Origin of the sequence: Bradyrhizobium sp. NBAIM03 (genome assembly GCF_020194055.1) — a bacterium.
Lineage (GTDB): Bacteria > Pseudomonadota > Alphaproteobacteria > Rhizobiales > Xanthobacteraceae > Bradyrhizobium > Bradyrhizobium yuanmingense.
Window position 1 is genome coordinate 114,244 of the sequence record NZ_JADYVS010000011.1, and the last position, 113,551, is coordinate 227,794.

Below are 113,551 nucleotides of genomic sequence, written 5' to 3' on the forward strand. Positions count from 1 at the left end.
ATCTCGCGAACTGGATGATTCCGGGCAAGATGGTCCCGGGCATGGGCGGCGCAATGGACCTCGTCACCGGCGCCAAGCGCGTGATCGTCGCCATGCAGCACGCGGCCAAGGGCAAGTCGAAGATCGTGGTGAAATGCTCGCTGCCGCTGACCTCGGCACGCCCTGTCAACCTTGTCGTGACCGACATGGCCGTGATCGGTTTTCCCGATGGCAAGGCGACGCTGCTGGAAACAGCACCCGGCATGAGCATCGGCGAGGTCATGGCCTTGACGGAGGCCGAACTCGCCATTCCCGACAATGTTCCGGAAATGAAGCTCTGAACAGGTCAACCCATGCGAATATTCAGCGACTTCAACGAGATCAAATCCGCAATCGGCACCGAGATAGGCGCCAGCGACTGGATCGAGATCACGCAGGACCGCATCAACCAGTTCGCCGAGGCGACCTGCGACGAGCAGTGGATCCATGTCGACCAGGAGCGCGCCAAGCAGGAGATGCCGGGCGGCAAGACCATCGCCCATGGCCTGCTCTCGCTTGCCCTTGCCCCGCTGTTCATCCGCTCGGTCATCGGCCTGAAGGGGCTGCGCAACACGCTGAATTACGGTGCTGACCGCATCCGATATCTCGCGCCGGTACCGGCGGGCTCGAAGTTACGCGGCCGGGTCACGATCGCGGAAGCAGAGGACGTGCCGCCGGACGGGCTGCGCGTCAACTACCACCTCGTGATCGAGATCGAGGGCGGCAAAAGGCCGGCCTGTGTCGCCGAATTGATCGCTCTGCACTATCGCTGAATCAAAGAGTCGAAAAACAACCCCATGCACAGTAGACATGGGGCTGATCTGATTGATGTTTCCTGTTCGCCCGGAACCGGTTGCTCCGTCGGGCAAAACACTGGCAATATTGTCACCATCGATCGTGGGTCGCCGGACTGCTCAGCGCGTCAATCGACGATGTGGTGGCCGCCGTCGACGTCGAGGCCCCGCCGGGGATCAGCTTGGCGCCGTGGATGGTGACGCGGCACGTCCTCCGAACCAGGCGCCGAAATAGCCTGCATAAAGTGCCGGCGATTCGAGGTTCATCGAATGCCCTACGCCTGGCACGATGACCAGCCGGCAATCCGGCATCGCTTCGGCCATAGCACGGAGATCGGCCGGCGCGATCCAACCGTCCCGCTCGCCCCACAACACGAGGTGCGGATGCCGGATCTCGGACATACGGCGCTCCAGCTCACGGCTCTCCTTCTCCCGCGTCAGGTTCACCGGCGTGCCGATCCAGATCCCCTCCGATACGCCGAAGGTCTGCCCAATGATCCGATCGAACAGCGTCTGGATCTCTCCCAGCCCCTCGCGAAAGCGAGGGACCATGTTCGGCCCCATGCTCTCCGGGACGAACAGCGAAGAAGCGGCTGTAGCCATCACGGACCGCGTCAGCTCCTTGCTCGACATCATGGCCCTGAATAATCCGATCTGATCGGCATCGAAGGCCATGCCGAGCGGCGTTACCGGATCGAGCGCGAACACACGGCCGAAGCGCTGCGGCTGCTCGAGCAGCATTCTGGCGGCGATGATGCCGCCGGTGGAATGTGTCGCGAGATGGCAATAGCCGATCCCGAGCGTATCGAGCGCCGCCAGCATGTCCTCGGCGTGCTGCCGCATGGAGTAGTTGGAATAGTCGGCCGACGGCTTCGGCCGGTCGCTGTCGCCACAGCCGCGCCAATCGATTGCAACCACACGGAGCCCGATCGGAAACAATGGCGCGGCGAGCTCGATCCAGTCCTTGCTGGCGAGATTTCCGTGGATGAAGACGACGGTGACGTCGCCTCCTCCCCACTCCCGCCAGCCGAGTCGGAGTTCGCCCGCCTGCACCCTTGGCATCGCCGGGCCCTACTTGTTGAGGCCAGCCGTCGGAGCCGCTCCAGGCGGTGTCGGCGCCACTGGCAAGGCAGAGACGACGGCGCCCTTGATCATGCGATCGGTTCCGAGCGGCGATGATGTGTCCACCTCCCCGTTGGTCACGAAATCCACGACATCGGCAGCGTATTCCACTGGATTGTCGGTGTGGATGAAGTGTCCGGTCTCCGGATAGATCTTGAGCATCGGCCGGTTGCCGGCATTGGTCATACGCGTCATGAACGGCGTGATGACGTCGCGGCCGAGGTCCGTCAGGCCGTTGAACGCAGGCGTCGGAATGAACGGCTCCTTGTCGCCGAACGCCAGGAAGATCGGCGCTTTGATCTGGGTGACCCGCTCATAGAGGTTCTTCGGGTCATCCTGCTGGAGCTCAGCACCGATCGTGTAGATGTCGAAGATGAAGACGTTGCACCACTGATCGAGCTCCTTCGGGTTGCCCTTGGTAAGCCCGGCGCGTTGCTCGGTATGGAAACGGGCATATTCGCTGTCGTTGAAGAAGTATCCGCTCTTCGCAGCCGATACCACGCCGGTGTCCGGATCACGTTTCTTGAAGTAGAAGAAGTCGCGGACGTTCTGCTCGCTCCGCGCCTTTTCCGCAGCGAGAATACCGGTCTGGTCCCAGACCTGCTTCCACTTGTCGAAGTCTCGGCCGAGACCGTCGGCGAACAGAGGCGCCTTCTTGTCCTTGGCAATGGTGATCTCGCGCGGATATTCCTCGAGGCCGGACGGCGCCTCCAAGGCGAGGCCCTGCACCGCATCAGGCCAGGTCAGGGCGTAGCCCACGACGAACTGGCCGCCGAGCGAGTGGCCGAGATAGTACGCCTTCTTGACTCCGAGCTGGTTGACCACGAGGTCGTAGATCACCTCGCGCATGTCCTGCATGGTGCGAGCAGGATTCTTGTCGAGATTGCCGGGCCCCGACATGCCGTAATGCGGTAGGTCCGGCACGATCACGCGCAGGCCGCTGCGCAGCGCATACTGCATGATGTTGCCGTAATGGCCGCCGAACGCGCCCTTGCCGTGGATGATGACGAGCACCTTCGGATCCTTGTCGGTGCCGGCATACTCGTCCATGTAGCCGATTTCCCAGGAATTGCCGCTCTTGTCCTTGGCACTGCCGAATTTGACCGGATAGGGATAGGTCACGTAGGCCTTCCAGAACGACTTCTTGGGATCAATCGTCTGGGCGACGCCGGGCACGCGGTAATTCTTGTCGACGAATTTCTGGGCGCGATCGAGGGCCGCCACGTCATCCATGAAGGCGACGAACTTCGGATCGTTCTTGCGCTGGTTGATGATCGGGAACACGCCGTAGTGCGCGACGGGGCTCTCCTGTGCGATAAGATCAGCGCCGGGCACGCGATCGACAGCCTTCTGCGCCAGCTTGAAGTTGAGCCAGAGGTCGTTGGTGATGTGCATCACCAGCGTGCGAGCCTGAATGCGACCGAGATAGGGATTGACGTTATGGGTCTCGCCGACCCGATTGCGCCAGACGAGATCGACGGCGTCGTAGAGCTTGGCGCGATTGGTGACGTTGAGGCCGGCCTTCTCGTTCGGTGGATCCCAATAGAAAATCTCGGGCTGTACCGCCGCCCAGTTCTGGGTCGTACGGAAGGAAAAGTCATAACCCGTCATGCCGAGGATCGACCAGCCGAAGGCCACGCCCGGCACCGGATGCTTTTCCTTCGGGAGCTTGTAATAATCGCCCTCGGTCGCCTGCCAGACCGGATCGCCCTGGATCGCGGCTGTCATCATCTGGAAAGTCCAGTTGCCGACCGGGTCGTCGCCATCCGATTGCGTGGTGCCGCCGATCGGCATCAGGGCGCTGACATATTCCGGATGCATCACGCCCCAGACGTAGGTCTGCGTGCCACCCATGGAGACGCCGGTCACCAGCGCGACGCGCGCGACCTTCAGCTCGTCGCGCAGCAGGCGGTAGTTCGCCTGCACCATGTCGTAGTAGCTGTATTGCGGAAACTTGATGCCTAGGCCGTCGGATGGCTTGCTCGCGCCCCAAGTGCCGAGCGGATCGACCATGATGACATAGTAACGATCCGTATCGATCGGCCGGCCCGGACCAATGATGGGTACGCCACCCGACAACGCCGCACCCTTGACCCACTGTTCGTACATGTCGGTGGAATCGCCGGAATAATAGGAGTTGATCACGATGGCATTGGTGATCTCGCCCGCCGCGTTGCGCCTTGCGTTGCCGACGGCGATGTAAGCCGTGCGCAGCTTGCCGGCCCCGAGCGATTCCAGCGTGACGCCGCCCTCGCCGCCGTTCTCCCATTTGGAAGGGTCGGTCAGGTCGTACTTGCCGCCCAGGCGGAAGTTGGCGATCTCGTAGGTCTTCTTCAGCCCGTCATGCTGCACCTGCGACGAACGGCGCGTGAAAGGCTGTGCGGTTGCGATCGCCGTTCCGAGCAGCAGCACGATCAGGCTCAACAGGCAACGATTCAACGCATCTCGTTCGGCCATGATGCGATCCTCCCTGGAAGATTTTCCTGAAACGCTAGGCAGGGCGGCCGGGGAAGGTTTGATCTAGCTCAATGGAATCCGCTCGGAGGAATCGAGGATCGCGGGCATCAAAAGACCGGCGGTACCCTCGCGATGCCCTTCCTCAGCCACGGCTCATATCGGATCCGCTATGAGCTCGACGGGCCGGCGGGCGCACCGGCCTATGTTCTCGTGAACGGGCTGACGCAATATTCCGAGCTGTGGAGCGCCTATCGCGAGGCCTTGTCGGCGCGAGGCTTTCGCGTTGCGACCTTCGATCTTCTCGGCCAGGGCGCCTCCGACAAGCCGAGGCTCTTCATCAGCCAGGACGATCAAGTCGCTGCACTGCGCCTCCTCATCGACGAACTCGGGGACGGTCCGATCTTTCTGAGCGGGATCAGCTTTGGCGGCCTGATCGCGCTGCGATATGCGATCGAGCATGGCAAGCGGCTGGCCGGGCTGGTGCCGATGAGCTGCTTTGCGGAGCTGTCGCCGCAACTCTTGCTGCTTGGCAATGCGCTGCGGACCGGCCTGATCCTCGGTGGCACGAGTTACCTCCAGGATCTCCTGTTGCCCATGAACCTCTCGGACCAATGGCTGAAGCCACTGCTGGACAAGCTCGAGAGCGTGAAGCGGCAAGGTTGGCTGGTCAACGACGTCTACGCGCTGCAAAACCTGATGGAATCTTTCTTCGACTTCCAGCCGCTCACGCCGCGCCTGTCCGCGATCGCCGTTCCGACCATGATTCTCAACGGCGAGTTCGATTTCCTGACGCCGCGGGCTCTCCACGAAACATTGCGTGTCGAGATTCAGAACAGCTCATTGGTGATCATCCCCAGGGCCTATCACGCCTTCACGCTGGAGAAAGGGGCACTGACCGCCGATCTGCTGGCGCGCTTTGCCGAAGACGTGCTGGCCGGCCGCTGGCAGGGCAATCAAGCGGTCTGGGTGGCGCCGGACCAGCCCGGCGGCGAGCTCACGCCGTTTCCTGCCGGCTACGATCATCTGCGTGCCATCCCGGTCAAGCGAGCACTGCCATGAGCGGCTTCCTCGGTCCCGTCGCGCCGGACGGTCGCATTCCACCGAACCAGCAGACGAAGGTCGCAGCATTCCTGATTTCGGCGCACGGCGCCCTGGCTCGGCAATTCGCTTTCATGCTGCCCGCGAGGCTCGACGCGGCATGGCAGACCGAATTGAATGCTCAATTTTATCGCGAGACCGAGATCGTCTCGCTGCTGCTGCGCGCCACGTCCTGGGTGCTGGATCCTTCCCTGGGTTACATGCTCGCCTCCTGGGAGTCCGCCTGGCTGCCTGCACCGGTCGAAGGGATCGCAGACCCTCGCCTTGCCCAAATGATTCACCTCGCAGCGCTTGCCCACGCCGTGCATGCCGGCATACGGCCGGCTGCGATCCTACCGATCGAGGCCAATGCGCAGGATCCTTTTGTTATGGCGCTACGCCGGATCGAATTTGAGAGTGGCCGGCTGTTGCAGGCCCAGATTCTGTTTCTGAAGAGCACAGACCTTGCGCCGCATCGCGACGCGGTCAGTGCGGCGCTCGCGCAGCGTCACGCCGACGTCCGCAAGCTCTGGCGCGAATTACTCGAGTGCATCGGCATCGGCGTACCGCCGGCATGACAACGCGCGATTGCGCGCTCAATCGATGATGTGATAGCCGCCGTCGATATAGAGCACGCCACCGGTGATCAGCTTAGCGCCGTCGAGCGCCAGGAACGCGGTGGCGTTGCCGACATCGTCGATGCTGACGAGGCTGCGCGAGGGCGCCTTGGATTGCGCCTTGTCCATTAGCTCATCGAACTCCGGAATGCCCGAGGCCGCGCGGGTGGCGAGCGGCCCTGGCGAGATCGCGTGCACGCGGATGCCCTTCGGACCGAGCTCGGCAGCGGCATAGCGGACCGCGGCTTCGAGCGCCGCCTTGGCGACGCCCATGATGTTGTAGTTCTCCACCACCATCTGGCTGCCGTAATAGGTCATGGTGAACATCGTGCCGCCGTTCTTCATCAGGGGTTCGGCTAGATGTGCCATCCGCAGGAACGACCAGCAGGAGACGTCCATGGTCTTCAGAAAGCCGTCGCGGCCGACATCGACGACGCGGCCGTGCAATGCTTCCTTCGGCGAAAAGGCGATGGAATGAAGCAGGAAATCGAGCTGCCCCCACTCCGACTTGATCCGCTCGAATACCGCTTCAGTCTGGCCTTCGACCATGACGTCGAGCGGCAGGAAGATCGGCGCTTCCAGGGCCTGCGCCAACGGCTCGACGTGCTTCTTGGCGCGGTCGTTCAGATAGGTGACGGCGAGATCGGCTCCGAGCGCGCGAAACGCCCTGGCGCAGCCCCAGGCGATCGATTGGTCATTGGCGATGCCGACGACGAGGCCCTTCTTCCCCTTTAGTGCGACCTTGCTGTCCGGAAATACTGGAATCATGACACCCTCTCTTTTCTGGGGTTGGGCGATTGGCCGTTCATCAACAGCGTCAGCGTGTGCTGCGCAATCATGAGCTCCTCGTCCGTCGGGACGACGTAGACCGGAACGAGACTCGTCTTTGCCGATATCAGCCGCGAATGGCGCGTGTTCTCGGCCGGGTCGAGTGCCACGCCAAGCCAGCCGAGCTGCTCCGCCACACGCGCGCGGATGCCGCTCGAGTTCTCGCCGATGCCGGCGGTGAAGACGAAGGCATCGATCCCCTGCAACGCCGCCGCCAGCATTCCGGCGTTGAGGCCGATGCGATAGACGAAATAGTCCACCGCCAGCTTCGCTTGCGGATCCGTGCTCGCCTCCAGCTCGCGCATGTCGTTGCTGAGCCCGGAAAGCCCCTTCAATCCGCAATCGCGATAGAGAAAATCCTGCACCTTCGACGGCGTCATCCCCTTCTCGGACAATAGGTACAGCACGACGCCCGGATCGAGCTGGCCCGGGCGCGTGCCCATCGGCAGCCCATCGAGCGCGGTGAATCCCATCGTGCTCTCGACGCTCAGCCCATTCTTCATCGCGCACATCGACGCGCCACTGCCGAGATGGGCGACAATCACCCGGCGCTTTGCGACCTCTGGCGCAATCTGGGGCAAGGTCCTGGAGATGTACTCATAGGAGAGCCCGTGAAAGCCGTAACGTCGCACACCTTCGGCGTGAAGCTGGTAGGGGATGGCGTAATGATCGGCCAGCGGACCGTGCGTGCGGTGAAACGCGGTGTCGAAGCACGCGACCTGGGGTATCGTCGGGAAATTGGCCAGGATCGAGCGGATCGGCGCGAGATTGTGCGGCTGATGCAGCGGCGCTAACGTGACGAAGCGTTCCAGCCGTGCCACCACGCCATGATCGACGAGAATTGGCCGCTCATGATCCGGCCCGCCATGGACGACGCGATGCCCGACCGCCAATGGATGGATGCGCGCCTCGTTCCGCAGCCATTCCCCCGCGACTTGCATCGCCGCCGGCACGTCCGGAATGGCCTCGATCGGATAGGCCCGGTCCGCCATGGGATCATTGCCTGCCCTGCTCGCCCGCAAGCGCGGACGGCTGCCGATGCCGTCCACCTGCCCCTTGATCAGGCGGCGCAGAACGCCCTCACCCTCGACCGCAAAGACCTGGAACTTGACGCTCGAGGAGCCGGCGTTGACGACGAGTATGCTGTCCATGGCGGTCACGCCGCGACTGTCGGCGCCTTCTGGCGCCGCGCGTGAGCATAAAGTGCAGCAACCGCGCAGGACGCCATCCGCGCTCTTGGGCTGTCCGCACGCGAGGTCAGGACGACGGGGACGCGCGCGCCGAGCACAATGCCGGCGCCGTCGGCCTTGGCGAAATAGGCGAGGTTCTTGGCCAGCATGTTGCCCGCTTCGAGATCGGGCACGACCAGGATCTGAGCGCGGCCGGCCACCTCGGACTTGATGCCCTTGATCCGTGCGGATTCGAGGTCGATCGCGTTGTCGAACGCCAGCGGCCCGTCGAGCACGCCGCCCGTGATCTGGCCGCGATCCGCCATTTTGCAGAGCGCCGCGGCCTCGATCGTGGATGGAATCTTCGATGTGACGGTTTCGACCGCGGAAAGGATGGCCACCCGCGGCGACTTGCCGAAGCCCGCCTGATTGTAGAGATCGATCGCGTTCTGAATGATGTCCCGCTTGGCGTCCAGATCGGGGAAGATGTTGATTGCGGCGTCAGTGACGAAGATCGTCTCGGCGTAGGCCGGCACATCCATGACAAAAACGTGGCTGATGCGCCGATCGGTGCGCAATCCCCCGACTTTGGCCGTGACGGCTCGCATCAGCTCGTCGGTGTGAAGGCTGCCCTTCATGAGCAGTTCGCCGCGCGCGGCATGGATCAATTCGACACCCCTCGCCGCGGCTTCGTCGCTGTACGCGGCATCCACGATCTCATAACCCGAGATGTCCAGGCCGAACGTGCTAGCCGTATCCCGGATCTTCCGCTCCGGTCCGACCAGGAGCGGCCGGATGATGCCGGCAGACGCGCTGTCGACGGCGCCGCGCAAGGATGTCTCATCGCAGGGATGCACCACGACGGTCGGCGTCGGCGGGATTGCCCTGGCCGCCGCGATCAGGCGATCATACTTGCTGGGAGACTGCGTGGCCGTCGCATCTGCTGACATGATGTCGCTCCCGATCCTTGCAACTCGCGTTACGACGCCTTCGCCTTGGGATCGAAAGGGGCAACGTTCGACGCCCTTTCGGCACCTTCCGCGGTGTCGAGGCCAAACAGGCCGGCGATCTGCCGCAGCCGGTTGGCGCGCTCGCCGGTGACATCCGCACTGGCCGACAGCACCTGCTCGATCGCCTCGAATGCTGCGCGGCGAACGTTCATGTCGTCAGGCAGCAATTTCGGGATTGCAGCGAGCGCCCCTTCCCGGTCGAGCAGCAGCATGAAGAACTGCTCGCGTACCAGCATCTTGAATTCGGCAAGAGACATGCGTGCGCCGCCATGATCCCGGCGGACCCGGCGCAGAGCCTCGATGCTGCGTTCGTCCACCATCCCCCGTGCCGAGCCGACATAGAGCAAAGCGCGCAACGCCGCTTCACGGAGGCCGCCCTCACCGATCCGCGACTTCAGCTCGGCAATGCGCTTCTCGAGCATGGTGCGATGCTCGGCGGACATCTCACGCCGACGCGACGGCGTGGACGTCGGATCGATCCCGACCGCCGCCTGGAGCGCCGGGGATCCATAGACGCTGAGGAACATCGCTTCGCTGAGCGCCTCCTGTGAATCGCGCCAGCTGTCGAGGGCGTGAACGACCTGCTTCGAGATCTGCTCCTGGAACGCCAGGAACGGATTGTCCGCAGCGACCGGCTTGCGCTTCTCGGCGGCCTTCTCGGCCAATGATTTCACCGTCGCCATGAAAGGATTCTGGCTGCTGAACAGCTCGTATTGCAGCCGCAGCGGATGCATGTTGTGAGCCCATTCGGCCATCTGTGGCGTCACCATGCGCTTGAGCCATGGCTGGACGAATTTTCGATAGGCCGCCAGGTTGATTTCCGAGATTCGTTTGGCGGTGGCAAAGCGTCGCTCGTCCTCAGGCGAATTGCCGCCCATGGCGCGGATGTCGTCGAGCGTCCGCGCTTCGCAGCGCATCACCCACTGGCCGACGACCAGATCCGAACTTGCGGTTTCCTCATCCTTCGCCTCGAACGTCGCTTCATAGAGTCCGGGCGGCAGAACGTCGATGAGGTCGATGTTGCTGGAAAATTCCGCGTGCTCCTTCTTGGCGACGCCGCCGGAGACGAAGATGCCGAGATGGCCGATGTTCTGGTGCACGGTGTAGACGATGGTCTGGCCATAGGCCCTGATCTCATCGACATCGGCATAGCAATCGAGGATCCAATGCAGCGCCTGCTGCGGCGGCGTGATGTTGTCGCCCTCCGAGCAGAACACCACGATCGGGGATCTGATGTTGCGAAGGTCGACCTTCCGGCCATCGGACATTTCGATGTTGCCGGCCGCGAGGTTGTTGCCGACGAACAGCTCATCGACGATGAATTGGATCTCCTCGGCGTTCAGGTTGACGTGGCCGCCCCACCAACGCTCGAATTCGAGGTAACGATCCGCCTCGGTGTCGACCTTGGAATAGACGTTGTATTGCTTGGTCCAGAGCGTATTCGACGGGTTCTGGTTCTCGAAGTTCTGCACCAGCCAAGCACCATCGAACTTGCCGGCGCCGAGATCGGAGGTCAGGGCCGTCAACCAGCTTCCGCCCAACAGCCCGCCCGAGTAGCGCATCGGATATTTTCCGTGCACGCCGGCCCAATAGGCCAGCGGCGCGCCGGCGATGATCAGCGGGCCGAATAGCTCGGGACGTAGCGAGGCCAGGATCATGACGGCCCATCCGGCCTGACAATTGCCGATCACGCAGGGCTTGCCGTCGGCATCCGGGTGAAGGCTCATGACCCTTTCGATGAAGATGGCTTCGGCACGCGCGATGCGCTCGATGGTCTGACCGGGCATCGGGTCCGGCAGGAATCCGATGAAGTAGCAGGGATGGCCTGCTTTCATCGCCACCCCGATCTCGCTGTCGGCCTTGAAGCCGCCGATGCCGGGGCCGTGGCCCGCACGCGGATCGACCACGACGAACGGCCGCCGGTTCATGTCGATCTCGACATTGGCGGGCGGAACGATGCGCACCAGCGCGTAATTGACGGGTTCGGCGAGCTGGCGCCCGTCCATGATCAACTCCGCCGCATATTGCAGAACATGCGGGGCGGTTTGCGCGAGGTGTTCCCTGTACTGGTCCCCGCGCCGGCGCATGATATCCAGGAACAGGATACTGCGCTGTCCCGCATCGACGAGGTATTCGACTGCCGAGGCGACCAGCCCCGACATGGGACCGCCCGGAATTTGCATCTTGTGCATGGACATGTTCTCGACCTCTTCGTCGCCTCGGCCAATTGACGGCTTGGAGCGAGGACGAACGTTGATCTAGGTCAAGATGATCTGCACGCTTCGGAGGCGTCTATCCTGCATTATAGGGCATGAGACCCGGCCGGGCGGTTTTGAAAGAGCGACATCGGCATGTCACAAGCTGCAACTTACAGCGTGCAAACCGTCCTGAAGGACGGCACTCCGACCGAAATCCGCGCGCTTCGCGCCAGCGACGAGGCGGACATGCTCGCTGCCATTGCGCGCACTAGACCGCAATCGCTGCAAAGCCGGTTCTTCGTTTTGAAACGGCATTTCTCGGAGAAGGAGCGTGCCTTCTTCATGGACGTGGATTTCAGCAATCACGTTGCGCTGGCCGCTCTCGCCGAGGAACAGGGTCGATACGCCATTATCGGCGGCGGCCGGTACGTCGTCGTCGAGCCCGGCCGGGCCGAGATGGCCTTCGTCGTGGTGGATGCCTGGCAGGGTCGCGGCATAGGCTCGCTGTTGCTGAGGCATCTGACGGACATCGCGCGCGAGCAAGGCGTACGAGAGCTCATCGCGGAAGTTCTGTCCGACAACGGGGCCATGCGAAGCATGTTTGCGAAGGCGGGCTTCAAGCTCGCGCGGAGTGACGATCCGAGAACGGTGCACCTGTCGCTCACGCTTTGATCCGCGCGCCCGGCTTGAGCCTCACCTCAAAGCGATCGTGATCCGACTGATATTGGCCGCCAGCTCGAGTCCCGCCTTCGGGCCTTGCAGCACCATCGTGACGCCCTTTTCGTTGCGGAGGTGCACACCGTTGGCACCGCCGACCAGCGCAAAGCCGCCGCCGACGGAGCTGTAGTTGCCGGCAAAATCTCTGACCTCCCTAATGCCGGATGCCCAGCCGTCGAGGCGACCGACACTTGCACCGACCGTGATGCCCAAGCTCACGCCGCTGACGCTGAAGGGATAGGTCTTGCCCCGGTACGTCAACACGCCGCTGCCGGCGCCACCGCCGGCCAGGAGGCCCGCCTTGACGATCTTCACTCTGACCTGACCGGTGGCCTGCGCGAAGGACGGCGCCGCCGGCAGGGTCAGCCCGAGCGCGAGCAGGAGCAGCGCGACCAGGCGAAATGCGCGCATGCGCGGCTCAGGGTTTTGCGGCATCGACTTTCTTCCAGGTTTCATCGGGATTGAACAACGTGGTGCGCTGGGCGATGAACTCGGTGCGCTTGCCGAGATCCTTCTGGTAGACGACGCCGTCATGATTGACCAGGAAGGTCATGACGCCCGAATTGCCGTATTCCGCGGGCCAGGCGATCAGGGCGAAGCCGCCGATCATCTTGCCCTTGACGACGTAGTTGAGCGCACCGCCGCGCGCATCCCGCCCCTGCGCTTTGAGAATCCGGAAGTAATAGCCGTGATAGGGCGTCGGCCCGACATCACCGCCGCGATAGCCCTCCTTCGTTGCTTCGGCCGCGAGCGCGCCGAGCGGGCTCGGGTCGCTGTCGTCGCGCCAGAACAGGCCGTCCTTCTTGCCGGGCGAGGAGGAGATGCGCTGCGCGTAGACGCCGACGCCCTCGCCGCGGTCCTTTTCCGCATATTCGTTTTGCGCGTCGACGAAGGCGAGCGCGGTCTGGATCGCGTCGAGCTCGTTGCGGCCGATGCGACGGCGCAGCACCTCAATGCGTCCCTCGTCGGTGTCGAACGCCCAACCCGTCCTGGTGTTGACCAGCGGAATTGGAAACGGAAAATCGTCCGGCCCGAGCATCAAGGTGGCGGTCTTGTTGCCCTCCGCCTTGATGCCGTGCTTGGCGTCGTACATCGCAGTGAAACGCGCCCGAATGTCGTTGTCCGCAATCTCGTCGCCGGACGACACGATGTCCTCCGCATTCCTGCCGAGCACTTTCAAGATGTCTTTCGGGCCGCTCTTGACCGCGGCGGCGAGCGCAGACGCGGCCTCTTCCGGTGTCTTGTAGGATTCCTGTGCGAGAGAGGCCGATCCGAGCAGCGCGAGCGCGAGGACGCCGGGTATCAGCGCACGGCTAAACGATTTCATGCCGGTCATGGCATCACCTCCGCAGGAATTTTCGCGCCGCCGGCGAGCCAGTCGCGATAGGTGCGGAACGCCAGCCCGAGTTTTTCGTAATGGACGCGCAGATAGCCGTCGCTGCCGCGGGTCACGGCAGCGGGCATCGCCTGCTCGACCTCCTGCGCCATCACGCCGACATAAGCCTTGTCGCTGCCGATATAGCTGAAGCGATAATAGCCAAGGCCGTTCGAAAGGTGCCCGAGCAGGACGATGTCATGCTTGAGCGCGATATCCGAGCGCCGGCCGCCGCCGCCACCGCCACGGAAGCCGCCTCCACCGCCGCCACGCATCGCCATTCCGCCACCGCCGCCGCGGCCGGCAAAGCTTGGTCCGCCGCCGCCACCGCGCGGCATGCTCGCCATGCTGGCGCGGCCGCGTGCGGATGCCGCGGCAGCCGAGCGGCCGGAGGAGACGTTCATGGCACCGCCGCGATTGCCGCCGCCGCGATTGGCCGAACCGCCGCCGGCGCGGTTCGCAGCCTTGGCGCGATCGCCGCCGCCCTTGGTCGCGCCCTTGGCACGATCACCGGCACCGGCACGATCTCCGCCGCCGGGCCGGTCGCGCGTCCCTGCGCTGGGGCGATCGCCCGCGCCCGGACGGTCGCCGCGATTGCCGGCGCGATCACCTGCGCGATCTCCAGCGCGATCTCCTGGACCGCCGCGATCACCCGCACGATCTCCCGCCCGGTCCCCGGCACCCTGGTCGGGGCGCAGCACCTGGTTGCCGTCGCGGCCGCGGAAATCCATCCGGTCCGACACGCCGGCCTTCAGATTGTTGTTGCCGAAGCGCTGCTGAACATTGCTGTTGTTGTAGCGCACACCGCCGCGATGCGCCGGATTGTGCTGCCAGCCATTGCCGATATTCGTGGTGCGATGGTTGACATAGACGTTGCGGTTGCCCCAGTTGCAGCCGCCGCCCCAGTAATTGCCCCAGCGTCCGATCGCCCAGGCGGTGCCGAACGCGATGCCAGCCGCGACCACGCCGGCGCCGATATAAGACGGGTAGCCCCAATAATAGGGCGGATACTCCGCATAGGGCCAGCTGCCGTAGACCGTCGCCGGGTCGTAATACGGCACGTACATCGCCGCGGGATCGGCCTGCTGGATCACGACGACCTGCTTGCCTTCCTGAGACTGGACGCTGACCTTCTGCTGCTTGGTGGTGACGAGCTTCTTGTTGTCATAGGCCTTGGTGCGCAGACGCTGGATCGCGTCCATCACGTCGGGCTGCTGGGCGAGGAAGGCATCGCCCAGCTTCTTGGTCCAGTCGAGCTGCTCGCTCATCATCGCGAGGACATCGGCGGTGCTCGCCAATGCCTTGACGCTGTCGTCCCAGCCCTGCTTCTCCACTTCCGTCTTCAACGCATCGCCCTTCAGGCTCTTGCGCTCCTTCAGCCAACGGTCGGCCTGCACCACCTCCAGCGGATAGGTCGAGGCGGCCAGTACATTGGCGAGCAACTCGTCCGGATAAAGCGCGATCGGCGCGACGAGGGCCTCGAGCTGCTCGGGCTTCAGGAGCTCGGCCGCCGGTGCGGGCGGGCTGGCAGGCTGCGCCTGCGGCGCCGGGGCTGCAGGCGTCGTTGGGGTCTGCGCCATTGCGGCGACCGAAGTCGCCATCAACAGCGCCAGCGCCATCAGGGTCTTGCCGCAACGAAACATCACATCCTCCCTCGGACTTCAGTGCGGGAGGATCAAGCCGGGGCGCAAGCATTTGTTGATCGAGATCAACGAAACGGGTCATCGCGGCTGCTGCAGCGCAAGATCGAATAATCATTCGATCAGCTCGGCATCCAGCAGAAGCCGGTTCGGCACCGTCAGGCCGAGGGCCCTGGCCGTCTTCATGTTGATGACGAGCTCGAACCTGGTGGCAAATTGCACCGGAAGAGTGCTGATATCGGCACCGCGCAGGAGACGGTCGACATAGCCGGCGCCATCACGAAATTGCTGGGTCAGATCTGCACCATACGACATCAGCCCGCCATTCGACGCGTAGAAACGGACTGCGAAGATGGCGGGCACGCGCCGCTGCGCCAGCAATGCAATGGCCATCGCGCTGTGGGATCCGAAGAAGCCGCCATCCGGCAGCACGACGAGGCCGCCGCCTGTGCGCGCCGCCGTCTCGATCGCTCCCGCCATCTCCGGACCGCTGCGAACGCTCGCACCGGCGATCTTGAGGCCGAGACGGCTTTCCATCTGGTGCGCCGCTTGAACATAGAACGGTCCGTAGGGTGACGATTCCGGATTGAACAGCAGGGCCGCATGGTTCATTCCCGGCACCATGTCCTTCAATAGGCCGAGCCACTTCCCGCTCATCGAATGCTCATAGAGCGAAAAGCCGGTCAGATTTCCGGCCGGACGCGCCAGATTGGCGACGAGGCCCGTTCCTACCGGATCGGAAAGCCCCACGAAGACGATCGGAATTCGTTGCGTTGCATCGCGCAGCGCCCGTGTCGATCCCGTACTGGTCGAGAACAGAACGTCGGGCGCCGCGGCGACGAGCTCGAGCGCCTCCAACTTCTGGCGCGCCGGATCGGGGCCCGGCCAGCGCACCTCCAGCCGGAAGTTCTGGTTGGCGATCCAGCCTCGATCGGTGAGACCCTGCTGAAAGGCATCCACGCGCATTTGCGCGCCGGGATCACCAGCGACATTGCCCGTCAGCACGCCGACGGCGGGCATTCGGTCCTGGGCTTTCGCCAGGACCGGCAACGCAGCAGCAGCACCAACCAGCGTCATGAAGTCACGACGTCTCATACGCCTCACGCTCGCCTGTCGTACTCGTCATGCGATCGAGAGAGAACGGCTTCAGCGCCGTGATGTTTGATCAAGATCAAGATACCGCCCGCTCAGCGAGCGGTCGGAAGCCTGATCGTGAACAGTGCGCCGCCCGCAGGCTGGTTCGCAGCAGCGATCGTGCCGTGATGGGCCTCGACGATGGTTCTGGCGATTGCAAGGCCCATGCCCATGCCTTGCGGTTTGGTCGTGAAGAACGGATCAAACAGGCTTGCGAGATCGGAGGCGGGTATTCCGGGCCCGGTGTCGGCGATCCTGATCTCGGCCTGATTGCCGGTGCTGAGCGTCGACACGCTGACCTCCCGCTTTCCGGCGTCCGCATCGGAAATCGCATCCATTGCGTTGATGATCAGGTTGAGAATGACCTGCTGAAGCTGGACCGGATCTCCCTTGACGTGAAGGCCGGCCAGGGCCGGCAAATAGCTCAACGTGATCCGGCGTCCCTGAGCGAGGGCCTTCACCAGATCGATTGCTTCGCGCACTGTATCGTTGAGCTCGATGTGCTTGACCTCAAACGGGGTCTTTTTCAGAACGCTGCGCAGCCTACGGATCACCTCGCTCGCCCGTTGGTCGTCCCTTCTGATGTCGGCGAGGATCTGCTGAATCTCGACAAGGTCGGGCTGAGCGGCCCTGAGCATGAGCTCTGCAGTCTCCGCATTGGTCAGAATCGATCCGAGTGGCTGGTTCAGTTCATGTGCGATCGATGTGGTCAGCTCGCCAACTGCCGAGTAGCGGTTGACGTGGGCGAGTTCCGCCAGCCGCTGACGCGATTCGACTTCGGCGACGCGGCGCCGGCGACGCTCGTGCAGGAGCCCGCTGATGAGTCCGGTCTGGACCAGGAACACAGCCGAGATCATCAGCATCTGCCAGTGATAGCGCTGCCAGATACTCGGCTCGCGAAACAGGATGGTGCTTCCCTTGGGCAGGCGACTCTCGCTGATGCCCCAGCGCTGCAGCTCGCGCCAGTCGTAACGCGGCGCGGCGAAGGCGATCGGCTCATAATTGATGCTCGCCGGTTTCGCGCCGCCAAGAATGCCGATCGCGGCGCTGACGGTCCGCGACGTCGTTTCCCCAATCAAGTGCATCGGTCCCCCGACCGTGCTCTCGCCGAAGAACGGCTCCTGGTAGGAGAAGATCGGGGCGTTCGCGACGGCATGCAGGCTGCGCAGCGCCCAGTCGCTCTCATAGACCACCCCGGCCGCATCGACGGACATCAGCCCCCAGAACAGCGCGGTGTGAGACGGGAGCTTCGATGAGCGCTTCAGGATCTCCTCGAACGACAAATCCGAGTACCAAACGAGTTCGATCCGCTCCGCAAAAGGTTTCAGCTCCCGCTTCAGCTCCTCCGTCCAAAACCTCTCGAGCGGCGAAGCTCCGACCACAATTCCAATCGATTTTGTATCGGGCAGGACCTGAAGAATGTTGTCGAAGGCCGCGACAAAATCGTTGCGGACGGCCACCACGACATCGTTGTCGCAGAGGTCGGTGCGATTAATCAGCCGATGCTCGACCGCGGAGAGGATCAACGGTGCATCGGGGAACAGCCTGGCGCGATATTTCTGCGCAAAGCGGGCGGCAGGCGCGCCGATGCTCAAGACGATGTCCGGCACCGCACCTTGGTACAGCGAGTGTAGATATTCGACGAACGGCGCCTCGGGACCAGGGTTGTTGAAGCGCGCGGTGAGCAGCGCGTGCTCCTGGATATCGAGCGGCCAGGGCGATTGCCGCTCGAGCTCGGACTTGATGTCGCGCGCATATTCGCTCCACGGCCGGAACTCGCGGCCGAAGGAATGCAGCAACAGCACGCGTTTGAGCTCGCCGCGCCGGCTCCGCTCGACCGCACCGGCTTGCCCGGCCGAGAGGCACTCGGCCACGAGCAGGCCGAAACAGAGGAGCGCAGCCGCGAGCCGTGGCTTCAGCCAGTCTATGCACGCGCCCCCGCTCATGCTGCACCCTCACAGCTTACGGCAGCTGCTTTCCAGGCAATAATAGCTGGAATCGCACCATACGGACAGCCCCCGAGGCAGGCCTCAGCAGCGCGTGACGACGCGGCCATAGGCGCCCACGACTTGCGCGCAGGACGGCGCATAATAGGCGCCGGCGGCCGAAATGGCAGGCGAGGACGACTTTCGGAGACCACGTCTCGTCCGTCCTCTTCTCTCGTTCAATGCCCGCCGCTCAGCACGAGCGTCTGGATCGGCAGCAACAGCGCCTGGATCCGCAGCAGCAGCGCGTGCACGAGGCCGACGCCGTCGACGACGTGCAGCGCGATCTTCCGGCTGGTCGAGGTGTCCTTGGCCGAAATCTCCTCGTGATTGCTGGTGTAGGCGTTGACGATGCAGCTCGAGCCCGGCGTGACACCGTCGAGACCGCCCTTGTAGAGCGGCTCCAGGAAAACCAGGATCGTGCCGGGACGGACGGCATTCTGCGGGTCGATGAGCTGCTCTCCGGTGCGAAACTGCCCGGCCGCGATGTAGTCCTGCACCGTCGTGATCACCATGGGGATGATGACCCAGGGTTTGGATATGCAGGTCGCTTCCGCCACCATGCCGGTCTTCATGACCTGCGCCTCGATCTGGCCGAAACCGGCCTGGAGCGCCTTGCGGCCCGCGCCCTCCGGAACGAGAACACCGGCCGGACGCATCAGCTGGTTGACGACATCGCCGGGGCGAACCAGGAACTGCTCGACGCGCCCGTCGACGCCGGCGCGTACGAAAGTCTTGTCGAGATCGACCTGCGCCTGGTCGAGCGCGGCTTCGGCGCTGGCCTTCTGGGCCGGCAGCAGAGCCGAGACCTGCAAGGACACTGACTGCTTCGCCGCCGTCGCGGCGTCGATGCCGGACTGTCGCTGATCGACCAGCACCTGGAGCTTGTCGATGTCACGCTGTGGAACGATGCCGGGATTGCGGCGCTGGAGCTCGGTCTTGACCTCGAGCTCGTCTTTGGCCTGCTGGTAGTTGGCCCTCGCTTCGCCGAGCTGCGCCTCGGCCTTGACCACGTCGGCCTGCGCCGTCTGCATGGCGGCATCGACTTCTGCCACCTTCCGCTTGGCGGTCTCGACCGCAGCCTTTTGCTTCGAGCTATCGAGCGTGAACAGCACATCGCCCTGTTTGACGGGCGCGGTGAAGCCGACTTTGACCTCGGCAACACGGCCCGAGCCTTCGGGCAGAATTGGCACGGTGCGGAAGTACAGCGTCGCCGACGATGTCGCCGGATGGAAGTAGAAGATCATGGTGATGAGCGACACCGTCAGCATCAGGCAGGCGGTGATGCCCCAGCGCAGCTCGTACCAGACCGAGAAGAAGGTGATTTCCTTCCCGAAGCGCTTGCCCTGGGCGTAGCGGCGGTACAGGTAGTCCGGAAGGATCGTGACGAGGGAGCAGATCAGCAGCTCAAGCATGACTGCGCTCCTTCTCCTTGGCGGGTCCCGGCTTGTCCGCGGGGGGCGGTGCGACGGCCGCCTCAGCCTGGACTTCCTCCGCATCGGAGGCCGGCGTCGCGTCGGCGATCTTCTCGACGGACCCGGCAATGCTGCGCAGCGGCGTGCCGAAATCCGGAAGATCGATCATTGCGAGGAGCAGTCCGGCGATCCAGAAGATGTGCATGTGCGTGAACAGCGAGATCAGGCCGAGCACGGCGACTAACTCGAACTGCAGTTTATGCGTTTTGTGCGCCATCCGCTCGGGCAGGCTGTGCAGTTTCCAGTAGAGCGTGCCGACCCAGAGCACGGCCCCGATCAGGAATACGCCCATCACCACCATCAGCGTATCGGTCCCGCTCCCCGGTGCGAGATAAAACGGCAGATGATGCGGTGCCATCGGATGAAGCTGCTCGCTCAAACGTCTCTCCCGGTCAAAACGTCCATGGGCGGCACTGTGTTCGGGTATGTTCGCGTTTGTTTGATTTGAGTCAAGGGAACACGTCAGGGCCAACCCTAGCGTCAGCCGCATGCTGATTGGACAACCATCAGGAGCCGCCCGCCATGCCCGGCCTAGACGATCTCATCCCCAGCGCAGCCCAGATTCGTAAGGAAGCCGCCCTCAAGGAAGCCGAAAAGGCGGAGGAATATGTGCGCCTTGCCGCCGCGGCCGAGGCGGAGAAGCGCGCCTTGATCGAGCGCTTGAGCAAGCCCTCGGGCAAGACCGAGGAGGAGAAGATCAAGCTCGCCTCGACCGTGATCCAGCGCGCGGTGCGCAACGGCCTCACGGAAGTGCTGGTCTATCGCTTCCCCAATTCGCTCTGCACGGACAAGGGCCGCGCCATCAATCAGATGGAGAAGGGCTGGGAGAACACCCTGACCGGAATTCCCAAGGAGATCTTCCAGCTCTGGACCGATTACCTGAAACCGCGCGGCTATCGCATCGCCTATCAGATCATCGATTTTCCGGGCGGCGTGCCCGGCGACATCGGCGTGACCATTTCCTGGGACGATTAGCAACAGGTGGGATCGGCATGGCGAAGGACGGCCCTGCGGAGCGGATGAAGCGGAAGGATTACGAGAAGGAGCTCGAGAAGCTCCAGGTCGAGCTGTGCCATCTCCAGGACTACGTGCGGGAAAACAAGCTCCGGGTCATCGTCCTGTTCGAGGGTCGGGACGCCGCCGGCAAGGGCGGCACGATCAAGGCGATCACCGAGAAGGTCAGCCCGCGCGTGTTCCGGGTCGTCGCCCTGCCCGCGCCGTCCGACCGCGAGAAGACACAATTGTTCTTCCAGCGCTACATGGAGCGATTTCCGGCCGGCGGCGAGATCGTGATCTTCGACCGGAGCTGGTACAACCGCGCCGGTGTCGAGTACGTCATGGGCTTCTGCACCCCCGCCGAGCACGAGCGTTTCCTCAACCTGTGCCCGCAGATGGAGAAATACGTCATCGACGGCGGCATCATCCTGATCAAGATCTGGCTCGAGGTCGGCATGGACGAGCAGGAGCGCCGTTTCAAGGCCCGCATCGACGACCCGGTCCGACAGTGGAAGCTCAGTCCGATGGACCTGGAATCCTTCCGTCGCTGGTACGATTATTCGCGCGCGCGCGACCTGATGCTGAAGAAGACCAGCACGAAGGATGCGCCCTGGAACATCGTCCGCTCTGACGACAAACGAAGGGCGCGGCTCAACTGCATCGCGCACCTTCTCGGCGCCATCCCCTTCAAGCGCATCAAGAAGGACAAGATCAAACTGCCGAAGCGCTCCGACAAGGGACGCTACAACGACCAGGCCAGCCTCAAGAAAATGAGTTTCGTCGCGCAGCGCTATTGAGCAGCGTCAGGCCGCTAAAGCGCGATGCGATTGGAATGAATCGTCATCGCGCTTTAGGTTGTTGTTTGAGCATGTTCTATTCGGAAAACCGCTACACACTTTTCCGGATCATGCCCTAGGGGCCCGACGCTGCCGTCGATCGCTCAATGGCCATACGACCCCTTCAACTCGATTTCAGGCGGATCGTGACGCCACCGACTGCAGCCGATACTTCCGCGCCGACCCGCGGGCCGCTGAGCTGGAGGATCACGCCATTGCTGTTTTGCAACTGAACGGCGCCGGCACCTGCGGCGATTGCCCCACCCGCTCCTCCCACGGCATAAGAGCCTTCGATCGACGCCGGCCCCTTTAGATTGAGCGCGCGGCCGACGAACTTCGTGGTCGACGCTCCGATGGTGAGGCCCACGCTCATGCCAGACACCGTGAATGGGTATTTCTTGCCCCGGTAGACCAGAACGCCCTCACCGCCACCGGCGCCGACGATGAAGCCACCCTTGGTGAAGACGACCGCGACCTGGCCGGTGTCGGCACGCGCGGACGTGCTAAAGCCGGCAACAGCGGCGAGCGAAGCGACCAGGACGGCGCCGAAGGACAGTTTTCTCATGACGTTTTCTTCCCCTTATTGAGCCAGGATCATCGCGAAGTAGCCGAAGATGGTGAGAAGGATGCCCGAGACGGCATAGCCGACCGGGAATCCGATCCAGGGCACGGAGCTCTGGATCTCGACCGCGGCCTCGCGGCACGGGCCGGAATGCGAGCGCGCGCCGGCAACGCCGCCCATCAGAACCGCCGGATTGATCTTGAAGACGTGGTATCCGATCGCCCACACAATGAACGGCGGGATCGTGCACGCGATGAAGCCGACGATGAAGATCTTGAGCGCGACCGCGCCGGTGAGCTGAGCCAACAGGCCGGCGCCGGCATTGACCCCGACGATCGCGACGAACACAACAAGGCCGAGATCCTCAAGCACGTTTCGCGCCGCGTTCGGCGTATTGCCGAAGAAGCGCAGCCGCGACACGACCGAGGACACGATCACGCCGGACAGCAACAGCCCGCCGGCATTGCCGAGACCGACCTTGGCACCGAAGGCGGGGAATTCGATCATGCCGATGAGGAAGCCGATGATCATGCCGACCGACAGGGTCAGCAAGTCGGTCGAGGTGTTGGCGCGCGCGATGCGGCCCCACATCTCGCCGAGCTCGTTGACCGCCGACTTCAGGCCGACCACCGAGACGATGTCCATGCGCTCCAGCTTGGTCTTGAGACCGGCCGGGATCTGCACCCCGCCCCGCTCGACCTTGGTCACCTGCAGCTGGCCGGCGATGGCCGTGTCGCGGAAGGACTCGAAGGTCCGCCCGACGACGTCCTTGTTGAAGACGACGATTTCCGCCTGGTCCATGGGTATACCGAGCGTCTTGGCATCGGCGACCTCCGGACCAATCAGGCCCATCTTCTCAGTCAGATGCTCGGTCGATCCGCCCAGCGCGACGATATCGCCCTTCTGCAGCACGAGCTCGGGATCAGCCCCCTGCGGCTCACCATTGCGCCCGACATTGACGATACGGTACTCGGGATTGACCGTGCGGAATTTGGCGATGCTCATCCCGATCGTCGCAGGATTCTCCAGCCGGTAGGCCCGCAGACCGAACTGACGGTAGCCGGTCAGGGCGCCGCCTTCGAGATCTTTGACGCCGAACTCCTGCTCATACTTCTTGGCGGCGGCCATGGCATCGACGCCCCACCAGCGCGGCAGGTATTTGCAGATCAGGATGATGCCGACGGTGCCCCAAATGTAGGTAATACCGTAGGACAAAGCGATCATGCCGGAGGCATCCTCGGGCTTCATCCCGGCAGGCAGTTTCACGACTCCCGACGTGACGGCCTGCTCGGCCGAGCCGATCGCCGCCGACATGGTCTGCGATCCCGCCAGCATTCCGCCAGCCGCACCGGGCGGCAATGCGAAGAGCTTCGCCCCAAGCACGACGAGGGTCAGGCCGATCACACTCGACACCACCGCGAGGAACAAGAATTTGATCCCGTCGCCCCGCAGGCTGTTGACGAAGGACGGACCTACGCGCAGGCCGACGCCGTACATGAAGAGATAGTAGAACAGGCTCTTGGCGAAGTTGTTCAACTCCAGCTTCACGCCATAGCTGGATGCCCAGACCGAGATGCCCGCGCCGACCACGATGGCACCGGCGACCATGCCGAGGCCATAACCCTTGATGCTGGCTCGGCCGATATAGACGGCGAGACCGACCACGAAGAACAGCAGCAGATACGGGTACTGCTGCAAGAACTGGAAAAATGCCTGCATGTTCGTCCCCTCCCGACCTATGACGCGGCCTTGAGCTTCGGCTGGGCGCTGGGCTTTGGCCTGCCGAGCTTGGCCAAGGCTTCCGTCCGTACGAGTTTCAGCCCTTCCTTGGCGTCGTAGCCGTGGATCTCCTTCACATCGAGCTTGCGCATGAAGTCGATCGTCTCCTGGGTGATGACCTGGCCGGGCACCATGATCGGGAAGCCCGGCGGATACGGGATCACGAAGTTGGCCGAGACGAGCTCGGGCCCGGCCTTCAGCCGCCGGTCGATCTCGGGATCGTTGAGGCGGATGTGCTCGCAGCCGGCGACGTCATAGGCCGCGTAGAAGCCGCTGCGGATGTCGCCCTCGTTGGTCTTGGTGCCAGCATCGCCGCGGAAGCTCGGGTGGAAATGCGAGAAGTTCGGCAGATCGGGCACGTCCTTCATGAGGCTCGTCACCCGTGCCTCGAAGGTCTTTCGCGCATTGGCACCGCCCTGGGCCAGGCCGCGGTCGATCTCGCCCGCGATCTCGGCGAGCACGCGAACGAGATGCGCGACGTCGCTGCGAGTGTTGTTGATGTTGGATTGGACCAGCACCGAGTTGCGGGAGGTCTTGTTGACCTGGATGTTGTACTCGTTGGCGAGAATGCCCTTGAACTGCGTGCCGTCATAGCCGGCCGTGCCGCATACCAGCGTCATGCGGGTCGGGTCGAGGCAGAACTCGTCCTCGTCCAGGCTCTTCAGCGTGTTCGCCCAGTTGACGCCGGGGGCGAGGAAGTCGGTGAAGCCGCTCTGGCGGTACTGCGCCGGCACCATGGCGTCGGCACCGAGGATGCGGAAATATTTCGAGATCAGCGGGTTGTTGTTGACCGCCTGGCGGATCGCGAACGCGATCTCGATCGCATTGGCGACGAGGCCATAGCCCTCCAGCTCCATCTGCCGCCGTGAGATGTCAAGGCTCGCGATCAGCTGCTGGTTCGGGCTTGTCGAGGCGTGGGTGAACACCGCTTCCTTGAACTGCTGCTCCACGGTGTGGAATTCGACGTCCTTGACCGAGAGCATCGAGCCCTGGCGGATCGCCGACATCGACTTGTGGGTCGAGTTGGTCTGGTAGACGCGCAGCCGGATCTGTCGGGGGTCCGGGATCAGCCGGGTCTTGAGCAGCACCTCGTCGGACGGGTTCTTGCCGAGCTCGGCCTGCTGCTTCTCATAGGCCGCGACCGACTTGGGATCGCGCATCCATGCCTCGATCTCGTTGGCCGCGCCAAGTCCGGTGCGGCGGCGCAGGAATGGCGAGAAACGCGCGAAGCCGAACCAGGCTTCATCCCACAGGAAGATCAGATCGGGCTTGATGGCGAGGCATTCCTCCATCACCCGCCGTGTGTTGTAGATATGGCCGTCGAACGTGCAGTTGGTGAGGTCGACCATCTTGACGCGGTCGAGCCGGCCATCGGCCTTGGCGCCCAGCAGCGCCTGCTTGATGGTCTTCAGCGGCACCGCGCCGTACATCGAATATTCCGTCATCGGGAAGGCTTCGACGTAGAGCGGCTGCGCACCGGCCAGCACCATGCCGTAGTGATGCGACTTGTGGCAATTGCGGTCGACAATCGCGATGTCGCCGGGCGCGAGCAGCGCCTGCACCGCCATCTTGTTGGACGTCGATGTGCCGTTGGTAACAAAGAAGACGCGGTCGGCGCCGAGCGCCCTCGCCGCCTTCTCCTGCGCCTTCTTGATGTTGCCGGTCGGCTCCAGCATGCTGTCGAGACCGCCGGTGGTGGCGCTGCTCTCGGCCAGGAACAGGTTCGGGCCGTAGAACTCGCCCATGTCCCGGATCCAGTCGGACTTGAAGATCGACTTGCCGCGGGCGATCGGCAGCGCGTGGAAGGTGCCGATCGGACGCTGGGCGTATTTCTTGAGATTGTCGAAGAACGGCGTGTCGTAGCGATCTTGGATGCCTTCGAGGATCGATAGGTGGAGTTCCAGCAGCTCTTCAACGGAATAGAAGATGCGACGGACCACATCCGCCTCGGGATTGCCGGCGAGCTCCTCCACGTCGCGGTTCGAGATCATGTAAAGGTCGAGCTCGGGCCTGACGCGCTTGATGATCTGGGCGAGCCGCAGCGCCGAAGCGTCGGTTTCGTCGTTGAGACCGGCCGAGGCCATGATCGAGCGCAACACCGGTGCATCGTGCCGCGAACGCAGGCCAAAGCCCTCGTTGATGATGACGGCTCCGATGTTCGGATTGAGCATCGTCGCACAGAAAGCGTCCTCCAGGCTGCCGACGATCACAGGTTCATAGATGAACGCGTCGACCGGGCGCCGCAGCTTGCGCCATTCCGCGGCCAGCGCCGGCCATTGGCTGGAAGATACGCCGGTGACGATCAGGGTTTCGAAATACGGCCTGCGCGCGCTGTGCGCGCCAAAGGCCGGCGGCGCCAGCTCGGGCGCATCGCCGTTGCCGTCGTCCTTGGGGCTCCAGTCACCGGCATGTTGGCGGAAGGATCGCGTCGCCAGTGCCTGGGCAATTCTCGTCGCAAGGGCGAACGATGATGCACCGTCGCCGGCGACCGCTGCTTCCCGCAGCGCCGCCATGAGGTGCGGACCGGGATAGCCGTGAAATTCTTCGATGATCGAAAGATCGGCCAACGCCGCGTCATAGGCTGTGCGATTGCCGACGCGCGCCCAGGTCTTTGCTGCTTCCACAAGGTCGCGCCAGTCGTCTGCCCGCGCGCCCGGGCCGGAAAAGAACTGGTCGATACGCTTCTGTGCGGGCTTGGCGTCTTTGGACATCTCTCTCTCTCCCGATCCTCTAAAGGTGATGCGGATCGTGGGTGCGGCGCGGCTCGCTCCATTGATCCAAGTCAACGGTCGCGTGCATTCTGCGGGCCGACGCCGTGCCGTTCGCAGCGCAACACGAAAAGATCACCGTTCGTTGTGCGACGCTCACCTGATCATTGGCGCGCTCATCTCCCCTCCTGCGAACGTAGCGCTTCGCAGCGCAGCAGCACGATCAACAGCGCGACGACCGGCAGGCCCAGCGCGAGATCGGGGACGCTCTTGGTTGCAAAGGCTCCGGCGGCGGCACCGAAGCCGAACACGACGCACAACGCGATGAAAATGCCCGAGCGGCGCAGCGTTCCGAGTGGTGCGCCGCCTGCTGCGACTGCGAAGACGTTCTCGATGGCCTGACGCATGTTGCTGGTGATCATCACCGTGCTGCACACTGTGCCTTCGACCTTGACGAACATTGCGGCCTGCATCGCTGCCACGGCGGAAATACCGAGCGTTCCAGCCAAATCGGGCAACCTATTGTGCAAGATGCCGATCGCTATCAACAGCAGGATCTCGATCAACGTACTGACCGCGCTGGCCCGCTCGCCCGTTGCGCGGCGCAGCCAGGCTGCGAGCACGATGCCGACCGCGAACGCCAGGATTGGCGGCACGAAGTGCAACGCCTTCGCCCAGTTGCCCGCCATCGCGTGAATCCACAGGAAGATCAGGTTGGCGGTCTGGGCATTCGCCAACACGCCGTGGATGATCCAGGTATAGGCGTCGATATAGCCGCCGACAAAGGCGAGCAGCAGGACGATCTCGACTGTCTCGTCGCGGCGGATCGCACCGGTTGTGACGTTCAGGGTACTCATGACGGCAATATGGGCTTTCGCGAACATTCCATCGCGTCATAGCCGCCGCCACGTCGCCGCGAAGGCTTGATCTGGATCAAGCAACATCCGGCCGCCGCCAATCAAATCGCTCCAAAGCGCCGGGGGAATGCCATGGAAACCGTCAGGTGGATCATCGCCACCGCACCGGAAATTTTCCTGCTGCTCGCGATCGCGATCGGCACCATCCTCGGCCGCATCAGGATTCGCGGCTTCTCGATCGGAACCACCGCCTGCATCCTGATCGTCGCCGTGCTGATCGGACAACTCGGGAGCTTCACGTTCCCGCCGATCCTCCGGGCGATCCTGTTCAGCCTGTTCGTCTTTACGATCGGTTACCGTTCTGGACCGGAATTCTTCGCCTCGCTGAGCGTGCGGACCTTGGCACAGGTCGTGCTGGCGTTGGTGATCGGCGCCACGGGGCTCGCGCTCGTGCTCATCTTCGCGCGTGTCTTCACGTTGGATACGGGGACAGCGGCAGGACTGACGGCAGGAGCGCTGACGCAATCCTCGGTGATCGGCACCGCATCCGGCGCGCTGGCGCAGCTCGGCCTGCCGAGCGACGTGCTGAAGCAGCAGGAAGCCAACATCGCGGCGGGCTATGCGGTGACCTACGTGCTCGGCTACATCCTGACGCTCCTGTTCGTGCCATTCGTCGCGCCGCGGCTGATGCGGATCGATCTGAAGGCGGAGGCGAAGAAGCTCGAGGCGGAGCTCGCCGGCGGTACGCCGCCAAAGACGGAAAACCTGTCCTATCGCAAATTCCAGGCCCGCGCCTATCGCGTCTCGGCCGGCGCAGGTCGTACCATCGGTGCTATCGAGGCGGAGATCGGCGGCCGCACGGTCGTAGAGCGGATCGTGCGCAGCGGGGCCGACATCAAGCCGCAGCAGGACGCCGTGCTCGAGGCCGGCGACGACATCGTCATCGCCGGTCCGACCGCCGTGATCGTCGCGGCCAAGCCGATCCTCGGGGCCGAGATCGACGCGGGGGAACTGCTGCGCAACCTGCCCGGCAATGTGATCGAAGTGCTCGTTGAAAACCGCCAGCTGCACGGCCGCTCACTGCGCGAAATCGTTGATCGGCTCGGCGACAATGCACGCGGTGTATTCCTGCGTGCGCTGACGCGCATGGGGCGGGAAGTGCCGCTCGGTCCCGATACGCGCGTCTATCTCGGCGACGTCATGACGCTGGTCGGCAGCACCGGCAATATCGCGCGGGCAACGGCGCCAGTGGGACACGCTCTGAATACGAGCGACCGCACGGACATCGCCTTTCTCGCTGCCGGCATCGCAGTGGGTCTTCTGGCCGGCCTTGCCAGCTTCAAAATCGGCACTGTCGCATTGACACTCGGTGGCGGCGGCGGCGCGCTGATCGCCGGGCTCGTCTGCGGTTGGTTGCGTTCGCGCAGGCCGGGCATCGGCGCAATGCCGCCCGCGGCGCAGCAGACCCTGAGCGACATCGGCCTCGGCGGCTTCATCGCGGCGATCGGACTCGGCAACGGCCTTGCCGCCTGGTCGGCGATCCAGGCGCACGGTCTGTTGCTGGTCGGCATGGGCATCGTCGTCACGCTGGTCCCGATGACGGTGGGAACGCTGGTTGCCTATTATCTGCTGCGCATGAATCCGGTCGTGACCTGCGGTGCGCTCGCCGGCGCCATGACGGTCGATGCCGCCGTCACCGGCGCCTGCGACGTTGCCGAGAGCCAGACGCCGGTGCTCGGCGTCGCCGTCCCCTACGCGGTCGGCAATGTCGTCCTCACGGTGCTCGGCCCGATCGTCGTGGCCGCAACCTATTCAGGTTGAGGGAGGCCCGGATGCGACGCGGACCTGCATTGCTCCATTTTTTCGCGATCACCTTGCTCAGCCTTTTCGTGGCCGCATCGCCCACGCACGCCGCGGACGAGGTCCGCATCCAGGAGGAAATCTGGGCGCTGCCCCTGCCGCTGCCGATGTTCGCCTATCTGGTGCGCCCGGTCGGCGATGGTCCGTTCCCGCTCGTCATCATGAATCACGGTGTCTCGCTCGACGCGACCCAGCGCAGCCTTTTCCCTCTGGTCGAATTTCGCGACGCCGCCAAATGGTTTGCGAGGCGCGGCTATCTCGTGGTGGCCCCGGTGGGCAGCGGTTATGGCGCGCAGGCAATCGACATCCCCGAACGCGGAATGTTCGGCCCGTTCTTCTCGAAAATCGGGAAGTGCGCCAATCCCAATTTCCGTGATGCCGGCCTCGCGGTCGCCCAGGTCGATCTCTGGATCATTGACTATCTGGCCGCCGAGAAGCGGATCATCCCGAAGGACGTGATCGTGGTCGGCCAGTCTGCCGGCGGCTGGGCCTCGATCGCCCTTTCGAGCGTGAACCCGCCACAGGTGAAGGCCATCATCGTCTTTGCCGGAGGCCGCGGCGGACGCGTCGACGGCAAGCCGAACAACAATTGCGCGCCCGACCGACTGGTCGAGGCCACCGCCGATTTCGGCCGTACATCGCGCGTGCCGATGCTGTGGATCTACACCGGGAATGACACGTATTTCGGTCCCGACCTATCGAAGCGCATGCACGCTGCCTTCATCGGCGCCGGCGGCCGGGCCGAATATCACCTGATGCCCCCGTTCGGCAACGAGGGACATTTCCTCCTCGGTTCGCCGGACGCGGTTCCGCTCTGGTCGCCGTTGGTGGCGAAGTTTCTCGACGCGCAGAACTGAGTCCGGATCTCGGAGTTGCAGCGATGGCCCGTACTTTTGATTGTCTCTCTGGTCTCCTGATGGTTGCAGCCGCCGGAGTCGCGACGGTCTTGGCTGTCGCTTCGCTCAAGGCGGCGCAGGCGGAAAAGTCCTCCGAGGTCGCAACACGCGGCCAGCGCGACGCCAGCGACATCAGCTATGGCAGCTGGCAGAAATTGTGCTTCAAGGCCGGCGGCGCGCCCACCCTCTGCCGAACCTCGATCACTGGCCGGTTCGCGACCGGGCAAACAGCCGTGCGCATTGATCTGATCGAGCGGGAGGACGCGCCCACCGCCCGCCTGCAACTTTTCGTGCCGGTCGGAATGTACCTGCAGCAACCACCGAAACTGGCCGTCGACCATGGCGCCGCGTTCCGCATTCCTTATACCTGGTGTCTCACCAATTTATGCGTCGCGGCGGACGTCGTGACGCCAAAAATCATCTCGGAGATGGAAAACGGTCAAACGCTTCTGCTCGAACTCGTCGACTCCAATCTTCTTGCCGTGACGACTTCGATTCCGCTCGCGCAATTCGGTTCCGCCCATAAGGGGGCGCCGACCAGGATACTCGAGCAATATGTCGAAGAATGACGGCCGTCGTGGAGCTACAAGACGCGGGCGCGCTGGACCGATTGGATCAAAGACTGCGCCGCAAACGGCTTGATGAGATAGGCGATGCAGCCCGAGGCAATCGCGGCCGAGCGGTTTGCCGGGCTGTCATTGCCGGTGACATAGATCACGGGTGCTTCGATGCCCTTCTCGGCCAGGCTTCGCCGCACCTCGATGCCGGACCTTGCACCCAGATCGATGTCGAGGATGATGCAGATCGCGGTATGGAACCTGCCATGATCGAGCAAGGCCCCTCCCGTGTCGAACAGGGTTGTGGCGAAGCCGTATCCTCGCAGCAGCCTGTCCATGCTGGTACGCATGGACGGATCGTCATCGACAACGAAGACGGACTCGCGCAGGAGCAAAGCGATGGCCTTTCCGGAACACGACAGTGGGATATCGGATACGACAGCTCCGCGCTCTCGCGTGTGCGTATGTGCATTATTGCACATAGCGCGTCGCGCACTGTCAACACGCCTTGGCATTGTCCTTTGGGACAGGCACGTCGAGGGAACCTCGCTCTTTCCGGAGCCGTCAGCGTTCGTCCGGATCGAGCATTCCGAGACGCTCTGCGATCGAAACGAGTTCCGCCAGCGAGCGAACCTGCATCTTCTCCATCACTTGATGGCGGTGCGCCTTCACGGTGCGCTCGGTGGTGCCCAGCTCATGCGCGATCTGCTTGTTGATCCGGCCGCGCACGATCAGATCGAACACCTGTCGCTCGCGCTGGGTCAGCGTGGCGAAATGGCCACGAAACGCATCCAGCCTGCTGGCCTGAGCCCGCGCAGTCCGCTGACTGGCCAGCGCACGCTCGATCGCATCGAGCAACTGCTCGGAGGATATCGGTTTGGTCAGGAAGTCTTCCGCACCTGCCTTGATCGCGCGCACGGTCGTCGGCGTGTCGGCATGACCGGTCAGGAAGACGATGGGCAGCATCGACCCCGCCGCAGCCAACCGCGCCTGCAGGTCGGGACCGCTCAGGCCCGGAATCCGCACGTCGAGCAGGATACATCCCGCCTGCCCGTCATCCGGCGCCGAGTCCAGGAGCTCCAGCGCCGAGGCGTAGGTCGCGACCTCGTATCCCGCGAGCTTTAGCCGGCGCTCGATCGCGGTCCGAAACGACTCGTCGTCGTCAACAACGTGAACAAGGCCTGGCAACTTCCTACCTCTCGCCCAACTTGATCAGGACGCTCGACGTCCTTGTCGTTCTTCAAAGCGATTTTCTCGTTTGAAGGTCGGAATATCTGCTTCGCAATATGTCGCATCTTCCCTGCGGTGGAGGATTCTCATCCAGCGCAGCAATCACCAGTGCTGTCCTTTGGTACACTGAACCTTGGGACAATGGATAAGAATACTTCCTTGGCCGAAAATCAACTTCGGCGGGAGTGGGATAGCGCGGCGCATTTCCGGCAAAGTATTTCGTCTGACAGACCAATTCGGCGGAAAGCTGAGGAGTTGGCCTATGTTCGTTCGCATCACGACGGATTCCACGCTGCGTCCCAATACCCTCCGCGACCTCGGCATGGCATCTCATTCAAATGCCCTGGTCAATTTAAGCGAATTTTCCTACCGAAAAGGCTCCGAGATCTACGGCGAGAAGGAGCCGGCCGAGTATGTCTACCAGGTCAAATCCGGCGCGGTGCGTAGCTACAAGCTGCTGTCGGACGGGCGCAGGCAGATCGGCGCATTTCACCTCGTCGGCGACATTTTCGGGCTCGAGAACGGCAGCGAGCACCGCTTCACGACGGAAGCCATCGTCGACACCACGGTGCGGCTGATCAAACGCCAAAGCCTGGAAACGGTGGCCGAGAGCGATGCCATGGTGGCCAGAAATCTGCTCAGCATGACCACGAACAACCTCCAGCATGCTGAAGACCACATGCTGCTGCTCGGCCGCAAGACCTCCCTGGAGCGCGTCGCCGCATTCCTGCTCGAAATGGACAAGCGCCTGACGGCTGCCGGCGTCATGGCGCTTCCGATGTCCCGACGCGACATCGCCGACTATCTCGGCCTGACGCTGGAGACCGTCTCGCGGGCTTTGTCGCGGCTGCATGAACTCGGCGTCCTCGGCTTCATCGGCAACACTCAGCGCCAGATCGTGCTCCTCGACCGGCACCAGCTCGCAGGCCTCGATCTGCAGCCGTGAACCGGCGAAATGCCGGTTCGCGATCCGCGATGGTCGCGATCGCCGCGGCTCAGGTGCCCGGCAGGTCCGCGCCGGGTTTTTCCGTGAGCCCGAGATGGTCGAGCGTCCTGAGCAAAACCTCGAACAGGATGGCGGCGGACCAGCCGAACAGAAGAACGCCGTTCATGGCGGTCAGCGGGCCAATCAGCCGCCATTCGGGCACCGGCGTGATGTCGCCGTAGCCGAGCGTGGTGTAGTTGACGAACGCGAAGTAGAGCATGTCCGCGTCGGCGGTCGCCGCGTGCACGATATGATAGGTCGCCGCCCACATCAGAATTTCGATCATGTGGGCGAACTTCAACACGACGGCGATCGTGATCATGACGCTCATGAGGTGCAATCGCGGCCGCTTGGTATGGCGCGGGACGGCACTGCGGGCCACCGTGACGGCGACCACCGTCACGAGCGCGTGGATTCCGATATTGATCACGCTGACGAGCGTGCCGACAAGGAATTGGAGCATCATCGGGGTGAAACACACCTCATTTTAGCCTAGGCCAAGCGTGCCTCGATGGTTTCCTTTGCGACAACGGTTTCCTGATCGACCCGCGCTGACGCAGCGCGGTCGATTCCTGTCCATGCGGTCGCGAGCTCCCAGGCCACCGACAGGATGATCGGCCCAATGAACAGTCCGATGATTCCATGCGCGAGCGTACCACCAATGACCCCGATCAGGATGACCAGCGTCGGCGTCGTCAGGCCCCGCCCCATGAGGAGCGGCTTCAGCACGTTGTCGAGCAGACCGACGACGACCAGATAGACAGTCAAGAGCAGGGCGACGGTCACGTCCTTGTCCACCCATATCCAGACCAGCACGGGGAAAAGAACGGGGCCGGCGCCGATTTGGACAATCGACAGCAAGAGCACGACGACCGCGAGCAGTCCCGCGCTTGGGATCTCTGCGAGCTTGAAGCCGATGCCCGCCAGCAAGGCCTGAAGGATAGCGACGCCGATAATGCCCTGCGCGACGGCGCGTATGGTTGCGCCGGCGAGCTCGAGAAAGTGCTCGCTCCGGCCGGGCACGACGCGCAACAGGAAGCCGCGCAGCGCGGCGACGAGCTGCGCGCCGTGCGGGAGCAGAAAGCCCGCGACGATCACCGACAGCAGGAATTGGAGCATGCCAATTCCGGTGTCACCGGCAAACGACAGCATCACTCCGGCGAGCGGTTTCAAGTACGGCGCCACCTCGCGCAGCGCCGCACGGATGTTCGTGTAGGCCTCGTTCCAGATCGCGTAGAGCTGAGGACCGATCAACGGCCAGCTCCTGATCTGCTCCGGTGCGGCCTGGAGCGCGAGATCGCCACTGCCGATCTGGGCCGCAAGGTCCCGGATTCCTTCGACTGCACTGAGGCCGAGCCACGCGGCGGGACCGATGACGATGCCCAGCGTGATCAGGGTGAGAACGGCTGAGGCTGTCCGGGGACGGCCACCGAGGCGTTGGGCGAGCCAGGCGAAGACGGGATGAAATGCCACCGCCAACACGGCGCTCCAGCTCAGGATCGGCACGAACGGCCGGAGGACGAGAAATGTCCAAAAGATCAGCAGCCCGAGCAAGCCCAGCCGGATCACGAGTTGGACAATGTCCTCCGCGGACAGAAGCTGGCGAAGCGTTTTCAAGGGTCGTTGCCTCCAAGCCGACGGACCGCTGCTGAAAAGCTAGCGGGGCGGCCCGCCGAGGAGGCTTGATCCAGATCAAGCCAGGCGATCGGTCACCTAACGAGATCGGCAACAGGCGCGCTGCCAGTTGCGTCTCGGCGCAGATTGCGCGGTCCACCGCCCGCGAGTGAGAATGCCCCGGTGCTGGACCTGAGCCAGCAGTCGTGAAGTTGACGCCGACGAACGGATTGATCTCGACATAGCTCCGACCGACGGCAAAGCCCATGATCTCGATTGCTGTGCCCGTCTGGAGGCTAATGGCGGGTACGGCCGAGCTATATCGGCCGCTCCGCCCGGCGGCCTGTTCTTTCTGGTCACGACCAAGAGGGCCAGGGGCTCTGGAGGTATCGGCCGGCTTTCATTCCTTCGATTCGGACTTGGCGCTCAGGACGACCCGATCAGAGAGTGCCTTTTGGAACTTTATTCCAACGCCGTCGCCGGAATTTGGGGGGATCCCGAGGGGCAATTTGGGGGTACAAGGCCCCTACCCCCTCCATATCCCCAGCCGCTCCGGACCACGGCGGAAGTGGCAGAACAGAACGAGACGTTGAAACCCCTGATTTTTCAGTGGCTTACCCCTAGGGCTTGCTTAGTTCTGGAGTGTTTTGAAAGGCTTGGAAACAGCCTGATGGCTCCCCGGGCTGGATTCGAACCAGCGACCATCCGATTAACAGTCGGATGCTCTACCGCTGAGCTACCGAGGAAAAGGGCGAACCGTTCGTTCGCGCGCGGCTGCGTATAACAAAGCCGCTTGCGCTTGCAAAGGACGAATTCGTCATCATCCGCAACGCGCTCGGAGGGAGCTGGAATGGCCGCTCCTCCGGCCGGGACCGGGCGAGGATTATTCCGCCAGGAACGAGGTGGTCTTGGTGCCGGGGTCGTAGCGCAAGCGGAGCGCGGTGAGCTTGCAGAGATTGACGTTCTTCCACAGCACCGACTCGTCATAGTTCTTCCAGTCGACCCGGATGTTCCAGACGCAGCCTTCATCGTCGTCGTCGAACTCGACATAAGTGCTGGCCTGGTTCTGCAACACCTTGTCGAGCTCGTTCTCCCACTCGTCCAGCCCGTCATCCGGCGCGTTGAAGCCCAGGAACTTGATGGCATAGCCGGTCTCGTTGACCACGGTGACGTTGCGGGCATCGGCCGCAAGCGACGGCGCGGCGGCGATCGAAAGGGCGATCGCGATCAATCCGGACAGAAAATGCTTCATTGTGAAATTCTCCGATCGAAACAGGTCTCGGCGCCCGATGTCGATCGACGCAGGCGCCGTGGCAAACAAAACGTTGCCTCAAGACTCGTCCGGAGCGAGATCGACCGATTCAAGACACGATCGATCCGCGCTCCGGAACGTTCGCGCGACGCGAGACGCGCCCCGCCTGTTTATCGCTTCGAATTCTCCGCAGCAATGAACCGGCATTCATAGTTCGGCGGCGTTTGTTTTCTCCGGCAGCGGCGCCGGCACGGCCGCGCCGTTGCTCTTTCCGGTCACGGCGCCGACCAGCGCCTTCACCGGATCCTCGTCCGGCGCAAAGCCGCTCTGGCGCAGGATTTCGTCGATCATCGGACGCAGCGCATGGACCTTGAGCAGCTCGCCGGCCAGACCTTCGCCGAAGCCGACATTACCTCCGCTCGCACCGTTGCCGCCGAACGCGCCGCCGGTGTGCAGGATGCGGACATCCTTGAGATTCGCGATCGGCTTCACCATCTCCGCCAGCGCGGACGGCATGGTCTCGATCCGCTTCTTGGCGATCTCGAAATCGATGACGTTGTTGCCGAGCTTGTTCTGCGCCTCGTTCTTCATGGTGATGACGGCGGCTTCCGCCTCGCCGATGTTGCGAACGCCGACCGCCTTGATCTTGTTGGATTCGGCTTCGGCGGTGGCCAGCGTCTTGACGGCTTCGGCGCGATCGAGCGAGGCCTTCTTCTCGGCCTCGGCCGCGACGATCAGCTCGGTCGATTTGCGTTCGGCCTCGGTGCGTGCGGCCAGCACCTGGGTCAGGCGGGCACGATCGGCGACCTCGATGGCGCGCGCGGTGACGACCTTTTCCTCCGCGGAGACGGCCAGCGCCTCGGCGGTCTTGGCTTCGGCGACGGCTTCCGACGTCTCCTTGCTCTTCGCCGCGATCTGGATCTCGTTCTCCTGCGTCGCGATCTGGATCTCGCGCTGGGCGTCGGTCTTGCGCTTGTTGATCGCCAGCTCCGACTCGATCACCGCGGTTTCCTTGACCTGCTTGGCACCCGCCTCCTTCTCGGCAACCGCACGATCGGTGTCGATGCGAGCGTTCTCCTCGGTCAGACGCGCCGTCTGCGTCGCGGTCGCGACCTCGGCGCGGGTGCTCGCCGTCTTGTTGGCGATGTCGCGCTCCTGCGACAGCTCGGCTTCCTTCTTGGTCCGCTCGATCCCGAGGGTCTGCTGGCGCGCCTCGAGGTCCTTTTGCGCGATCGCCACCTCGTTATCGCGCACGATCGCGTTTCGATCGCGGCGGCGGGTTTCGGTGACCGTCTTGAGCTGGGTCAGACCCTCGGCGTCGAAGAAGTTCTCCGGGTTGAAGAATTTGACGTCGGTCTGGTCGAGCTTGGTCAGCGACACCGATTCCAGCTCGAGCCCGTTCGACTTCACGTCAGACTCGACCGTGGACTGCACGTGCTTGACGAAGTCCGAGCGCTTCTCCTGGAGCTCCAGGATACTCATGGTCGCGGCGACCGAGCGCAGGCCGTCGACGAATTTCGCCTCGACCTGGTTGCGCAGCGCCTCGGCATCGTTGGTCAGCGCGCCCAGCGTCTGGCTTGCAAGCGCAATGCTCTCCTCGTCGGGACGGACGCGGACGTAGAACTCGGCAACGATGTCGACGCGCAGGCGATCCTTGGTGATGAGGGATTCCCGCTCCTTGCGCTCGACGGTGAGGCGCAGCGTCTTCAGATTGACGCTGGCATAGGAGTGGAAGATCGGCAGGATCATGGCGCCGCCGTCGAGCACGATCTTCTTGCCGCCGAGCCCGGTGCGCACGAAGGCCTCGTCGCGGGTAGCGCGCTTGTAGAGAATGGTGAAGACGATCCCCAGGACGACGATCAGCGCGACGCCGATCACGGCCGGGACTGCGATGTCGAACATGACGTTCTCCGCTGTGGGACTTGCTAATTGCTTAGAGTGGGGTTGGACGGCTTGAGTTCATCGTCGGCCTTCACCGCGACGAAGCGCGTGCCATCGCGGTCGACCAGGAGGACCATGGTTCCCTGGGGCAAAGGTCCCGATTGCGGCGCCGCGACCGCCGAGACGAAATGGCGGTTGCCGTGGATGTCGGCGACGCTGACGCGGCCGGGCGGCCCCTGGTCGAGCGGGCCAACGACGACCTCCCCGATGCGGCCGACCAGATCGCCGAGGCCGACGACGTAGCTTTCGTCCTTGGGAATGACCCGCGCGATGGTCCTGCTGGCGGCGCGCACAAGCGGAACCGACACCACGACGGCCCCGACCGAGGCGACCGTCGCCGGTAAGGGACCCGCAACCATTCGCGCGAGGTCCTGGATCAGGAATCCGGTGATGGAGAAGGCGCCGAGCAGCAGCAGCAGGAAGATCAAGAGCGGCACGCCGCCGACATTGATCCAGGAGATGGCGTTGAGCACGCCGTTGTCGCTGGGGTGAGCAAAATCGATGTTGGTGCCCAGCATCTCGCTCAAGGAGGCCCCGATCAGCATCGAGATCACCTCGACCGAGCCGACGATGACGATCATGGCCGCCGCAATCGCGAACGGCCTGACCTCAGGCGCCATGACGTGTTCGAGCAGAGCGCTCATGACACCGCACTCAGCCGCCCGACTTCAACCGGGCCAGCCTCGCTGCAATTTCCTTGTCGCGATGGAGCGTGCTCAGCTCGTCGATGTCGCTCGAATAAGGAATTCCCGGCGGCACGCCGGTGGCCCGTGCCACTGCCCTGCCCGCCCGCAGCGCCTTCGCGGCAGCGGAGGTGCCGCCGGATTTCCGCGACGACGTCGATGTCTGTGGGCTGGCCTGTGCCTCGCTCTTTTCGAGATCGGCGCGGCGCTGCTCGGCATCCTGGAGCGCCGACAGCACCGCGCGGAGCGATGTGACGCATTGCTCGATCTTCTCGTTGTTCTCGTCGATGGCGCGAGAGAGCACCTCGAACTGCGCCTCCAGGTCCATTTGCCGCGCGATGCCGGCGCGGGCGAGATCATCGCGCCCGTCTGCGATCGCGGCCTCGATCTTGGCGGTCAGATCGGTCATCGCCCGCTCGATCTCGCTGCGGCGCGCGTTGAGGCGATATTCCTCGGCCCGGGCAGCGGCGAGCGCATCGCGCGCTTCGGTCTCGGCGCGCTCGATCTCGCGGATGGCCTGTCCGACCACCTTCAGCTTGTTCTTGCCCTCCGCCTGCTCGATCGCATCGTACGCGATCCCGGCAATCAGGCGCCCGACTCGGGACAGGAAATTGTCGGGAGCGGCAGCGATGGTATCCATGGCGTTCTCCTCCTCTGGCAGGCTGTTCGGCGTGACGCCGTAGTGAACTTCGAAACCGTCGTCGGTGCGGATGAGGCGCGCCGGCACGCTCTGTCCCCAGCCCTCGGCATAGCCGGCGTAGTCGAAGGGCACGCTGAAGCGCCCTTGCACGGTCGCAATCGAAATGGTGGCGGGCCCCTTGATCTTCGCGAGCTTGTCGTCGAGCGGCAGGCGGCGCCCTTGCGCGGCGCGATACTCCGCGCGGTCGCGCAGCCCCAACGTCACCAGCCGCGAAGGCAGCGCCGTCTGTTTGCGGATCGGCTCATAGGCATGGGCATGGAGCAGGACCACATTGGAACCCACATTGTGGATCCGCGCCACCTCGTCGAGGATTTCCATCATGCGGTCATAGGCCTGGAATGTCGCCTCGATGGCGGCCTTGGCGGCCGGGTCAGGGGCAAGCCGGTAACGCAGTGCGGACGGCGCGTTTCGGGGCGATTGGCTCATGGAAAGCACTAAAGCACCATTTTGGTGCTTTAGGAAGAGGAAGCTCGGTCACGTTCTGCTGATCCCTATGCACTCTGTCGGTTAGTCGCGACGACGAGGGCCTGCGTTCAAGGCGGCCGATCATCCCTAGCGGACGGCCGATCAAGATTTGATGCACGCTTCGGTTGAAATTTGAGACGAATGCAGTGGAGTTCCGGTAAGCCGTCATTCTCTCGACGCGCCGTTGCGAGGAGCTCTGGCCGCCGCAGCGATCTGCCAGATCGCCGAATCATTCGGTGCGCTCATTTGACGGAGATATGACTATTGCCGACCAAGATCCGACGACGGTACGAAGCATCCACGTCCAGCATCCGCAGCAAATCCACAGCATATCCACAGGGTGCCTGTGACGGATTCGCGAGCCCCTGCGAGGCACTTGCTGCGCACAAGCCCACAAGCCGGGCCGTTTAGCCACCCGCCTGGTCGAACACGGATCGGCAGGCCTCGCTGAGGCTGGCGCGGTTGCGGCGCAGGCAGGCGGTGATGGCGCGGACGTTGGGGATCTCGCCGGCGCAGAGCCGGTAGACGTCGGGCGTACAGGCCCGCCGCTGCTCCGCCGTTCCCTGTGCATGGGCCGCAGAGGCAAACAGCGTCAGGAACAGCCCGACCGTCGAGGCGCCCCGCGCCCGGCTCTTCACGCCCGCAAACCGCAAGAACCTCGCCTTCATGACCAGTCTCCCGCTCTGCACTGCCCGCTCCGGCCTGCATTGGCCGTACGGTGCAAAAGGGGTTACGAGAAATAAACCGCGGGGAATGTGATCTCCTTCACGCCCGCTGCGCGGCGGCGGGCACATAGGGTTGCCCCGGGGATTTTCAGGAATCGCTAACCATTCGGGTCCCGATCGCCGCATCGTTAAAATGCGAACGATCGGGTCAATCCGGAAACAAACCGGCTTTGCGACATTGCGCCGTCCGCGTTCTGCGAGGGTGTGATGAGCGAAGCCGAATTTAATCTGCTGCTGGATGCTGTCCGGGACGCCATGGTCTTTGAGGATTTCGCGCCCGTGCCGGTGGAGCAATACGTGCCCCGCTCGTGGAGTTTCGACACGACGCCCAAGGCTGCCAATAACAAGGCTGCCAATGACAACGAGGGCGCCTGGCCCCTCCTGCCCTTCCCCGACGACTGGTACGCGGCCTGCTGAGGCCACTTGAAGTGAACCGATGCGTCCGCCTTTCGGGCGGTTCGGCATGACCGAGCGCCGGGGACCGGCGCAGCCCCGATCAAGTCTTGACGCGTTCCTCGCCCTGCTGCGGCGCCCGGTCGGGTGCAGCCGGCGGGAAGATGCTGTCATAGATCGCGCGCGCCTCAGCAATGAGGCGGGCCCGCTCCAGCTCGGATTTCGGGACAAATCGAACGACGTCGCCCACGTGCTCTCCAGCTCCAGGGTTTGGATGCGTCTTTTCGCAGATGCGAAGTCTATGCCAGAGGACCTGAATCGCACCTTTCCGCCAAGCCCCCGGGCAAACCCGGTGGCTCACTGGAGCTGCGGCTCGGCGGAACCGCCTATAAGTCCAAATTTTGCGGAAAATCAGAGACTTGTGATGGAGGCCACGACCAGAATTGAACTGGTGTACACGGTTTTGCAGACCGTTGCGTAACCACTCCGCCACGTGGCCTCGTAAGGGCGGACCAATATAGGGGATCAATGGCTTAGGCAACCCCACGGCCCGCGGGTAGCACAGCGAAATGTCCAGCCGAAATCAGGCGCGCTTGCCGCGTCGGAAGTCGCGCCGGCGGCCCTTGGGCGCAGGCTTGGGTGCCAGTTCCGGCATCTCGGCCTGGACCTCGCGGTAGCGAGCCAGCATCCGCTCGAAACTGGCATGAAGCGTCTCGGCGATATCAGGGCGCCGCTCGAGGGCGGCGAGGATCGTCGCGGCGGCTTCGATGGTCGCGAGGCCGTCGCGGCGCGGCTCTTTGCGCAAGCGCCCGTAGCGAGAGGGACGTGCCGGATTGAGGATCACGCGCTGGCATTTCAGCATCCAGGGATTGCGCCACCACAGCGCCTTGGCCTGGCTCCAGGTACCGTCGAGCAGGACCACGCCTTCGAGCTTGCCGAGGATCGCGCGCTGGTTCTCCGCGACCTCGCCCTTGCGGTTGAGCGCGACGATCTCACCTTCGGCATCGAGATCAGCCGCGCGTGCCGAGCCGAGATAGAGCACCGCCCAGTGCGAGGCGTTCTCGACCGGCCGTCCCAGCGCCTTGGACAGGCTCGGCCAGGACAGGCCAACCCGCACCGTTGCATCGGCAAAATGCCTGGCCAGCAGCCGCGCCGTGCCGAGCGCCCTGTCCTGCTCCTGCGGATGCTGGAGGATCAGGAGCGAGAGCCGGTTCTCGATCGGCGTGACGCTGTCGCAAATGCAGAGCGGCATCGGCTTCTGGCAATGCGGGCATTCGGGGATCGGCTCGGCCGGCGCGGCGGTAGTGTCAGGCGGATTGGACATGGCGCCGCTATACGCTTCGCGCGGCGCTGCAACAACCTATTCCGCCGGGGCCGCCAGCGGACGCGGCTCGGATCGCCGCCGCAGGCGGTCGATCAGGAGGTAGATTACGGGCGTCGTGTACAGCGTCAGGATCTGCGAGACGAACAGGCCGCCGATGATGGTGATGCCGAGTGGGCGGCGCAGCTCCGTGCCGGGGCCGGTCGCGATCACCAGCGGAATGCCGGCAAACAGCGCCGCCATAGTCGTCATCAGGATCGGGCGGAAGCGCGCCTGGCAGGCCTCGAAGATCGCCTCCGCCGAGGACAGGCCGCGCTGGCGCTCGGCATCGAGCGCGAAGTCCACCATCATGATGCCGTTCTTCTTGACGATGCCGATCAGGAGGATGATGCCGACGAAGGCGATCACCGTCAGCGGCGTGTTGGTGAGCTGCAAGGCCAGCAGCGCACCCAAGCCGGCCGATGGCAGTGTCGAGATGATCGTGAGCGGATGGGCGAGGCTCTCATAGAGCACCCCGAGCACGATATACATCGCGACCAGCGCGCCGAGGATCAGGAGCGGCTGGCGACCGCTGGTCCTGGCGAAATCGCCGGCATTGCCGTCGAAGCTGCCGCGAATGCCCTCGGGCATGTGCAACTCGTCGACCGCGCGCTGGATGTTCTGGGTCGCCGCCTGAAGCGGCACGTCCGGCATCAGGTTGAAGGACACCGTGGTCGATGGGAACGACTGCGAATGATAGACGGCGAGCGCAGCGAGCCCACGCGTCGCGCGCACCACGGCCGACAGCGGCACCTGCGCATCACCCGCGCCGGCGACGTAGATGCGATCGAGATTGCTGGGATCGACCTGGAACTTCGGATCGATCTCCAGCACGGTCATGTACTGGTTGCGCTGGGTGTAGATGATCGAGATCTGCCGCTGTGCGAAAGCGTTGTTGAGCGCGTTGTCGATGTCCTGGACCTTGACGCCGAGCGCGGACGCCTTCTGGCGGTCGATGGCGAGCGTCAGCTGCAGCCCGCCGGGATCGCGATCGCTGGAGATGTCGGTGATGCCCTCCACGCTCTCCAGGCGCTTGGCCACGATCGGCGCCCATTTCTGCAACAGGCCGAGATCGGTGCTGGTGAGCGTATATTGGTAGTCGGAATCGCTCTGACGCCCGCCGGCCCGCACGTCCTGGGCAGCGAACATGAAGAGGCGGATGCCGGGCACGGGATATAGTGCGCGCCTGAGCCGTTCGATCACGACCTCAGTCGACACGTGGCCACGTTCCTCCGGCGGCTTCAGGCTGATGAACATGGTGCCGCGGTTCGAAGTCGCCGGCCCCGGGCCCCCGCTGCCGACCGTCGAGCCGATGCCGGCCACGGCGGGATCCTTCATCACGATCTCGGCGAGCCGCTGCTGCAGGCCGAGCATCGACTGGAACGAGGTGTCCGCCGAGGCGCGCGTCGCGCCGATGATGAAGCCGGAATCGTCCGTGGGAAAGTAGCCTTTGGGGACCTTGATGTAGAGCGTCACCGTGAGCGCGATGGTGGCGAAGAACACCAGCAGCGTCAGCAGCGGGAATTCCAGCACGGTGCGCAGGGTGCGGGCGTAGAACACGATGGTGCGCGACAGCGCGCCTTCGATGATGCGGTCGAACAGCGTTGCCGTGCCGGAGGTGGCCTGCCTGATGTAATGGGCGCAGATCATCGGCGTGACCGTCAGCGACACCAGCGTCGAGACCAGGATGGCGAAGGTCAGCGTCAGCGAAAATTCGCGCAGGAGCCGACCGACGACGCCGTCCATGAAGATCAGCGGCGTGAAGGCCGCGATCAGCGACAGGCTGATCGAGACCACGGTGAAGCCGATCTGCTTGGCGCCCTCCTGCGCCGCCCGGAACGGCCGCATGCCTTGCTCGAGGTTGCGGAACATGTTCTCGATCATGACGATGGCGTCGTCGACAACGAAGCCGACGGAGATGGCGAGCGCCATCAGCGACAGGTTGTCGATGGAGAAGCCCGCGACCCACATGCCGGCGCAAGTCCCGGCGAGTGCCAGCGGCACCGAGATGCCGGCCGCGATGGTCGGCGTCAGCCGCCGCAGGAACACGAACACGACGACCATCACCAGGACGGACGTTGCCAGCAGCGTCCATTGCATGTCCAGCACGCTGGCGCGGATCGTGCCGGTCCGATCGACCAGGGTGGAGATCTCGACACCGGCCGGGATCCACTGCTTCAGCTCGGGGATCAGCGCCTTGACCCGGTCGACGGTGTCGATGACGTTGGCATCGCCCTGCTTGGTGATCTGGATCAGAACCGCCGGTTGCCTGTTGAACCAGGCTATCGAGCGGACGTTGCGGACGGAATCCTCGATGTCGGCGACATCCGACAGCCGCACGAAATTATTGCCCGAGCTCTTGATGACGATGTCGCGGAATTCCTTCGCCGTGCGCATCTGCTTGTTCAGCGACAGCGTCTCGCTCTGGCGCTCGCCTTCGAAGATGCCGACGGGGCCGAGCGCGTTGGCGGCGATGATCGCGGTTCGCACGTCGTCAGTGGCGATTCCAGCATTGGACAGCGCAACCGGGTTGAGCTGCACGCGCACGGCCGGCTGGTCGGCGCCGGAGATCGACACGTTGCCGACGCCCGGCACCTGCGAGATGCGTTGCGCCAACACGCTATCCGCGACGTCGTAGATCGCCGACGGAGAGATCGTCTTGGAGGTCAACGCCAGCACGAAGATGGGTGCGCCGGCCGTGTTCGCCTTGCGGAAACGCGGCAGCGTGGGCAGGTCGCTCGGCAGGTCGACCATCGCGGCGTTGATGGCCGCCTGCACGTCGCGCGCGGCCTTGTCGATGTTGCGGCCGATGTCGAACTGAAGCTGGATGCTGGTCGTGCCGAGGCTCGAGGTCGAGGTGATCTGGTTGATGCCGGCGATCTCTCCCAACCGCCGCTCAAGTGGCGACGCCACCGTCGCCGCCATCACGGACGGATCGGCGCCGGGCCGGCTGGCGGAGACGAAGATGGCGGGAAAGTCGACGTTCGGGACCGAGGCGACCGGCAGGAACCGGTAGGCGACGACACCCAGCAGGAACAGCCCGATCGACAGCAGCGTGGTCGCGACCGGACGGCGGATGAACGGCTCCGAGATCGATGCCATCACTGCATCCCCTCGGTCGCGCCGGCGACCGGCGGGCCGCCGGATCCAGCCGGCGGCAGCGCCTGCTCGAGGCGACGGTTGATACGATCGAGCGCCAGATAGATCACGGGCGTCGTGTAAAGTGTCAGGAGCTGGCTGAGCAGCAGGCCGCCGATGATGGAGATGCCGAGCGGAAAGCGCAGCTCGGCGCCGGTGCCGCTTTCGATCGCGAGCGGCAGCGCCCCGAACAGCGCCGCCAACGTCGTCATCATGATCGGACGGAAGCGCAACAGACAGGCCTGCACAATGGCTTCACTGGGCGACATGCCCCGCCCGCGCTCGGCCTCGAGCGCAAAGTCGATCATCATGATCGCGTTCTTCTTGACGATGCCCATCAAGAGGATGATGCCAATCAGGCCGATCACCGAGAGGTCCTGTCCGCACAGCATCAGCGCCAGGATGGCGCCGACGCCGGCCGAGGGCAGCGTCGACAGGATCGTGATCGGATGGATATAGCTCTCGTAGAGCACCCCTAACACGATGTAGATCGTGATGACGGCGGCGAGCAGCAGCCAGGGCTGGCCGGCGAGTGCCTTGGCGAATTCGGCGGCATCGCCGGCATAGACGCCGACGATACTGCCCGGCACGCCGATGCGGGTCTCGATCACCTTCACGGCTTCGACGGCGTCGCCGAGCGCCGCGCCGGGCGCCAGGTTGAAGCTGAGCGACACCGACGGGAATTGCGCCTGGTGCGAGATCGCGAGCGGCGCCGTGGTCCGCTTCAGCGTCGCCACGGCCGACAGCGGCACCTGGGCATTGGGCGCGCCCGCGGTGGCGCTCGCGGCACCCGGCAGATAGAGCTTCGACAGGATCGAGGGATCGCGCTGATACATCGGCAGCGCCTCCAGCACCACCCGGTACTGGTTGGCCTGACCGTAGATGGTCGAGATCTGCCGCTGCGCGAAGGCGTCGTTCAGCGTGTCGGTGATTGCTTGCAGGCTCACGCCGAGCTGGCCGGCGCGCGTGCGGTCGACATCGAGCTGCGCCCGCAGGCCGCCCTCCTGCGCCTCGGAGGAGACGTCCCGGAACAAGGGATCGCGCCGCATCTCCGCAACCAGCTTGCGCGCCCATTCCGAGACCAGCGTCGCATCGGTGCCGGTCAGCGTGTACTGGTATTGCGAGCGGCTCGACTGGGTCGAGATCTGCACGTCCTGCACCGGCTGGAAATAGACGGTCATGCCGGGGATGCCGGAGACCCGCTCCTTCAACCGGGTCACGACCACGCTGACATCGTCGCGGCGCTCGCCGCGCGGCCGCAAGCTCATGACGAGGCGGCCGACATTGGTGGTCGGGTTGACGGAGCCCGCACCGATCACCGAGACCACGCCGACCACATCAGGGTCGGCCCTGATGGCCTCGGCCGCCTCGGCCTGCCGCCTCTTCATCTCCGCAAACGACACGTCGGGCCCCGCCTCCGTCACCGCCGTGATCGACGCGGTGTCCTGCAGCGGCAGGAAGCCCTTGGGCGCGACGACATAGAGCACCAGGGTCGCGATCAGCGTAACGAAGGTCACGACCAGCGTGGCGCGCTGGCGCTCCAGCACCCACAACAGCGATCCGTGATAGGCGTCGACCGTGCGGTCGATGAAGCGGCTGATCGCGGCCAGTCCCGGCACGGCCAGCTCCTCGTGCGCGTGCTTGAGCAGCCGCGAGCACATCATCGGCGTCAGCGTCAGCGAGACCACCGCCGAGGTCACGACCGCAATCGTCAAGGTCAGCGCGAATTCGCGGAACATGCGCCCGACCAGGCCCGACATGAACAGGAGCGGGATGAAGACCGCAATCAGCGACACCGTCAGCGAGATCACGGTGAAGCCGATCTCGCTGGCGCCCTTGCGCGAGGCTTCCATCGCGCCGTCGCCATTCTCCATGTGGCGCACGATGTTCTCGATCATCACGATGGCATCGTCGACAACGAATCCGGTGCCAATCGTGAGCGCCATCAGCGACAGATTGTCGAGACTGAAGCCGGCAAAATACATGATGCCGAAGCTCGTGATCAGCGACAGCGGCAGCGCGACGCCGGCGATCACGGTCGCGCGCAACGAACGCAGGAACAGCAGCACCACCAGCGTCACCAGCACGACGGCAAGGACCAGCGTGAATTGTACGTCGCGCACCGAGGCGCGGATGGTGACGGTGCGATCGGAGACGATGGTGAGATTCACGCCGGCCGGGATCGCGCGCTGCAGTTTCGGGATCTCGGCGCGGATCTGGCTGACGACGTCGATGACGTTGGCGCCGGGCTGGCGCTGGATGTCGAGGATGACCGCCGGCGTGCCCTGGTACCAGCCGCCAGTGCGGTCGTTCTCGAGGCCGTCGACGATCTGGGCGACGTCGGCAATGGTCACCGGCGAGCCGTTGCGATAGGCGATGATGACGGGCTTGTAGGCTTCGGCCGCTGCGATCTGGTCGTTGGCGGCGATGATGTAGGATTGCTGCGCGCCGTCGAGCGAGCCTTTCGGCCCCGAGACATTGGCATTGGCAATCGCGGTGCGCAGATCTTCCATCGCGATGCCGTAGGCTGCAAGGCGCGCCAGATCGGCCTGGATGCGCACGGCCGGCTTCAACCCGCCCAGCACGGACACGCGCCCGACGCCGGAGATCTGGCTCAAACGTTGCGCCAGAATGGTGTCGGCGATGTCGCTCATCACCCGCAGCGAGATCGTGTCCGAGCGCAGCGCCAGCGTCATCACCGGCGCATCCGCCGGGTTCACCTTGGCGTAGGTCGGCGGGTAAGGCAGCGTCCTCGGCAGCACGCCCGCGGCGGCATTGATCGCGGCCTGCACGTCCTGCGTCGCCCCGTCTATGTCGCGGTTGAGCTCGAACTGCAGCGAGATCTGGCTGACGCCGAACGAGCTCGTCGAGTTCATCGCCGAGAGCGACGGGATCTGCCCAAGCTGCCGCTCCAGCGGCGCGGTGATCAGCGAGGCGATCACGTCCGGACTCGCGCCCGGCAGCTGCGTCGTCACCTGCACGGTCGGGAAATCGACCTGCGGCAGCGCCGAGACCGGGAGTGCGAAATAGCCGAGCAGCCCGCCGATCAGAAGCGCGATGCCGAGCAGCGAGGTCGCAATCGGCCGGCGGATGAAGGGTTCGGAGACACCCATGGGTTATGCCTGCCGCTTCAAGCGGCTGTTGTCGGGATCATGGCTGCTTGGCTCCACTTTCCGATGCCCCCGGCCCCGGCGCCGGTCCCGTCTGCCCCTTCTGGTCGCCTTCACTGCTCTTGCGCTTGGCGCGCAACTCGCCGTCCTTGGCTTGGCCGTCCTTCTGCCCGTCCTTCTGGCCTTCGTTAGCACCATCCTTCTTCTGAGCGTCCGGTGCGCGCGAGCGCTTGCGCGGGGCAAGATCGGCCGACGGAGTCTGGTCATCGCGGCCGACGATCACCTTGGACCCGTCGGACAGATTTGCGAAGCCCGTGGTGACCACCCTCTCGCTCGCCGACAGGCCGCTCGCGATCACGGCGTCATGCTCGTTCTGCTGGGTCACCGTCACGGGCTTGGCCGAGACGATGTTGTCCGCGCCGATGACGTAGCTGAAAGTGCCGATCGGGCCGCGCTGCACCGCCGAGGTCGGCACCACCAGCGCCTGCGTCAAGGTCTCGACCTTGAGGCGGACATTGACGAACTGGCCCGGCCAGAGCTGGTAATTGGCATTGGGGAATTCGGCCTTGAGCTTAAGCGTGCCGGTGGTCTGGTCGACCTGGTTGTCGATGCCGGTGAGCTTGCCAGTATCGATCACCGTGATGCCGTCATTGCCGAACACGTCGACCGCGAGCGGCCCCTTCGCTGCCGCCGCGTTGACGCGCATGATCTGCTGTTGCGGCAGGCTGAACCACACCGCGATCGGCTGCAATTGCGTGATCACCACGAGGCCCGTGGTGTCGGAGGCATGGATGATGTTGCCCTGGTCGACCAGGCGCAGGCCAACGCGACCCGAGATCGGCGCCACGATCTTGGTGTAGCTCAGCGTCGCCGCCGCGTTGTCGATCGCAGCCTGGTCGGCCTTGACCAGCGCCTCGGTCTGCGCGACCAACGCACGCTGGGTGTCGGCCTGCTGCTTGGAGCCGGCGTTGGAGGCCGCGAGCTGCTCGTAGCGCGCGAGGTCGATGCGTTGGTTGGCGAGCTGGGCCTGATCCTGCGCCTTCTTGGCAACCGCCTGGTCGTACTGAGCCTGATAGATCGCCGGATCGATTTCGCCGAGCACGTCGCCCTTCTTGACGTCCTGGCCTTCCGTGAAGTTGACCGCGATCAGCTTGCCGTCGACCTGCGAGCGCACGGTTACGGTGTTGAGCGCGCGGATCGCGCCGACGCCGTCGAGATAAACCGGCACGTCCTGGATGCGCGGGCTCGCCGCCAGCACCGGCACCGGTAGATCGGGGCGCTGATTGCGGTTGTTCGCCTGCTGCTGCTGCATTGCAATCCAGCCGACGTAACCAAGGCCGCCAAGGATCGCGAGCGTGATCAGGGTCATGACGAAGCTGCGGCCGCGCGATCGCTTCGCTGTCCCCTCTCGCGCGCCTTGCTTGGTGTCCGGCTTAAAGAGCATTGACCGGTTTCTCCATTCGCGGCTCCCAGCCTCCGCCGAGCGCCTGGTACAGGCTGACGATGGCCAGAAGCCGTGCGAGTTGGGCCTGCCACAACGCGTCTTCCGCCTGGAACAGGGTCAATTGGGTGTTGAGCACTGTGACGATGTCGGCGGTGCCGGCACGCAATTGCTGCTCGGAAAGATCGAAGGCGCGACGCGAGGCGGCGACGACGTCGCGCTGCAATTGCAGCCTGATCGTGGTCTGCTTGATCGAGAACAGGGCGTTGTCGACGTCGGCAAAGGCCTGGACGATGGTCTTGCGATAGGTTTGCAGCAGCTCGTCCTGCCGCGCCTTGGCCAACTCGAAATTGCCGAGGATCCTGCCGCCGTCGAAGATCGGCTGTGTCGCGCTGCCGACGAGCTGGAAGAAGGCCGCATGCGGCTGGAAAAGCGAGACCAGCGCCGAGCTCTGGTAGCCGCCATTGCCGGTGAGCTGGATGGTCGGAAAGAACTGTGCGCGGGCATTGCCGATGTTGGCGGTGGCCGAGGCGAGCTGCGCCTCCTGTCGGCGGATGTCCGGCCGCTGCGTCAGGAGCTCCGAAGGCAGGCCGGGCGTCACGCGCGGGATCGCGATCCGGTCCAGAGAGCCGCCGTGCACGCGCACGCTCTCCGGCGGTCGCGACACCAGCACGGCGAGCGCGTTGACGTTCTGGTCCAGCGTCTGGCGCAACGGCGGCACCAGCGCCTTCTGGTTCGCCAGCACGCTCTCCTGCTGGGCGACGTCGAGATCGGTGCCGGTGCCGGCCCTGCGGCGCTCCCTGACCGCATCGAGGATGCGCTGCGCGCTCGCGATGTTGCGCTGTGAGGTCCTGATGCGGTCCTGCGAGGCCAGCACCTGGAAATAGGCGTTGGCGACGGCGGCGAGCGTGGTCAGCGCGACCGTGTCGCGATCGAAACGGTTGGCGTTCGCCGTCTCCTCTGCCGATTGCAGCGCGTCGCGGTTCTGGCCCCAGAAATCGAGCTGATAGCTCGCGCTCAGCGAGGCCGAATAATTGACGACCTCGCGCCCGCCGATGGACAGCCCCGAAGCGCTCGAGCCGGATGTGCGTGAATAGGATTCCGATCCGGCTGTCGAGACACTCGGCAGCAGCGCCGCGCCGGCCTGTCGCGCCTGCGCGTCAGCCTGGACAATGCGCGCCACGGCTGCGGCAATGTCGAGATTGACGGTCTGCGCCTCCTCCATCAGTTGCGTCAGCTCCGCGGAGCGGAAGCCGCGCCACCAATCGAGCGACGGCGGCGCATCGCCCTTGCCGGCATATTTGTAGTGCGCGGGAACGTCGAGCGCGGGATCGGGAAGATCCTGGGTCAGCACGCAAGCCCCCGAAGCCGCGGCGAGGCACAGCACCGCAGTCCATCGCGCCGCGCGCAGCGTTCGGAGTGCAGAACCGCGAGACCGCCGCGAGGCGACCACTGGAACTTGCTGTGTCACATCCACCCCCCGCCGGGCAGATCAAGCCGCCGCAACGCTGCCGGATTAACCGATTCGCGGCGGGATGGTCGGGAGGCTTTGGACGACGCGCTCACAGTAATGATGCTTTCTGCGGAACTTGAGCTTCATACTAGCCGGGCGCGGAACGGCGGGACAGTGCCGCAATTGCGAGATGCCCGTGCCAACGAGGCGGGAGCGAACTGACAAGAATGCGAAAAGCGCCTGTCTCGCAGAGACTTTCTTCATTGCGAAACATTGGGAAACGTAAGCAAGCTTACCAAGATTTCATGTGATATCGCGGCCACACCCGTTGCTGCAGGGTTCGCTTCGCCTCTCCCGCTGCGGCGGCTGAGGTTCTTACCACCGAGGGACAACCGCATTTCTAGATAATCCCCCGCGAACAGGACACGCGCCCTGTCGCGACCCGTTTCGCCCGTGGCAAGAATTGATCGCAACAACGTTGATCGGGAGCGCAATTGTTTCGTGCACGGGCCGGGGTCGGGCCATTTCCTACTGCAGGCATATCACTGTTTCCGCGGGCGTTTCGGTCGGGTTCGCCGCAGCGCAAAAGCCTTCCCCTTTGGCCTCCCAAGCACTAGGTTCGGGCCAAAGCCGATCAACCCCTTGGTAGTGATTTTCCCCGACATGACCATTCGCAACGACGTTGTCGAAGCCATCGGCAACACCCCCCTGATCAAGCTCAAGCAGGCTTCGGAATTGACCGGCTGCACCATCCTGGGCAAGGCCGAGTTCATGAATCCCGGTCAGTCGGTGAAGGACCGCGCCGGGAAATGGATGATCCTGGAGGCCGAGAAGCGCGGCGAGCTGAAGCCCGGCGGGCTGGTGGTGGAAGCGACCGCCGGCAATACCGGTATCGGTCTTGCCGTGGTTGCGAGCGCGCGCGGCTACCGCACCCTGATCGTGATCCCGGAGACGCAGAGCCAGGAGAAGAAGGATTTCCTGAAGCTTTGCGGTGCCGAGCTGATCGAGGTGCCGGCCCTTCCCTACGCCAACCCCAACAACTACCAGCATGTTGGCCGGCGGCTCGCCGACGAGCTGCGCAAGACCGAGCCCAATGGCGTGCTGTTCGCCGACCAATGGAACAACCTGGACAACGCCAAGGCGCATTACGAATCCACGGGGCCTGAGATCTGGGAGCAGACCGGCGGCAAGGTCGACGGCTTCGTCTGCTCGGTCGGCAGCGGCGGCACGCTCGCCGGCGTCAGCCGCTATTTGAAGGAGAAGAACAAGAACATCCGCATCGCCTGCGCCGATCCGCACGGTGCCGGCATGTACGAATATTTCAGGACCGGCGATCCCAAGGCGACGCCGGGCGGCTCGATCACGGAGGGCATCGGCCTCAACCGCGCCACCGCGATCGTCGAGACTGCCAAGGTCGACGATGCCTATCTCATTCCCGACACCGACGCCGTCAGTGCGATCTACGAACTGCTCCAGCATGAAGGTCTGTGCCTCGGCGGCTCGACGGGCATCAATGTCGTCGGCGCGATGCGGCTTGCGAAGCAGCTCGGGCCCGGCAAGACGATCGTCACCGTGCTGTGCGATTCCGGCAGCCGCTATCTGTCGAAGCTGTTCAATGCCGACTTCATGCGCGCCAAGAACCTGCCGGTGCCGGAATGGCTGGAGAAGCGCAGCAACATCAAGCCGCCCTTCGTCTGATCGTCACGCGCATCCTCGGGCCGAAGGCGCAGATCCACAAAATCTGCGCGGTTCGGCCGGCTTAAGCGACCTCCCCGCTTTCCGAGGCCGCGGCACAATAGTCGCGCCAGAACTTGCGGTAACCCTCCTCGACCCTGCGCGTGTAGGTTTCGACATTACCCGCGGCCGAAGCCGCGATCCGGGCCGGCAATTCCGCGCGCAGCTTTGCCAGATGCGCGGGCTGGGCAGCGAATTTGCACGCGATGGTGGCGTAGCCCTCGTCGTCCTCGGCCACCCAGTCGTCAAGACCGACGGCGGCCACGATGGAGCCGCCGGCGCGCGAGGATGCGCCGTGGCCGAGCTTGGCGACGACCGGAACGCCCGCATAGAGGGATTCCCAGGTGCTGACGCCGCCGTTCTGCGGAAACGGATCGAGCGAAATATCGACCAGCGCGAAGGCTCGCAGATGATCGGCGCGCTCGGACGAGCCGAGGCAGGTGATCCTCTCCTCGGCAATCCCGTGGGCGACAAAGCGCGCGAGAAGGCCGTCGCGCACCAGGGGATCGTCGAGCAGCGTATGCTTGATGATGATCTTCGATCCGGCCACCTCCCGCATCACGTTCGACCACACGCGAATGGCCTCGTCCGAGATCTTGTTGACGCGGTTGAACACGCCGAAGGTGACGTAGCCGTTGCGAAGCATGGGAAGCTCCGAAGGCGGCACATCCAGGATAGGATCGATCGTGATCAGACACGGCAGGTCATAGACCTTTTCGGCCAGCAGATGCCGCGCCGATTGCGGAATGAAGACAGGGTCCGCGAGCACGTAGTCCATCGTCCGAAGGCCGGTACCGGTCGCGTGCCCGAAGCCCGTGACCTGTATGGGAGCCGGCTTGCGGGCGAAGATCTGAAGCCTGTTGCCCGACGAGTGCCCGGACACGTCGATCAGGATGTCGACCTTGTCGGCCTCGATACGATCGGCCAGTTCGTCGTCGAACATCTGCCAGGCATCGACCCAGCCGTCGGCCGCCGACTTGAATTCGGCTGTGATCGCATCTTGAGTCGGCGAACACGAATAGCAGACGACCTCGAAGCTGGCGTGATCGTGATGGCGCAGCACCGGCAGCAAGCCGAACGCCGCCGAATGATACCAGAATTCGGCGGAAACATAGCCGATCACGATCCGCCTGTCGGGATCGAGCTGCCGGGGGGCGAGCTTCCTCTGCGGCACGCGGGCACCGATCGCTTCGCCCCAGGACCTTCGCGTCGCCTGCTGGATCGTGAAATCGGCGTCGGGGAGAAAGTCAAGATAGTAGATCTTCCGCGCCATCAAGTCTGGATCCGGAGAGATCGCCAGCGCGGCGTCGAGATGTTCGATTGCGGACGCGATTTCTCCCTGATTTGCAAAACAGGAGCTCAGCAACGCCAATGCGATCGTGGAACGTGGATTCTGCTCGAGCAAGGTCGTGCAGGCCAGGATCGCCTGTGCGGTGTTGCCCAGGCTGAGCGAGACCTCCGCCTTTCCCCGCAAGGCCATTTCGAACCGGGGCGAAAGTGCAAGGGCCGCATCGAAGTCCGCGGCCGCCTGTTCCAGCCGCGACAGCGCCGAGTTGAGGCGTCCGCGCTGCGCCAGGATCTTCGCCGAATCGGGCTTGATCGCGAACGCCGCTGCGAGTGCAGCTTCCGCCTCATCGTAACGCTTGAGTTCGATGCTGACCACGCCCTTGCCGATGAGCGCTTCGACGTGGCGCGGCTGAAACAACAACGCGCGATCAAAGCTCTCCCTGGCGCGGTCAAACCGGAACAGCGCCAGCTGCGCCACGCCACGATTGCAAAGCGCGTCGGCGTAGTCGGGCTTCAGCTTGATGGCGCGATCGTAGACCTCGATGGCCTGTTCGGGCAGGTTCATCTGCAGCAGGGTGTTGCCGAGACCGGCCAGGGCCGGCGTAAAATTCGGCATCAGCGCGATCGCTTTCTCCTGACAGGCGCGCGCCGCTTCCAATTTCTGAAGCACGAAGTAGACGGCCGCGAGATTGCTCTGAGCCTCGTGCGAACGCGGATCGATCGCAATCGCGCGCTCGAGCAGCTGTTGCGCCTCGTCGAGGCGCCCGCCCTGCTGCACGCTGAGGCCGAGCACGTGCGTGGCGTCGAAATGATCCGGAACGGCTTGCAGGATCTGGCGGCAGAGCGCCTCGCTCTCCGCATATCTGCCTTGACCATAGGCGCTCGCCGCGGCGGAGATGACGGCGTCGGCCTGCTTCTTCAATTTCTTCTGCAACCGCGCATTCTGGAATGCGCGCGCGCCGACGCTGCTCTGCAAGGTGTCTCTCCGGAAGATGGCCCAAGGCCGAGTCTAACTGATTCGCGCACCGGCCCGGCCGGGCTGCGGGAGCAGAAATCCGTCCGGGATATCCCGGGGTTCGCCAGCAGGATGCGGCTCAGGAGCCGCCAGGTGCGTCCGCCCCGCTGCCCGCAGCGTCGTCGCGTTCAGCGGCAGCGGCACAATAGTCGCGCCAGAACTTTCGGTATCCCGCCTCGAGCTCACGCGTGTAGATCTCGACATTGCCGGCGGGCGAGGCTGCGATCTGGGCCGGCAAGCCCGCGCGCAACTTTGCCAGATATTCGGGCTGCGAGGCGAACTTGCGGGCGATCTCGACATAACCGTCGTCATCCTCCGCGACCCAGTCGCCGAGGCCGACGGCCGCCACGATGGAGGCGCCAGCACGCGAGGAGGCTCCAATGCCGAGCTTGGCCACGACCGGAACGCCCTTGTAGAGGGATTCCCAGGTGCTGATGCCGCCGTTCTGCGGGAACGTGTCGAGGGAAATATCGATCTTGTCGAAGGCCATCAGATGGTCGTCACGCGAGGTGGTGCCGAGGCAAGTGATGTCCTCCTCCGCAATACCCTGTGCGATGAAGCGTGCGACCAGGCTATCGCGCAGCAGGGCATCGTCGAGCAAACCATGCTTGAGGATGATCTTCGATCCCGGCACTTCCCGCATGATGCGCGACCACACGCGGATCGCATCATCCGAGATCTTGTAGATGCGGTTGAACACACCAAAGGTGACGTAGCCGTTGCGGAGCATCGGGAGCTCGGAGGGCTTTAGATTGGTGACCGGCTCCATCGTGATCAGGCACGGCAGATCGTGGATCTTCTCGGGAAACAGATGCCGGGCCGATGGCGGAATGAAAATGGGATCGGCGAGCACGTAATCCATGGTCGGCATGCCCGTACCCGTCGCGTGTCCGAAGCCGGTGGCCTGGATCGGAGCCGGCTTCCGCGCGAAGCATTGCAGCCTGTTGCCGGTCGTGTGGCCGGAAACGTCGATCAGAATGTCGACATTGTCGGCCTGAATACGATCGGCGAGCTCGTCGTCCGACATCTGCCAAGCGTCGACCCAGACATCCGCCAGCGCCTTGAACTTGGCGGTGTACTCGTCCGCCCCCGGCCAGGCGTAATAGCAGACGATCTTGAACTTGGCGTGATCATGATGGCGCAACACGGGCAGCAAGGTGAGTCCCGCCGAGTGTTGTCGGAATTCGGCCGCGACATATCCGACCACAATCTGCTTGTCCGGATCCAGCGGCCGCTTCGGCAGCGTCCTTTGCGGAATCCTTGAGCCGATTGCATCCCACCAGGACTTTCGCACCGCCTGCTGGACCGCGAAATCCGCCTCCGCAAGGTAGTCCAGCAAGAAGATCTTGCCTCTGATCGCGTCTCCATAGTCCGGTCGCAGCGCCAGCGCGCGATCGAGATATTCAATCGCGGATTCCATGTCTCCCTGGTTCGAATAAGCGAAGCCCAGAAGCGCCAACCCCATCTCCGAGCGAGGATTTCGCTCGATCAAGGTCGTTGCGGCCGCCATCGCCTGCGCGGTCCTTCCCATGACGAGGCAGACCTGCGCCTTGCCCCGAAGGGCCAGCTCGAGCTTGGGCGAAATCGCAAGCGCCGCATCGAAATCCGCCAGCGCCTCCTGCAGGTGCTGCAGCTCGTAACTGAGCCGTCCGCGCTGGGCCAGAATTCGTGGCGCGCCTGGCTTGATTGCGAGGGCCTGAGCGAACTTGGCTGCGGCCTCATCGTGGTGCCGCAGCTCCATGCTGACCATGCCGCTGCCGACGATGGCCTCGGCGTGACGCGGCTGAAACAGCAGGGCGCGATCGAAGCTCGCCTTGGCACGCATGATCTGCCCAAGCACGATCTCGACCATGCCGCGATTGCAGAGCGCATCGGCACAATCCGGTTTAATCTTGATGGCGCGCTCGTGCATCTCGAGCGCCTGTTCGTACAGCCCCATATGCATCAGCGTGTTGCCGAGATTGGTCAATGCGACGGCGAAACTCGGCTTCAGCGCGATCGCCCTCTCCTGGCAGCGCCGCGCCTCTTCGTAATTGCCGAGGTCGAAATGCACGGTCGCGAGGTTGTTATGGGCATCGTGCAGGCGCGGATCGAGCGCGATCACGCGCTCGAGCAGCTCCCTCGCCTCTTCCAGGCGCCGGCCGTCATGGGCGCACATGCCGAGCAGGTGCATGGCATCGACATGATCCGGAAGGGCTTTCAGGATCTCGCGGCACAGCGCCTCTGTCTCGGCAAATCGGCCCTGGCCATAGGCGTTCGCCGCAGCGGCAATGACGGCGTCGGCCTGCTTCATCAACTTCTTCTGCAATCGCGCATTCTGGAACGCGCGCGCGCCGCCGCTCTTCTGCAAGGTGTATCTCCGGAGGATGCCCTCAGCAGAGTCTAACTGATTCGCGAGCCTGGCCAGCCGGTCACCGGAGTCGCTCCGCCTCCGGGATTTCCCGGGGCCCAGCGCAATCGTCCTACGCCACCTCCGAGGCGGCGGCGCAATAATCGCGCCAGAACCGGCGATAGGCCGCTTCGACCTCGCGCGTGTAAAACTCGACGTCGCCGGCCGGCGAGGCTGCGATCCGAGCCGGCAGATCCGCCCGCAGCTTTGCCAGGTAGGCCGGCTGCGCCGCGTGTTTGCACGCGATCGCGGCATAGCCCGCGTCATCCTCGGCGACCCAGTCCTCCAGGCCGACGGCGGCAACGATGGAGCCGCCGGCGCGCGACGAAGCGCCGCTGCCGAGCTTGGCGACCACGGGAACGCCGGCATAGAGGGACTCCCAGGTGCTGATGCCGCCGTTCTGCGGGAAGGTGTCGAGGGACATGTCGACCATCGCAAAGGCCCGCAGATGCTCGGGGCGCGAGGTCGAGCCCATGCAGATGACATTCTCTTCGGCGACCCCTTCTGCCGCGAACCGCGCGACCAGTCGATCGCGCAGCAATGGATCGTCAAGCAGCCCGTTCTTGACGATGATCTTCGATCCCCTCACCGCATGCATGACGTTCGACCACACCCGGATGGCTTCGTCCGAAATCTTGAAGATGCGGTTGAACACCCCGAAAGTGACGTAGCCGTTGCGGAGCATGGGTGGCTCTGAAGGCGGAATGTCCAGGATCGGATCGATCGTGATCAGGCACGGCATGTCGTGCACCTTCTCGGCCAGGAGATGGCGCGCCGATTGCGGGATGAAGATCGGGTCCGCGAGCACGTAGTCCATCGTTTGAAGGCCTGTCCCCGTGGCGTGCCCGAAGCCTGTGACCTGGATCGGCGCCGGCTTGCGGGCAAAGACATGAAGCCTGCTGCCGGTCGTGTGCCCGGAGACATCGATCAGAATATCGATGCCATCGGCCTGGATGCGGTCGGCCAGCTCGTCATCGGACAATTGTGCGGCATCGACGAAGACATCCGCGAGAGGCGTGAAGCTCTCCGTCATCTCGTCCTGCACCGGCCAGCAGGAATAGCAGACGACCTTGAACTGGGCGTGATCATGATTGCGCAGCACCGGCAACAGAGAGTATGCCGCCGAGTGGTTCCTGAATTCGGATGCGACGTATCCGATCACGATCCGCCGGTCAGGATCGAGTGGCCGCGGCGCCAGCGTCCTTTGCTGCAGCTTCGCGCCGATCGCGTCCCACCAGTATTTCCGCGCGGCCTGCTGGGCGGCGAAATCGGCCTCCGGCAGGTAGTCCAGCACGAAGATCTTGTATCCGATCGCCTCCGGAAAATGCGGCGCGATCTCGAGCGCGGCGTCGAGGTGCGCGAGCGCGGTCGCGATGTCTCCCTGGTTCACATGGCACGCCGCCAAAAGCGCCAACCCCATCTCGGATTGCGGATTGACCTCGAGCAGCGTCTTGACGCCTGCCATCGCCCGCGCCGTGTTGCCCGCGAGAATGTCGATCTGCGCCCGCCAGCACAGCGCGAGCTCGAGCCGTGGCGATTGCGCCAGCGCCGCGTCGAGGTCCGCGGCCGCCTGCTCCAGCCGGGCTAAACTCAAATTGAGCCTTCCACGCTGCAACAGAATCCGCGGCGAACCCGGCTTGATCGCGAGCGCGGCGTCGAAGGCGGCACCCGCCTGCGCGAAGTGCCGGAGCTCGAGGCTGACCATCCCCCTGCCCGCGATCGCCTCGGCGTGAGATGGCTGAAATGTCAGGGCACGGTCGAAGCTCGCTTTGGCGCGCTCGAACTGGCCCGTCATCAATTCCGCCATGCCGCGGTTGCAAAACGCATCGGCATAATCCGGCTTCAGCCTGATCGCCCGCTCGTGCAGCCCGATCGCCTCGTTGCCGAGGCCGATGTGCAGCAACGTATTGCCGAGATTGGTCAGGGTGATCGGACAATTCGGCTTGAGCGCGATGGCCTTCTCCTGGCAGGCGCGGGCGCCAGCGAATTTCTCCAGCGCGAAATAGACGGCGCCGAGATTGCCGTGCGCATCGGGCGAACGCGGCTCGAGTGCAATCGCACGTTCGAGCAGGAATTCCGCCTCGTCGAGCCGCCCGCCGTCGAACGCGCGCAGGCCGAGCAGGTGCGTGGCATGAAAATGATCCGGCACCTCCTTCAAGATCTCGCGGCAGAGCATCTCGGCCTCATCAGGCCTGCCCTGCCCGAGTGCCTCGATCGCGAAGGCCATAACGGCGTCCGCCTGCTTCTTCAGCTTCTTTTCCAGTCGCGCATTCTGGTATGCGCGCACGCCGGCACTGCTCTGCAAGGTCTCTCTCCGGAGGATGGTCCGAAAAGAGGCAAGCCGATTCGGATGGTGCCAGGCTTGCGCTCAGACCGGCGAGGCCACAGGTCGCCGGGCTCAGCGCAGAATCTGGCTCAGGAACAGCTTGGTGCGGGCGTGCTGCGGGGCGGCGAAGAACTCGTTCGGAGTGTTGGCCTCGATGATCTGCCCGGCGTCCATGAACACGACGCGGTTGGCGACCTCGCGGGCAAAGCCCATCTCGTGAGTGACGACCAGCATGGTCATGCCTTCCTCGGCGAGGTCGACCATGGTGTCGAGCACCTCCTTGACCATTTCGGGGTCGAGCGCCGAGGTCGGCTCGTCGAACAGCATCACCTTCGGGTTCATGGTGAGGGCTCGCGCGATCGCGACACGCTGCTGCTGGCCGCCGGACATCTGACCCGGAAACTTGTTGGCCTGGTGCGGGATCTTGACGCGCTCGAGGAACTTCATCGCCGTCACCTCGGCGTCCTTCTTGGGGATGTTGCGGACCCAGATCGGCGCCAGCGTGCAATTGTCGAGCACGGTCAGATGCGGGAACAGGTTGAAGCTTTGGAACACCATGCCGACTTCACGGCGGACCGCGTCGACGTGCTTGAGGTTCGGCCCGAGCTCGATGCCGTCGACGACGATCTCGCCTTCCTGGAATTCCTCCAGCGCATTGATGCAGCGGATCAGCGTGGACTTGCCCGAGCCCGAGGGGCCGCAGATCACGATGCGTTCGCCCTTCTGCACCGCGAGATCGACGTCACGCAGGACGTGGAATTCGCCGTACCATTTGTTCAGGCCGGAAATCTTGACGATGGGCTCAGACATGGTGGCCTCGATCAGTTGCGGCGGTGGGCGTTGAGGCGGTGCTCGACGAACAAGGAATAGCGCGACATGCCAAAGCAGAACAGGAAGTAGATGATCCCGGCGAAGGCGAAGCCGGTGAACGCCGTCGACGGCGTCGACCATTTCGGATCCGCGAACGAGGCGCGCAGCGAGCCGAGCAGATCGAACAGCGCCACGATCGAGACCAGCGAGGTGTCCTTGAACAGCGAGATGAAGCTGTTGACGAGGTTCGGAATGACGTGCCGCAGCCCCTGCGGCAGCACGATCAGCGAGGTCGTCTTCCACCAGGACAGCCCGAGGGCGGCGGCCGCCTCGCTCTGCCCGCGCGGGATCGCCGCCAGCCCGCCGCGGACGTTCTCGGCCTGATAGGCGCCGGTGAACAGCGCGATGCCGATCAGCGCACGCACCAAGCCGTCGACGGTGAAATTGCCGGGAAGGAACAGCGGCAGCATGTAGGTTGCGAAGAACAGCACGGTGATCAGCGGCACGCCGCGCCAGAACTCGATGAAGGCGATCGAGAAGATCCGGATCAAGGGAATCGTCGAGCGGCGGCCGAGCGCGAGCGCGATGCCGATCGGCAGCGAGGTGACGATGCCGGTGACGGAGACCACCAGCGTCACCAGGAGGCCGCCCCACAGATTCGTCGTCACGATCGGCAATCCGCCGTGGTCGAGGTCCATCAGCCTGATGACGATGGCGATGCCAATGAAGGTGGCGATGCTCGAGGCCAGAGCCCGCCCGCCGGTGCGAACGCCACCGCCGAGAACGAAGGCGATCAGGCAGACGATCGCGCCCGTGACGGCGAAATCTGCCCAGACCGGCTGGCCCGTGCCCTGGATATAATCGCGCAGCCAGGTGAGCGGAAAGATCAGCCAATGGATCACCGTGCCGAGCAGCACGATGAGGCTCCCGAGCACCCACAGCAGCGGACCGACCGCGGAGGTCCTGCCCGATGTGATCAGCGCTTGTCCGGCACCGACGATGCTCTCGTCGAACAATTGCAGCAGGCCGGCCGTCCAGCTCAGCCCGAAGCCCTTGATGCCGCCGCCGTGCAGCAGGAAGAACGCCACCACCGGAAAGGCGACGAAGAACAAGCCGGCATTCAGGCTCTTGGCCGGCAGCCGCGGAATGAGCAGCGGCAACAGCAGGACGACTGCGAGCAACAGCGTCAAGTTCACCCGCCAACGCTCGGCCTCGGGATAGAAGCCGTAGATGAGTTGCGGGAGCTTCGCCTGGATGTAGGGCCAGCAGGCGCCGACCGCAAAGCCGGCGTTCTCGGCGAGGCACGCGGTGCGGTCCTTACCGCTCCAGACCGCATCGACCAACAGGAACTTGACGGAGGGAACGATGGTGAACCAGAGCAGCAAGGCGCCGACGATCGTCAGCAGGATGTTGGTCGGCGAGTTGAACAGGCGCGTGCGCATCAGGCCGATGAAGCCCGTGGTCTTCACCGGCGCGGGACGCTCGGCGAGCAGGTCCTGGCGGACGAAGCTGGACGAGATGACATCGCTCATGCGCCGAGGCTCCGGCTGACACGCCAACCGTAGACGCTCATGATCGCGCTGGTCAGGAGCGAGATCAGGAGATAGACGCCCATCGTCATGGCGATGATCTCGATCGCCTGCCCGGTCTGGCTCAGCGACGTGCCGGCAAACACCGACACCAGGTCAGGATAGCCGATCGCGACCGCCAGCGACGAGTTCTTGGTGAGATTGAGGTACTGGTTGGTTAGCGGCGGCACGATGACGCGCATGGCCTGCGGCACGACGATGAGGCGGAGCGTGGCGCCGCGGCTGAGGCCGAGCGAAGATCCCGCCTCCATCTGCCCCTTGTGAACGGACAGGATGCCAGCGCGCACGATCTCGGCGATGAAGGCGGCGGTATAGGTCGCCAGCGCCACCGTCAGCGCCACGAATTCCGGGATGATGCGTGAGCCGCCGGCGAAGTTGAACCCCCTCAGCTGCGGCAGCTCGAAGGTGAAAGGCAGACCGAAGACCAGCATCGTGGCCAGCGGAAGCCCGAACAGCAGGGCCAGCACGGAAGGCCAGATGCGGATCACCTGCCCGCGCTGAAACAGCGCTCGCCTTGCGTAGACGCGCAGCGCCAGTGAGGCGACGATGCCGAGCGCCAGCACCGCCAGGAACGGCGCGAGACCGCTCTGACCGATCGGGCTGGGAATGACGAGGCCTCGATTGCTGATGAAGGCAATGCCGAACAGGGAAATGCTCTGCCGCGGATTTGGCAGGGCCGCGAGCACCGCCAGGTACCAGAACAGGATCTGGAACAGCAGTGGCAGGTTGCGGATGACCTCGACATAGATCTCGCCGACCCGCGACAGCAGCCAATTGGGCGACAGCCGGCACAGCGCGACGATGAAGCCGATCACCGTGGCGAAGACAATGCCCACCACGGAGACCACGAGCGTATTCAACAGTCCGACCACGAACACGCGCAGGAACGTGTCCGAGCCGGTATAGGAGATCAGGGTCTGGTTGACGTCGAAGCCGGCATTGTTCCTGAGGAAGCCGAAGCCGGCGGCGATGTGCTGGTTCTCGAGATTGGCCCGCGCGTTGGAGACGATCTCGTAGCCGATCCAGCCCAGGATCGCCGCGAAGGCAAACTGGACGGCAACGCCGTTCCAGCCTGCCTTGCCGCCCAGAATGCGCCGGATCTTCAGCGCGATCTGGGGCGGCGGTTTTCGAGCCTCGGTGCTCATGCCGCTGCCGGCCGATCAGGGCTGATCAGCGGATCGGCGGCGCGTACTGAAGACCGCCCTTGTTCCAGAGATTGTTGACACCGCGATTGATGCCGAGCGGCGAACCGGCGCCGACGGTGCGATCGAACACCTCACCGTAATTGCCGACGGTCTTGACGATCCGCACCACCCAATCCTTGGTCAGGCCGAGCTGTTCGCCGAAATTGCCGTCGCTGCCGAGCACGCGCTTCAGCTCGGGATTTTCCAGCTTCGCCTTCTCGTCGATGTTCTTCGAGGTCACGCCGAGCTCTTCGGCGGTGAGCATCGCGAACAGCGTCCATTTAACGATGTCGAACCACTGGTCGTCGCCGTGCCGCACCATCGGGCCGAGCGGCTCCTTCGAGATGATCTCGGGCAGCACCATGTGGTCGTTGGGGCTGGCGAGCTTGAGGCGGTTGGCGTACAGGCCCGACTGGTCGGTGGTGAAGACGTCGCAGCGGCCGGCCTCATAGGCCTTGACGGTCTCGTCGTTGGTGGCGAACGCGATCACCTCGTACTTCATGTTGTTGGCCTTGAAGTAGTCGGCGAGATTCTGCTCAGTGGTGGTGCCGGTCTGCACGCAGACCGATGCACTGTTGAGCTCGAGCGCCGAATTCACCTTGAGCGACTTCTTCACCATGAAGCCCTGCCCGTCGTAATAGGTCACGCCGGTGAAATTGGCGCCGAGCGAGGTGTCGCGCGAGATGGTCCAGGTGGTGTTGCGCGAGAGCACGTCGACCTCGCCGGATTGCAGCGCGGTGAAGCGGTCCTTGGCCGACAGCGGCACGAACTTGACCTTGGTCGGATCGTTGAAGATGGCGCCGGCAATGGCGCGGCAGACGTCGACGTCGATGCCGGTCCAGTTGCCCTTGTCGTCGGGCGAGGAGAAGCCCGGCAGGCCCTGGCTGACGCCGCAGGACAGCATGCCCCGATCCTTGACGGTCTTGAGCGTTTGCGCATCGGCGGCTTGGGCGGTGAGGCCGGCGGCGAGAGCAAGGGAGAGAGCCAGGGTTACGCGTTTCATGGGCTTTGGGCCTTTCAAGGTCGTCTCAAGGTCAGGAATGTTGTCTTAGGATCGTCTCTGCCAAACCAGGTCCTTCAAGAATCCGGCCTTGCAAGAGTCATGCTGGAAAACCTTGCCGAACACTCGCCGATCTCGGGAGCCCATACCTTCATCCCCGCCGCCGGCGCCCGCCATCTCTTGGCTGTGACGCGACGTCCGGTCAGGCAATGGATCGAAGGTCGCGGCAGGCCCCTCAACATGCGGCGACTGAATAGCACCTGCGCATCACAGAACGACTGGCGTTCCGGGTCAAGGGGTTGACGGGACTCTTCTGTGTTCTGTTATTAACGACCGCGGCCTTTCGGTCGGCCCAGGGGCGCGATGCGTCCGGTGGAAACGCGGTTTTGAAAGCAGGCGCATGGATTCTTCGTCCCCCCAAGAGCAGCACGCCGAGACCCGGCTGGTCACCTCCGGCCGCGACACCAAGGCGCAGAAGGGGTTCGTCAATCCGCCGGTCTTCCACGGCTCGACCGTGCTCTATCCGACCGCAGAGGACCTGCACGCCCATCGCGGCGAGTTCACCTACGGCCGTCACGGTTCCCCGACCACCAAGGCGTTCCAGGAGACGCTGATGGCGCTGGAGGGTCCGCAATGCGCCGGCGTCGGTATCGTGCCGTCGGGGCTGTCGGCGATTTCCACCACCCTGCTCTCGGTGCTCAAAGCCGGCGACCACATCCTGGTGGTCGACAACATCTATCGGCCCTCGCGCAATTTCTGCAACGGCATGCTCACGCGCTACGGCGTCGAGACCACCTATTTCGATCCGATGATCGGCGCGGGCATCGACAAGCTGTTCAAGCCCAACACCCGGGCCGTTCTGGTAGAGGCGCCGGGCTCGCAATCGTTCGAGATGCCCGACATCCGCGCCATCGCCGAAGTCGCACATGGGCGCGGCGCGCTCGTCATCGACGACAACACCTGGGCGACGCCGCTCTATCACCGCTCGCTGGACCAGGGCGTCGACATCAGCATGCAGGCCGCGACGAAATATATCGGCGGCCATTCCGACATCATGTTCGGCACCATCTCGGCCAACGCCAAGGCCTGGCCGATGATTGCCGAAGGCATCCGCTTGCTCGGCGTCTGTGCCGGCCCCGACGACGTCTTCCTGGCGCTGCGCGGCCTCCGCACGCTGTCGGTGCGGCTGGCGCAACATCATCGCTCCGGGCTCGAGATGGCGCGCTGGCTGGCGGCAAGGCCTGAGGTTGCGCGCGTGCTGCATCCCGGGCTGGAGACCGATCCCGGTCATGCGATCTGGAAGCGCGACTTCACCGGCGCCTCGGGCCTGTTCAGCATCGTGCTGAAGCCGGCGCCGCAGCAGGCGGTCGACACCATGCTCAATACGCTGAAGCTGTTCGGCATGGGCTTTTCCTGGGGCGGGTTCGAGAGCCTTGCAATTCCCTTCGATTGCGATGCCTATCGCACCGCGACCAAATGGGAGCCCGGCGGCCCGACGCTGCGTCTCCACATCGGGCTCGAGAGCACCGACGACCTCAAGGCCGATCTCGACCGCGGCTTCGCTGCCCTCAAAGCGGCCATGTGAGCATCAGGATTGGGCATCTCGCCTAGCAACGTGCCAGGCTTCAACAAGCGGAGCCGAACGCTGGATCAGCGGTCCAGCGTCTTCGAGGCGGTGCCGCGGTTCTTCCAGATCAGCATGATGTTTCTGATATAGATGATGGTCGCGAGCGACTGTCCGAGGATGATGACGGGCTCGCGCTTCACGACGCCATAGACCAGCGTCATCAGCCCGCCGCCCATCGAGCAGAACCAGAACGCCATCGGCACCACGCTGTTGCCGGCGCGCTCGCTCGCGATCCACTGCACCAGGAAGCGCGCCGTGAAGAACAGCTGCGCGACCAGGCCGAATGCCAGCCAGAAGTCGAACTTGGCGACGAAGACGTCATAGAGATAATTGCTCAGCGCCTGACCGTATTGAATGATCATGCGTCCACCTCGGTCACTTCTGGCGTCGGCTTCTTGCGGCGGATCAGCCACCAAACGCCGGCGAGATCCATGATGCCGATCCACAGCCGGTCGAAGAAACCATAGTTGGACACGCCCGAATGGCGCGGCCGGTCGATTACGTCGACATAGGCGATGTCGTAGCCTTCGCGGCGGACCAGGGCGGGAAGGAAGCGATGCAGCCCGTCGAAATAAGGCAGCATCAGGAAAACGTCACGCCGGAACGCCTTCAGCCCGCAGCCGGTGTCGCGCGTGCCGTCCTTCAGGATGGCGTTGCGAATGCCGTTGGCGACGCGCGACTGGAATTTCTTGAAGCCGGTGTCCTTGCGCCCGATCCGCTGGCCGGCCGCGAGCCCGACGCGCCCTGCTCCCTTCTCGACCGCCGCGATCAGGTCGGGCAGGAAGGCCGGATTGTTCTGGCCGTCGCCATCGAGTGTCGCCACGATCTCTCCGCGCGCCGCGCGCACGCCGCTGCGCACGGCCGCCGACTGGCCGCCCGATCTTGCATGGCGAAGCTGACGCAGATTGCTCTGCTGCTTCATGATGGCGCCAAGCCGCTCGCCGGTGGCGTCGGTCGAGCCGTCGTTGACGTAGATGATCTCATAGGGCCAGCGGCCATCGAGTGCCGCGCCGATCTCCGCGATCAGCGGCGCGATGTTGTCGGCTTCGTTGCGCACGGGAACAACGATGGACACCGAAGGCTGGGACGTCGACAAATCGAGGCTCGTGGTTGGAATTGACCTGCCCAAAGGACCTGCCCAAGGGAACCGGCGGTCCCGGCAGGCAGCCGCTTTTATGGGGCGGATGCCCGGTGGGCAACCCTTTTGAGGCGGTCGGAAAACGTCCCTGAAAGCGGCACGATGGTGCCGTCGGCGCGGATGGCAAATCCGAGCTTTCGGGCCGCGAACCAGTAATGAACGGCCATGGCGCCCACCGTTCCGACCAGAGCGCCGGCGACCACGTCGCTCGGATGATGCGCCAGCAACACCAGGCGCGTCAGCACGATCACGATTGCGTAAGTGAACATGAAGACGCGCAGACGCGGCCACAGTGCCGAGACGGCAAACGCCAGGGCGAACGCGGCCACGGCGTGGCCTGACGGCAGACTGGCATAAGCCCCCGTCCCCTCGAACGGGACGAAGTTGAACGGATTGGCCTTGCCCCCGACGAACGGACGTCCGCGGCCGATGACATATTTCAGGATCTCGGCGACGAAGGCTGACACGGCAACCGACAGAAACAGGAATTGCAGCCGCGTGCCGAAGCCGAGCAGCAGCGCGCGGCGGCTCCCACGCAGCCCGGCCGCGACGAGCGCCAGCACCACCAGCGCAGCCCCCAGCACCGAGAGGATATACTCGTCCTTGCCGAAATCGGTGAGGATGCGGATCGGCCACAGGCTCGGCGTGCCGCGCGGCGGCATCAGCAGGATCTCGGTCTGATCGAACGCGACCATCAGCACGATGACGAGCGCTGCACCCGCCGCGGCAAGCCACAGCGAATGCCGCGCCAGCTTCCGGGCGGCCTCGGCGCGGCGCGAGTGCGAGGGCGACCGCACGAGCTGCGCCAGCGCGCGCCAGGACACCGCTAGCAATTGCGCAGGATAGCCGGCATGCGCTGCAACGTCGGTCAGAGCCCGCATCCTATTCGGTACCTTCCGATCGGAAGATCGAGATCGAGATCGCGCGCCCTTGCGAGAAGTTATAGCCGTCGATGCGCGCGCCGACCTTGTAGCGCAGCCCGATCGCCTCGGCACGCTGCACGAAGCTGCGCTCCGAGCGCTGCTCGATCAGCGCGAAGCGGCAGCTGCCCTGCCGCAGGAAGTCCGCCGCACCGGAGCCGTCGGTGAGCAAGGTCCGGGTGCCCGCCAGGAAGACGAGGCTCGGCTCGTGATAACCGGCCGCAGCCGCCTTCGGTCCGACGCAGGTGACGTTGCGAAGCGCGCGCGCGATCTCGATGCTGGGAAACAGCGGGGTCAGCGACGGCAGCACGATGCCGTAAATCGTCACAGCGAGCATCAGGCCTGCGACCAGGGCGTTGAGAAACGAGCGCTCGGCGCGGTTGGTATCGAACAGCCACCAGGCGAACAGACCGAAGATCAGCGCGGCCGCGATGAACGGCCAAGCTACGAAAGCGGGCTGCCGCGTCAGTATCACCGAGCCGACCACCGCGATGATGGAGGCGGCTGCGGGGATCGCGAACCACCAGGCCGAGCCGCGCATCAGCCAGGAGCGCGACAGCACGCGCCGCTCCACCGCGCCGGCGGTGAGGATCGCGATCGCGGGATACAGCGGCAGCACGTAATGCGGCAGCTTGGTCAGCACCGCCTCGAACACGATCCAGGACGGGATCAGCCAGGCCAGCAGGAACTGCGCACCGGGCTCGCGGCGGGCCCGCCACACCGCGGGCGCCGCCATCGCCGCCAGCGGCGCACCTGGCCAGAACGTGATCCAGAACAGCGCCAGGTAAAGTCCGGGCGGTGCGCCGTGGGATTCCTGGGCGCCAAGCTTGCTCAGCATGTCGCCGCCGACGGAGGTGGTGAAGAAGGTCTCGCCCGCGCGCCAGAAGATCGCGACGAACCAGGGCAGCACCAGCACCAGCATCCACATCAGGCCCCAGACAGGCCGCAGCTTCCACAGCCAGGAGGCGTCGCGGTCCTGGATCGCGAGCGCGACGATGGTCAGGCCTGCGAACATCAGGATCAGCGGCCCCTTGATCAGGATGCCCGCAGCAAGCGCGGTCCAGAAGATCGCGGGCCAGCTCCAGGGCGGATGCGTCTCGTCCTCGGCGCGCTGCCAGGACAGATAGGCCCGCGCCATCGCGCCCATCGCGGCAACCACGCAGAGCAGCAGCACGGCGTCGGTCTTGGCCAGGCGCGCCTCGACGCCGAGCAGCACCGAGGCGCACATCATCAGCGCAGCCAGAACCGCGGCGCGCCGCGTGACGAAGCCGAGCGCGGCCCAATACGTCATCAGCACGGCGCCGATCGCGCCCATCAGTGACGGCAGCCGGTAGACCCAGATGCGCAATTCGGCCTTCGGCAGCTTGAGCATCGAGGCGGCTTCGACGGTCGCCGATTGCAACCAGTAGATGCCGACCGGCTTCTTGTAGCGGACGTCCTCCTGAAAGCGGATGTCGACATAATCGCCGCTCTCGACCATCTGCTTGGTGGCCTGGGCAAACCGTGCCTCGTCGCGGTCGATCGGCGGGATGGTGAAGAAGCCCGGCAGGAACAGCAGCAGCGCACACAGCACCAGGAAGCCGACCGCGCGCGGGTGGCTGGCCGTGACGATGTCGAGCATGCGCACGAGCCCGCTGCCCGGATTTGTGGGCGATTTCGACTCGCGGGGGGCACCAAAACGGGGGCTGGGGTAGGTGTCGGCCATTGGTTCCGCTTACGCTGAAACCGCCATGGCCACAACCGCTTAAGGCAGGGTCATTGAATTCGAATGACGACTGTGTCCGCGGCGCCCGTGGCGTCGATCACGGTGAGCCGTGCAAAGCCCGGGCCGGGCGGATCGATCAACCGATGACGGCGGCCGTCGATCTCGCCGAGCGCGGTGCCGTTAACCATGACGGTCATGGGCAGCACGCCGCCGGCGACCTTGACCGGCATAGCCGCGCTCTCCCGGCCACCCGATCGATCGACGTCGATCCGCGAGCCGTTCAGCGGAAATTGGATATGCAGCGGCTGCTCGCCCCCGCTTCGCACCAGTTCGCCGACCGGACGGAACCGCTTCAAGGGCAGCGGCAGCTTCGCGTTGCTTGCGACCAGGGTTCCCTTGGGCGGCTTCGGCAAGGCGGCCAGCGTCTTGCCGCTGCGGGCGAAGGCATCGAACAGGATGGGCGCGGCGGCGACGCGTCCGATCAGGCCGGGAACCGGCGCTCCGTCCGGACGGCCAACCCAGACGCCGATGGTCATGCGACCGTCGAAGCCGACCGACCAGGCGTCGCGATAGCCGTAGGAGGTGCCGGTCTTGAAGGCGATGCGGTTGTGGGCGGCGTTCTCCGGCGGGGGCGTGCCGAGCAGGACGTTGCCGACCTGCCAGGCTGCGACCTGATCCAGCAGCCGCAGCGGCTCCCGCTCGTCCTTGGCCGTGACGATCTCGCGCAACGGCTTGGTGGTCCCAAGGCGGGCAAAGCCGGCATAGAGCTGGGCCAGATCCTGCAGCGTCACGCCGACGCCGCCGAGCCCCATGGCGAGGCCGGGCGCTTCGTCCTTGGGCAGGACGAGGTTGCCGCCGGCCTGCCGCAGCCGCGAGGTCAGCCGGCTCGAGCCGACGCGGTCGAGCAGCACGATGGCCGGCACGTTCAGCGACAGTTGCAGAGCCTTCCTCACCGGGACCGTGCCCTGGAAAGTCATGTCGAAATTTTCCGGCGCATAGGAGCCGAAGCGGACCGGGCGGTCGTCGATCAAGCTGTCGGGATGGACAAAGCCGTCCTCGAAGGCGAGCCCGTAGATGAAGGGCTTGAGCGTCGAGCCGGGTGAGCGGATGGCGCGGGTCATATCGACCTGCCCCGCCCGGCTCTCGTCGAAATAATCGGCCGAGCCGACACGCGCGAGCACGTCGCCGCTCTCATTGTCGACCACGACGATTCCGACCGAGATGTTCGGACCCAGCGCAATTGCGCGGTCGCGCGCCAGCGGCTCCAGCACCTTCTGCAAGGTCGCATCGAGCGTCAGCTTGATGATCGGCGCGTCCTTGACCGTCGACTGCGCGGCGTCGGAGGCATGCGGCGCCAGGATCGGCATCGGCCTGCGCAGTTTCGGCACCGGCATCGCTTTGGCCTGATTGGCGTCGTCGGCGCTGACCACGTGCTCCTCGACCATGCGGTCGAGCACGCGGTCGCGCGCCTTGCGCGCAGCCTCCGGAAACCGGTCGAGCCGGCGTGTCTCCGGCGATTGCGGCAGCGCGACCAGCAACGCGGCCTCCGCCAGCGACAGCCGCTTCGGCTCCTTGCCGAGATAGGAGATCGACGCCGCGCGGATGCCTTCGAGATTGCCGCCATAGGGCGCCAGCGCCAGATAGAGATCGAGGATCTGCTCCTTGCTCATGCTGCGTTCGATCTCGATGGCACGCACGATCTGCCGCAATTTTGCGTAAAGCGAGCGCTGCCGCCGCGGCTCCATCAGACGGGCCAGCTGCATCGTGATGGTCGAGCCGCCCGAGACGATGTGGCCGCGCGTTCCGAGCTGCAAGGCGGCGCGTCCCAGGGCGAGCGGATCGATGCCGCCATGGGCGTAGAAGCGCTGGTCCTCATAGGCGAACAGCAGTTTCAGGTAGGTCGGATCGACGTTGGTCCTGGCATCGACCGGCAACCGCCAGCGCCCATCCGCCATCGCATAGGCGCGCAGCAGCTTGCCGTTGCGATCGATGATGGTGGTTGAGACCTGGCGGGCTTCGTCGAGCGGGAGCGGGCCGAGCGAGTAGACCCAGCCAACGAAGCCGATGATGGCGAGGATAAAGGTGAGCGCGGCTGCGGAGAGAAGGCGAAAGGCGATCCGCCCCCTCCGCCCGTCATGGCCGGGCTTGACCCGGCCATCCACGCCAACACCCACCGCCGGCGCGGCCGTGGATGCCCGTGTATGTGGCTCGACCTCGCTCATCTCACTCACTTCGCCGCCCGCACCTCGACACTGCCCGTGCCGGTCCGGCCATAGCGCGAGGGATTGTACATGTCCTCGACATAGGCCTGCGGCAGCACGTATTTGCCGGGCGAGACCGCGCGCACGACATAGGCGAGCGTGAAGACCGACTTGGAATCCGAGGCCCGGTCGACGGCCGCGGTGAAGCGGTCGTCGCGGAATTCGGTATGTTCCGGCTCCTCGCCGTCCTCGATCCAGTCCAGCGTGCCGCTGTCGCCGGACGACACCAGGTTCGGATTGTCGATCTCCAGGCCCGCCGGCAGATAGTCGGACACCATGATGTGGCCGTACTCGGGCTTGGCCTCGGTGATCTTCAGCACCACCGCAAAGCGCTGGTTCTGCTTGACCTTGCTGATGTCCGCGGGCTTGCCGTCGAGCGTATAGTAGCCGCGCTCGATCTTGAAGCCGTTGGACGCCGCCGGCTCCGGCGTGACCGGCGAGCCCGACACCGAGACGACCGCCTGCACCGGCGCCTCGCCGGTGTTGGTGATCTTCAGCGGCTTGCCGCCCAGCGTGTCCGCCTTGTAACTGCGGTACAGCGCAGTCTTGACCGGCTGCCCATCGACCTCGATCGAGAGGTTCTCCTTGGCGAGCGCCCGTGCCGCCAGCACCAGCCACGCATTCTCCTGCGTGGAGGTGTAGGGCGTCAGCCCACGGGCGGTCTCGACCCGCGACACCGCCTGCGTCAGCGTCGCCCTCGGCGCATTGCCTTCACTGGCGAGCGACACCAATGCTGCGGCATCGCGCAGCTGCGAGCCGTAGTCGGTGCGGCCGAATTCCAGCGCGGGCTTCGGCGCAAGGCTGTCGAGCGCCGCGCCATAGACCCGTTCGGCGCGGTTGCGGTCGCCGACCAGGGCCAGCGCCGCGGCAAGCTGCGATTTCGCGATGGGTGTCGCGAGGTTGGCGAGCTTGGTGTCGGCGAGATAGCGGAGATCGCCGATCGGGGCTGCGCCATTGCGGGCGAGCACATAAAGGCCGTAGGCGAGATCGCGGCCGCCGTCCTTCTCCGGCTCGTTGGCATTGACGACGGAGTTGCGGATACGGTCCAGCGCGTTCTTGAACAGCACGTCCGGCACCGCAAAGCCCTTCTCGCGGGCGCGGGTGAGGAAGTCCGTCACGTAGGCATCGAGCCAGGCATCGTCGCCGCCGGCCAGCCACAGGCCGAACGAGCCGTTCGAGCCCTGGCGCGCCAGCAGCCGCTCGATGGCGTCGCGGATGCGCTGGTCGACCTCGGTGTCCATGGCAAGATGCGCGCCGGCCGCGAGCTCGTTGACATAGAGCAGCGGCATCGCCCGGCTCGTGATCTGCTCCGAGCAGCCATGGGGATAGCGGTCGAGCGCCTTCAGGATCGTTGCCGCGTCGAGCGCGGTCGACAGGCTGGCCGAAACTGAGACAGCGCCGGTGCCCGGCACGAGATCGGAGAACATGTCCGAGGTCAGCGTCAGGCTCTCGCCCTTCGCCAGCGTCCGGATCGAGCGCCGCGCCAGCACCTGCGTCGCCGGCTTGACGTCGAACGCATAGTGACGCACCAGCGCGAGGCCATTCGGGCCCTTGATGTCGACGTCGAGCGTCGCCTGCCCCGCCGCGGTCGCATCGAGCGCGAGCGAGACCGAATTTCGCTGCTTGGCGGCGAGCTTCACCGTGGTTGCGGGATTGCCGGTCATCTTCACCGGGCCGCCCGCCTTCACGTTGATGACGTAGTCGCCGGCCTGGCCCTCCACATTGTCGATCTCGAGATTGACCGAGCCGCGGTCGCCATTGAGCAGGAAGCGCGGCAGCGTCGCCGTGAGCACGACGGGATCGCGGATCACGACGTCGGTGTTGGCGCGGCCGAGCTTGGTCGCGGTCCACGCCACCGCCATCACGCGCGCGGTGCCGGCGAATTCCGGAACATCGAAGCTCACTTCGGCCGAGCCGTCGGCGGCGACCGTGACGATGCCGGAATAGAGCGCGAGCGGCTTCTGCGTGGGCGGCGAGCCCTGGAGCTCGCCACCGGCGTCGCCGCCGGACTTGATCTGGCCGCGCGTGCCGGACATGCCGTCGATCAGCTGCCCGTAGAGGTCGCGGATCTCGGCGCTGAGGCGACGCTGGCCGAGATAGTAATCGTCCGGCGCCGGCGGCTTGTAATTGGTGAGATTGAGGATGCCGACGTCGACCGCGGCGATGACGACCTTGGCGTCCTCGCCCGGATTGAGTCCATCGAGCTTGACGGGGATCTTCAGCGTCGAATTCGGCCGGATCAGCGAAGGCGGCGACAGCTTGACCTGCAAGGTGCGAGCCTGCTTGTCGATGCCGAACCATTTCAGCCCGATCGCACGGCCAGGCATGCGCTGGGCGGCGGCATCGAGCGGACGGCGCAGCGTCGCCACCACATAGGCGCCGGTGCCCCAATCCTTGCCGATCGGGAGCTTGACCTGCGCGGTGCCTTCCTTGACATCGATGGTCTGCGTCGTCAGCAGCCGCTCGCCGAGCACGTTGATGGTGAGCTTGCCGGCGCTGCGGACGTTGACGGACACCGTCATGGTGTCGCCTGAGGCGTATTGCGGCTTGTCGATCGAGGTCTCCAGCAGGTCCGGCGTGTCAGCGCTGCCGTCGGAGTACCAGCCGACGTCGAACTGCACCGAGGTCACCGGGCCGTCGGCCTCGTTCGACTTGACGTCGAGCCGGTAGCGGCCGGGCTCCGGCGTGAGCGAGAGCCGCGTCGGCTTGTCGACCGTAACAGTGACGTCGCCGTCGGCGACGCGCGAGGTCGACTTGACCGGCTCGTACTCCCAGTAATTGTTCTGGCGGTACCACTGGTAGCGCGACTCGATCTTCAGGAGCTCATAGCGCAGGCCGTCGCGGCGCAGCTTCTCGCCCTCCGGCGAGACGAACACGACGTCGAACTCGGCCTTGTCGCCCTCCGTGACGTTCTTGTCGCCGAACAGCGGCTTGATGCCGATCTGCGCCGTTGCCGGCGCGACCGGCAGCACGATCATGCGCTCGACGGCGCGGCCGCCGGTCTCGACCATGCGGACGAAGATCTGCGCCTCCTGCGGGCGCGTCGAGGCCGGCTGCTTGTCCAGCGTCACCGGGAAGGTCGCAACGCCATGGGCGTCGGCCTCGGGCAGGTTCTCCAGCGGCGTGCGCTCGTTCGAGGTGCTCTCCTCGTCGTCGACGCCGAATTTGTAGCCGGCAAAGCCGGGCCGCTCGGCCGCGGGCGCGATCAGCATGTCGCCTTCGAGCTGCAGGCCCGAGGCCGGTGCGCCATAGAGGAAATGACCGTCGGCCTTAAGCTCCACTGGAGCGTTAGCTTTGATCAGCTTGTCCTTGGCGGACAAGTCGAATTCGATCCGATCGGGGACGTAATCCTCGACCATGAAGGTGGTCTCGCCGACCGAAGCTCCCTTCGGATCGGTGAAGGCGCGCACCCGCCAGGTGCCGGTCGGTACGGCCGAGTTGAGCGGCACGGACAGCGTGCGGCCGCCGGCGCCCTGATCGGCCAGCACGGCACGGCGATATTCGACGCCGTCGGGGCGCTCGACCACCAGCGTCATCGGCCCGCCGGTGACGGCATTGCCCTGCCCGTCGCGGAGCAGCGCGGTGAGGAAGACGGTCTCGCTGGAGCGGTAGACGCCACGCTCGGCGTAGACGAAGGCATCGGCGCCGGCGGGCACCGCGCGCCCCGAAACGCCGCGGTCGGACAGGTCGAAGGCCGACGTCTTCAAGCTCAGGAAGGCATAATCGGCCTTCTCGCCGGTCACCGTGAGCATCGCCGGCGACAATCCGCCCTCGCCGCGCGCAAGGCCGGCCTCGAACAGCACGTGACCGGCATCGTCGGTCTTGCGAGTCGCCAGGATCTCGTTGTTGCGCGCGACCAGGCGCACCTCGGCCTTGCCGACCGGGTCGGTCGACGCCAGCGAGTTGACGAAGACATGAATGCCGTCATTGCCGGAATAAGCGGCGATGCCGAGGTCGGAGACGATGAACCATTGCGTGGCGAGCTGGTAGTCCTCGTCCGAGGCCCTCGCCGCGGCCGTCATGACGTAGACACCGGGCTGGAGCTCGCCGAGTGCCTGGTCGACCGGGAAGGCCGTGGTGACGTCCTGGTTCAGCGTCGTCGCAGTCGCAAGCTCGCCGGTCCACACCTTGACGCCGCGCTCGTCGCCGAGCTCGCTGAGCTGGTACTTCGACAGCGTCCTCTGAAAATCGCTGTCCACGACCGTGTTGATCAGGTTGCGGTCTCCGATCCGGAACACGTTGATGCTGACTGAGGGCGTGTTGACGCTGACGACGGGAATGCCGCGCTGGCCGGTCCGCGGCAGCACATAGGCGCGGCTGGTGAAGCGCACGAACGGCTTGCGGTCGCGCACATAGATGTTGAACTCGGCCGATTTCGGCAGCCCCTCCTTCACGGACGACGGCAAGCCGGCGCGCAGGTTGATGTTGTAGCGCTCGCCGTGCTTCAGCCCGTCGACGCAGAGCTGCTTGCCTTCGGCCGACAGCGCCGGCTTGTCCTGGCCTGCAAGCGCCAGGAACGGCGCGAAGTCGGTGCGCTTGGCGAGCTCCTCGGAGAACTGGAAGCAGGCGCGCGGGCTCGCCGAGTCCGAGTCGACGGTATAGTCGAGCAGCCGGAAGCCGTGCTCGTCGCGCATCTTCTCATATTGGCCGCGGACCTCGGCGACCTCGCGCATGTCGAGCGACAGCCGCAGCGCATCCAGTGCCGGCCGCCACAGCTTGCGGTCGGCCAGCGCCTTGCCGAGCACGGCGAGCGCGTCGGCCTCCTCGCCCGGATTGCCGGCGCGCATGTAAGCGATATAGGCCGCCGTCGAGGCGCGCTCCAAAAGGAAGGTCTGCTCGCTCGAGCTCTTCGGCGAGATCTGGAAGATGACCTTGGCGAGCCGCAGCCAATTGCCGGCATCCTCGGGCGTGGTCGCGGCGATCTGGCCGAGCACCGAAAGGCCGGTGCGGTAATCATTGCGCCGGAAGGCGGCGTCGGCGTCCGTCTTCAGCGTCGCATTGGTCTTGGCGATCGGTCCCGCCTCGCTCTTGATCTGGGCCTCCAGCTTGATCGCGGAATCGGCGAGGTCGTCGCGTTTGAACGCCTTGTCGGCGGCCTGCGCGGTGACAAGGCCGAGCGCTAGCGCGGCGCAGATTGTGACGGCGCGAACGAGACCGATCATTGAAGACTCCCGGAAAGCGCGGACGAACGCCGCGGCGGCAAATGAAATGCGCGGAAAGGTGACGGACTCAAGGCGATGGAACCAGAAGGTGCAAAGCGTCGCTTTCGCCATGACAGAGGTAAGCCCAGAGGAGGCCAAGATATCGCCACGCACGCCGTCCTGATGGCGCAGCACTACCTGACCAGTCGACCGGCGGCCGTGCCCCGGAAGCTGTTCAGCGTTCCCGGCGATGTGATCCATCGTCCAGTCCGCTGCCGCTCAACCCGGCACCCTGACACCCCACCGTTCCGCTTTGTCGCCGCACTGAGGAAAACGGTTCGGTTCAGACTTGGCGAAACACCAGTTTTTTCATATTGGCATGCTACATGAACGGCCAGCCGCCCAATCCGGGCGGCTCAAGACGGCCGGCTCAAGACGGTCCCGTAGCTCAACTGGATAGAGTAGCGGATTTCTACTCCGCGGGTTGCAGGTTCGAGTCCTGCCGGGATCGCCAGCTCGTTGCCTCGCCGCCGCTGTTCACGAACGCGTGGGTAACCATATGCCGGCCTTTGAACGGCGCCGATCAGCCCTATCTAAGCGCCGGGTGAGACGCGCCCGATAGGTTTGGGAATGCAGCAATCCGAATTGACGAGAATGGCGATCGCATCTGCGGTCGCGGTCGTTGCGATCTCGTATTTGGCGGTCGACGCGGGCTTGGTGAGCACCAATGCGGTCACGAGGCCCATCAAGGTGGTCCAGGCCTCGATCATTGGCGCCGCAACGGGACAACGTCAGCCTGCATTTGCAGTTGAGGACTGGGCGCGCCGCGGTCACGACAAGCCGCGACTCGAATATTGCCTGGCGGTCGACTGATCGACGCGCCCGCCCTCCGGTCTATCCACAGCCTGCCCGCTGATGACCCCGCCACCACCGCGCAATGGCCGCGGTGAGATCGTCCCACACCTCCGTCGGCAGGTCCGGAATAGCCACCCGGACGCTGTACTGGTCCGTCGTCGCGTCGTGAAACCACTCGATCGCGGCGAAGTCGAAGCCGAAGCTGCCGGCGTGGCGGATGGGAAAGCCCGCGCGGCGCAATTCGCAGCTCATGTCCTCGGCAGCCTGCCGTGCTGCCGCCTCGTCGAGCGCGCGCCTTCCGCGAAGAGTCACGTAGAGGCCGTGAGCGAAGCGAAGCTGAGCCGAGAGCGCCGGGATCTCGGCGGCAAAGCATCGCGCCGAGCTTCGGCCGTTGCGCAAGATCGCCGCCACGCGCCGCTTCGTCAGCGCCCAATACGCCGCGCTGCCCGCGAAGGGCGGGAAGTGGGCCGGCAATGCCGCGCCGCCGAGCAGCCGCACTGCGTTGCGCGTTTCGAAAGCGAGACGTGACCATTCAGCGTCCCCTGCCCGCGGTGGACGCTCATGCCCGTGCACGAAGACGGCCGAGCCGAGGCGGCCATATTCCGCTCCGAGCGAATCGAGCTTGTTGTGGCTTCGCACCAGCACCAGCGCAATTCCGTGTCGCCTGGCCCACCCCACGACGCGCCTGATGCGGCCCGACCTGCCGGCGAAGCACGTCGTATCGAAAATCAGGAGATCGAGGCCCGAGCCGTCACGGCGCAGCACTGCCTCGATGGCGCCGGCGACGGAGCAGGAATCCAGCAGCAGGATCCGCGGCGAGCTCACCCGTGCAAGCGCATCGCCGAGCGGCAGCGGCAAGGGTTCGATCCGCAAATGCGGCATGAAGCTTCGGATCAGCTCCAGCGTCTCGCCATAGCAGCCTGGCAGCACCAGGATATCCGCCTTCGCGACGATCCGCGCGGAGGCGAGCAGCACCGCGGAGATCGCCGCCATCCCCGAGGCAGTGTAGATCGCCGTGCTCGTGCAGCCGCCGTCGAGCTCGTAGAACGACGGACCGCGTACCGTGAGATCGGCCCGCTGGTAGTCGTAACTGAACTCGAACGGCCCGCTGGCGGGATCGGCCGTGTGCGACCAGGCGGTCTCGGTCGCCTTCCACTCGTGTAATTCATGCTCCGCCCTGAGCGCGGCAGTGATCTGGAATTTGGACCTGACGACGTCATCGACGGAACGCGGCGACGCCAAATCGAGCGGGTTTCTCAGGCCGTCGTTCAACAGCCTGAGTTCCCAGTGCTTGCGTTCCAGATAGGCCCGAACGGTCTCCATCGCGCTTCTTGACAGATCCAATCAGGCGTCAACGTCCGGAAATCCCAACGGGTCCAACGTGCCTGCTGCAACGAACCGGCGCCTTCGCAGTTGAAGCCATGCAAGGAGGACAGCATGGCTGACATCAGAGAGCACATGAAGATCATCGGCAAGGACGGCGCACATGTCGGCACCGTCGATCGTCTCGAGGGCAACCGCATCAAGCTGACGCGCAAGGACAGCCCGGAAGGTCACAAGGACCATCATCACTACATCGACACGAAATATGTCGGCGCCGTCGAGGGCGACGTGGTCAAGCTGTCGGTGAATGCCGACGCCGTCCCGAAGACCGAAGCTGCGTAAAACACTGAGCCCCTGCGGGGGCTTTTTGTTTGTTCACGGTCCGACTCCGCTTCGTTCGCGAGTACGAATCGCGACTGCAATTCGATTGCGCGGAGCATTCGTTAACGATGACTTTCTGCGGAAGGTCGCTGCAATGCGATCGGATTTCAGCGCTGCGGATTGACCGGGAACGAATGCGCGATCCGCGCGTTGGATGACCGAACTGAGTGGTGCCGACCCGCCAGCCCCGGTCGGCTTTGAAGGACCCCGTGCTTGTCCCCCGAGCACGGGGTTTTTCTCATCTCAGCGCTCTCGGGCCAAAGGCCTGCGCCCGGCTGGATGCGAGGGGCCGGCTTGCTCATCGTGCAGATCGCGGGCGAGCTCGTGCCATGCCAGGGCCAGCTGGATCAGCCGTTGCCTGTCGGCACCCTCGGCCTCCGCGGCGCGCTTCATAGCGGCCTCGGCCTCATGTTGCGGATCGTACTCGGTGTACATGCGCAGACTCTAGCCGGCCATCTGGACGAGTGCGTGGCAATTTCGTCCGTATGATTGCGGGGTAACGACCAGCCTTCCTGCACCGGTCTGTGAACCACGTCACAGCCTGTCCGCGACATCTCCGCTAAACTACGTGTCCAGGCTTCATGGGTGATGTCCGGTCATGACACGCAAAGCAGCAACCGAAGTCATCGTCCCGAGGCAGCGACATCGCGCGGACCTGCTCGGCATCGCCTATCTCGGCACCATCGGCGTCGTCATGGTGGCCTGGATCGCGGGCCTGGTCTGGGCCTCGATCGCATTCTTCGATTGGCTCGTGTCCTGACCGACCAAGGCATTGGCCTGCCAGCTGATCGCCGTTTTAGAGCAGGTAGGGCAACGCCTGCGAGAGTTTAATTCCGCCGCAAACGATCATGGCCCAGAGCGCCACGCTGATCTGGATGGCATCCAGCATGCACCACATCCCCCGCGAATCATCCCGTCATTTTTCTTTGAAATTGACGTGAGGGGGCGACGAGCACCAGAGCCAATTCATAGCAACCGCCGGCGTGCAAAAGGATGAGGCGGGCCCGAAGCCCGCCTCCAATGGTCCGATCCTGCCTGCAAAACTCAATAGCAGGCGCGGGGATCGGCCTGCACATATTGGCCGTTCGGATAGCGGTAGTAGCAGGTGCCCTGCGCCCAGTAATAGCCGGGCTGGGACGCTGCGGTCGCGCCAGCAATCGCGCCCGTCGCGCCGCCAAGAACCGCGCCTGCGGCGGCCCCGGTTGCATTGCCCGAGATCAGTCCGCCCAGCAGGCCGCCGACGAGCGCGCCGCCGAGCGCGCTGGCGCCGGGATCGGCCGGCGGTGGCGGCGGCGGAGGTGGCGGCGCATAGGCCACCGGAGGCCGGGCGTAGACCACCGGCACGTCGTCGATATAGTCCTCTGAAATGTAGGCGGGCGGGCCGGCCATACGCTGCGGATAATAATACCAGACGCCGCCAACGTCCCACCACCAGCCGGATCGGCCATGGCGGACGTCGTGGCGCCAGCGTCCACCCTCCCAGGCAAGGTTGCCGCGATAGGTGTGCCCACCCCAATCACGTGTGGGAGCAGGACCGCGCGCGACGTGACGTCCGGGCGGCGGGCCCCCGGCGTTGTGACCCGCATGGGGCTGACCGCCGGGCTGCGCAGGCCTGGTCGCTTGCTGCGGCGGAGGGCCCTTGCGCATGGGCGAATTGGCCTGTGGCGGCGCGCCTGCTGCCGGCCCGGCCGGCGGTTGGACGACCTCTTGCCGGGACCTGGCCTCTTGCGCCTGCGCCGACAGCGCGAGCAGCGACGTGGCCGAAACCAAGGGAATGAAGATCTTCAGATGTTTGGACGCACTCATGCGTGCTCGCCCCCTGCTCTCATGGCCGTGAATCCCGGGCGCGATCGGCGAATCGCCGCGCGCCGGGCTGATGCCGGCCGAAATCACTGCCGTGCTTGATCGGCTAAGTCCCGTTACAAATGATTAAGATCAGGGCATTTTTTCGGCCCCATGGCCATGCTGTAGAGCGCGCCTAGCGAGCCGGCTCGATCACATTGCAATTGCTTCGCCCGGACATCAGACAATCCTGCATCTTGCTGGCTGCCGTCAGATCCCGGGCAAGCCACCAGCCGACGCCGAGGATCACGACCGCGATGATCAATCCTGCCAGCGCGCCGCGGCGGTCGCCGCCGGACGGAGGCTTGGGCTGACGGTTCGGTCGAGGATGGGGCTCCTCGCCCAGTTCGGATCTGGACTCTGGCTTCGACATGGCCGCCTGGTCACGATGGCGCGCTGGCTTTACCACCTCTGCGGCGTCGCGTCACATCCAGATCGTCCGGCCCAATTCAGCCCCGGGTCTGCTGGATTGCATCCTTGCGCAAGGTTTCGACCGCCGGAATTGCCTCCTGAACGCGCGGTGCGCAACTCGTGAGCACGAATGCGGTCTGGGTGCATTCCCAATCCGCTCCCAGGACCGCACTTTCAACCGGCTGCGGACGAGCCAGCAGCAGCGCGGCGCCGGTCACGCCTGCCAGGGCGACGGCAATCGCGAGCGCCTTCAGGCTTGGTCTTGAGATTGTCATGCCCGTGCTCCGTCTCGTACGGGGCGGACGCTAGGCGTCGCCCATGTGCTCCCTTATGAGGGACATCACAATTCGGCAGTTTTTTCGGGCTACGAGAGATCGTCGGGGGGCGATTTTTCGTTGACCTGATCGGCTGCGATTATGGGTGGCTTCGCGACGCGCGCCGATGTACACGCTTCTGCGTCGCGTGGCGCCTGCTATGCCCAGCCGACTTACCAACAGGCACCGATGTAGGATCGAAAGCGAGGAAGACAAGGCTCGTCGATGAGTGGATTCAGGGAACCCGGCTTTGCAGACCGGCAAAAGGCGGCGCAGGACGCCCGCAAAAATCTTTTGAACAAGTTCAAGTCGCAGCCGGGGCCCGATGATCCCGCGGTGGCGGCGAAGCGCGCCGAGCGTGAGGCCCTCGCGGCCAAGCGCGCCGAGGCAAAGGCCGCGCGCGAGGCCGAAAAGGCTGAGCAGAAGCGCCTCGAGGAAGAGGCCAAGGCAGCCGAAGCTGCGCGGATCGCGCGGGAAGCCGAGGAAGCCGCCGAGAAGCAGGCTGCGCTCGAGGCCGAGCAGAAGGCCAAGCGCGATGCGCGCTACGCCGCCCGCAAGGCTAAGCGCAAGTAAAACGCGCTGGTCACGTTCAATTGAACTTGAACTGAGCCATCATTCCGGCGGCCTCAAATGCCGCCGGAATTCGAGAGGACGCGGCCCGACCAAGGGGCGTTGCGCGATGACGACCCGGGATCAGTTCTTCTTCATCATCCCGTCGTCCTTTTTCATGCCGTCCTTCGACATGTGATCCTTCTTCATGCCGTCGTCCTTGGACATGTGGTCCTTCTTCATCATGCCGTCCTTGGACATCGTGTCCTTTTTCATCATGCCATCATCCTTGCCCATCTTGTCCTGAGCAAAGGCGGCCGGCGCAAACGCGAGGCCTAGCGAGAGAGCGGCAGCCGAGACGCCGAGCACGATGCGGGTGCGAATGGTCATGGTTCATCTTCCTTCGTGATTTGTTTGTTAGCGACGGACGCCGCTATCCTGTCTCGACGGATAGCCGTGTGGCGTTGTTACGCTGACCATCGATAAATTTCTGCGGCCAGCCGCCCTCGTTGATTGGCGAGCCCGCATGGATCGGATGTGCTGCAGCGCAGCACAACCGGCACTTGCCGCGGCACTCTGTCTCGAACTATCAGATGAAAGACCATCGGATGGAGACCGGCTTGGATTGGCCCCGCGGTCGCGAAGAACCCAGTTCAAATCACCTCTGCCAAAAACACTCCGAGAAACGCCCAAAGAAACGCCCAAGGGGATTACATCATGTTCACGCGCCGCCATCTGCTCGCGACCGCCGTCGCGGCACCTGCCATTCTCCGCTTCGGCACCGGCACCGCGCAGGCCGCGACCACGCTGAAGATCTCGCATCAGTTCCCAGGCGGCACTATCGACAAGGGCGATTTCCGCGACCGGCTGTGCCGCATGTTCGCCGCCGAAGTGAATAAGCGCAGCAATGGCGACATTGCCGCCGAGATCTATCCGAACTCCTCGCTGATCAAGACCAACGCGCAGTTCTCCGCCATGCGCAAGGGTGCGCTCGACATCAGCCTCTATCCGATGCCCTATGCCGGCGGCGAAGTGCCGGAGACCAATATCGGCCTGATGCCGGGCCTCGTGACCAACTACGACCAGGGTCTGCGCTGGAAGAAGGAGCCCGTCGGCAAGGCGCTGACCGACTTCCTGGCCGACAAGGGCATCATCCTGCTCACCTGGGTCTGGCAGGCCGGCGGCGTTGCTAGCCGTTCCAAGCCGATCGTCGCCCCGGAGGACGCCAAGGGCCTCAAGGTGCGCGGCGGCTCGCGCGAGATGGACATGGTGCTGCAGACCGCCGGCGCCTCGGTGTTGTCGGTCCCGTCGAACGAGATCTACGCGGCGATGCAGACCGGCGCCTGCGATGCCGGCATCACCTCCTCGACGAGCCTGATCTCGTTCCGCCTCGAAGAGGTCGCGAAGTCGCTGACCTCGGGCGCGGGCGCCTCCTATTGGTTCATGCTCGAGCCGCTGATGATGTCGAAGGCGATCTTCGACAAGCTGCCGAAGAACCATCAGGACATCCTGCTCGCGGTCGGCACCGAGCTCGAAGCCTTCGGCCGCAAGGGCGCGCAGGATGACGACGTCGAGGTCACCAAGGTCTATGAGAAGGCCGGGGCTAAGGTCTCGGCGCTCGACGCCGCCACCGTCGGAAAATGGCGCGACATCGCCCGCGACACCGCGTGGAAGGACTACAGCGCCAAGACCGCGACCGCCGCAAACCTGCTCAAGCTCGCCATCGACGTCGCAGCATGAGCCACGGTCCGCTTCCGGATCGTGACGACCGGACGAGCGTTGCCGCGGGGACCGGCCCTGCGGCGGCGATCGATCGCGGTCTCGCCGTCCTCAACAGCATCATCGTCGTGTTCGCCGCGATCGCACTGGTCGCGGCCTGCGCAATCCTGAGCTACAGCGTGCTCAGTCGCGCCTTATACAAGGCGGCCAATTACTGGCAGGACGAGGCCGCCGTATTCCTCCTGGTCGGCGCGACCTTCATGACGGCGGCCTATGTGCAGCAGAACCGCGGTCATATCGGCATCGAGGCCTTCGTCGGCCTGCTCTCGCCATTCGCGAACCGGGTCCGGCTCTGGCTGGTCGATGCCGCCACGTTCCTGTTCTGCGCCTTCTTCACCTGGAAGTCGTGGACACTGGCGCACGAAGCCTATGTCGACGGCCAGGTCTCGAACTCGATGTGGTCGCCGCCGCTCGCCATTCCCTACACGCTGATGGCGCTGGGGATGAGCCTGCTCTGCATCCAGATCCTCGTGCAGCTTGCGCTGCCTTTCGCCGGAGCCAAGCGGCCATGAGCGTTTTCGGTATCGGCGTCGCCTACGGCATCGTGACGCTGCTCGTGATGTTCTCGGGCATGCCCATTGCGTTCGCGCTCGGCGCGGTCGCGGTGGTGTTCATGGCCATCTTCATGCCCTCGGCCTCGCTCGATACGGTGACGCAGAACGTCTACGAGGAGATGGCCTCGATCACGCTGTTGTCGATCCCGCTCTTCATCCTGAAGGGCGCGGCGATCGGCAAGTCCCGCGCCGGCCAGGATCTCTATCTGGCGCTGCATGCCTGGCTGCACCGCGTGCCCGGCGGCCTCGGCGTTGCCAACGTGTTCGCCTGCGCGCTGTTCGCGGCGATGGCGGGGTCTTCGCCGGCAACTTGCTCGGCGATCGGCTCGGCCGGGATCCCCGAGATGCGCAAGCGCGGCTATTCCGGCGGCTTCGCCGCCGGCATCATCGCAGCGGGGGGCACGCTCGGCATCCTGCTGCCGCCCTCGATCACGATGATCCTGTTCGCGGTCGCCGCCGAGAAGTCGCTCGGCCGCCTGTTCCTCGCCGGCATCGGTCCCGGCCTGCTGTTGGTCTTCCTATTCGGCGCCTATGCCGTCGTTCGCTTCCGCCAGGAATATGCCGCCGCCGAGGTGGCTTACAAGAACGGCGAACCGGAGGCTCCGATCTTGCATCGTGACGAGTACACGCTCGCCGAACGCTTCAGCGTGCTGCCGCGCGTGATCCCCTTCGTGCTGCTGCTCACCGGCGTCATGGTCGCGCTCTATGGCGGCTACGCCACGCCGTCGGAGACCGCGGGCCTCGGCGGCCTCCTCGCGCTGGCGCTGATCGCTGCAATTTACAGCGTATGGCGGCCGAGCGACCTCGCGCCGATCATGAAGTCGACGATCCGGGAATCGACCATGCTGATGATGATCATCGGCATGTCGCTGCTCTATTCCTACGTGATGAGCTATCTGCACATCTCGCAATCGGTCGCCGAATCCATCGTCGCGATGCATCTGCCGCGCTGGGAGCTGCTGTTCGCGATCCTCGTCATGGTCGTGGTGCTCGGCTTCTTCCTGCCGCCGGTCTCGATCATCCTGATGACGGCACCGATCATCCTGCCGCCGCTCCGCGCCGCCAATTTCGACATCATCTGGTTCGGCGTCGTCATGACCATCGTGATGGAGATGGGGCTGATTCATCCGCCGGTCGGCCTCAACATCTTCGTCATCCGCAACGTCGCGCCCGATATTCCCCTGCGCGAGGTGATCTGGGGTACGCTGCCCTTCGTGCTCTTGATGATGCTTGCAGTGCTGCTGCTGTGCCTGGTGCCGGGGATTTCGACCTGGCTGCCGGACCTCGTGATGGGGCCGGACGGAAGCAGGTAGAAGCGATCGCCGGCCTGTAGGGTGGATTAGCCGAAGGCGTAATCCACGTCTTCTGTCGCAGCGGAGACGAACAGCGGTGGGTTACGCCTTCAGCTAACCCACCCTACGATTTCTCCTTCCGCCGCGACTTCGGCGCGTTCGCCACCACCTGCAGCAGGTCTTTGCGCACGGCCTCGATGTGCCGCTCCAGGAAGCGGCAGGCCTCCTCTACTTTCTGCGCACGACAGAGCGCGATCAGATGGGCGTGCTCCTTCTCGGCAATGCCCATCGACTTGGTGTTGGAGAGTTGTAGCCGCGTGTAGCGGTCGCTGGTCTGCAGCAGCGACAGCACGATCGCGCGCGTGCGCGGCTGCGGGGCGCGGACGTAGAGCGCCATGTGGAAGTCGGCATTGAGCTGGCCCCACTCACTGACGTTGCGCGCCTTGATCGCCTTCTCGAAGCTCCGGTGGATGTCGTCGAGCCCGTCGAAATCCTGCGCGGTGAAGCGCGGCGCCGACTGCGCCAGCAGCCGCGGCTCCAGGATACGGCGGAGGTCGAACACGTCGTTGATCTCGTCCAACGACAGCTCCGAGACGATGGCGCCCTTCTGCGGCACGATGCGCACCAAGCCTTCCGCCTCGAGCTGGAACAGCGCCTCGCGCACCGGGATGCGGCTGACGCCATAGGCTTCGCCCAGCGCGTCCTGGCGCAGCTGCGATCCGGCCGGATAGGTGCCGTCGAGGATCGCCTGGCGGAGCTGGTCGACGATCGCAGCCGACAGGGTGCGATGCTTCAGAGGCTGTTTCATCTGATCGTCCGATGTCCTTCCCGACTCGCGCGGCCGACGCGGTCCCTGTCTTGCATGTCGAGCTGCCCGGCAAAAGCCGGGGCGCCGCATAGTGCCCAGCAAACGCGCGCCCTGCCGCCGAAATGACCGCAAACTCCGTTTGACTCCCAAAATGTATAAATTATACATTTGGCAATCGCACGACAAATCTTCAGGGGGTTGGGGCCTCTTTCATGATCGAGCAGACCATGCCGGCCACGCGCGCACTCAGCCTCCGACGCATGATCGTCCGGATGTCGAGTGCCCTGCTGGCCTGCGAGCGGCTCGCGCTGATGGGCCTGATGTACCTGCTCACCGGTCTGATCCTGGTGAACGTCGTCACCCGCTACTCGCATTTCCCGATCTACTGGATCGATGAATCCGCCGTCTATTGCGTGGTCTGGCTGACCTTCATCGGGGCATCCGCGATGACGCGGCTGCGGCTCGATTTTGCGGTGACGATGCTGACGGAGCGATTGTCCGCTCAGCACCAGAAATTTGCAAAAGTGATCTCGACCGGCCTCGTCGTGGTGTTCGGCGTCGCCCTGATCGTCACCTGCGTGCTCTGGATGGACCCGGTGGGCCTCGCCCGCGTCGGCTTCGACGGGCGTAAGCTCGCCGCCGAGACCTTCAACTTCCTCTACACCGAGCGCACGCAGACGCTGAACTGGCCGACCTGGGTGCTCTATCTGACGCTGCCGATCTTCGCGGTGTCGATGACCGTTCATGGTCTCGCCAACTTGCTGGAAGATCTCGAGCTGGTCCCGCGCACGCCGCCGAAGGGCTTCCAGCTCTCCGAGCTCGACGGGGTCAATTGATGATCACGTCAGCAGCCTTCATGGCCTTCATGCTGGTCGGCGTGCCGATCGGCCTCTGCCTCTGCCTCGCCGGCCTCGTCTACATCGCTGCCTCGGGCAACCCGGTGCTGTTCCAGTCCTATCCGCTGCAGCTGTTCGGCGGCGTCGACAGCTACGGCCTGATCGCAATCCCGCTCTTCATCCTGATCGGCGAGATCATGAATGGCGGCGGCATCACGCGGCGCATCGTCGACATGGCGATGGCCTTCGTCGGCTCGCTCAAGGGTGGGCTCGCCTACGTCAACATCCTCGCCAACATGTTCATCTCGTCCATCCTGGGATCGGCGACCGCGCAGGTCGCGATCATGGCGCAGATCATGGTCCCCGAGATGGAGAAGAAGGGCTACGACAAGACCTTCGCGGCCGGCCTGACCGCCTATGGCGGCATGCTCGGCCCGATCATCCCACCCTCGGTGATGTTCGTGGTCTACAGCGTGCTGGCGCAGGTCTCGGTCAGCGACATGCTGATCGCCGGCATCGTCCCGGGCGTCATCCTCACCGTGATGTTCTGCCTCGTCATCGCGCTGATGGGCTACATCTACAACTATCCGCGCGCGGACTACCAGACGCCGCGCCAGCGCGTCATGACCATCCTGCGGACCTCGCCGACGCTGCTGATCCCGATCGTCATCGTCGGCACCATCCTCGGGGGCCTCGCCAATGCGACGGAATCCGCGGCCGTCGGCGCGGTGGCTGCGGCCGTGGTCGGAAAGTTCTGGACCAAGGAATTCAAGTTCTCGCAGCTGCCGCAGATGATGCTGCGCAGCGCGATCTATTCGGCGATCGTGCTGTTCCTGGTCGCGGCCGCGGCCGTGTTCTCGTGGGTGCTGATCTTCGGCAAGGTGCCGCAGGAGACCGCCGCCTGGATCCAGACCGTCGCCAAGGATCCGGTCAGCTTCATGCTGATCTGCAACGTCATCCTGCTGCTGATCGGCACGGTGATCGACGGCATTCCCGGCTTGATCATGACGGTGCCGATCCTGCTGCCGGTCGCAACCGAGATCTATCACATCGACCCCCGGCAATTCGGCGTCGTCGTGGTGATCAACCTCGTGCTCGGCCTTTTGTCGCCGCCGGTCGGGCTTTGCTTCTTCGTCGCGGCCGCCGTCACCGGCGCCAAGCCCGGCAGGATGTTCATGGTGACGCTGCCCTTCTTCGTCATCGCCTGCATCCTCCTGGTGCTGCTCTCGCTCTATCCCTCGCTCTCGCTGATCCTCGTCAAATAGACCCATCCGAAAGGAGCCGACCATGCCGCTTTCCCGCCGCCGCTTTCTCGCCGCCAGTGCCGCCGCCTCGGTGTTCGCCCCGTCGCTGGCGCTCGCCCAGGCCAAGGAATTCCGTCTCGGCCTGATCACGCCGAACGGCCATTCCTGGAACAAGGCCGCGCTCAAATTCGGTGACGAGCTCAAGGCCGCCACCAACGGCCGCCTGACCTTGACCGTCTTCCACGCCGGCCAGCTCGGCAACGAGACCGCGATGATGCAGCAATTGCAGTCCGGCGCGCTCGACATGGGCTTCATCCAGGCCGCCGAGCTCGGCTCGCGTGTGCCGCACATCGCCGCAATCAACGCGCCCTACATCGTGCGCTCGACGCCGGCGGTGGCCAAGTTCGTGCGGCATCCGGCGGCGGTGAAGCTGTTCGAGGTGCTGCCGCAGGAGACCGGCACGATCGGGCTCGGCTGGGGCATCACTGGAATGCGCGCGGTGTTCTCCTCCAAGGACCTGAACACGCTCGCCGACATCAAGGGCATGAAGCTGCGCATCAACCCGACCCCGGTCTATCGCGACTTCTATTCCTCGCTCGGCGCGGCGCCGACGCCGATCCCGACGCCGCAGGTGTTCGACGCCATGGCCAACGGCCAGGTCGACGGCTTAGAGGCCGATCTCGAATTCTCCTGGAACCAGCGCTTCGACAAGGTGTCGAAGGTGATCCTGCAGATGAACGCCGTCTTCATGCCGATGGCCGCGGTCGTCTCCGGCCGCGTCTGGCAATCGCTGCCCGCCGGCGACCGCGAGCTGATCACGAAAACGATCAAGACGACGCTGGACGCGCAGATCGACGAGCTCGCCGGCAACGAGCCCACGCTGATCGAGAACTTCAAGAAAGCACCGATCCCGATCCGCCAGGTCGATGCCAAGGACACCGAGGCCGTGATTGCCGAGTTCGACAAGATCTGGCTGCCCAAGGCCCCCGTCCTCGCCGAGCTGCGCAAGGTCGGCGCGACGCTCTGATCCCGTTCCCCATCCCTTTCACAAGAGCCGGCGGCTCCAGCCCCCCGCCGGCATCTACACCTGGAGTCAAATCATGAGCCGCCGCGTTGCCTGGGAAGGCGTCTTCCCGGCCGTCACCACCCAATTCCACGACGATCTCTCGCTCGACATCGACGCAACCGCCAAGGTGATGGACGGATTGATCCGCGACGGCGTCTCCGGCCTGATCGTCTGCGGCTCGGTCGGCGAGAACACCTCGCTTGAGCGCAAGGAGAAGGTCGCGATCATGGAAGCGGCGAAGTCGGTCGCGAAGGGCCGGGTGCCCGTGCTGTGCGGCATCGCCGAATTCACCACCGCGTTTGCGGTGGAGACCGCGAAGGAAGCAGCACGAATCGGCATCGACGGCGTCATGGTGATGCCGGCGCTGGTCTATTCCTCCAAGCCGCACGAGACCGCCGCGCATTTTCGCGCTGTCGCCTCTGCGACCGACCTGCCGGTGATGCTCTACAACAACCCGCCGATCTACAAGAACGACGTTACGCCCGACATCCTGGCCTCGCTCGCCGACGTCGAGACCGTGGTCTGCTTCAAGGATTCCTCCGGCGACACGCGACGCTTCATCGACACCCGCAACATGGTCGGCGACCGCTTCGTGCTGTTCGCAGGTCTCGACGACGTCATCGTCGAGAGCGTCGCCATGGGCGCTGTGGGCTGGGTCTCCGGCATGTCCAACGCCTTCCCGCGCGAGGGCGAGACCCTGTTCCGCCTCGCCAAGGCCGGGCGCTTCGCCGAGGCGATGCCGCTCTACGAATGGTTCATGCCGCTCCTGCACCTCGATGCGCGCCCGGACCTCGTCCAGTGCATCAAGCTGTGCGAGCACATCATGGGCCGCGGCACCGCCCTGACGCGCCCGCCCCGCCTGGCACTGCTGCCGCAGGAAACGGCCGAGGTCGAGGCCCTGATGGCCAAGGCGCTGAAGAACCGCCCGCGCCTGCCGGATGTCGGGCTGAAGGCGGCTTGAAAACTCTCTCGGTCGTCATTGCGAGGAGCCCTTGCGACGAAGCAATCCAGACCGCCTCAGCGGAAAGACTCTGGATTGCTTCGCTTCGCTCGCAATGACGGAGAACTAGGAGACAGCCCGCTTCTTCTTCGCGTTCAGCGCGGAGGCCACGCGGCTCACGGGCGGCTTGCCGAGCACGACGCTCATCGCGTTCGTCGCCGCCAGCAGCTTCTCCATATCGACACCCGTCCTGACGCCCATACCCTCCAGCATGTAGACGACGTCCTCGGTCGCGACGTTCCCCGTCGCGCCCGGCGCATAGGGACAGCCGCCGAGCCCGCCGGCAGCGGCGTCGATGACGCGGACGCCCTCCTCCAGCCCTGCATAGAGGTTGGCGAGCGCCTGGCCGTAAGTGTCGTGGAAATGCATCGCGAGCCTGGCTGCGGGAATGTTGGCGGCAACCGCGCGCAGCATCTCCTTGGCCCTGGCTGGCGTGCCGACACCGATGGTGTCGCCGAGCGAGATCTCATAGCAGCCGAGATCGAACAGCGTGCTCGCAAGATCCGCCACCGCCTTCGGCTTGATCTCGCCATCGAACGGACAGCCCAGCACGCAAGAGATATAGCCGCGCACCTTGACGCCATCCTCCCTGGCGCGCGCCAGCACCGGCTTGAAGCGCTCGATGGACTCCGCAATCGTGCAGTTGATGTTCGCCCGGGAAAACCCCTCGGAGGCCGCCGCGAACACGGAGACCACTTTCGCGCCCGCGGCACGCGCGGCGTCATAGCCTTTCTCGTTCGGCACCAGCACGTGGAATTCGGCGCCCTTCACATGCGCGACGCCGCGCAGCACGGCATCCGAGCTTGCCATCTGCGGGATGGCCTTGGGCGAGACGAAGGCGCCGACCTCCACGGTATCCAGCCCGGCCGCCACGAGCGCCTCGATGAAGGCGATGCGCGCCTCAACGCTGACGGCGGTCTCCTCGTTCTGGAGGCCGTCGCGCGGCCCCATTTCGATGATGCGGACCGGATCGCTCATCTCATTCCCCTGCAGGTTCGACCAAGGCGAGCTCGACGCCCTCCTGCACGATATCGCCGACCTTGCACTTGATGGATTTCAGCACGCCGGCATAGGGCGCGCGCAGCGTCTGCTCCATCTTCATGACTTCCAGCGTGAGGATCGGCGCGCCCTTCTCCAGCTTGGTCCCCTCCTCTGCCAGCACGGCAACCACCGTGCCGGGCAAGGGCGCTGCGATCTTGTCCTCGCCGACATGCTCCTCGCTCTCGCCGCCGAACGGATCGACCCAATGCAGGTCGAAGCGGCCGTTGCGCGTGCGCAGGTACAGCTCATGGCGATCGATGACCGCTGCCACTGACGATTTGACGCCGTCGAGCGTCAGGTCGAAGCCGCCATCCTTCGCAGCGATCGTGAACGCCAGCTCGCGCTCGCCGATCACCAGCGTCGACGGTCCGCTGCCATAGTTCAGCGCGATCTTCTGCTCCGGACCATGGCCGACACGGAAGGCAAAGCTGCGCTGGCGGCGACCGACCGGCTGCCAGCCGAAGGTCTGCCACGGCGAACTCGCCTCCGCATGCGCGGTCTGCCGCTCCTCGTTGACGATGGCGGCAACTGCGGCGCAGAGCTCGAGCTCTCCGGGCGCCGGCGCCGCGGCGGTCAGCACCGCCAGCTCGCGCTCGATGAAGCCGGTATCGATCGCATTCGCCCGCACCTTCGGATGCGTCATCAGCGCCGACAGGAACGGGATGTTGGTGACGATGCCGCGGACGTCGGATTCCTCCAGCCCGCGGTTCAGCCGCTCGATCGCGACGTCCCGCGTCGGCGCCCACGCGATCACCTTGGCGAGCATGGCGTCATAATACGGCGAGACCGTATCGCCCTCGCGATAGCCAGCGTCGATACGCAGGCCGCCCGTCTCGGCCGGCAGTCGCCAGGTCGAGATCCTGCCGACCGACGGCATGAAGTTCTTGGTCGGGTTCTCGGCGTAGACGCGCGCCTCGACGGCATGGCCGTTGAGCCTGATCTCATCCTGCTTGAGCGGCAGCGCCTCGCCGAAGGCAACGCGCAGCTGCCACTCCACCAGGTCGATGCCGGTGATCAGCTCGGTGACGGGATGCTCGACCTGCAGGCGCGTATTCATCTCGATGAAGAACACGTCCTTGCCGTCGGAGACGAACTCGATGGTGCCGGCACCGACATAGTTCACCGCGCCCGCCGCTTTTCGCGCGGCGGCGCAGACGGTTTCGCGCTGCGCAGCATTGAGCGTCGGTGATGGCGCCTCCTCGATCACCTTCTGATGCCGGCGCTGGAGCGTGCATTCGCGCTCGAACAGCGAGAGCAGATTGCCATGGCTGTCGCCGATGATCTGCACCTCGATATGCCGGGGATTGTCGACGTACTTCTCGATCAACATGCGGTCGTCGCCGAAGGCGGCCTTGGCCTCGCGCTTGGCGCTGACGATCGCCGGCGCCAACTCATCGGCGGACCGCACGATGCGCATGCCGCGCCCGCCGCCACCGGCGGAGGCCTTCACCAGCACGGGAAAGCCGATCGTGTCCGCCGCCTTGGCGAGCGTCGCCTCGTCCTGGGCCTCGCCGTGATAGCCTGATACCAGCGGCACGCCGGCCTTCTCCATCAGCTCTTTCGAGCCGGATTTCGAGCCCATTGCCGTCATCATCCCGGCGGTCGGCCCGACGAAGACGAGGCCGGCGTCATAACAAGCCTGCGCGAACTCGGCATTCTCGGAGAGGAAGCCGTAGCCGGGATGCACGGCCTCCGCTCCGGTCTTGCGCGCGGCCTCGATCAAGCGCTCGATATTGAGATAGCTGTCGCGGGCGCGGGCGGGCCCGAGCAATACGGCCTCATCGGCGAGCGCGACATGCATCGCCTCGCGATCGGCCTCGGAATAGATCGCGACCGTGCGCAGGCCCATCGCACGGGCGGTGCGGATAACGCGGCAGGCGATCTCGCCGCGGTTGGCGACCAGGAGCGTGCGGAAACGCCGGTAGAGTTTTGAGCGGTCCATCACATCACATCCTGAACAGGCCGAATTTCGTCGGCTCGAGCGGCGCATTCGATGCCGCCGAGAGGCCAAGGCCGAGCACGAGACGCGTGTCGGCCGGATCGATCACACCGTCGTCCCACAGCCGCGCGGTCGCGTAGTACGGGTGGCCCTGGCTCTCATATTGCGCGCGAATGGGCTCGCGGAATTTATCTTCCTCTTCCCTGGACCAGCTGTCGCCCTTGGCTTCGATATTGTCGCGCCGGACCTGGCTCAGCACCATCGAGGCCTGCTCGCCGCCCATCACCGAGATGCGCGCGTTCGGCCACATCCAGAGGAAACGCGGCGAGTAGGCGCGGCCGCACATGCCATAATTGCCGGCGCCGTAGGAGCCGCCGATCACGACGGTGAACTTCGGCACCGAGGCGGTCGCGACCGCCGTCACCAACTTGGCGCCGTCGCGCGCGATACCGCCGGCCTCGTATTTCTTGCCGACCATGAAGCCCGTGATGTTCTGCAGGAACACCAGGGGAATGCCGCGCTGGCAGCACAGCTCGATGAAATGCGCGCCCTTCAGCGAGCTCTCGCTGAACAGGATGCCGTTGTTGGCGATGATGCCGACCGGATAGCCCCAGATATGGGCGAAGCCGCACACCAGCGTCGTGCCATAGAGTTTCTTGAACTCGTCGAACTCGGAACCATCCACCACGCGGGCGATGATGTCGCGCACGTCGAACGGCTTGCGGCCGTCGACCGGCACCACGCCGTAGATTTCCTCCGCCGGAAACAGCGGATCGCGCGGCTGATGAATGTTCAGGTTGGGCCGCGCGGAAGGCTTGAGCGTGCCGACGATACGCCGGGCGATGCCGATCGCATGCGCATCGTTCTGGGCGTAGTGATCGGTCACGCCGGATTGCCGCGAATGCACGTCGGCGCCGCCAAGCTCCTCCGCGCTCACGACCTCGCCGGTCGCGGCCTTCACCAGTGGCGGGCCGCCGAGGAAGATGGTGCCCTGGTTGCGCACGATGATGCTCTCGTCCGACATCGCCGGCACATAGGCACCGCCGGCGGTGCAGGAGCCCATCACGATCGCGATCTGCGGAATCCCCTGCGACGACATCTGCGCCTGATTGTAGAAGATGCGGCCGAAGTGCCGCTCGTCCGGAAAGATCTCGTCCTGCAGCGGCAGGAAGGCGCCGCCGGAATCCACCATGTAGACGCAGGGCAGATTGTTCTGCCGCGCAATGTCCTGCGCGCGCAGATGCTTCTTCACCGTCATCGGGTAGTAGGTGCCGCCCTTGATGGTGGCATCGTTGGCGACGATCACGCATTCGCGGCCCGAGATGCGCCCAACGCCAGTGACGACGCTGGCCGAATGCACGTCACCGCCATAGAGGCCATAGGCTGCGAGCGGCGACAGCTCCAGGAACGAGGTGCCGGGATCGACCAGGAGGTCGACCCGCTCACGCGCCAGCATCTTGCCGCGCGCGGTGTGGCGCTTGCGCGAAGCCTCGCCGCCGCCGCCGGCGACCTCGCTGAGTTTCTCACGCAAGTCCGCGACGAGGCCGCGCATGGCCTCGGAATTGCGTGCAAAATCTGATGACGACGGATCGATGCTGGAATGAAGCGGCATGGTGTTTCCAATGGGGTGAAGGACTTAAGCCGTCTCGGCCATCAGCTCGCGGCCGATCAGCATGCGGCGCACCTCCGAGGTGCCCGCGCCGATCTCGTAGAGCTTTGCATCGCGCCACAGGCGCCCGACCGGGAATTCGGAGGTATAGCCGACCCCGCCCAGCGCCTGGATTGCTTCGCCCGCCATCCACGTTGCCTTCTCCGCGGAATAGAGGATCGCAGCAGCCGCGTCCTTGCGCAGGGTGCGCGCGTGGTCGGCGCGGTCGCAGGCGCGGCCCACCGCATAGACATAGGCGCGCGTGGCCTGCCAGGTCGCATACATGTCGGCGAGCTTGCCCTGCATCAGCTGGAAGTCGCCGATCGGCTGGCCGAACTGCTTGCGCTCGTGCATGTAGGGCACCACTGCGTCCATGCAGGCCGCCATGATGCCGAGCGGGCCACCCGAGAGCACCGCGCGCTCGTAATCGAGGCCGGACATCAGCACCTTGACGCCCTCGCCCACCTTGCCCATCACATTCTCCTCCGGCACCTCGCAATCGTCGAAGAACAAGGGATAGGTGTTGGAGCCGCGCATGCCGAGCTTGTCGAGATGCTGACCGTGCGTGAAGCCCTTGAAACCCTTCTCGATCAGGAACGCGGTCATGCCGCGCGGGCCGGCCTCCGGATCGGTCTTGGCATAGACCACCAGCACGTCGGCATCGCCGCCGTTTGTGATCCACATCTTGGAGCCGTTGAGCACGTAGCGGTCGCCGCGCTTGTCGGCGCGCAGCTTCATCGAGACCACGTCGGAGCCGGCGCCCGGCTCGGACATCGCGAGCGCACCGACATATTCGCCTGAGATCAGCTTCGGCAGATAACGCTGCCGCTGCGCGTCATTGCCGTTGCGGCGGATCTGGTTGACGCAAAGATTGGAATGGGCGCCGTAGGACAGGGCCACGGCCGCCGAACCGCGCGAGATTTCCTCCATGGCGACGATATGGGCGAGATAGCCCATATTGGAGCCGCCATATTGCTCCGGCGCGGTCATGCCGAGCAGGCCGAGGTCGCCGAAGCGCTTCCAGAGGTCTGCGGGGAAAAGATTAGCCTTTTCGATCTCGGCGGCACGCGGGGTGATCTCCGCCTCCACGAACGAACGAACGGTGTCGCGCAGCAGGCTGATGTCTTCGCCCAGATCGAAATCGATGCTCGGGATGTTCAAGGCGAGTCCTCCGTATTTTGGGCTCCGAAACTAGCCCGGTCCCGGCCCTCTTGCAGTCGAAAAGGTTGCATTTTCCGCCAAACTTGGCGAGGATTTCCGAAAGGAATTCCGATGCCTTTTCAAGCCGCCACCGCGATTCCGCGCCGCGCCGTCACGCCCGCCGCCTTCGTCCGCGGCGTGGTGGCCGCGTACGAGCATTACGGCCGCGATCCCGCCGAAGCCTTGAGCCGGGGTCAGGTCGCGCCGGAGCTTGTGAATTCTCCTGATGGGCGTGTGACCGCGGCCCAGTTCGAAGCGCTGGCGGGCCATGCCATGCGCGAGCTCGATGACGAGGCGCTTGGCTGGTTCTCGCGCCGGCTGCCATGGGGCACCTACGGCATGCTGTGCCGGGCCTCGATCACCGCACCGACGCTGGAGGTCGCGCTCAAGCGCTGGTGCCGGCATCACCGCTTGGTCACAGAGGATGTGCTGCTCGATCTCGAGGTTGGCGAAGAGACCGCCGTCGTGTCGATCCGTCAGCTCCGTGACCTCGGACCCTTCCGCGAGTTCTGCCTCGTCACGCTGTTCCGCTACGTGCTCGGCTTCTCATGCTGGGCTGTCGACTCCCAGATCGCGCTCCGCGCGGCTGAGTTTCCTTACTCAGAGCCCGGCCACGTCTCGGTCTATCCGACCATCTTTTGCCGGAGCGTCCGCTTCGACGCGGACCGCGCGGCCATCGTCTTCGACAAGCACTATCTTTCGCTGCCGCTGACGCGCAGCGCGGCCGATCTCGACAACATGCTCAAGGGCGCGCTCCGGCTCACCGTGCTGCCCTACCGGCGCGACCGCCTGCTGGTCGAGCGCGTCCGCCGCGTGCTGCGAGAAGCGCGCGGACGGGTCCTCGGCGCCGAGGACGTCGCGCGCGAGCTTGCGCTCTCCACCCGCACGATGCATCGCCGTCTGCGCGAGGAGTCCACCTCGCTGCGCGATCTCAAGGAGGAGACGAAATTCGAGCTGGCCAAACAGGAGCTGATGCGCGGCCGCACGCCGATCAAGCGCATCGCCGAGATCGCCGGCTTCCGCAACGAGAAGAGCTTTTCGCGGGCCTTCCGAACCTGGACCGGCACCTCCCCGCGCGAGTTTCGGGGGCGGTATCGCTGAGGCGCTTTTCTGAGATTCAGACTTGATCGTGGAATATTCGGAGCCCTACCCCGCCGGCTCTGCCACCGCGACCTCCTGCAATGGCAGCGGCACGTCCTTGGCAACCCCGAGCACGGGGAAGCTGCGCACGTTCTTGACGCTAGGCATCGCGGCGAAATGCAGGAGCTGCTGCCGCATGCTCTCGACACTCGGCGCCACGCATTTGAGCAGATAGTCGGTGTCGCCGGAAATCCGCCAGCATTGCTGGATGCGCGGGATTGCGGCGATCGAGCTCTCGAACGCCTCCAGCACCGGCTGGGCCTGGCTGCCGAGCTGGATCGAGACGAACGACACCACCTCATAGCCGAGCAGCCGCTCGTCGATCACGGCGCGAACCGCCCGGATCACGCCGCGGCTGAACAGCGACTTCAGCCGCCGCAGGCAGTTCGGCGCGGACACGCCGACGCGCAGCGCCAGCTCGTTGTTGCGAACCCGCCCGTCCTGCTGCAGTTCGGATAGGATTTTCAGATCGACGCCGTCGAGCTGGTCACGCCCCGCCATCCCCCACCTCGTCCTGGTCGTGTCATGCGAGGCAGCGAAGCACGGGGCGGAATTGGTGCCAAGGGTTCTCAGGCGCGGGCGACCAGCCGCTCCCTTCTTCATGGCCGGGCTCGTCCCGGCCATCCACGTTCTTCGTCTACCGCCAAAAATGTGGATGCCCGGGACAAGCCCGGGCATGACGGCACTTTGGATGCTTCGGGTGAGAATGGCCCCTCAATGCGTCCAGGGTTCGCCGCGGCGGAACGAGAAATTGTCGGCATAGGCAACCGGCCGGCGGATCGACTCCTTGGGCTCGATCACCTGGTAGGCGATGCCCTTGCGCTCGCAATAGGCGATCGCCTCTTCCTTGCTGTGGAAGCGCAGCGTTATTTGCTGCTTCATGTCGGCCGACGAGGTCCAGCCCATCAGCGGCTCGACCGAGCGCGGCTGCTCCGGCTCGTAATCGAGCTGCCATTCCCTGGTCTTGGACCGGCCGGATTGCATCGCGTTTTTGGCGGGCTTGAAAATGCGTGCGGTCATGACTGGTCCGGGCCTCTTGGTCTTTCCGTTCGATTTCGATGCGTCACGGTGGCAGTTGGTGGAAATCTCGGGGATAGTATAGAGAAGCCGGTTGGGAACTGATCCTGATTCCGGGCCCGGCAACCCTCGCCAACGGTATAGTCATTATGCTGCACCGTGACAATTGCGTACCCGCGTTTCATCCTGGGACCCCGTTTGGCGGCCCGGTTTCATCGATCTCCGTGCTTCTGTCCTCTCTGAAAGCTCCCGACGCATGGCCTTCCTGAACGTCAGCGCCACACTTCCCGACAAGGGTCGCGACCTCCGGCTCGACCTGTTTCGCGGTGTCGCAAACTGGGCGATCTTTCTCGACCATATCCCCGACAACGTCGTGAACTGGATCACGACCCGCAACTACGGCTTTTCCGACGCGGCCGACCTGTTCGTCTTCATCTCCGGCTACACCGCCTCCTTCGTCTATGCACGGATGATGCTGGACCGCGGCTTCATCGTCGGTGCCACGCGGCTGACCAAGCGGGTCTGGCAGCTCTATGTCGCCCACATCATCCTGTTCGTGATCTACATCGCATCAATCAGCTATCTCGCGCTGCGCTTCGGCGATTCCGAGATGATCAACGAGTTCAACGTCGCCGGCCTCGTCGACAACGCCACCGAGACGCTGCGCCAGGGCCTGTTCCTGCGCTTCAAGCCGCTCAACCTCGACGTGCTGCCGCTTTACATCGTGCTGATGGGCCTGTTTCCGCCGGTGCTGTGGTTCATGCTGCGCAAGCCCGATTTGACGATGATACTGTCGATCGTGCTGTGGCTCGCCGCGCGCCATTACGGCTGGAACCTGAACGCCTATCCGGCCGGCCAGTGGTACTTCAACCCCTATTGCTGGCAGGTGCTGTTCGTGTTCGGCGCCTGGTGCTCGATGGGGGGCGCGCGGCGCTCGGCAACGCTGATCAATTCGCCTGTTACGCTGTGGGTCTGCCTCGGTTATCTCCTGTTCGCGCTGGTCATGACCATGGCCGGCCGTTTCCCCACCTTCGGCGGCATGTTCCCGGAATGGCTGTTCTCGGCCTTCAACCCCAATGACAAGACCAACCTCGCACCGTATCGCTTCCTCCACTTCGTGGTGATCGTGATCCTGGTGATCCGCTTCGTGCCGAAGGAGTGGCCGGGGCTGGAGTGGAAGGTGTTCGACCCCTTGATCGTCTGTGGCCAGCAGTCGCTCGCCGTGTTCTGCGTCGGCGTGTTCCTGTCCTTCGTCGGTCATTTCGAGCTGTCGATGAGCTCAGGGTCGCTGCTCGCGCAGATCTTCGTCAGCGTCGCCGGCATCGCGATCATGACGACGGTGGCTTATTACATCTCGTGGTCGAAGAAGCAGGACAAGCCGCTGAAGCCGCCGCCGGCCAAGCCGGCTGCGGAGGCGAAGGCGGCCTGAGAGAGGCGGCAGTTAGGCCGCCTCTTCGCCGTCGAACTCGGTGAACTTCTTGTAGATCCAGTCTCGGCCGTCATGGCGGCGCCAGACCTTGCCGAGCACGAACTGCCCGTTGATGGAGCGGCGCGGCACGATCACCGTCCAGAGGTGCCAGATCTCGGTCCAGTTTGACTGCGGACCGATGGTCCCGATGTTGCGGTCAATAGACATGGCAGAACTCGCTGGCGCAGAACTTAGGCTGATCCGCGCGCCGCGACGAACAATCATCTGTGGTGGCACAGAATGGACAGCCCATCGCGAGCCGGGACCGACCTGATAGCAGCCAGCCAAACGGCCGCAACAGCCGCTCGCCTTTAACCTTGCCGATCAACCTTACTTCTTGGGATGGAGCGGCGCGTTTGGTTGAAAGCCCGCGCCGGTTTTTCTAGAATGCCCGTGATTTGAGGACGGGCGCGCCGTTTCGGCGCAGGGCGATTTTAAGACTGAACTTTGCAGACGATCGGACGTTTGGAAGCAAGTAGATTGCTGGGGGGACGACAATGATGAAATTGCAATGTGCGCGTCTGCGCCTCGCGTTGCGCGTGATCCCGCCCGCGCCAATCGTGAGCATGGCGTCGCAACGGCCGCCGCAAGCCGCCAACGACAATCAGATGGCCTGGCCGTACGTGCCATTTCCGCCCGGCTGGTACGCCTCGAACTGACGAGCGCGGCGGACAAAACGCAACGCCGCGCAAGCGGAATATTCATCGCTTGGCGGCGTCCGGTTAGACATTGGGCGCTGAAATCCCCAACACGGATTTGTCTATCGCGACGGGCGAAGGTTCGATGAGGCTTTGCTGATTTCCGCGCGAAGCGGAGGCCGGACGCGTAGATGCCTGGCCATTGCCGGTTGGATGCTGACCTCTAGGCCAGCGCCGCCCGGGACTGGTCGGGGCAGCTGGATTCGAACCAACGACCTGCAGTACCCAAAACGTCCTACGGACGGAGAATGGGTCAAGCGGTACGAAGATGTACGAAGTCTATCCTGTTGAAAAACAGGAACTTTCCTTCCCACACCTTCGTACATCTTCGTGCAGCTAATTTCACAAAAAGGGTTCTGAGAACCCTTAGGCCTGGGTTGCAGAACCCTAAGGACATGAGACCAATGTGACGCTCCGCGGCAAGATTACCCCGCGTCCTGCTTGGCGATCTGTTTAAACTGCTCTTCGATCCGCCCCGGCAGGTCAATGAGGATCGTCTCCGGCCGTCCCAAGTGTAGGTAGCTTATGGCGCTTGAATTCGCGATTGTCAGTTCGAACACCCGATCAAGGTCGGCCCTTGGAACTCCACTCTCTTCGTACATCTGGAGGATCGCAGCGAAGGGGTCTTCGTGCTCTCCATTGATTGCCGCGTTACCGCGGGAACCTATGTCCACATAAATTTCGCTGCTGATCCGTTTTCCGTCTTCGAGAGCGCGGTTGAGATCACTAAGGAGTTGCATCCGGATCATGCCTGACACAATTTCGAGCCAGGTCACGGAACGCTGCCGTATGTTGATGGCTACCTCAACGAAAGCTGAGATCCTGTAAAGGAGCCGCGCAATGAAAGCGGCTGCGGTAGGCGCAAAGAGGGGAAATACGGAGGCCAACACGGCGCGGGCCCCCAGCGCCAGGAAGCCATTGCCAACGGTCGCATGATTGCGATCCGCTGCATGTGTATCGCATGCGCTGAGGAGTACGATCGGCGGCATCCGTGTAATTCGATCGCGCAGAGTCCAAACGTCGATCGGCTCATCGTGCAGGTAGAGCGCGGCAGCTTGCTTGTCCCTGTGGGCGCCGTGTCCATCGAATACCAACACCTGACCCTCGAAGGCGTTGATCGCGCCCACCAGTTCGTCGGCATTTGAAACGTTAACGTGGTCCACCTTGAGGTTCTCCTTCCAGTGTGGACCGAAGGCATCAAAGGCAATGTCGAACATTTTAGCGATCGGGTCATCCCGCTTAAGAGCGCTAAGAACAAGGACATGCTGCAGGTCCTTGGGCGTCAAGTGGATTGGCGGTTTCATGCCGATCTGATCGATAAAGAGGTTCCCCGGCGTAACAGGCAGCCTTGCGGTGTCCTTGCGGATGCAAAGGGGCAGTCCGTCGACGTCAAGCCACTCGACATGAGCATCCGCGATAATGCGCACACCAACCGTCGCGCCTCGGATGAACTCGATGAATTCGGTGGGGACGGCGATTTTCATCCGCTCCTGCACTTGCCGGAACGCGAGAAGTCGCTTCCTCGATGTTGTGCTTGCAGCGCGGTACTGCTGCGCGAATGTCCGCACGAGACCTCCCGTGCGGTTGACATCATTCGGAAGGCGGATTACCGGCGCAAACTCTGATGTAGCGAGAGCCGCCACGGCCTTGGTGCCGATATTGAGTTCATCGCGCCTCATGCCGATCAAGAAATGAAGACCTGGCGGACGCCCCTCTATGGGCTCGCCCGTTTTGAGATCAAGGTTATGAAGTGCACGTTTCGCACTCTCGCTTGCGTTGAAGTAATTGTATCCGGTCTGCCTTTGCATCGCCTCTCGCACCAAAGCGAAGCGCCTCCTTTCGTCGGCTGAAGCATCCCGCGGTGCCGGCAAATCGAAGAACTGCGGATAGATAGCAGGCGCGTAGAGATTGAGATCGAACGTCGGACGGAAAATGCGATGCATGTCACGCTGACCATCGGCAGCGCGAAGGTCCAGCACGCTGCGCGACGTTTTCACGATCTGCTCGATATAGGGCGCATTGCCACGCTCCGTATCATCGAACTCGTGGTCGACGACGTTGCGATACCCCACGCTTGCCATAACCATAAGGTTAGGAGTGATGCAGTTATGCCCGCCAACGTGATAGCCGATGTCGCGATCAGGCACGTCGACCCAATTTTCTAAGACCCACCTCGCTTGGGCGATTGAGTTGGCGTCGACCTCCGCAGGAAGCTCATCGAGTGCCGCAAGGAACCTCTTTCGAAGCGCCTCAGCGTTCAGTTCTTCGTACGTGAGGTGACCTCCCTTTTGCGCGACGATGGTGGGCTTGGCAGAGCATGTCGCAATCCATTCGTCGTATTCGCGGGGATCTTCGCTTGATCCGAGGAGAACTACGGTAAAGGGCGCGAACGGAGGTGTCGGCATCGACCTAATGGCCCGCGGCGTCTGGCCGAACCAGTTGACGGGATCCTGCCCCGCCACTCGCCGCGCAATCAGCGTATCCTGCCCATCTTTGGTCAAATCATACACAGTTGACGGCAAGTAAGATGCGGCCTGGACAAGGCGGGCGTTGCGCATAAGGCTTGGTGCAAAACCCTGGATGATGGACGCCTGCTCGGGCAGACCATCTGGCACGACAACAATGTAGAATATGCGTTGGTCCAGATCCAAGTCGCCTCCTACGTTCTCGGTTAGCCGATTAGTCTGAACCAGTCCTTCACTGTCAGTACCAGCCTATCGATTTCATCCTCGGACATTGGGCAACAGTGGGCGATCGGCCCGCGGAGCATGTTCAAGTTTTTGACGATGCGCTGAACGGCTAGTCGGCTGGTAAAGACCGGCTCAAAGTGGGCCCAATTTGCACCGACGATGTCGAACAGGTGGCCAAAGGTCGTGTAATCAATCGCCCGTGCCGAACGCGGCGTCATGCCCATATCGAGTTCGTCTTGCATGAGCTTTTTCACATATTCGCGAATGGCTTGGGGCACCTTGTTTTCCCACCAATCCGCGCCTTCAGCTTCCTCCATCGTCTCGGTAATGAGTTTGCGAGCTGATTGCTCTAGGCAGTAAAACAGCTCGTAATATTGGGCCATTGCTGCAGCTTGTTGCCGCACCTCCTTTTCGAACTGTGGATAGTATTCAAGGGCGCTCTGCTTGATCGCGGGAGGTATGTGACCCAGTTCGATATTATACTGCTGCTCAATACCTCGCAGCTCATCCGTGATCATCATCCCGGACATGCCGAACGAGCGAAGGTGGTTGCTGCTATCCATCGGACGCCTTTAGAAGGTTTTCTTTGAGGCTCTTGAAGATCGCATTGAACACAGCGATGTCAGAAGTAGCCGGCAGATTCAGATTGATAGTGTAGCCAATGTTCAATCCCAACGATTGGCCAGGTATCTGCGGCGGAATGGGCGATGCAGGAAGTTGAATGAGCGGCTGATCGGGCTGCTCGGGCTTGTCAGGCGGCGTTCCTTCCGGCTCAAAGTTCGCAAACTTCTTCACGCCCTTCATTGAATTGAGGATCATGGTGACAGTGGGCGAATCGTTGGCGAGACCGGTCTCTTCGAGAACAAGGCCTCGAATTTCGCTGTCACCAAGCGCGTGCCAAAACTCATTCCGTTTGAAGAGAGGCGCATAGCCATATCGCAACGCTGCTGCGGCCGCGGCGCCTGCTGTGCCCCCATTTCTGAAGCGCGTGTAGATGTCTGACGGAGTTGAGTCGGCGTTCACAAAGCCGATCTTCTTCAAGAAGGATGTCATCTGGTCGCCAGACCCACCTGGCACCTTCAGTATCGTTTTGACGAAATCTTGCGTAACCTTTGCAGGCGTTGCGGCGGCCTTAATGCCCATCAATGCCTTCTCGACGTTGCCGGTGGCCGTAACGTACGGCAGCATTGCCATGTAATGCTCCTAGGTATTGATCGAATCAGCCCTAAATTGTTGGGGCTGACGAACTTAGGTGCAACGATGGCTGTCAACTTACCAACAGGTGTGTGCTACACCGTTTTAAATCGGGTCTATCCGGAAATCCGCACGTAGATCTAAGGGCATTGCGGTGACAGTGCGACGACTACATTGGGCCTCGCCAATTTCCGATCGTTACTGACCCTTCGGGCGGCGCCCTCCAGAAAGCGGCTTCGGAGGGCGTTCGCCGCGGGATGGCACACGGAATAGCTCTGACAGCGGAATCGAAAGCGCCTCCGCGAGCCGGTCAAGGACCAATACCGTGGGGTTCTCGATCCCACGCTCCAAGCTGCTCACATAAGTTCGATCGACTTGAGCATCCACGGCGAGCTTCTCCTGCGAGAGGCCGCGATCGACGCGATGCCGCCGCAAATTCCAAGCTACGAGTCGCCGACCATCCATCCGGCGAGGCGACCATTTCGCTGTTTATAAAACCACGGTCCATAGTCGACATATTCTCTCGAATGAGTTTGCATGGACTTGGGCTCAAATCGAGTCCCAGCCCGAATTAGGACGAAACAAGTCCGGCCGTAGTCAGGAGCAGATATGACGCAGGAGATAGAAAATGCCCCACAGTTCAGACTGCGACCTATGATCTCGATAGCGGAGGTCCTAGAGCGAATTCCGGTTTGCAGAACGACACTCGACAAAATGGTCAAAGAAGGGGTTTTTCCGAAGCCGTATCACCTGACTCCGATGAAGTTGGGCTTCCTTCTGGACGAGGTTGTCGAGTGGCAGCAAAGACTAATTAGTGAGGTCAAGAACCCCACTTCGAGCCGTTAGGGTTCTGGAGGGGTTCTGGAGAACTGGAGGTCCAAATCACGCCTCCATAAGACATTGATTTCATTGATGTTTTGGTCGGGGCAGCTGGATTCGAACCAACGACCTGCAGTACCCAAAACTGCCGCGCTACCAGGCTGCGCTATACCCCGAATGTCCGGCGAGCCCCGTCGATACACGCTTCCCGGAGCGCCAGCAAGCTTTCCAAAGCCGCCGGCCTGGGCCGCAATCGCCCCTGCCCGTCCTATTTGCCGCCGAACAGGGGGTGGCCGACGCGATCACCGGGGCGGATGCCGTACTTCTGCGCCGTCCCCGCCACCACCTCCAGCACGGCCCGGGCGGGTCCCCGGGAGGAGATGATCTTCGTCGACAACGGCTCGGTATTCTCCGCAATGCGCAGGATGCGGCCATCGGCGCGGATGAAGATCATGTCGAGCGACACATAAGTGTTCTTCATCCACATCGAGATTTCCTGCTCGGGATTGAAGTCGAACAGCATGCCTTTGCCGTCGGCCAATTCCTTGCGGTACATCAGGCCGGTCTCCTTCTCCTCCGGGGTCGTTGCCATCTCGACCGAGAACACCTGCACGCCGTTCTTGGTGACGATCTCGAGCGGCTGGAAGCTCGCGGCGCCGGCCGGCGCGCCGGCGACGGCCCAGCCGGCGATGACGAGGATGGCGGCCAGCCAGCCCTTCAGAGCGGACCAGGCGGCCTTTCGATCAGAATTCATCGGGGCTCTCGCGGCGTGGGACTTCAATCAGTCCTTACGCGGCGACCGCCGGAAAAGGAAGAGGCGCGCCGGACTTGCAGCGCGCCTCTGCTCACAATTGCTGGAAGTCATAGCCTTAGTGCGACTGCAATCCCGGCGATCCGGTCTCGGGATGGATCTCGGCCGCCATCATGCCCTTGGAGCCGGGCCCGAAGCGGACCAGCACATACTGGCCCGGCCTCAGCTCAGTCATGCCGAAGCGGCGTAGCGTCTCCATGTGCACGAAGATGTCGGGCGTGCCCTCGCCGCAGGTCAGGAAGCCGAATCCGCGCAGCCGGTTGAACCATTTGACCTGGGCCCGTTCCAGCCCGCTGGTTGGGGTGACCGTGACATGGGTGCGCGGCGGCAGCATCTGCGCCGGGTGGATCGCGGTCGACTCGTCCATCGAAACGACGCGGAAGGCCTGGTAGCCCTTGGCGCGCTGGATGCACTCGACGACGATGCGGGCGCCCTCATAAGCCGTCTGGAAGCCATCGCGCCTAAGCACGGTAACGTGCAGGAGCACGTCCGGCCAGCCATTGTCGGGAACGATGAAGCCGTAACCTTTGGAGGCGTCGAACCATTTGATGACGCCGGTGACCTCGACGAGGTTGGCGCTGGGTTCGCCCAATCCGGTGAAGGGATTGAGCGCATTGTCGCGGCCGGCTCCGCCATGCTCGCCCGGCGTCAATCGCCCCTGCGAGGTGCCCTGTCCGGGAACTCCAAGCTTCTTGGACTCAAATCCGTCCGACGACCCCATAACCCCGGACCCCACACTGCCATGCAACCCGCCACATTGGCGGCGCTCGAATCACGCGCCTTAAGAGAATGTTCTCAATTCGACGCGACGCGAATCTTTCGACTCAAAAGATAACACTCCCGGTTGAGACGCATAGACAAAAAAGAGATTCGCCGGAACCTATGAACAGCTTGCACAGCCGCGAATCAAATTGATGCCTCAATTGCCGACAAAGGGCCCGAGAGTCTCGCCGATGTCGTGGTGGATGACGAGGTCGGCGATGTCGTCCTGCTCGGTCGGCTCGCGATTGATGATCACGAGACGTGCACCGGCGCGCTTGGCCATGATCGGAAAGCCGGCCGCCGGCCAGACCACCAGCGAGGAACCGATCGCGATGAAGAGATCGCAGGCCTGCGACAGCGCTGTCGCGCGCTGCATCTCCTCGTCCGGCATCATCTGCCCGAAGGAAATCGTGGCGGTCTTCACCGGCGCGTCACAGGCGGTGCAGTCGGGCGCGATGCCATCGTCATCGAAACGGCGCTTCACCCAGTCGAGCGGGTAAACCTGCCCACATCCGATGCAGCGCGCATAGGTGGTATTTCCGTGAAGCTCAACCACGTGCTCCGGCGCGAAGCCGGAGGCCTGGTGCAGATTGTCGATGTTCTGGGTGATGACGGCGGGAACCTTGCCGGCGCGGTAGAGCGATGCCAGCGCCCGATGGCCGCGGCCGGGCTTCGCTGCGGCGAAGACCTCCTCCATCGCAAAGCGGCGGCGCCAGGATTCGTCCCGCGCTGACTGGCTCGCGACGAACTCGTCGAACGGGATCGGACGGTTACGCGTCCAAATTCCGCCCGGCGAGCGGAAGTCGGGTATGCCGCATTCGGTCGAGATGCCGGCACCGGTGAACGGCACGATGGTCCTGGCCTCGGCGATCATGTCGCCGAGCCGTTCGATACCGCTCTGCACATCCGATGCGATCAACCGCGCCTCCCGAATAGTTTGGCCTGACAGCAACATGCGCAAGCGGCAAGATCGTTGACGCTCTTATCAAGCGCCAATGCAATGCACTCGGCAATTTCTTCCGACCTTCGCATATCACAATCCTGCAATGCCTCCTCCCCATTGACGCCCCATTCGGAAGTGCCAATGGATGTGTTGACGCGACTCAACGTGATTGCGGCGGCAGTGCTTGAGTTCGGATGTGCACATACTCAGGTGTAGAGGGGATTTGACATGACCGAAGACGAACAACGCAAAGAGCGCGAACGCGAAGAAATCGCCGCCCGTGTCGCCGCCTTCCGTGCCACGCAGGAAAAGTTCAAGCGCGAGCGCGAGGAATATTTCGTGGCGACGCTGGAGAATGCCCGCAAGGCCGAGCGGCCCTCGCTCTGGCCGTAGGCATCATCGCGCCGGCAAGCGCGAAAATGGGCGAGTAAACAAGACCTGCGAATGAAAAAAGCCCGGAGCACCGCTCCGGGCTTTTCGCTATTCGCCGACTACCAATGACGGTAGTGGTGGTGACGGTAGTACGGCCCGCCGTAATAGGCGTACGGACCCGGTCCGTAATAGGCGGGACCGTCGTAGTAGCGGTAGCGGGGACCGTAATAGCCATAAGGCTGAGCAGCCGCGACTGCGCCCGCGGTGATCGCGCCGGCGGCGAGGCCGAACGCGAGGCCCGGGCCGATACCGCCGCGGCCACGCGCCTCAGCCGGCGCGGGCGCCGCGACCGCGGTCACACCGACCGCCGCGATGGTGGCCAGAACTGCCAGTGTCTTCTTCATGCTTGTCCTCCTTCGCGTGTCGCGGAGACAACGGCGAGCGCCTGCGATGGTTGCGCATGGATGGAACCGGCCCGCAGGCGAGAAATGTCGATGAAGCGGGAACGAAACGGCGAGACGGCGGTTAGCACCTCAAGTGCGGGAGCCTCCGCCATCCGGGTCGAGGCGACAGCACGAAGACCCCGTCAGCATCTCCGCGGTGCTGGCGGGGTTTTCAGTTTCATGGGAGCAGATGGCAGCAGACCATGACGGTTGCCAGCGGGGACGACAATCATGGAGGAGAGTTTGCCCTTATCCGCCTTGCTGGCCCGTATCCGCAAATTGGTTCCCAAATCCGAGGATGAGCATTACGACGAGATCGTCCGCAACTTCGGTGTCGGCACGCTGCGCCCGCCGCCGACGCCGATGAGCGACCGCGAGCTGGCGCAGGCCATCGCCGAGTTCCTCAAGGAGCAGCCGTCGAGCGAATCCGTCGCGACCCTCGGCCGCCGGCTCGACCCGTCCACCCGGCTCTGAGTTTCTTCGCGGGAGTATGGAACCAGGAATGCGCGCGGACGTTGAGCCCGTTCCCTGCTGAGCGGAGAGAAAGAGATATGCCCGCCTGGCTCGAAGTCTTGCTCAACCTGTCCGGCTATGCCGGCTTCGTGGCGCTCGCCTCGCGCGGCGCCGGATCCCCGCAGGCGCGGGCCGATGACCGCCGTTGCGGCGACGAGCGTTAATTGGCGCGCGTCGTTAGTTGGCGCGCGCGGCTTGGCCTGCCGTACGCACCAAACGGTCGGCCTTCACCGCAACGCGCGTGTCCTCGGCCTGCGGCCGCAGCGAGAAGCTGATCACAACGAAAGCAAGGCAGAACAGCGTGCCGACGACGGCGACGCGCCGGTAGGTGTGCCGGTCGCCTTGGAAAAAGGACGGAGCTGAAAAAGGCATCATGGCAAATTGCTGCTTGGGCAAATCGTTTTCGGCAAAGGCGTTTCTTGCTTGTCTTTGCCGAACACCTACCCCAAGGCGCAGCAAGCGCAACGCGATTGGGCTTTTAACCTAACCGAATAGGGTTATCGGCATCCGCATAAGCTATCGTTAGCCAGACGCATCCGGCACCTTCGCGGCGAGAGCGCGCAAGAACGCCCGGCTTTGTTCCAGCTTCGACTCCGTTTCGTTCGCGAAGAACGAATCGGAGTCGCAAGAATGCGCGGAGAGCAATTCCTAACGATCGATGAAAGCGCGCACGCTCACACCATCGACGCGGCAGGACCCTTCATCGACGAAACTTCGAGAAGACTCTTCGCCGGCAAGCAGCGCGGCGAGAGATCAAGCGTGACCCCTCGGAGCGGATCGCGCTTACGCGTTGCCGCGTGGCGTCGACAAAGTCAGGCCGCCCGCTTCGGCTTCTCCTTCGAGAAGCATTCGAGGATCTGGATGCGCAGCTCCTCCGCCGCAGGGCCCTCGACCTTTCTGAGCTCGTTCCAGAGCCTAATCACTTCGCGCTGTTTTTCGACGGTCATGAGCAACCTCCAACGGTCCATCAAGGCGCCTCACTAGAACAAAATGAGAACAAAAAGTCCAGCCCCGGACGTAAAATTTTGGTGGGGGCGGCGTTGAACCTTTTCGGCGCGGCAAGCACCTATGGAAGCTGGGGATTTCAGCGCCCAGTTACACGGCAGCGCCGCCTGACGAACATACTCCGTCGTGGCGGCGCTGTTGCTTTTTGCGATTTCAACTTTAGGTTAAAGCCATGGCTGTCGGCCAGGCGCTGAAATCCCAACGCCGTCAGCCAGAAAAGCCTCGCGCGAAAGCGCGGGGCTTTTTCTTGTGAAGCGGATAAGGATGGTGAGGAAACGAAGCTCGTCGTTCAGGACGAAGCGAGTACCGCGTGCTGTTTACCCTGATGGTCGTCTTGTGTTCGGGCATCGCGATGGCCGAGCACCACCTGGTCCTCGGCCGTTGATTGCTGCGCCGGCGCGTCAATGAGCCCACCGCACCGACATCGCCGGCACGTCAGACGGCGTCCTTGGCCACCTTCAGCGGCGAGGCCTTGACCGACTTGCTAGCGGGCTTCGCTGCAAACTGCATCGGCTCCTTGGTGAAGGGATTGATGCCCATGCGGGCTTCGGTCGCCGGCTTGTTCACGACCGACATCTTCACGAAGCCGGGAATGACGAACTCGCCGGACTCGTTGAGCTCCTTGTAGCCGACCGTCGCCATGTACTCGATCACCGACTTCACGTCGTTCTTCGAAAGCTGCGTGCCCTCGGCAATTGCATCGATCAATTGGGTCTTCGTCATCTTCGCCATGGTCTGAATTCCTTTGAATGGGTGCGCGGAGCAATTCTGCTGCTGGGGACGCGGCCGGACCCGCGAGTGCGCGCTGCTGATTCATGCCAGAAGTCATGAAGCGATCGGGCTTAGACCCTATCGAGGCCAAAAACGCAAGCACGGGCTCCGCGAGGTTCCCGACTTCCTGTGCAAGACGTTGCAGGAGCTACAATTTTAGGACCTGCAATTTTAGGACCTGCAATTTTCTCGGCACAGCGCCGCGGCTGCTATAAGCCAGGAAAGGTATCTGATGGGGTTCTGATGAAGGTCGCTATCGTCATCGCAGGTTTAATCGTGGTCGCAGTCGCAGCCCTCGTCGCCATCCAGCCTAGCTTCTTGAAGCCTGCGTCCTTCGCCCTCGTGAAAAAGTCCGACATGTTCGGCTTCTCGCCCGGGATGACATTCGAGGAGGCCAACAAGCTCGTCGCGCGACGCCACTATCTCTGCCGGCCGAGCCGAGGTCCGTACACGCTGGCGTGCGACATCAACGGCGCCAAGGTCGCCGTTGATGGCGACGAGACCGACCCCACGCATCCGATCTGGCGCGTCAATGCGACGCTGAACAATCCGGGATCGCAGGAAACCGCCGTCAAATCGATTTCCGAGCAGTTCAACGCCTCCGCCATCAAGGACCGGGAAGGCTGGATCTGGATCGTCGGCCGCGGTTTCAAGCTGAGCTATGACGGGGCCAGCTTGACTCTCGTCGACGAGGCCGCCGAGGCCAGGCTGCGCAAGGAGGACGCCAAGCGCTAGATCGCATCGCGCTTTGGCGTCACCTCGTCGTGAAACTTGTGGCTCAGCGATCCGTCGTTGACGCTTCAGTAACCTAACGCGACCAAGCTTCTGTCAGGTTGGTTGCGTTGGAGTATCCTCAAAGTGCTGGATTTTAACGAGCTGCGTGAACTCGCGGCAGATGTTCGTGTTTTTGTCGATGTCGCCGAAGACAAGGCCGAGGCGCTCAGAGCCGTGATCGCGGCCTACGATGTGGTGCTGGCGATCTTCCCCGTCGATGACGGCATGGGCCTCCACGTCGTCAAGGGCAAGGGGATCCTGGACCAGATCGCGACGTCGCGCACACACGCGATGTACAGCCACACGGCGATCGCGGTTCCGGATCTCGCCCACGCCGAAGCGCTCAAGTTCCTGACGGCGCCGGTCGAACAGCGGATTGCGGCCTGAGCATCGTTCAGCCGCTCCGCTCGCGTAGAGCGGCGCGGCGACATGAGCAGCCTTGTCCGGACGCGCGGGCTCAAGCGGTTCGCCGCTTCCGTCGCAGACCGATGCGCGTGCCCGGAAGATTGATGCCAAGCTCGATCGCACGCGACCTGATCGATGCAATGGGACGCTTGAGCTTCACGATCATCAGCGTGAGGCTCTTTCCCGTTTCGCACATGGATCGAAGCAGCCGGTCGTCGTCTTCCGACCAGCGTTCGTGGTTATAGGTGCGGGCAGCCATCGACGTTTGCCTCTGAGGCCAATGAGGCGGGACCTGAGCAGGGAATGTCAAAGGACCCAGCTTCGCCTTTTTCTGAGCGCGGCGGCTGGGTGTCAGTTGAGG

103 protein-coding genes and 4 tRNA genes (1 of these 107 cut by a window edge) are annotated in these 113,551 nt (G+C 64.0%); 32 read left to right on the forward strand and 75 right to left on the reverse strand.

Features of this window, described 5'->3' with window-relative positions:
- Together I6F21_RS18630 and I6F21_RS18635 are read left to right on the forward strand one after the other, a co-directional pair.
- Positions 1-320, forward strand: the 3' portion of a protein-coding gene (locus tag I6F21_RS18630) for a 3-oxoacid CoA-transferase subunit B (protein ID WP_036028009.1). It extends 331 nt beyond the left edge of the window; the window shows 320 of its 651 coding nt (coding positions 332-651); its start codon lies off the left edge, out of view; its stop codon occupies positions 318-320.
- Positions 321-332: 12 nt separating this feature from the next.
- Positions 333-791, forward strand: a complete 459-nt coding sequence (locus tag I6F21_RS18635) for a MaoC family dehydratase (protein WP_036039469.1) — start codon at positions 333-335, stop codon at positions 789-791.
- Positions 792-989: 198 nt separating this feature from the next.
- Here the strand turns inward: I6F21_RS18635 and I6F21_RS18640 are convergent, their stop codons facing one another.
- Both I6F21_RS18640 and I6F21_RS18645 read right to left on the reverse strand, forming a co-directional pair.
- Positions 990-1,874: an alpha/beta hydrolase gene (locus tag I6F21_RS18640; RefSeq protein ID WP_225112860.1), complete on the reverse strand. Its 885-nt coding sequence runs from the start codon at positions 1,872-1,874 to the stop codon at positions 990-992.
- Positions 1,875-1,883: 9 nt separating this feature from the next.
- Positions 1,884-4,391, reverse strand: coding sequence for an alpha/beta hydrolase (locus I6F21_RS18645; RefSeq protein ID WP_225140828.1), 2,508 nt, complete (start codon positions 4,389-4,391; stop codon positions 1,884-1,886).
- A gap of 132 nt (positions 4,392-4,523) precedes the next feature.
- Between I6F21_RS18645 and I6F21_RS18650 the strand changes: the two genes are divergently transcribed.
- Together I6F21_RS18650 and I6F21_RS18655 are read left to right on the forward strand one after the other, a co-directional pair.
- Positions 4,524-5,450 carry an alpha/beta hydrolase gene (locus I6F21_RS18650; protein WP_225140826.1) on the forward strand — a complete coding sequence of 309 codons (927 nt, stop codon included), beginning with the start codon at positions 4,524-4,526 and terminating at the stop codon, positions 5,448-5,450.
- Positions 5,447-6,046, forward strand: a complete 600-nt coding sequence (locus I6F21_RS18655) for a hypothetical protein (protein ID WP_225140824.1) — start codon at positions 5,447-5,449, stop codon at positions 6,044-6,046. Before I6F21_RS18650 ends, I6F21_RS18655 begins: the two co-directional genes overlap by 4 nt.
- A gap of 18 nt (positions 6,047-6,064) precedes the next feature.
- Here the strand turns inward: I6F21_RS18655 and fabI are convergent, their stop codons facing one another.
- Genes fabI through I6F21_RS18675 form a run of 4 tightly spaced genes read right to left on the reverse strand, consistent with a single transcriptional unit; the run spans position 6,065 to position 11,290 of the window.
- Positions 6,065-6,853 (reverse strand): enoyl-ACP reductase FabI, encoded by a 789-nt coding sequence (gene fabI / locus I6F21_RS18660; RefSeq protein ID WP_025035483.1) that lies wholly within the window; start codon positions 6,851-6,853, stop codon positions 6,065-6,067.
- The gene (locus tag I6F21_RS18665) at positions 6,850-8,064 is read right to left on the reverse strand and encodes an acetate/propionate family kinase (protein ID WP_035999405.1); all 1,215 of its coding nucleotides are present in this window, start codon (positions 8,062-8,064) and stop codon (positions 6,850-6,852) included. The genes fabI and I6F21_RS18665 overlap by 4 nt, the downstream gene beginning before the upstream one ends.
- Positions 8,065-8,069: 5 nt before the next feature.
- On the reverse strand, positions 8,070-9,032 hold the full coding sequence (locus I6F21_RS18670) for a phosphate acetyltransferase (protein WP_225140822.1): 963 nt from the start codon (positions 9,030-9,032) through the stop codon (positions 8,070-8,072).
- 29 nt (positions 9,033-9,061) lie between these two features.
- Positions 9,062-11,290: a DUF3141 domain-containing protein gene (locus I6F21_RS18675; RefSeq protein ID WP_225140820.1), complete on the reverse strand. Its 2,229-nt coding sequence runs from the start codon at positions 11,288-11,290 to the stop codon at positions 9,062-9,064.
- A 153-nt stretch (positions 11,291-11,443) separates the two neighbouring features.
- Here I6F21_RS18675 and I6F21_RS18680 point away from each other — a divergent pair, with 153 nt between their 5' ends.
- Entirely contained in the window at positions 11,444-11,962 is a 519-nt protein-coding gene (locus tag I6F21_RS18680) for a GNAT family N-acetyltransferase (protein ID WP_225140818.1), read from the forward strand.
- 21 nt (positions 11,963-11,983) lie between these two features.
- Here the strand turns inward: I6F21_RS18680 and I6F21_RS18685 are convergent, their stop codons facing one another.
- The 7 genes from I6F21_RS18685 to I6F21_RS18715 form a co-directional block, all read right to left on the reverse strand.
- The gene (locus I6F21_RS18685; RefSeq protein WP_306469113.1) at positions 11,984-12,418 is read right to left on the reverse strand and encodes a hypothetical protein; all 435 of its coding nucleotides are present in this window, start codon (positions 12,416-12,418) and stop codon (positions 11,984-11,986) included.
- 7 nt (positions 12,419-12,425) lie between these two features.
- Positions 12,426-13,343 (reverse strand): DUF2950 domain-containing protein, encoded by a 918-nt coding sequence (locus I6F21_RS18690; RefSeq protein WP_225125430.1) that lies wholly within the window; start codon positions 13,341-13,343, stop codon positions 12,426-12,428.
- Entirely contained in the window at positions 13,340-15,025 is a 1,686-nt protein-coding gene (locus tag I6F21_RS18695) for a DUF3300 domain-containing protein (protein ID WP_225140816.1), read from the reverse strand. The genes I6F21_RS18690 and I6F21_RS18695 overlap by 4 nt, the downstream gene beginning before the upstream one ends.
- Before the next feature lie 111 nt (positions 15,026-15,136).
- The gene (locus I6F21_RS18700) at positions 15,137-16,117 is read right to left on the reverse strand and encodes an ABC transporter substrate-binding protein (protein WP_225140814.1); all 981 of its coding nucleotides are present in this window, start codon (positions 16,115-16,117) and stop codon (positions 15,137-15,139) included.
- Positions 16,118-16,209: 92 nt separating this feature from the next.
- Entirely contained in the window at positions 16,210-18,102 is a 1,893-nt protein-coding gene (locus I6F21_RS18705) for an ATP-binding protein (RefSeq protein WP_225140812.1), read from the reverse strand.
- Between the two features lie 218 nt (positions 18,103-18,320).
- Positions 18,321-19,556 carry an HlyD family secretion protein gene (locus tag I6F21_RS18710; RefSeq protein WP_036027994.1) on the reverse strand — a complete coding sequence of 412 codons (1,236 nt, stop codon included), beginning with the start codon at positions 19,554-19,556 and terminating at the stop codon, positions 18,321-18,323.
- Positions 19,549-19,974, reverse strand: coding sequence for a hypothetical protein (locus tag I6F21_RS18715; protein ID WP_035999432.1), 426 nt, complete (start codon positions 19,972-19,974; stop codon positions 19,549-19,551). Before I6F21_RS18715 ends, I6F21_RS18710 begins: the two co-directional genes overlap by 8 nt.
- A gap of 164 nt (positions 19,975-20,138) precedes the next feature.
- Between I6F21_RS18715 and I6F21_RS18720 the strand changes: the two genes are divergently transcribed.
- Both I6F21_RS18720 and ppk2 read left to right on the forward strand, forming a co-directional pair.
- The gene (locus tag I6F21_RS18720; protein ID WP_035999435.1) at positions 20,139-20,591 is read left to right on the forward strand and encodes a hypothetical protein; all 453 of its coding nucleotides are present in this window, start codon (positions 20,139-20,141) and stop codon (positions 20,589-20,591) included.
- 17 nt (positions 20,592-20,608) lie between these two features.
- Positions 20,609-21,409 carry a polyphosphate kinase 2 gene (ppk2, locus tag I6F21_RS18725; protein WP_109143802.1) on the forward strand — a complete coding sequence of 267 codons (801 nt, stop codon included), beginning with the start codon at positions 20,609-20,611 and terminating at the stop codon, positions 21,407-21,409.
- Between the two features lie 163 nt (positions 21,410-21,572).
- Here ppk2 and I6F21_RS18730 read toward each other — a convergent pair whose 3' ends face one another.
- From I6F21_RS18730 to I6F21_RS18745, 4 genes are all read right to left on the reverse strand, one after another.
- Entirely contained in the window at positions 21,573-22,013 is a 441-nt protein-coding gene (locus I6F21_RS18730; protein WP_035999439.1) for a hypothetical protein, read from the reverse strand.
- 15 nt (positions 22,014-22,028) lie between these two features.
- The gene (locus I6F21_RS18735; protein WP_225140810.1) at positions 22,029-23,729 is read right to left on the reverse strand and encodes a transporter; all 1,701 of its coding nucleotides are present in this window, start codon (positions 23,727-23,729) and stop codon (positions 22,029-22,031) included.
- A gap of 17 nt (positions 23,730-23,746) precedes the next feature.
- Entirely contained in the window at positions 23,747-26,500 is a 2,754-nt protein-coding gene (locus I6F21_RS18740; protein WP_225140808.1) for a decarboxylase, read from the reverse strand.
- A gap of 173 nt (positions 26,501-26,673) precedes the next feature.
- A complete protein-coding gene (locus I6F21_RS18745) occupies positions 26,674-27,354 on the reverse strand; it encodes a YoaK family protein (RefSeq protein ID WP_035999481.1) in 681 nt (226 codons plus the stop codon).
- A gap of 132 nt (positions 27,355-27,486) precedes the next feature.
- On the opposite strand from I6F21_RS18745, the gene I6F21_RS18750 reads away from it, so the two are divergent.
- From I6F21_RS18750 to I6F21_RS18760, 3 genes are read left to right on the forward strand one after another with little or no spacing between them, the layout of a single operon-like run.
- A complete protein-coding gene (locus tag I6F21_RS18750) occupies positions 27,487-29,175 on the forward strand; it encodes a transporter (RefSeq protein ID WP_035999483.1) in 1,689 nt (562 codons plus the stop codon).
- A gap of 11 nt (positions 29,176-29,186) precedes the next feature.
- On the forward strand, positions 29,187-30,071 hold the full coding sequence (locus I6F21_RS18755; protein WP_035999446.1) for a dienelactone hydrolase family protein: 885 nt from the start codon (positions 29,187-29,189) through the stop codon (positions 30,069-30,071).
- A gap of 23 nt (positions 30,072-30,094) precedes the next feature.
- Entirely contained in the window at positions 30,095-30,679 is a 585-nt protein-coding gene (locus tag I6F21_RS18760) for an invasion associated locus B family protein (protein WP_225140806.1), read from the forward strand.
- Between the two features lie 14 nt (positions 30,680-30,693).
- Here I6F21_RS18760 and I6F21_RS18765 read toward each other — a convergent pair whose 3' ends face one another.
- Together I6F21_RS18765 and I6F21_RS18770 are read right to left on the reverse strand one after the other, a co-directional pair.
- A complete protein-coding gene (locus I6F21_RS18765) occupies positions 30,694-31,062 on the reverse strand; it encodes a response regulator (RefSeq protein ID WP_225140804.1) in 369 nt (122 codons plus the stop codon).
- Between the two features lie 169 nt (positions 31,063-31,231).
- Positions 31,232-31,855, reverse strand: a complete 624-nt coding sequence (locus I6F21_RS18770) for a response regulator (protein ID WP_057029165.1) — start codon at positions 31,853-31,855, stop codon at positions 31,232-31,234.
- A gap of 304 nt (positions 31,856-32,159) precedes the next feature.
- Here I6F21_RS18770 and I6F21_RS18775 point away from each other — a divergent pair, with 304 nt between their 5' ends.
- A complete protein-coding gene (locus tag I6F21_RS18775) occupies positions 32,160-32,843 on the forward strand; it encodes a helix-turn-helix domain-containing protein (RefSeq protein ID WP_035999457.1) in 684 nt (227 codons plus the stop codon).
- 49 nt (positions 32,844-32,892) lie between these two features.
- On the opposite strand, the gene I6F21_RS18780 is transcribed toward I6F21_RS18775, so the two are convergent.
- The 8 genes from I6F21_RS18780 to I6F21_RS18815 form a co-directional block, all read right to left on the reverse strand.
- Positions 32,893-33,348 (reverse strand): potassium channel family protein, encoded by a 456-nt coding sequence (locus tag I6F21_RS18780; protein WP_225140802.1) that lies wholly within the window; start codon positions 33,346-33,348, stop codon positions 32,893-32,895.
- A gap of 26 nt (positions 33,349-33,374) precedes the next feature.
- Positions 33,375-34,451, reverse strand: coding sequence for an AI-2E family transporter (locus I6F21_RS18785; protein WP_225140800.1), 1,077 nt, complete (start codon positions 34,449-34,451; stop codon positions 33,375-33,377).
- 716 nt (positions 34,452-35,167) lie between these two features.
- A tRNA-Asn gene (locus I6F21_RS18790) sits at positions 35,168-35,242 on the reverse strand.
- Positions 35,243-35,379: 137 nt separating this feature from the next.
- Positions 35,380-35,748: a hypothetical protein gene (locus tag I6F21_RS18795; RefSeq protein WP_036027987.1), complete on the reverse strand. Its 369-nt coding sequence runs from the start codon at positions 35,746-35,748 to the stop codon at positions 35,380-35,382.
- Between the two features lie 207 nt (positions 35,749-35,955).
- Complete coding sequence (locus tag I6F21_RS18800; RefSeq protein ID WP_225140798.1) at positions 35,956-37,650, reverse strand: flotillin domain-containing protein; 1,695 nt, start codon at positions 37,648-37,650, stop codon at positions 35,956-35,958.
- Between the two features lie 23 nt (positions 37,651-37,673).
- Positions 37,674-38,333, reverse strand: a complete 660-nt coding sequence (locus I6F21_RS18805) for an OB-fold-containig protein (RefSeq protein ID WP_225140796.1) — start codon at positions 38,331-38,333, stop codon at positions 37,674-37,676.
- A 10-nt stretch (positions 38,334-38,343) separates the two neighbouring features.
- Positions 38,344-39,507 carry a PspA/IM30 family protein gene (locus I6F21_RS18810; protein ID WP_109143810.1) on the reverse strand — a complete coding sequence of 388 codons (1,164 nt, stop codon included), beginning with the start codon at positions 39,505-39,507 and terminating at the stop codon, positions 38,344-38,346.
- Between the two features lie 437 nt (positions 39,508-39,944).
- Positions 39,945-40,205: a hypothetical protein gene (locus tag I6F21_RS18815; protein WP_025036239.1), complete on the reverse strand. Its 261-nt coding sequence runs from the start codon at positions 40,203-40,205 to the stop codon at positions 39,945-39,947.
- Positions 40,206-40,469: 264 nt separating this feature from the next.
- Between I6F21_RS18815 and I6F21_RS18820 the strand changes: the two genes are divergently transcribed.
- Positions 40,470-40,679: a hypothetical protein gene (locus I6F21_RS18820; protein WP_036027983.1), complete on the forward strand. Its 210-nt coding sequence runs from the start codon at positions 40,470-40,472 to the stop codon at positions 40,677-40,679.
- A gap of 79 nt (positions 40,680-40,758) precedes the next feature.
- Here the strand turns inward: I6F21_RS18820 and I6F21_RS18825 are convergent, their stop codons facing one another.
- The 7 genes from I6F21_RS18825 to I6F21_RS18855 all read right to left on the reverse strand — a co-directional run bounded on the left by I6F21_RS18825 (position 40,759) and on the right by I6F21_RS18855 (position 51,181).
- The gene (locus I6F21_RS18825) at positions 40,759-40,905 is read right to left on the reverse strand and encodes a hypothetical protein (protein WP_167361661.1); all 147 of its coding nucleotides are present in this window, start codon (positions 40,903-40,905) and stop codon (positions 40,759-40,761) included.
- Between the two features lie 175 nt (positions 40,906-41,080).
- Positions 41,081-41,154: transfer RNA gene (locus I6F21_RS18830), tRNA-Cys, on the reverse strand.
- An 84-nt stretch (positions 41,155-41,238) separates the two neighbouring features.
- Positions 41,239-41,979 carry a tRNA-uridine aminocarboxypropyltransferase gene (locus tag I6F21_RS18835; RefSeq protein WP_225140794.1) on the reverse strand — a complete coding sequence of 247 codons (741 nt, stop codon included), beginning with the start codon at positions 41,977-41,979 and terminating at the stop codon, positions 41,239-41,241.
- A gap of 36 nt (positions 41,980-42,015) precedes the next feature.
- The gene (locus I6F21_RS18840) at positions 42,016-45,117 is read right to left on the reverse strand and encodes an efflux RND transporter permease subunit (protein WP_036027981.1); all 3,102 of its coding nucleotides are present in this window, start codon (positions 45,115-45,117) and stop codon (positions 42,016-42,018) included.
- Positions 45,117-48,266, reverse strand: a complete 3,150-nt coding sequence (locus tag I6F21_RS18845; RefSeq protein ID WP_109143813.1) for an efflux RND transporter permease subunit — start codon at positions 48,264-48,266, stop codon at positions 45,117-45,119. The genes I6F21_RS18840 and I6F21_RS18845 overlap by 1 nt, the downstream gene beginning before the upstream one ends.
- A gap of 37 nt (positions 48,267-48,303) precedes the next feature.
- Positions 48,304-49,707 carry an efflux RND transporter periplasmic adaptor subunit gene (locus tag I6F21_RS18850; protein ID WP_035999538.1) on the reverse strand — a complete coding sequence of 468 codons (1,404 nt, stop codon included), beginning with the start codon at positions 49,705-49,707 and terminating at the stop codon, positions 48,304-48,306.
- Positions 49,697-51,181, reverse strand: a complete 1,485-nt coding sequence (locus I6F21_RS18855; RefSeq protein ID WP_225140792.1) for an efflux transporter outer membrane subunit — start codon at positions 51,179-51,181, stop codon at positions 49,697-49,699. Before I6F21_RS18855 ends, I6F21_RS18850 begins: the two co-directional genes overlap by 11 nt.
- A 639-nt stretch (positions 51,182-51,820) precedes the next feature.
- Between I6F21_RS18855 and I6F21_RS18860 the strand changes: the two genes are divergently transcribed.
- Positions 51,821-52,855 (forward strand): cysteine synthase A, encoded by a 1,035-nt coding sequence (locus tag I6F21_RS18860; RefSeq protein ID WP_035999544.1) that lies wholly within the window; start codon positions 51,821-51,823, stop codon positions 52,853-52,855.
- Positions 52,856-52,916: 61 nt separating this feature from the next.
- On the opposite strand, the gene I6F21_RS18865 is transcribed toward I6F21_RS18860, so the two are convergent.
- The 7 genes from I6F21_RS18865 to I6F21_RS18895 all read right to left on the reverse strand — a co-directional run bounded on the left by I6F21_RS18865 (position 52,917) and on the right by I6F21_RS18895 (position 64,494).
- Positions 52,917-55,154, reverse strand: a complete 2,238-nt coding sequence (locus I6F21_RS18865) for a tetratricopeptide repeat protein (protein ID WP_225140790.1) — start codon at positions 55,152-55,154, stop codon at positions 52,917-52,919.
- Positions 55,155-55,272: 118 nt separating this feature from the next.
- Positions 55,273-57,543 carry a tetratricopeptide repeat protein gene (locus I6F21_RS18870; protein WP_225140788.1) on the reverse strand — a complete coding sequence of 757 codons (2,271 nt, stop codon included), beginning with the start codon at positions 57,541-57,543 and terminating at the stop codon, positions 55,273-55,275.
- 112 nt (positions 57,544-57,655) lie between these two features.
- Positions 57,656-59,887 carry a tetratricopeptide repeat protein gene (locus I6F21_RS18875; protein ID WP_225140777.1) on the reverse strand — a complete coding sequence of 744 codons (2,232 nt, stop codon included), beginning with the start codon at positions 59,885-59,887 and terminating at the stop codon, positions 57,656-57,658.
- A 93-nt stretch (positions 59,888-59,980) separates the two neighbouring features.
- Positions 59,981-60,718: an amino acid ABC transporter ATP-binding protein gene (locus I6F21_RS18880; protein ID WP_035999552.1), complete on the reverse strand. Its 738-nt coding sequence runs from the start codon at positions 60,716-60,718 to the stop codon at positions 59,981-59,983.
- 11 nt (positions 60,719-60,729) lie between these two features.
- Positions 60,730-62,250 carry an amino acid ABC transporter permease gene (locus I6F21_RS18885; protein WP_225140774.1) on the reverse strand — a complete coding sequence of 507 codons (1,521 nt, stop codon included), beginning with the start codon at positions 62,248-62,250 and terminating at the stop codon, positions 60,730-60,732.
- The gene (locus I6F21_RS18890; RefSeq protein ID WP_036027974.1) at positions 62,247-63,452 is read right to left on the reverse strand and encodes an ABC transporter permease subunit; all 1,206 of its coding nucleotides are present in this window, start codon (positions 63,450-63,452) and stop codon (positions 62,247-62,249) included. Before I6F21_RS18890 ends, I6F21_RS18885 begins: the two co-directional genes overlap by 4 nt.
- Before the next feature lie 25 nt (positions 63,453-63,477).
- On the reverse strand, positions 63,478-64,494 hold the full coding sequence (locus I6F21_RS18895) for an amino acid ABC transporter substrate-binding protein (RefSeq protein ID WP_035999559.1): 1,017 nt from the start codon (positions 64,492-64,494) through the stop codon (positions 63,478-63,480).
- Positions 64,495-64,891: 397 nt separating this feature from the next.
- On the opposite strand from I6F21_RS18895, the gene metC reads away from it, so the two are divergent.
- The gene (gene metC, locus I6F21_RS18900; protein ID WP_036039383.1) at positions 64,892-66,076 is read left to right on the forward strand and encodes a cystathionine beta-lyase; all 1,185 of its coding nucleotides are present in this window, start codon (positions 64,892-64,894) and stop codon (positions 66,074-66,076) included.
- A gap of 65 nt (positions 66,077-66,141) precedes the next feature.
- On the opposite strand, the gene I6F21_RS18905 is transcribed toward metC, so the two are convergent.
- The 6 genes from I6F21_RS18905 to I6F21_RS18930 all read right to left on the reverse strand — a co-directional run bounded on the left by I6F21_RS18905 (position 66,142) and on the right by I6F21_RS18930 (position 77,304).
- Positions 66,142-66,480 carry a lipid-A-disaccharide synthase N-terminal domain-containing protein gene (locus I6F21_RS18905; protein WP_025036223.1) on the reverse strand — a complete coding sequence of 113 codons (339 nt, stop codon included), beginning with the start codon at positions 66,478-66,480 and terminating at the stop codon, positions 66,142-66,144.
- Positions 66,477-67,214 carry a glycosyltransferase family 2 protein gene (locus tag I6F21_RS18910; protein ID WP_036027971.1) on the reverse strand — a complete coding sequence of 246 codons (738 nt, stop codon included), beginning with the start codon at positions 67,212-67,214 and terminating at the stop codon, positions 66,477-66,479. The genes I6F21_RS18905 and I6F21_RS18910 overlap by 4 nt, the downstream gene beginning before the upstream one ends.
- A gap of 77 nt (positions 67,215-67,291) precedes the next feature.
- Complete coding sequence (locus I6F21_RS18915; RefSeq protein ID WP_036027970.1) at positions 67,292-68,137, reverse strand: phosphatase PAP2 family protein; 846 nt, start codon at positions 68,135-68,137, stop codon at positions 67,292-67,294.
- Between the two features lies 1 nt (position 68,138).
- Positions 68,139-69,881 (reverse strand): glycosyltransferase family 39 protein, encoded by a 1,743-nt coding sequence (locus I6F21_RS18920; protein ID WP_225140773.1) that lies wholly within the window; start codon positions 69,879-69,881, stop codon positions 68,139-68,141.
- Positions 69,882-69,931: 50 nt separating this feature from the next.
- Positions 69,932-72,103 carry a penicillin-binding protein 1C gene (pbpC, locus tag I6F21_RS18925; protein ID WP_225140771.1) on the reverse strand — a complete coding sequence of 724 codons (2,172 nt, stop codon included), beginning with the start codon at positions 72,101-72,103 and terminating at the stop codon, positions 69,932-69,934.
- Positions 72,104-72,108: 5 nt separating this feature from the next.
- Entirely contained in the window at positions 72,109-77,304 is a 5,196-nt protein-coding gene (locus I6F21_RS18930; RefSeq protein ID WP_225140769.1) for an alpha-2-macroglobulin, read from the reverse strand.
- A gap of 416 nt (positions 77,305-77,720) precedes the next feature.
- Between I6F21_RS18930 and I6F21_RS18935 the strand changes: the two genes are divergently transcribed.
- Positions 77,721-77,797, forward strand: a tRNA-Arg gene (locus I6F21_RS18935).
- 79 nt (positions 77,798-77,876) lie between these two features.
- Here I6F21_RS18935 and I6F21_RS18940 read toward each other — a convergent pair.
- Together I6F21_RS18940 and I6F21_RS18945 are read right to left on the reverse strand one after the other, a co-directional pair.
- Positions 77,877-78,053, reverse strand: a complete 177-nt coding sequence (locus I6F21_RS18940) for a hypothetical protein (RefSeq protein ID WP_225136774.1) — start codon at positions 78,051-78,053, stop codon at positions 77,877-77,879.
- A 124-nt stretch (positions 78,054-78,177) separates the two neighbouring features.
- Positions 78,178-79,461, reverse strand: coding sequence for a hypothetical protein (locus I6F21_RS18945; protein WP_225140758.1), 1,284 nt, complete (start codon positions 79,459-79,461; stop codon positions 78,178-78,180).
- A 114-nt stretch (positions 79,462-79,575) separates the two neighbouring features.
- Here I6F21_RS18945 and I6F21_RS18950 point away from each other — a divergent pair, with 114 nt between their 5' ends.
- The gene (locus I6F21_RS18950; RefSeq protein ID WP_025036201.1) at positions 79,576-79,803 is read left to right on the forward strand and encodes a DUF2171 domain-containing protein; all 228 of its coding nucleotides are present in this window, start codon (positions 79,576-79,578) and stop codon (positions 79,801-79,803) included.
- 282 nt (positions 79,804-80,085) lie between these two features.
- Here the strand turns inward: I6F21_RS18950 and I6F21_RS18955 are convergent, their stop codons facing one another.
- Positions 80,086-80,277 carry a hypothetical protein gene (locus I6F21_RS18955; RefSeq protein ID WP_074447952.1) on the reverse strand — a complete coding sequence of 64 codons (192 nt, stop codon included), beginning with the start codon at positions 80,275-80,277 and terminating at the stop codon, positions 80,086-80,088.
- A 163-nt stretch (positions 80,278-80,440) separates the two neighbouring features.
- On the opposite strand from I6F21_RS18955, the gene I6F21_RS18960 reads away from it, so the two are divergent.
- Positions 80,441-80,602 (forward strand): hypothetical protein, encoded by a 162-nt coding sequence (locus tag I6F21_RS18960; protein ID WP_035999590.1) that lies wholly within the window; start codon positions 80,441-80,443, stop codon positions 80,600-80,602.
- Positions 80,603-80,886: 284 nt separating this feature from the next.
- Here the strand turns inward: I6F21_RS18960 and I6F21_RS18965 are convergent, their stop codons facing one another.
- The 3 genes from I6F21_RS18965 to I6F21_RS18975 form a co-directional block, all read right to left on the reverse strand.
- A complete protein-coding gene (locus I6F21_RS18965) occupies positions 80,887-81,648 on the reverse strand; it encodes a hypothetical protein (protein ID WP_225140756.1) in 762 nt (253 codons plus the stop codon).
- A 172-nt stretch (positions 81,649-81,820) separates the two neighbouring features.
- Positions 81,821-82,057, reverse strand: a complete 237-nt coding sequence (locus I6F21_RS18970) for a hypothetical protein (protein WP_225112820.1) — start codon at positions 82,055-82,057, stop codon at positions 81,821-81,823.
- Positions 82,058-82,133: 76 nt separating this feature from the next.
- Positions 82,134-82,370, reverse strand: coding sequence for a hypothetical protein (locus I6F21_RS18975; RefSeq protein ID WP_225140754.1), 237 nt, complete (start codon positions 82,368-82,370; stop codon positions 82,134-82,136).
- Positions 82,371-82,634: 264 nt separating this feature from the next.
- Between I6F21_RS18975 and I6F21_RS18980 the strand changes: the two genes are divergently transcribed.
- Positions 82,635-82,982 carry a DUF6481 family protein gene (locus I6F21_RS18980; protein ID WP_036027966.1) on the forward strand — a complete coding sequence of 116 codons (348 nt, stop codon included), beginning with the start codon at positions 82,635-82,637 and terminating at the stop codon, positions 82,980-82,982.
- A gap of 120 nt (positions 82,983-83,102) precedes the next feature.
- On the opposite strand, the gene I6F21_RS18985 is transcribed toward I6F21_RS18980, so the two are convergent.
- Positions 83,103-83,348 carry a pentapeptide MXKDX repeat protein gene (locus I6F21_RS18985; RefSeq protein ID WP_035999609.1) on the reverse strand — a complete coding sequence of 82 codons (246 nt, stop codon included), beginning with the start codon at positions 83,346-83,348 and terminating at the stop codon, positions 83,103-83,105.
- Between the two features lie 327 nt (positions 83,349-83,675).
- Between I6F21_RS18985 and dctP the strand changes: the two genes are divergently transcribed.
- The 3 genes from dctP to I6F21_RS19000 are packed head-to-tail and all read left to right on the forward strand — an operon-like array spanning position 83,676 to position 86,604.
- Complete coding sequence (gene dctP / locus I6F21_RS18990) at positions 83,676-84,698, forward strand: TRAP transporter substrate-binding protein DctP (protein WP_225140751.1); 1,023 nt, start codon at positions 83,676-83,678, stop codon at positions 84,696-84,698.
- Positions 84,695-85,249: a TRAP transporter small permease gene (locus tag I6F21_RS18995; RefSeq protein ID WP_057029145.1), complete on the forward strand. Its 555-nt coding sequence runs from the start codon at positions 84,695-84,697 to the stop codon at positions 85,247-85,249. The genes dctP and I6F21_RS18995 overlap by 4 nt, the downstream gene beginning before the upstream one ends.
- Positions 85,246-86,604, forward strand: a complete 1,359-nt coding sequence (locus tag I6F21_RS19000) for a TRAP transporter large permease (protein WP_057029144.1) — start codon at positions 85,246-85,248, stop codon at positions 86,602-86,604. Before I6F21_RS18995 ends, I6F21_RS19000 begins: the two co-directional genes overlap by 4 nt.
- Positions 86,605-86,707: 103 nt before the next feature.
- Here the strand turns inward: I6F21_RS19000 and I6F21_RS19005 are convergent, their stop codons facing one another.
- A complete protein-coding gene (locus I6F21_RS19005) occupies positions 86,708-87,391 on the reverse strand; it encodes a GntR family transcriptional regulator (RefSeq protein WP_225140747.1) in 684 nt (227 codons plus the stop codon).
- A gap of 227 nt (positions 87,392-87,618) precedes the next feature.
- On the opposite strand from I6F21_RS19005, the gene I6F21_RS19010 reads away from it, so the two are divergent.
- The 4 genes from I6F21_RS19010 (at position 87,619) to I6F21_RS19025 (ending at position 91,498) form a co-directional block, all read left to right on the forward strand.
- On the forward strand, positions 87,619-88,227 hold the full coding sequence (locus I6F21_RS19010; protein ID WP_225140909.1) for a TRAP transporter small permease: 609 nt from the start codon (positions 87,619-87,621) through the stop codon (positions 88,225-88,227).
- Complete coding sequence (locus tag I6F21_RS19015; protein WP_225140745.1) at positions 88,227-89,492, forward strand: TRAP transporter large permease; 1,266 nt, start codon at positions 88,227-88,229, stop codon at positions 89,490-89,492. Before I6F21_RS19010 ends, I6F21_RS19015 begins: the two co-directional genes overlap by 1 nt.
- A gap of 22 nt (positions 89,493-89,514) precedes the next feature.
- Positions 89,515-90,498 carry a TRAP transporter substrate-binding protein gene (locus tag I6F21_RS19020; protein WP_225140743.1) on the forward strand — a complete coding sequence of 328 codons (984 nt, stop codon included), beginning with the start codon at positions 89,515-89,517 and terminating at the stop codon, positions 90,496-90,498.
- Positions 90,499-90,571: 73 nt separating this feature from the next.
- The gene (locus I6F21_RS19025; protein ID WP_225140741.1) at positions 90,572-91,498 is read left to right on the forward strand and encodes a dihydrodipicolinate synthase family protein; all 927 of its coding nucleotides are present in this window, start codon (positions 90,572-90,574) and stop codon (positions 91,496-91,498) included.
- Positions 91,499-91,603: 105 nt separating this feature from the next.
- Here the strand turns inward: I6F21_RS19025 and I6F21_RS19030 are convergent, their stop codons facing one another.
- From I6F21_RS19030 to I6F21_RS19045, 4 genes are read right to left on the reverse strand one after another with little or no spacing between them, the layout of a single operon-like run.
- Positions 91,604-92,515, reverse strand: coding sequence for a hydroxymethylglutaryl-CoA lyase (locus I6F21_RS19030; RefSeq protein ID WP_225140739.1), 912 nt, complete (start codon positions 92,513-92,515; stop codon positions 91,604-91,606).
- Between the two features lies 1 nt (position 92,516).
- Positions 92,517-94,520 (reverse strand): acetyl/propionyl/methylcrotonyl-CoA carboxylase subunit alpha, encoded by a 2,004-nt coding sequence (locus I6F21_RS19035; RefSeq protein ID WP_225140737.1) that lies wholly within the window; start codon positions 94,518-94,520, stop codon positions 92,517-92,519.
- A 4-nt stretch (positions 94,521-94,524) separates the two neighbouring features.
- Positions 94,525-96,129 (reverse strand): carboxyl transferase domain-containing protein, encoded by a 1,605-nt coding sequence (locus I6F21_RS19040; protein WP_225140735.1) that lies wholly within the window; start codon positions 96,127-96,129, stop codon positions 94,525-94,527.
- 24 nt (positions 96,130-96,153) lie between these two features.
- Positions 96,154-97,326 carry an isovaleryl-CoA dehydrogenase gene (locus I6F21_RS19045; protein WP_035999647.1) on the reverse strand — a complete coding sequence of 391 codons (1,173 nt, stop codon included), beginning with the start codon at positions 97,324-97,326 and terminating at the stop codon, positions 96,154-96,156.
- 111 nt (positions 97,327-97,437) lie between these two features.
- On the opposite strand from I6F21_RS19045, the gene I6F21_RS19050 reads away from it, so the two are divergent.
- Positions 97,438-98,466, forward strand: a complete 1,029-nt coding sequence (locus I6F21_RS19050; RefSeq protein ID WP_225125478.1) for an AraC family transcriptional regulator — start codon at positions 97,438-97,440, stop codon at positions 98,464-98,466.
- A 45-nt stretch (positions 98,467-98,511) separates the two neighbouring features.
- Here I6F21_RS19050 and I6F21_RS19055 read toward each other — a convergent pair whose 3' ends face one another.
- A complete protein-coding gene (locus tag I6F21_RS19055) occupies positions 98,512-99,006 on the reverse strand; it encodes an Lrp/AsnC family transcriptional regulator (protein WP_225140733.1) in 495 nt (164 codons plus the stop codon).
- 213 nt (positions 99,007-99,219) lie between these two features.
- Positions 99,220-99,525: an ETC complex I subunit gene (locus tag I6F21_RS19060; RefSeq protein ID WP_024337795.1), complete on the reverse strand. Its 306-nt coding sequence runs from the start codon at positions 99,523-99,525 to the stop codon at positions 99,220-99,222.
- 253 nt (positions 99,526-99,778) lie between these two features.
- Here I6F21_RS19060 and I6F21_RS19065 point away from each other — a divergent pair, with 253 nt between their 5' ends.
- Positions 99,779-100,951 (forward strand): OpgC domain-containing protein, encoded by a 1,173-nt coding sequence (locus tag I6F21_RS19065; protein WP_036027956.1) that lies wholly within the window; start codon positions 99,779-99,781, stop codon positions 100,949-100,951.
- 12 nt (positions 100,952-100,963) lie between these two features.
- Here I6F21_RS19065 and I6F21_RS19070 read toward each other — a convergent pair whose 3' ends face one another.
- From I6F21_RS19070 to I6F21_RS19115, 9 genes are all read right to left on the reverse strand, one after another.
- Positions 100,964-101,158, reverse strand: coding sequence for a hypothetical protein (locus tag I6F21_RS19070; protein ID WP_036027955.1), 195 nt, complete (start codon positions 101,156-101,158; stop codon positions 100,964-100,966).
- A gap of 955 nt (positions 101,159-102,113) precedes the next feature.
- Complete coding sequence (locus I6F21_RS19075) at positions 102,114-104,339, reverse strand: CHAT domain-containing protein (RefSeq protein WP_225183356.1); 2,226 nt, start codon at positions 104,337-104,339, stop codon at positions 102,114-102,116.
- A 20-nt stretch (positions 104,340-104,359) separates the two neighbouring features.
- Positions 104,360-104,941 carry a Swt1 family HEPN domain-containing protein gene (locus tag I6F21_RS19080; protein WP_212066453.1) on the reverse strand — a complete coding sequence of 194 codons (582 nt, stop codon included), beginning with the start codon at positions 104,939-104,941 and terminating at the stop codon, positions 104,360-104,362.
- Positions 104,934-105,572 carry a DUF5343 domain-containing protein gene (locus I6F21_RS19085; RefSeq protein WP_225183357.1) on the reverse strand — a complete coding sequence of 213 codons (639 nt, stop codon included), beginning with the start codon at positions 105,570-105,572 and terminating at the stop codon, positions 104,934-104,936. Before I6F21_RS19085 ends, I6F21_RS19080 begins: the two co-directional genes overlap by 8 nt.
- Positions 105,573-105,770: 198 nt before the next feature.
- Complete coding sequence (locus I6F21_RS19090) at positions 105,771-106,037, reverse strand: helix-turn-helix transcriptional regulator (RefSeq protein WP_212066449.1); 267 nt, start codon at positions 106,035-106,037, stop codon at positions 105,771-105,773.
- 453 nt (positions 106,038-106,490) lie between these two features.
- Positions 106,491-106,567, reverse strand: a tRNA-Pro gene (locus I6F21_RS19100).
- 92 nt (positions 106,568-106,659) lie between these two features.
- A complete protein-coding gene (locus I6F21_RS19105; RefSeq protein WP_035999663.1) occupies positions 106,660-107,145 on the reverse strand; it encodes a DUF192 domain-containing protein in 486 nt (161 codons plus the stop codon).
- A gap of 115 nt (positions 107,146-107,260) precedes the next feature.
- Positions 107,261-107,923, reverse strand: a complete 663-nt coding sequence (locus I6F21_RS19110) for a cold-shock protein (protein ID WP_225125480.1) — start codon at positions 107,921-107,923, stop codon at positions 107,261-107,263.
- A gap of 198 nt (positions 107,924-108,121) precedes the next feature.
- Complete coding sequence (locus I6F21_RS19115) at positions 108,122-108,883, reverse strand: NAD-dependent protein deacetylase (protein ID WP_225113587.1); 762 nt, start codon at positions 108,881-108,883, stop codon at positions 108,122-108,124.
- Between the two features lie 252 nt (positions 108,884-109,135).
- On the opposite strand from I6F21_RS19115, the gene I6F21_RS19120 reads away from it, so the two are divergent.
- The gene (locus tag I6F21_RS19120) at positions 109,136-109,300 is read left to right on the forward strand and encodes a hypothetical protein (protein WP_225140731.1); all 165 of its coding nucleotides are present in this window, start codon (positions 109,136-109,138) and stop codon (positions 109,298-109,300) included.
- Positions 109,301-109,398: 98 nt separating this feature from the next.
- Here I6F21_RS19120 and I6F21_RS19125 read toward each other — a convergent pair whose 3' ends face one another.
- Complete coding sequence (locus I6F21_RS19125; protein ID WP_225140730.1) at positions 109,399-109,683, reverse strand: hypothetical protein; 285 nt, start codon at positions 109,681-109,683, stop codon at positions 109,399-109,401.
- Positions 109,684-109,953: 270 nt separating this feature from the next.
- Between I6F21_RS19125 and I6F21_RS19130 the strand changes: the two genes are divergently transcribed.
- Both I6F21_RS19130 and I6F21_RS38835 read left to right on the forward strand, forming a co-directional pair.
- Entirely contained in the window at positions 109,954-110,196 is a 243-nt protein-coding gene (locus I6F21_RS19130; protein ID WP_225128697.1) for a hypothetical protein, read from the forward strand.
- 77 nt (positions 110,197-110,273) lie between these two features.
- Positions 110,274-110,399 (forward strand): hypothetical protein, encoded by a 126-nt coding sequence (locus tag I6F21_RS38835; RefSeq protein WP_035999737.1) that lies wholly within the window; start codon positions 110,274-110,276, stop codon positions 110,397-110,399.
- A 13-nt stretch (positions 110,400-110,412) separates the two neighbouring features.
- Here the strand turns inward: I6F21_RS38835 and I6F21_RS19135 are convergent, their stop codons facing one another.
- From I6F21_RS19135 to I6F21_RS19140, 3 genes are all read right to left on the reverse strand, one after another.
- Positions 110,413-110,610: a hypothetical protein gene (locus tag I6F21_RS19135; RefSeq protein ID WP_036045621.1), complete on the reverse strand. Its 198-nt coding sequence runs from the start codon at positions 110,608-110,610 to the stop codon at positions 110,413-110,415.
- Positions 110,611-111,047: 437 nt separating this feature from the next.
- Entirely contained in the window at positions 111,048-111,182 is a 135-nt protein-coding gene (locus I6F21_RS38840; protein ID WP_260347228.1) for a hypothetical protein, read from the reverse strand.
- 493 nt (positions 111,183-111,675) lie between these two features.
- Positions 111,676-111,972: an HU family DNA-binding protein gene (locus tag I6F21_RS19140; RefSeq protein ID WP_008558895.1), complete on the reverse strand. Its 297-nt coding sequence runs from the start codon at positions 111,970-111,972 to the stop codon at positions 111,676-111,678.
- Between the two features lie 282 nt (positions 111,973-112,254).
- Here I6F21_RS19140 and I6F21_RS19145 point away from each other — a divergent pair, with 282 nt between their 5' ends.
- Both I6F21_RS19145 and I6F21_RS19150 read left to right on the forward strand, forming a co-directional pair.
- On the forward strand, positions 112,255-112,746 hold the full coding sequence (locus tag I6F21_RS19145) for a hypothetical protein (protein WP_225140728.1): 492 nt from the start codon (positions 112,255-112,257) through the stop codon (positions 112,744-112,746).
- A gap of 123 nt (positions 112,747-112,869) precedes the next feature.
- On the forward strand, positions 112,870-113,172 hold the full coding sequence (locus tag I6F21_RS19150) for a hypothetical protein (protein ID WP_035999680.1): 303 nt from the start codon (positions 112,870-112,872) through the stop codon (positions 113,170-113,172).
- A gap of 70 nt (positions 113,173-113,242) precedes the next feature.
- Here I6F21_RS19150 and I6F21_RS19155 read toward each other — a convergent pair whose 3' ends face one another.
- On the reverse strand, positions 113,243-113,449 hold the full coding sequence (locus I6F21_RS19155; protein ID WP_036022978.1) for a hypothetical protein: 207 nt from the start codon (positions 113,447-113,449) through the stop codon (positions 113,243-113,245).
- Positions 113,450-113,551: the final 102 nt, after the last annotated feature.

Coding starts and splice junctions, on each gene's coding strand:
- I6F21_RS18635 (WP_036039469.1), top strand. CDS start 333: ATGCGAATATTCAGCGACTTCAACGAGATCAAATCCGCAATCGGCACC.
- I6F21_RS18640 (WP_225112860.1), bottom strand. CDS start 1,874: ATGCCAAGGGTGCAGGCGGGCGAACTCCGACTCGGCTGGCGGGAGTGG.
- I6F21_RS18645 (WP_225140828.1), bottom strand. CDS start 4,391: ATGGCCGAACGAGATGCGTTGAATCGTTGCCTGTTGAGCCTGATCGTG.
- I6F21_RS18650 (WP_225140826.1), top strand. CDS start 4,524: ATGCCCTTCCTCAGCCACGGCTCATATCGGATCCGCTATGAGCTCGAC.
- I6F21_RS18655 (WP_225140824.1), top strand. CDS start 5,447: ATGAGCGGCTTCCTCGGTCCCGTCGCGCCGGACGGTCGCATTCCACCG.
- fabI (WP_025035483.1), bottom strand. CDS start 6,853: ATGATTCCAGTATTTCCGGACAGCAAGGTCGCACTAAAGGGGAAGAAG.
- I6F21_RS18665 (WP_035999405.1), bottom strand. CDS start 8,064: ATGGACAGCATACTCGTCGTCAACGCCGGCTCCTCGAGCGTCAAGTTC.
- I6F21_RS18670 (WP_225140822.1), bottom strand. CDS start 9,032: ATGTCAGCAGATGCGACGGCCACGCAGTCTCCCAGCAAGTATGATCGC.
- I6F21_RS18675 (WP_225140820.1), bottom strand. CDS start 11,290: ATGTCCATGCACAAGATGCAAATTCCGGGCGGTCCCATGTCGGGGCTG.
- I6F21_RS18680 (WP_225140818.1), top strand. CDS start 11,444: ATGTCACAAGCTGCAACTTACAGCGTGCAAACCGTCCTGAAGGACGGC.
- I6F21_RS18685 (WP_306469113.1), bottom strand. CDS start 12,418: ATGCGCGCATTTCGCCTGGTCGCGCTGCTCCTGCTCGCGCTCGGGCTG.
- I6F21_RS18690 (WP_225125430.1), bottom strand. CDS start 13,343: ATGACCGGCATGAAATCGTTTAGCCGTGCGCTGATACCCGGCGTCCTC.
- I6F21_RS18695 (WP_225140816.1), bottom strand. CDS start 15,025: ATGTTTCGTTGCGGCAAGACCCTGATGGCGCTGGCGCTGTTGATGGCG.
- I6F21_RS18700 (WP_225140814.1), bottom strand. CDS start 16,117: ATGAGACGTCGTGACTTCATGACGCTGGTTGGTGCTGCTGCTGCGTTG.
- I6F21_RS18705 (WP_225140812.1), bottom strand. CDS start 18,102: ATGAGCGGGGGCGCGTGCATAGACTGGCTGAAGCCACGGCTCGCGGCT.
- I6F21_RS18710 (WP_036027994.1), bottom strand. CDS start 19,556: ATGCTTGAGCTGCTGATCTGCTCCCTCGTCACGATCCTTCCGGACTAC.
- I6F21_RS18715 (WP_035999432.1), bottom strand. CDS start 19,974: ATGGCACCGCATCATCTGCCGTTTTATCTCGCACCGGGGAGCGGGACC.
- I6F21_RS18720 (WP_035999435.1), top strand. CDS start 20,139: ATGCCCGGCCTAGACGATCTCATCCCCAGCGCAGCCCAGATTCGTAAG.
- ppk2 (WP_109143802.1), top strand. CDS start 20,609: ATGGCGAAGGACGGCCCTGCGGAGCGGATGAAGCGGAAGGATTACGAG.
- I6F21_RS18730 (WP_035999439.1), bottom strand. CDS start 22,013: ATGAGAAAACTGTCCTTCGGCGCCGTCCTGGTCGCTTCGCTCGCCGCT.
- I6F21_RS18735 (WP_225140810.1), bottom strand. CDS start 23,729: ATGCAGGCATTTTTCCAGTTCTTGCAGCAGTACCCGTATCTGCTGCTG.
- I6F21_RS18740 (WP_225140808.1), bottom strand. CDS start 26,500: ATGTCCAAAGACGCCAAGCCCGCACAGAAGCGTATCGACCAGTTCTTT.
- I6F21_RS18745 (WP_035999481.1), bottom strand. CDS start 27,354: ATGAGTACCCTGAACGTCACAACCGGTGCGATCCGCCGCGACGAGACA.
- I6F21_RS18750 (WP_035999483.1), top strand. CDS start 27,487: ATGGAAACCGTCAGGTGGATCATCGCCACCGCACCGGAAATTTTCCTG.
- I6F21_RS18755 (WP_035999446.1), top strand. CDS start 29,187: ATGCGACGCGGACCTGCATTGCTCCATTTTTTCGCGATCACCTTGCTC.
- I6F21_RS18760 (WP_225140806.1), top strand. CDS start 30,095: ATGGCCCGTACTTTTGATTGTCTCTCTGGTCTCCTGATGGTTGCAGCC.
- I6F21_RS18775 (WP_035999457.1), top strand. CDS start 32,160: ATGTTCGTTCGCATCACGACGGATTCCACGCTGCGTCCCAATACCCTC.
- I6F21_RS18780 (WP_225140802.1), bottom strand. CDS start 33,348: ATGATGCTCCAATTCCTTGTCGGCACGCTCGTCAGCGTGATCAATATC.
- I6F21_RS18795 (WP_036027987.1), bottom strand. CDS start 35,748: ATGAAGCATTTTCTGTCCGGATTGATCGCGATCGCCCTTTCGATCGCC.
- I6F21_RS18800 (WP_225140798.1), bottom strand. CDS start 37,650: ATGTTCGACATCGCAGTCCCGGCCGTGATCGGCGTCGCGCTGATCGTC.
- I6F21_RS18805 (WP_225140796.1), bottom strand. CDS start 38,333: ATGAGCGCTCTGCTCGAACACGTCATGGCGCCTGAGGTCAGGCCGTTC.
- I6F21_RS18815 (WP_025036239.1), bottom strand. CDS start 40,205: ATGAAGGCGAGGTTCTTGCGGTTTGCGGGCGTGAAGAGCCGGGCGCGG.
- I6F21_RS18820 (WP_036027983.1), top strand. CDS start 40,470: ATGAGCGAAGCCGAATTTAATCTGCTGCTGGATGCTGTCCGGGACGCC.
- I6F21_RS18835 (WP_225140794.1), bottom strand. CDS start 41,979: ATGTCCAATCCGCCTGACACTACCGCCGCGCCGGCCGAGCCGATCCCC.
- I6F21_RS18840 (WP_036027981.1), bottom strand. CDS start 45,117: ATGGCATCGATCTCGGAGCCGTTCATCCGCCGTCCGGTCGCGACCACG.
- I6F21_RS18845 (WP_109143813.1), bottom strand. CDS start 48,266: ATGGGTGTCTCCGAACCCTTCATCCGCCGGCCGATTGCGACCTCGCTG.
- I6F21_RS18850 (WP_035999538.1), bottom strand. CDS start 49,707: ATGCTCTTTAAGCCGGACACCAAGCAAGGCGCGCGAGAGGGGACAGCG.
- I6F21_RS18860 (WP_035999544.1), top strand. CDS start 51,821: ATGACCATTCGCAACGACGTTGTCGAAGCCATCGGCAACACCCCCCTG.
- I6F21_RS18880 (WP_035999552.1), bottom strand. CDS start 60,718: ATGTCTGAGCCCATCGTCAAGATTTCCGGCCTGAACAAATGGTACGGC.
- I6F21_RS18885 (WP_225140774.1), bottom strand. CDS start 62,250: ATGAGCGATGTCATCTCGTCCAGCTTCGTCCGCCAGGACCTGCTCGCC.
- I6F21_RS18890 (WP_036027974.1), bottom strand. CDS start 63,452: ATGAGCACCGAGGCTCGAAAACCGCCGCCCCAGATCGCGCTGAAGATC.
- I6F21_RS18895 (WP_035999559.1), bottom strand. CDS start 64,494: ATGAAACGCGTAACCCTGGCTCTCTCCCTTGCTCTCGCCGCCGGCCTC.
- metC (WP_036039383.1), top strand. CDS start 64,892: ATGGATTCTTCGTCCCCCCAAGAGCAGCACGCCGAGACCCGGCTGGTC.
- I6F21_RS18905 (WP_025036223.1), bottom strand. CDS start 66,480: ATGATCATTCAATACGGTCAGGCGCTGAGCAATTATCTCTATGACGTC.
- I6F21_RS18915 (WP_036027970.1), bottom strand. CDS start 68,137: ATGCGGGCTCTGACCGACGTTGCAGCGCATGCCGGCTATCCTGCGCAA.
- I6F21_RS18920 (WP_225140773.1), bottom strand. CDS start 69,881: ATGGCCGACACCTACCCCAGCCCCCGTTTTGGTGCCCCCCGCGAGTCG.
- pbpC (WP_225140771.1), bottom strand. CDS start 72,103: ATGAGCGAGGTCGAGCCACATACACGGGCATCCACGGCCGCGCCGGCG.
- I6F21_RS18930 (WP_225140769.1), bottom strand. CDS start 77,304: ATGATCGGTCTCGTTCGCGCCGTCACAATCTGCGCCGCGCTAGCGCTC.
- I6F21_RS18940 (WP_225136774.1), bottom strand. CDS start 78,053: ATGATCGAGGCCTGGACCACCTTGATGGGCCTCGTGACCGCATTGGTG.
- I6F21_RS18945 (WP_225140758.1), bottom strand. CDS start 79,461: ATGGAGACCGTTCGGGCCTATCTGGAACGCAAGCACTGGGAACTCAGG.
- I6F21_RS18950 (WP_025036201.1), top strand. CDS start 79,576: ATGGCTGACATCAGAGAGCACATGAAGATCATCGGCAAGGACGGCGCA.
- I6F21_RS18955 (WP_074447952.1), bottom strand. CDS start 80,277: ATGTACACCGAGTACGATCCGCAACATGAGGCCGAGGCCGCTATGAAG.
- I6F21_RS18960 (WP_035999590.1), top strand. CDS start 80,441: ATGACACGCAAAGCAGCAACCGAAGTCATCGTCCCGAGGCAGCGACAT.
- I6F21_RS18965 (WP_225140756.1), bottom strand. CDS start 81,648: ATGAGTGCGTCCAAACATCTGAAGATCTTCATTCCCTTGGTTTCGGCC.
- I6F21_RS18970 (WP_225112820.1), bottom strand. CDS start 82,057: ATGTCGAAGCCAGAGTCCAGATCCGAACTGGGCGAGGAGCCCCATCCT.
- I6F21_RS18975 (WP_225140754.1), bottom strand. CDS start 82,370: ATGACAATCTCAAGACCAAGCCTGAAGGCGCTCGCGATTGCCGTCGCC.
- I6F21_RS18980 (WP_036027966.1), top strand. CDS start 82,635: ATGAGTGGATTCAGGGAACCCGGCTTTGCAGACCGGCAAAAGGCGGCG.
- I6F21_RS18985 (WP_035999609.1), bottom strand. CDS start 83,348: ATGACCATTCGCACCCGCATCGTGCTCGGCGTCTCGGCTGCCGCTCTC.
- dctP (WP_225140751.1), top strand. CDS start 83,676: ATGTTCACGCGCCGCCATCTGCTCGCGACCGCCGTCGCGGCACCTGCC.
- I6F21_RS18995 (WP_057029145.1), top strand. CDS start 84,695: ATGAGCCACGGTCCGCTTCCGGATCGTGACGACCGGACGAGCGTTGCC.
- I6F21_RS19000 (WP_057029144.1), top strand. CDS start 85,246: ATGAGCGTTTTCGGTATCGGCGTCGCCTACGGCATCGTGACGCTGCTC.
- I6F21_RS19005 (WP_225140747.1), bottom strand. CDS start 87,391: ATGAAACAGCCTCTGAAGCATCGCACCCTGTCGGCTGCGATCGTCGAC.
- I6F21_RS19010 (WP_225140909.1), top strand. CDS start 87,619: ATGCCGGCCACGCGCGCACTCAGCCTCCGACGCATGATCGTCCGGATG.
- I6F21_RS19015 (WP_225140745.1), top strand. CDS start 88,227: ATGATCACGTCAGCAGCCTTCATGGCCTTCATGCTGGTCGGCGTGCCG.
- I6F21_RS19020 (WP_225140743.1), top strand. CDS start 89,515: ATGCCGCTTTCCCGCCGCCGCTTTCTCGCCGCCAGTGCCGCCGCCTCG.
- I6F21_RS19025 (WP_225140741.1), top strand. CDS start 90,572: ATGAGCCGCCGCGTTGCCTGGGAAGGCGTCTTCCCGGCCGTCACCACC.
- I6F21_RS19030 (WP_225140739.1), bottom strand. CDS start 92,515: ATGAGCGATCCGGTCCGCATCATCGAAATGGGGCCGCGCGACGGCCTC.
- I6F21_RS19035 (WP_225140737.1), bottom strand. CDS start 94,520: ATGGACCGCTCAAAACTCTACCGGCGTTTCCGCACGCTCCTGGTCGCC.
- I6F21_RS19040 (WP_225140735.1), bottom strand. CDS start 96,129: ATGCCGCTTCATTCCAGCATCGATCCGTCGTCATCAGATTTTGCACGC.
- I6F21_RS19050 (WP_225125478.1), top strand. CDS start 97,438: ATGCCTTTTCAAGCCGCCACCGCGATTCCGCGCCGCGCCGTCACGCCC.
- I6F21_RS19055 (WP_225140733.1), bottom strand. CDS start 99,006: ATGGCGGGGCGTGACCAGCTCGACGGCGTCGATCTGAAAATCCTATCC.
- I6F21_RS19060 (WP_024337795.1), bottom strand. CDS start 99,525: ATGACCGCACGCATTTTCAAGCCCGCCAAAAACGCGATGCAATCCGGC.
- I6F21_RS19065 (WP_036027956.1), top strand. CDS start 99,779: ATGGCCTTCCTGAACGTCAGCGCCACACTTCCCGACAAGGGTCGCGAC.
- I6F21_RS19070 (WP_036027955.1), bottom strand. CDS start 101,158: ATGTCTATTGACCGCAACATCGGGACCATCGGTCCGCAGTCAAACTGG.
- I6F21_RS19080 (WP_212066453.1), bottom strand. CDS start 104,941: ATGGATAGCAGCAACCACCTTCGCTCGTTCGGCATGTCCGGGATGATG.
- I6F21_RS19085 (WP_225183357.1), bottom strand. CDS start 105,572: ATGGCAATGCTGCCGTACGTTACGGCCACCGGCAACGTCGAGAAGGCA.
- I6F21_RS19090 (WP_212066449.1), bottom strand. CDS start 106,037: ATGGATGGTCGGCGACTCGTAGCTTGGAATTTGCGGCGGCATCGCGTC.
- I6F21_RS19105 (WP_035999663.1), bottom strand. CDS start 107,145: ATGAATTCTGATCGAAAGGCCGCCTGGTCCGCTCTGAAGGGCTGGCTG.
- I6F21_RS19110 (WP_225125480.1), bottom strand. CDS start 107,923: ATGGGGTCGTCGGACGGATTTGAGTCCAAGAAGCTTGGAGTTCCCGGA.
- I6F21_RS19120 (WP_225140731.1), top strand. CDS start 109,136: ATGACCGAAGACGAACAACGCAAAGAGCGCGAACGCGAAGAAATCGCC.
- I6F21_RS19125 (WP_225140730.1), bottom strand. CDS start 109,683: ATGAAGAAGACACTGGCAGTTCTGGCCACCATCGCGGCGGTCGGTGTG.
- I6F21_RS19130 (WP_225128697.1), top strand. CDS start 109,954: ATGGAGGAGAGTTTGCCCTTATCCGCCTTGCTGGCCCGTATCCGCAAA.
- I6F21_RS38835 (WP_035999737.1), top strand. CDS start 110,274: ATGCCCGCCTGGCTCGAAGTCTTGCTCAACCTGTCCGGCTATGCCGGC.
- I6F21_RS19135 (WP_036045621.1), bottom strand. CDS start 110,610: ATGATGCCTTTTTCAGCTCCGTCCTTTTTCCAAGGCGACCGGCACACC.
- I6F21_RS38840 (WP_260347228.1), bottom strand. CDS start 111,182: ATGACCGTCGAAAAACAGCGCGAAGTGATTAGGCTCTGGAACGAGCTC.
- I6F21_RS19140 (WP_008558895.1), bottom strand. CDS start 111,972: ATGGCGAAGATGACGAAGACCCAATTGATCGATGCAATTGCCGAGGGC.
- I6F21_RS19145 (WP_225140728.1), top strand. CDS start 112,255: ATGAAGGTCGCTATCGTCATCGCAGGTTTAATCGTGGTCGCAGTCGCA.
- I6F21_RS19155 (WP_036022978.1), bottom strand. CDS start 113,449: ATGGCTGCCCGCACCTATAACCACGAACGCTGGTCGGAAGACGACGAC.